The organism is uncultured Pontibacter sp. (genome assembly GCF_947502515.1).
Lineage (GTDB): Bacteria > Bacteroidota > Bacteroidia > Cytophagales > Hymenobacteraceae > Pontibacter.
In genome coordinates this window covers 403,700-519,042 of sequence record NZ_CANNAI010000002.1, presented here as the reverse complement: position 1 = coordinate 519,042, position 115,343 = coordinate 403,700, and the positions used below count along the sequence as shown (strand labels likewise).

Here is a 115,343-nt window from a genome sequence, read left to right as displayed (position 1 = left end):
AGACGCTGAGTGCCGTCAGGATCGCGATGACGGAAAGTATAAGTAAACTGCTGGTTTTGTGGCTCAAGGGACTAAAAAATGATGATGATCATTTTGGTGATTAGGTAGAACGTGTATATTTACTCACTCAACAATAAAGGGTTGATTTCTGTTTAAATAATCGATAAACCAACGGATATGAAAAGATTAGTTCTAGCGCTCGCACTCGCAGGTTTTGTAGGTGTCGGCGTAGCCACCCCAGCCCTCGCCTGCGAAGGCGGTAAGTGTAAGATGGAGCACACCGACAAAGATGGCAAAACTAAAAAAGGAAAGAAAGGCGAAAAAGCTGAGTCCTGCCATATGACAGCTACCGCCACTTCAGATAAAGACGGTAAAGCTACAGCTACTGCACCTAAATCCTGCTGCGCGAAAAAAGACGCTCCGAAGGCTGAAGCAGCAAAGGAAACAAAGGAACAGCGCTAAGCTCGTAGGATATTTAGAAAAAGGGACTTGCTGATGATTCAGTGGGTTCCTTTTTCTGTTTAGGTATATCACAGTTTTCGAGTGGAATAGTTTCCTACAGTATTGTGTCTTTTCGACCATCGGGAGAAATCTGAATTTTGGTTAAAACCAGATTATCCTTCCCCTCGCTCGCGTCCCGAGAGTGTGAGTTATCCAGTGGCGTCTCGCACTTGTGCAGAGACACAAATAAAAACGGCCAGAGTCCGCATGATAGATCACACTCGCGAGACGCGAGCGAGGGTGTCAGTGTTTTTTCTATAATTATCCAGATCTCTCAGAGCTACGCTCGCCCCCTTCGACTCACGTCTCGGGCATGTTCGAGATGATATGAATTTACTTTACCAACCCAACTCTAAACTTCCTACCCTTAATTTTACCAGTCGATAGCGCCTCCACAATCTCCTGTGCCCGATCGGCAGGTATAGCCACATAGCTGGCTCTGTCCTGCACCTCAATACGTCCGATCTGGTCGGCCTTTAGACCGGCAGCGGCAATCAGGGCGCCTACAATGTCGCGCGGACTTAGTTTGTCTTTGCGGCCGGCGTTGATGTGAAGCGTTGCAAAAGCTTCAGTAGATTCCGGTTCAGCTTTCTCAACTCGCGCTGCTAGCTCATTCGTATTCAGCCATTCGTCCATGCGCACCAAGCCCCAGTCGCGCAGTTTTTGCTCGTCTCGGGTGGTCGCGAAGGTATAGACCTCGCCGCCTCGACCGGCACGGCCAGTGCGTCCGCTACGGTGTAGGTAGGCGGCTTCGTCGTCGGGCAGTTCGTAGTGGATGATGTTCTTGAGTGCGGCAATATCGAGTCCACGGGCGGCGAGGTCGGTAGCAACCAGTACTTGCGTGGTCCCATTGCGGAAAAGCGTCATGGCCTTGTCGCGGTCCTGCTGCTCCATACCGCCATGCAGGGAACGGGCTCCGAAGCCGTGCTTGGCCAGCATAGCCGCCACATCATCGGAGGCGCCACGGGTATTGCAAAACACGACCGTACCTGCCGGGTTGATACTTTGCAAAAGGTGCAGTAAGGCCTGCTGCTTATCCGGCTGCGTTACTTTTATACCTGTGAGGCGCACCTGATCAGGTATAGCGTTGGGCGACACCTGCACAAACTGCGGGTTTTTAAGCGAATCCGATATGAGCTGCTTTACCTCGTCGGGCATGGTGGCCGAGAAAAGGACTGCCTGTCGTTTCTTAGGTATAACCTCGAGTATCTGATCAATTTCATCAGCAAAACCCATTTCCAGGAGTTTATCGGCTTCGTCGAGCACCAGCATGCGTACCTGACCAAAATCAACGGTTTGGCGGTAGAGATGATCAGTTAAACGGCCGGGCGTGCCCACGAGTACCTGCGGTGGAAAAGCCAGTGAGGCCCGCTCCTGAGAGAAAGAGTGTCCGCCGTAAAAAGCGCTGATCTTAAGGTTCTCGATCTTTTGGGCGAGTTGCTTTAGTTCATGACGTACCTGCACGGCCAGCTCGCGGGTGGGCACCAGTACCAGCGCTTGTATAACCTGCTTGTTCGTATCGATCTGCTGCAAAAGCGGCAAACCGAAAGCTGCTGTTTTTCCGCTGCCCGTCTCGGCCTGTCCCGCTACGTCCTGCCCTTTGAGAAGCGGAGGTATAGCGGCAAGTTGTATAGGAGTAGGAGTGTGAAATTCTAACTCAGCAAGGCGCTCTAACAGCGCAGGGGAGAGTCCCAGTTGATCAAAAGAAGCCATAGGCATGCGTACGTGAAGCGCAAAGGTACGGATTCCAATATATCCCATCTCCTATTTTTTCAGTAAGAAGAGTATGGCAAACGATTACAAGAGGATAAAGAAGCTGACGTATTGGTTACTATTTCTAGTGCTACTGGTCTATGTACTGGTGGAGGCACGGGAGTTTCTATACCCTTTGGTAATGGCCTTGCTGTTTGCCTACTTGCTATACCCAGTAGTGAAGCAACTGGAAAAATGGGGCATCCCCCGACTATTGGCCAACTTTGCGACTATTATTACTGCCATGGCCCTCTTTGCCGGGCTGATGGTGCTACTCTACAAGCAGCTCTCGGTATTCCTGACAGATTTTCCTGAGTTGAAAGAAAAGGCCCTGCTCAACATCGATCAGTTGCAAGCGCATATTGACCGAAAGTTTGGCGATGACAGCCAATCGAACGAGCGTTGGCTTCGGCTGCAGGTGAACAATGCGCTTGACCTGAGCGGTTCAGCCATCGCTGAGATATTGCTGGCTACTACTAGTACCATTACCAAATTTGCCCTGATGCCGGTGTATATTTTCCTGATGCTCTACTACCGAAATAAATTCGAGAACTTTTTGTTGAAAGCGTTGCCTTCGGATCGGCACGGAAAGGTCAAGGTGATGATCGATGAGATATCAGATGTAACGAAGCACTATATGGGAGGAGTCGTGATCGTTATCCTGATCCTTTGTGTTATCAATTCGACTGGTCTGCTCATTATCGGTGTAGAGTATGCCATTCTGTTGGGGATAGTGTCTGCCTTCATCAACTTCATCCCTTATTTTGGCACGCTGATCGGTGGCGCCATTCCGCTGCTCTATACCTTGGTGGTACAGGGGGATCCGCATAAAACCCTTGCCGTACTTCTCTTCTTTCTGGCTGTGCAGTTCACAGAAAACAATATCCTCACACCCAACATCACGGGTAGCCGGGTAAACATCAATCCACTCTTTACGATCCTGAGTATTATTATAGGAGGAATGCTATGGGGATTACCGGGTATGTTTGTGGCGGTGCCAATTGTAGGTATGTTCAAAATATACTTTGATCACACCCCCGAGCTGCAAGCCTTTTCCTTTTTGCTGGGAACAGATGGCACAGAAGAACATTCACTCACAATCGACAAAATTCTTCGTTTCCTGCACATACGGAAGTAAATAGTGAGAGCTTTAACATTCTGCTCTGCTTTTTAAAATAAGCAAAACAAAGCAGACTTTAGGAGGTTACTTTTACCAGAGCTCCCGTATTAATGTTTGAAGAGAATCAGGCATAATTTATGCTGCAGCACATGCAACTCTTTACAGGTTTAGGGCGTCTTCTTTGTAGTCCCGTTATCCAACATCTTTTTAATTTAGCCAAGGTTTGTCTACCTCTATCATCACCGCATTTTTCAAGCGCCGCATTGCACAGCCTGTGCTCAACCTGCTCCGTCAGGGTATGACCCCTCATAAGCTGGCTGTTACGGTTGCGCTTGGTTCTGTGGTAGGTATACTGCCAGCCCTGGGCGTAACAACGGTGATGGGAACTGCCCTTGCGGCCCGATTCAGGTTAAACATCGCTGCCACGGTACTTGTAAGTTACCTTGTACACCCGCTGCAGCTCTTACTGATCATCCCTTTTATCAAGATGGGCATTTTCATGTTTGGGCTGGATGACCTTAAACTGACGCTTGATGAGATGATAGCGATGTTCAAAATGGACTGGCTCGCTGCGCTGAATAAACTTTGGATAGCCAACTTAGCAGCTGTTTCGGCCTGGGCTATACTGGCTGTACCTGTGGGAGGGATGCTCTACATGATGTTACTTCCCTTGCTTAAGCGGGTTATGCCCACACCAGCTGCCACAGTCTTTGAGGTTCCTGAAGTTGTGGAAGTCGTAGAAGCTGTACCAGAGCATCAGGTCTAGCTATTTGCGAACAAGCGACGGCGGATAGCCAAAGTGCTTTCGGAATGCAGTCGTGAAATGGTTTGCATGACTGTATCCGAGTAACTCGGCCACTTGTGCCACATTTTTCTCACCTGAAGCCAGTAAATCCAGCCCATGCACTAGCCTGAGCTCTTGCGCATAAGTAAATACTCCTTTCCCAAACCGCTCCCGAAACACCTTCTTCAGCTTGTATTCATTTGTTCCGAACATTTTAGCAAGCTGCTGCAAGCTGGCTAACTCCAGGTAGTGCTGCTCCAGGTATAGGCGAATCTCTTCTGCCAGGGCTGTTTCCTTTGATAATAGCCTGGCTTCTTTCTCTTTAGTACACTGCAAGTTCTCGAACTGCAAGGCCAATAGCTCCAGCACCTTTCCTTCCAAATAGAGTTTTTGCACTGCACCCTCAAAAGGGCATTCCAAAATGCCTTTGATCGTCTGCAACATGTGGCTCGTAATATTGCCATTATGTGCAGATGCCAGAATAGAAGATTGCCGCTCAATGCTGTTAAGCAACAGATCAGAAAGCCGGAACTCTTCTGTGCAGATGCTTTGAAAATATTCAGTTGAGAGGCTTACATGTAGATTATGCAGTAAGGTGCCTGCTGGGAAAAGATGCGTGCCGCTTGAGTCGCAGGTAAAAAGTAAATTATGTTCCATCGGGTTCAGGCGGATAGGCTGTGGCAAGGCCTCAAACTCTGAGTAGATGCCGCCACTCAGCATGAAATTCATATTTATACCTGCTTCCAGTTGATCTGTCTGCAGTTCTAGTTCCTGGTCCAGTTGCCAGCAAAGCTGTGCTATATTGAAATGTTCAAAGTGAAGATACCGTTGCAGAAACTTGCCTAACTGCGGATCCTGGGCATGTTGAGGTGCAGCAACTTGAGACGTATGCTGGCTGTTTGCAAGCTGGTTTTGATACAGCAGCAGATTATTCAAATTGCTGTCAGTAATCTTTATCCGCATAGTCCGGAAAACTCTAACGACCCTTCAATCATAGCATAATAATCCTTTTCTCGTAGATGCCGCTCCCAATTGCGTAGCTGGCTTTTTGCGCGAGCACCATACTTTTGTAATACGAATATACTTATAAAATTTATTGCGTTACTATGAAAGAATTATCCAGAGAATTAAAAAGTACATTGGGAGGCTATGATGTAACCATTGTAAAGAGTGCCACCGATACGAATGGGGATTATTTAATAGTGCAAGTGGAGATGGAGCCCAAGGGGGGAAATGGGTTGCATTACCATACCACATTTGAGGAGGAGTTTGAAGTACTGGAGGGAACCCTAAGTATTCAGTTAGGAAAGCAGCGGATCCAACTTCAACCAGGTGATAAAGCCGTGGCACCAAAGCTTGTCCTGCATCGCTTCTATAATGAAGATGCCTGCCGGAAATGTGTGTTCCTTGTCACAGTGAAGCCTGCCCGCCAGTTTGAAGCGACCTTACGCATAGCCTATGGCTTGGCGCATGATGGACTTACAAAGGCAAATGGCATTCCGAAAAGTTTCTGGCATACAGCACTTTTATTTCACATGGGTGAATCCTATACAGCTGGTCTGCCACACCGTTTCCAAATATGGTTAGCGGGTTTGCTCGCCAAAGAAGCCCGGCGACGTGGGAAACACAAAGACTTTGAAAAGTATTATCTGCCACAAGTCACAGAGCAGCTAGCATAGCAGGAAAGCTGCTTGTTGTACGTTTATGAAACGCCTATAAGCACAAGAGCCAGTTCCGTAGCGGAACTGGCTCTTGTGTATAAGGTATAGCGATTGTTTAAGCCGACTCCAGGATCTGGAACAGTTCGTCCAGTTTAGGAGTGAGGATGATCTCGGTACGACGGTTTTTCTGACGAGCCTCTTTTGTTTTAGCATTGTCGAGTGGTACGTACAGACTTCGGCCAGATGGCGTCACACGATCAGACTGTACACCGGCCTGGGTCAGGATACGGGTGATCTCAGTGGCACGAAGTACACTCAGGTCCCAGTTGTCCTGCATACCTACGGTACCGCGAGCGATCGGCACATCATCCGTGTGTCCTTCTACGACTACGTTCACATCCTGCTGTTCTTTCAATACAGTAGCCAGTTTTTTGAGTGCCTCAACACCTTTTGGGTCCACTTTGGTAGAGCCGGAGTTGAAGAGCAATTGCTCTGCCAGCGACACGTATACCTTGCCATTGCGGATGTTAACAGTCAGGTCTTTGTCATTAAAGCCGAGCAGGGCGTTGCTCACTTTAGAACGAAGGGCATTCACCGCTTTGTCTTTCTCGTCCAAGATGCGCTGCAGTTCGGCAAGACGCTGCTCACGGGCTTTCAGGTCGGCGTTCAGCTTGTCAATTTGTGACTTGTTCATGTTCAGGGTTTCACCCAGCGCCTTACCCTCTTTCAGGGCTTGCTGCAGGCTCTGCTGATACTCTGCTTTCTGGCGCTCCAGTTCGGCACGCTCCTGCTCCAGTTGGGCTTTCTCGGTTTCTAGAGCAGACTTCTGTTGCTCCAGGGTGCTTTTCTGCTGCTCCAAATCTGATTTATCCAGCTCCAGGGCATTTTTGCGGGCCATCAGGTCCTCGTATTTCTTTTTAGAAACAACGCAGGATGAAAGCGAAAGACTCCCGACCAAAAGGAAGAGGGAAGCTCTGTAGAAATTCTTTTTCATGTCAATCTTTAAGGTTGGATGGTGCTTACGTGTTGTGTTTATTTAGCGGCTTCAGCTTCTGTTTCAATACGGAACATGCCTTTCGGGTCCGGCATTTTAGCCATCAGCTCTGAAAGGAAGTTGTAGTCAAGCGACATCATGTTCAGGTCACGGCCGCGGTGCAGGTAATCCCAGGCTTCGGCGTATTTTTTGTTATGGAAATATACCTGCGAAAGGTTTGCCAGGGCAAAGGCGTTATTCTGGTCAGCCTTTAAGGAACGGTCAAGAAAGGCCGCTGCCTGCTTTAGGTTTTTCTTCTTTTTGTCAGAAATAAATTGCTGCAGGTAGGCTGCTCCCACATCAGACAGCAACAGCGAATTGTTTGGCTGGTACTTCAGCGCACGGTCAAACATTCCAATCGCATCGCGTGTATTTCCCCGGCTGTTTTCTACCAGACCGAAGGCCCAGTAAGTATTATAATTATCTGGGTTCAGGAGCCAGGCGAGGTTAAAGCGATAAACGGCTGTATCTACCTGCCCTTCGTTCAGGAATTCCCAGCCACGGTCCATGAAAAAGTTACTGGCCTCCTTGCGGCTCTCGAAGTTCTTATCGCAACTGGTGAGGAATTTTTCATCGGCCTTCTGCTGGGCATCCGTCTTGGCAACCTGCCCAAACATAGGGAGCACTTTTGGGTGCAAAGCAGGTTGTTGCTCCTGCGCAAAGGCCATGGAGGCGCTTAGTAAAATAGTGGCCGCAGCCAGGAAAATTCTTTTCATGTGATGGTATCAACTAGGTGAGGTAAATTCTTCTTGGTTTAAAAATACGCCACCTGTCTTGAAATAACAAATGCTGTCCTTTCATTTACTCGTATTTGCCTGCAGGATCCTGTTGCTTTTCCAGCAGGGCCGCAATGAAGGTAGCATCCGCCATGGCTTTGTCTTTGCTGATACTCTTGTGCAGATAATCCCACGCCTTGCCATACTCCTGCAGGTAGTAATGGCTGATAGCGAGTTTGTAATAGGCGTCCGCTGCGTTAGGGGAGTAGCGCACGGCACTTTCCAGCAGCTTCTTGCTTTGCATCAGGTCCTGTGGATTACTTTCTGCATAAAAACGCCCCAGGTGGCTGGTAGCCAGGTCGGTCAGCAAGCGTGGATTATGCTGGTCTTTCTCCAGTGCGTGGTAGAGCACAAAGAGCGCCTTGTCATACACTTTCTGCTGGCCGTACACGAGCCCATAAGCCCAATACACCTCATTGTTGGTGCTATCCATTAGCCAGGCTTTGTTCAGCAGCAGACTTGCTGAATCTATTTTTTCTTCGTTGAAATTGCGCTTTGCCTGAAACACATAGTAAGCCGATGCTGCCTTGCGGTTCTTGAAGCGCTTTGCATCTGTATCAAGAGTTTTCTTCTGCTTTTGCTTTTCTTCAGGTGTCAGGGTTCTTTTTGCTGGAATGACGTCGTTGAGGGTCAGTTCAGGCTTGGGAGACTGCCTGTTTTCTGTAATGGCATTTTGGGAAGTGCAGGCGGCCATGGTGCCTGTTATAAATAGTCCGAAAGCGATCAGGTGGCTTCGCATGGGTAATAAAGCTTGGTTCTGGCTTCAAACGATGCGAATCCCGGATTAGTGCCTCTCTTTCCGCTCCCAAACTAACATTGGTACTATTGTCCATTTAGACAAAGGTATAGCCCTATTCTGTGACTGCACATAGCATGTTCATGTGATTGATCAGGAACGCCTTAAAATATGTTTCGCAACTTGTCGTGTATTTTGCGACAAGTTGCGTATATTTGAGAAAAGGAAATGACAATGGGCAAAGCACTTAAAATAAACAGCGGCATCAACTACAGCCTGATCGATGACCGGGATGTTTTCATGCTGATCACGACCGTGCGTGAAGGTATAAAGTACGCCACTTTCCAGAACATCGCGAACAAAATTCCCTTTAGTATAGGAGAGTGGTCTGAGTTCCTGCACTTGTCAGAGCGTACGTTTCAGCGCTACAAAAAGGAACAGCGCAAGTTCGATCCGCTGCACTCCGAGAAAATCCTGGAGATCACCTTAGTGTATAACAAAGGAATGGAGGTATTCGGGGAGAAAGAAGACTTTGATGCCTGGCTGGAGGCCAAAAATGTAGCCTTGGGAGGTATACGCCCGAAAGAACTGCTTGACAGCACATTTGGCATTGGGCTGCTTCGCGACGAACTGACCCGAATTGAGCATGGCGTGCTGGCATGATCGTATACCGCCTCAGCAGAAAACTGTATTGCAATGACCTGTCTGGCAAAGGTGCTGAACTGGCAGGTGGCCGCTGGAACAGCAAAGGCACAGCTGTGCTTTATACCAGCGAATCCATTGCCTTATGTACGGTAGAGATAGCCGTGCATATGCCATTGGGTATAGTGCCTAAGGACTACCACCTCGTTACAATCGAATTTCCTGAAGATGCTCCTTCAGGGGAAATACACGAAAAAGACCTGGCAGCTTCCTGGAAATCATTCCCGCACAGCAATGCCACCCAGAAGATAGGGGACCGTTACGTATCAGAAGGTACGAATCTTATACTAAAGGTTCCCTCCGCTACCGTGCAGGGTACATTTAATTACCTGGTTAACCCACGCCACCCTGATTTTCATAAAGTACGCATCATCAAAACAGAGCCTTTTGCATTTGACAAGCGCCTATTTATCAAATGATCAGATTCTAGTGTAATTCATAGGTCTTGCCCATCTCGGCAATCGTGCAGCTCCAGCCCAAGGTGTCAGTTATCTTTAGCCGAAGTGCTTCCAGCGCCTGGGCTTCCCCATGATTTAGGTATACCTGCAAGGGGGCGTCTTTCAAATGGCTAATCCACCAGAGCAATTCGGACTGGTCACCGTGCGCTGAAAGTGAGGAGATCTGCTGGATCTCGGCTCGCACCGGATAATAATTGCCTTGCATTTTAATTTCAGTAGCACCGCTCAGCAACAGGCTACCACGAGTGCCGGGCGCCTGGTAACCCACTAATAGCACGGTATTTTTAGCATCATCCAGCAGTCGCTGCAGGTAGTACAGTACCCGCCCACCGGTTACCATCCCACTGCCGGCAATGACGATCTTTGGCCCTGGCTTGTCGAGTACACGCAGCGTTTGCTCAAAGTCACGGATCACGTGTACATTGTGCATCATGGTGCGGCACTCCGCATCACTCAGACTGTGCCAATCGCGGTGGTGTAGGTATAGCTCCGTCACATCAATTCCCATCGGCGTGTCGAGGTAGATAGGTATAGGCGGTATGCTGCGGTCTTCTCGTAGTGTGTTCAGTATAAGAAGTAGTTCCTGTGCCCGCTCCACGGCAAAGCTTGGGATTACCAGCACGCCACCTTTCTCAATGGTATGGTTCACGTAGGCCTGCAGCTCCTCGTAAGCCGAAGCCTGCTCGTGCAGCCTGTCGCCATAGGTTGATTCCAGCACGAGGTAATCCGCCTCCCGGATAATGGTGGGTGGGTCCATCAGGAGCGGCTGACGTCTGCCAATATCACCCGAAAAAACGATTTTGCGTCCTTTACACTTGAGTTCTATAAAGGCAGAACCCAGTATATGCCCGCTTTTCCGGAAACAGAACTTGAAGTCTTCGTTGATAATAACCCACTCATTGTCATCGTGAGTTTCGAAGAGTGGCATCGTAACGTCTACATCCTCGGAGGTATACAGGGGCTTGGCGGGAAGATGTTTTGAATAACCTCTCCGGTTGGCTTCCGCAGCGTCCTCTTCCTGTATCTTGGCACTGTCGCGGAGTATTATTTCTGTTACGTCACGGGTGGGAGTGGTGGCATAAATGGGGCCACTGTAACCGTTTTTTGTCAGTACAGGCAGATAGCCGCAATGGTCCAGGTGACCGTGTGTCAGAATGATGGCATCCAACTCTTCCACATTCAACTGCAGTTCCTGCCAGTTGAGCAGGCGCAATTGTTTGAGCCCCTGAAACAGACCGCAGTCAATTAACACCTGGTGTCTATCTGTTTTAAGTAGCATTTTAGAACCGGTAACCGTACCTGCGCCGCCCAGGAAGGTCAGTGTGAAAGGAGGGATTTCGTGTAGCATCTGTTTTGATTTTACGGTGAGGCAAGGTATATAAACCTTTACTGCTGAATAATGACAAATGTCTCTTTTGATAATTTACGGTAGGTTTTTTTACAGGTATGGCTGTATGTCATAACATTAAAATAAAGCCCTTGGTCTGGTTGCTACACTGGTTTTAGCGTATCTTCGCACCATGAAAAAGATTTCCGTATGGCTGGTTTGCCTGCTCTGGCATGGACTGGCATTCGCACAAGTAGACACGGTGCAGCGTGTCATCCATGACAGGTATAACAGCCCGGCGCAACAGGAAAAACCTTACGTCATTCTGATTTCGGCCGACGGTTTTAGGTATGATTATGCAGATAAGTTTGACGCCAGGTTCCTGAAGGCGAAGCGTTCAGAAGGAGTGGAGGCGGCTTCCATGCTGCCGGCTTTTCCTTCCAAAACTTTCCCGAACCATTATTCTATTGTGACAGGGCTATACCCGGCCAGCCACGGACTGATCAACAATTACTTCTACGATCCGCAGCGCAAGGAGCACTACAGCATGCGTGACCGCAGCAAAGTGGAAGATGGCAGCTGGTATGGGGGGACACCACTTTGGGTACTGGCAGAACAGCAGCAAATGGTCGCGGCCAGTTTTTTTTGGGTAGGTTCTGAGGCGCCGGTGCAAGGTATACTGCCTACCTATCATTACCAGTACAGTGAGGTGATGCCCATCGAGCGACGCATCCAGACAGTAGTGGACTGGCTAAGTTTGCCTGCTGAAAAGCGTCCGCACCTGATCACGTTTTACCTGCCGGAGGTAGACCATGCCGGTCACCGCTATGGTCCTGATGCACCTCAGACAAAAGAGGCTGTACTGGAGCTGGACAAACACATGCAGAGGCTGACCGAGGCGGTAGCCAAAACGGGTCTGCCGGTGAATTACGTGTTTGTGTCAGACCATGGCATGCTCGAAGTGGATACCCAAAATACGCTACCTATGCCAGCAGTTATTGACACAGCGAAGTTTATGGTGTCAGGTGGTGGCATGGTGGTGGAGTTGCATGCCAAGGATAAGAAAGCAGTGAAGCCAACTTATCGGAAGCTGAAGAAAGAGGCAAAGGAGTATCAGGTATACAAAAGATCGAACATGCCAAAACACCTGCACTATGGAGCAAAGGATGACAAATATGGCCGTGTAGGCGATATCCTACTATTGACAGATGCTCCGAAGGTGTTCCACTTTTCATCCCGTCCGCCACACCCTGGCCAGCATGGTTATGATGCTACCAAAGTGAAAGAAATGCACGCTACATTTTATGCCTGGGGTCCCGCTTTCAAGCAAGGCGTTAAAGTAGATACTTTCGAGAATGTGGATGTATACCCGCTTATAGCTGAAATATTGGGATTGCCCTACCATCATAAAATTGACGGCAGCAGACATTTGGTTGAGAAAGTACTGCAATAAGAATAAGTCATGTCTGACTTAAAAATTAAAGCCCGCTCCAGTTCTCTGGAGCGGGCTTTAATTTAAATATAGCGACTTAATTACCTGCAGGCAGGTAAATCTGCAGGCCAAGACTAATGGAGAGACCAGTAGCAGATCCTCCAAAGTCTACGTTAGCATTGCTGCGGACAAGGTTAAGCATACCTTCTAGCGCTACGTTTCTTGCTACAAAGTACGCATAGCCACCGCTAATACCATATACGCGTGAAAAAACGGAATCTCCATCACTGTCCTCTTCAGAACTGCCTGCTATACCTACAATGGCTTCACCAAAAAATCTGCCGGTAGGAGAGGCTCCCTCAGGGAAATAGTAGCGAACAAATGGCGTCACACCATATCGGAACGATTCGCCACCACTATAGATAGACAAACCTAACTGCGCCTGAGCACCAATCACTGCATTGTCACTGATAAAATAGCCTGCTCTAGGAGTTACATCCAGGCTGAAGGTTTTGGACTTGAAGTTGTGACCAACATTGGCAACACTGGCGCCAACAAGCCAATTTCCCTGTTGTATAGCATCACTAGCTACCGGAGCTGATGTTTGAGGCCGGGGAAGGTCTTCAACATCCTGCGCAAAGACATTAGTTGAGAAAAAAATAATCAAAGCTGATAGTAAATAAATTCGTTTCATAGTAGTAGTCTTTAAAAGTTCGTGACTAATTGTACTTAATTCATTGTAATAATCCTTTAATTATAAACGAAGGGAGACCTCTTTTGTTTAGAATAGGTATTTCTTGGGATGTAGAAGCCTGTTTTCGATCAACGGATCGATTAAAGTAATTGCACAAAACTTACAGCTGAGATTGGTGAACAGAAGTAAGTTTTGAGTTAACATGCCATGCTTGCTGGCTAATGCAGCCAGGCACTGCTGTATGGTGTCATCTTGCGAAATCTTGCTTATGCCTTAGATTATCGTTGCCTACATAAATGCGTGCATACAGGTCACTTCTTTCTAAAAGAATTATGACATAATGATTTCTTGCAGCGCTCTACTCCGGTCGTAATAAAGGGCAGGAAATGTGAAGCGCCAACAGATGATTGGAATGCGGGATAGATGGAGAAAACGGGGTATACTTATCCGCAGTTTAGGCTGAGCACACCCGAACAATCAGCATTTGCTATTCGGGTGAATAGTCGCTTAGCAGGCCTTCATAGATCCAGTTGGCAAGGGCCTGGCGGTTATCCGGAATTACAAAACGTCGTTGATCCTTTACGTTACGGATGTTACCGAGCTCAATAAATACGGTTGGTGGATGACTGTATTTAATCACGTACAGGCTACTGCGCTGTGTCACATTGCCGGAGTAGTCGCGGTTGGGCTGGTAGCGTCTGTATTTGTTCGTGAAAGTCTGGTGAATGTTCTTAGCCAGCTGCTCCCCATCCTTGCTGTTTTCGTGATGGTAGAAGAATACATCAATGTTCTGGCTTTCGCTGCGGCTATCGACGTGAATGGCCAGCATGCGCTGGTAGGCACCCTTGTGTTTCAGGTATAAGCTGTTTACCGCATTGGTTCGCTGACGCAGTCGCGCACTGTGGTTGAGCGGGATTGGTTTGTTTGGGTAAACCACTTCATTCCGGTCCATTTTCAGGATTCCCTCATCACGTATGCCGTTGTCCGGGTCCTGCACGATCATATACACCGTGGCACCATGCTCCATCAGTACCCGCGCCAGGCGTATGGTTACGTCATAGGCATATTCATCTTCCGCGAGATCATGGCTGCCATACTTGCCCACCGCACCCGGATCAGGTCCACCATGGCCGGAGCTGAGGTAATACACCGCTCCCTGTAGCTTGCTCGACTTTACTTCCACACGGGAATACTTCTCCCCGAACAAAGGCATTTCAATCACCCGGGCAGCTACCTTAGCTGGGGCGGCACTTACGTCGCTTCGTGTTTTACTGGTTTCAGTGGCGACACGTGTATTGTCGCTGGCCACGGTGTTGTTTTCGGCTGAAGTAGCGCCCTCAGGCAAGGTGTACTCTTTGCCGGCAATCAGGCCGTTGTCTTTGCCAAATCGCTCCTTATTCATCTCCACAAACTTCTGAAGATGCTCGGAAGGATTGAGCCCGTGGCGACGCAATAAGGTATAGATTCCGTCGCCGGGCATCGCTACTACCTGCAGGTTAGAGCTTTGACCGAAAACGGCTAAAGAGGATAATAATAATAGAAGGGTGATAATAGAGGTACGCAATGCAATCAAATTTATCGGCATGTGTTAAGAATCCGATATTACTAAAAATGTATGAAGTATAAAAGTCCCGTTTCAAGATCAACGCATAATATCGGAGGCTCTATATACGGGACTTCGTATTTTTTACTTCATTATTTTTGATACATTTTAAATGCGAACCCGCACATCTCTACTTCACACGGTAACTCTTGAGTTCATAGCGGCGCATCAACTTGTCGGAGTCGGCATAGTACCAGTCCGTTCGGATCATTCCGATTTCAGGCGTTACGTATTCTTTGACCCAGGTCGTGCTCAGCGAAGAGGATGCTTTTTGGGAAGTCTGTCTTTCAAAACTGAACTCAAGAGCCTGGCCCGCATGCGGTGAATCCGGTACAGCTACAAGGCCTGATGATCTTCTGTGGTAGATCCACAAGGTATAATTCGGGTACTCGTATCCATAAGCGATGCCCGACATCTCGGGGCTAGGGTAAGTAATATACTGTTCTTTGGCGTCCTTTCTATAGTACACGTATCCATCCCTGTCATTCCGTACGATCGAGCCATTACTCAAAATATACCACGTGGTTTTGCTGATCAGGGTATCTTTCACTACCTGCCGTCTGAACGAACTGGTGGTGAGAACATCGCCATCAGTATTGTAATCTATCACATCATATACCCATTCATTGCCGACCTGCAATGGCATGATGATTTCCACCGGTTCAATTTCTTCTTCTTTATCACAGGAAGAGAAGCAAAGTGACAGGCACAAAAGGGTGATGGCTCTGAATAAAGGCTGCTGTTTCATAGGATTATGGGCTTTCTTATAGTTGTAAGATGCTAATAATCAATGAGACGTTGCATGCTTTGCTTAAATAATATTATAAAAGTCAGATATTATTTCTCTTCCATGCCTAATTGCCATAGTAAGGGCTTTGCTGGTCTTTCTAAAGTCCTTTTTTCCTGCTGACAGAATTTTCTTTATTTGAATGGTAGCGCAAGTTTTGGGGTAAAATAAAAGAGCGCGACAAACACTGAGATCTATCTTTCAGCCTCTGTCAGAATTCGTTTCAGGTCAGTGAGAATGCTGCCTACGTCCCGCTGCATCTCAGGGGATTTTATGTCTTTCAGGTACTCCAGGCAACGGTCCTGCTCCAGGCGGGCCTGCCGCATCAGTTTCTTTAGCTGCACGATGTTTTCTTCCGATGAATCAACCACGCTTTGTCCAAATGCGGTGATGCAGCTGGCGGTGACCTCCATGGCGAGCTGCAACTGCTCTTTTCCTGCAAATGCCGACCGGAAGGGTTTAACTTTCTGCAAATCGGCCAGACTTCTGCGGATACCTCTGATCTGGATGGTAATGCTTTCAAGGTTGTTTATATGCACAGCCAGGCGGTTCAGCGCCATACGCTTGTGCGTGAGCAGTAAGTTGTACTTCAGGCTTTGCTCGGCCAGGTCAAGCGCTTTCCGGCTGTCAGCTGACTCTCTGATAAGGGCGTCGACTTCAGCGCGCCCAAACTGCATGCGCTTGCTGGATGAGTCGATTAGTTTGCTAAGCCTCACCAGCGTATCAGCTGACAGCCTGCTATACCTGACCACGCTTCTCTCTACATCCGGAATAGCATTCTGCGGCACAATCAGGGCATTGATGATAACAGCTATACCTGAGCCTAGCACCGTCTCAGCAATCCGTTCGAAAGCATAACCTTCTTCGGTATGTCCGAAAGCCAAAACCAGTAGCGAACTGATGGCTACCTGTGAAATGATCTGCGGGTTCATGCGCAGAGCTTTTGAGATGCCCATACCCAGCATGATGACCAGGAAGATAGAGAAAGTGTTGATGCTCAGCCAATGCCCAAGCAACATGCTCAGCAAGACGCCACCAATAATGCCCACTATACGCTGCGTCGCTTTATTCACAGAGTCTAGTACTGTCACCTGTACCGTAATGATGGCGGCAATAGGCGCAAAGTAAGGGTATCCGGACTGCAGCAGGGTAGAGGCGATGAACCAGGAAAGCGAAGCAGCAAAGGCCGTTTTCACAATCTGCAGGGTCAGGCCTACTCGCTCAAATATATCGATGATGTGGTTCACAAAGGATTACTACTGTAACTGCTGCAATTGGTTAGCTATGATTAGACAAAAAGGACACTTTCATCAGTGACAACTGACATTCAAGGGATTAATTTTAAATTAAAGTTTAAATATATAGCACTTAAACATTGTTATGGTATAAATTTTGTGTCCTGCCTAAGTCAAATGGCCTTCGAAGCGCCCGTGATTTTATTTCTAACTGTAAAACAAACATGATGAAAAACTACTTCCTGATTGCGGTTCTGTTGTTCCTTTTTTCCTGTAAAGAGAAAGGAGATGTTGTCCTTCCTGCAATTGAATTTGAGCTGATCGACAAATTTGGTCATAATGCTGAAATATTCGCTGTAAAAGAAATGGTCAGGGTTGAGGCGGTTGGTGAAGCGGATAGTTACTTCTGGGAATTTGGAGATGGCGAAACGTCCAGAGAGATGAAACCCGCTCACACTTACAAAGAGATGGGGACTTACACCATCAGGTTGACAACTAAAAACGGAGATGCAGTGCGCACTGTCAGAAAAGTGATCAAGGTGGGTACCTATTATGCCGATGAAGTTCAGCTGATCAACTATGCCGACAGCTTCTGGGTAGACGGGACCAGCACAGATGCACAATCTGTAAAAGAAACAACCGATATGTACCTGTCTGTCAGTAAACGTTACTATTCCGATGAGGAAGATCCACTGCTGTTTACGAGTGAAATTTTTAAGGATGTAGATAAAGAGAAACTGCCGCTGAGAATCAAAATTCCTGATTTGCGGATGGATACAGAGCAGTTAAATCATCGATTTGATTTCTACGCGAAGAGTGACAATGAAGAGGAAGGTATAGTTGCCTCTAATTATTACGTAACGGCTTCCACATCCTACTTTACGCCCGAGAAAAACGAAGGATACGTTGTAGTAGGCCGCGGCAACACTCCAGGAGATGGATTTGAAATAAGGGTCATCTACAAGAGAAAATTACTTAATTAATCCCCTTTTGACTTAACCGTCCCAGGTCTTTAGAATAAGACCTGGGACGGTTTTTCATTTTAAGCCCCTGTTTAAGAGAAACCTCGACTTCTCAAAATTAGCGCGCACAGATGCCCCGGTATGGACAATACTGGCAGATCTCCAACTCTTTTGTTTTCCGGATAACTTCGTTCGGGTCAAGCAGTTCCTGTACGAAGCGGGTGAGCAGTTTTTCAGAAGAAGTGATAAAGTCCTCTCCGGTCGCCTGCTCAAATGGGAAGTCGGCTGTCAGTACGCCAGCATCGAGATTGCGGAACGACAGTATACCTGATTTTGGCACAATGCGTACCGGGTCTAAGTGACCTGCATTGCGGAGCAATAGTTCCGGTTTCTGCTCCAGGTTACGCTGCAGGATGTACTCGTAAAGCCACAGCTGTCGTGCCTTATCGTACTTGGGCGATGTGATAAAGTGCAGGTCTACATCATCCGGCTTCACGTTTACCTGGTTGCGTTCTACTTTGCCGGTTTTATAGTCGATCACGCGGAGTTCTGCTCCCTTCAGGTCGATGCGGTCGGCTTTGCCAGCCACTTTCACAGGTATAAGTTCATCACCCACCTGTACCTGCAGCGTTGTTTCCAGTTGCTCTTCGAGGCGCAGCACATAAAGCGGCAATTCATCATCAGACTTCAGCAAACTCTCCAGATACTTCTCCAGCACCTGCACAGCTACTTTGAAGAGCAGGAAGTTCATGCCGCGCTCAGGCGTAGCGCCTCGAGTCACTTTCTTAAATTCGGCTTCCACCTTAGCTGGCAGGTCTTTGAGCATCTGTTCTACATGCGGCTTCTCGATTGGCTGGCCATTCTGCTCAAAAGGCCGGAAGAAATCCTCCAACACTTGGTGCACGATAGTACCAAACTGGTCCGCGCCGAGCTGTTCTTCCACTTCGTCAATCTCCCTGATTTTGGCGATGCGGCTGAAATAGTATTGCAGCGAACAGTTGATATACATGTTCAGGTGTGAAGGGTATAGCCCGCGCTTCAGTTCTTGCCGCAGCTGCTCTAATGTCTGGGCATCTTTGTGGATGACAATATCCTCGTCGTACTTTTTCTGATCACGCAGCTCCACCGTCGCGGTCAGGTCGCGGAATTTTATCTTAGGGTTGCGCAACGCCAGGTCGTTCTGTAGCTGAAGTATGAAACGGCTCTTTTCACCGGAGCCATAGGTGTCGGATGGCAGCACGTAGAGTAGGTTCACAGTTTTGGCACGTTGCAGCAGACGGTAAAAGTTATAGGCCATAGCCCCCTCGGTTTCAGCATAAGTAGGCAAACCAAACTGCTTGAGCACATCAAATGGCATCAGCGACTCGTGACGTTTTGGAGCTGGCAGTGTGTTCTCATTCACTGACAGGATGATCAGGTTCTCAAAATCGAGCGCACGAGTCTCCAGCATACCCATAATCTGCAGATCAGAGATAGGCTCACCGCTGAAAGGAAGCCGTTGCCGGGCGATCAATTCGTTGAGGAACTTACGGAAACTGCGCACCGATATCTTCTGCTCGCGGCAGTCAAAGATCGTATCGAGCCGCTTGACAATGGTATAGAAGATGTAGAGGTACTCGGTTTCGATGGTGCTGGGCTGGTGACTGTACATTTTATGCAGCAGGTCGATCAGCCTGTAAAGCGAGGCAATGATGTCGTCGCAGTCACGCCAGGATGTAAACAACACTTCGAAGAGCGGCTCATGCTTGCCCATCTTCAGCAGGTCATTTGCCGTAATCAGTACGCGGTTATCCTGCACAATCTGGTCTAGCACATGCTGCACAAATCCGTGGAGTTCCGGCTTTTCGGGCTGCTCATTTATATATAGCTCATACCTGCGGATGAAAGGGTGGGAGAGCAGCTTGGTCACCGTGAGGTGGTGGTACTGGTATACCTTGTAACCAGACTCCTGTAGCTGTGTCACGCCAGTCAGGTGCACGTCGAACAGCAGGTCGATTAGGTTATAAAGTGGCGTGCCTTTAAAACTGAGACCCATGGTCACGTTATAATTCGGCACCTCGTTGGGTATAGAGTGCAGCACGGGAAGCAGGAGTGTTTCATCGGGCATTACCACCGCCACCTGCGCATGCTTGTCACGTGAGCGGATTTCCTGGATCAGCTGCCCGGCCAGTTTGCCCTGCATACTGGCATTGGCCACTCCTATTACATTGATCTCCTTCTCGTCCGTGAGCAAAAGGTTTTGCTGCCAGCGCCATTCCGGCAAATTCCAGGTACTCTTATACCTGCGCAGGAAGCTGCCCGCACGGTTAGGCGTACCCTCCTCCATGTAGAAGTCGTCGGAGTCAAACAATACCTCCGCCTTGTTGTGCTTGAGCAGCGTGCGGATGATCTTCTCCTCAGAATTAGTCAGGGCATTCAAGCCAATGAAAAGGTATTGGGCGCATTCAGGCGACTTAGCCAGTTGCTCGATATTATCAGAAACAATCTTAAAAGCCATACCTGTATAAGCCTGCTTGCGCTCCTCCAGGTGGTTTTTCAGGTTGTGGTAGGTCTTCTCAATGTTGTCCCAGAGGCTGAAATATTTCTTAACTGCAGGAGTCAGGTCTTTGCCGAGGCGCTCCGGGTCCCAACGCTCCAGTGCCTTGGCCTCGCTCACATAATCGAAGAGTTTGCCAGTGTCCACCAGGTTTTGGTCAATGCGGCTAAAGTCGTCGAGCAGTGTGCCTCCCCAGGTGATGAACTGATCGAAATCGAGGTTAGGGTCCTGCTCGCGCATCAGGTCGTAAAGCTCCAGCTGCAGGTTAATCGGCTCCAGCACATCCACTTTGGCCAGCTTGGTAATGAAATCCTCCATACCAGACACCTCCGGAGACCAGATGGGCTCGGGTGCAGCCTGTGCCAGGGCATTCTTAAAAAAGAAACTCGCACGTCGTGACGGCAGCACGATGCACAGCTCGCTGATGTTCTCTTTATACTTTTCGTAAACGTACTTTGCCGCTAACTCTAGGAAGGTCTGCACTTTTTTGTTGAGTGATTGAGTGGATGAGTGAATTAATGAATTGGGAATTTGTAGGATGGTTAAGCTGCTGAATTGTTAAATTATTAATTGCACGATTCGGACAATTAGAGACCTTTCACTACAACTTTCTGGCTTCTTAACTTTCTAAATTTTAACTCAGAACGTTTCCTTTTTCATCCATCTTCATGAAGGGATTGTAGGCGATCTCCCAGAGATTATCATCGGGGTCGGCGACGTAGCTGCTGTAGCCACCCCAGAATACTTTCTCCGGTTGCTTGAGTACGCGAACGCCTTTGCCTGCAAGTTCTGCGACCAGGTCATCCACCTCTTTTTCGGAGCTCACATTGTAGGCCAGCGAAAAGCTTTTAAAGCCCTTGCCATCAGCCTCCAGACCGGCATCATCTGCCAGCGACTCTTGTGGGAATAGAGCCAGCTGCAGGCCATTCAGCTGAAAGAAAATGATGCTCTCTGTGCTGCTCTCGAGCGGCTGCCAGCCAAATATGTTCTGGTAAAATTCTCTGGAGCGCTGCAGATTCCTGACGCCTAATGTAATGAGTGTAATTCTCTGTTCCATAATTTCCCTCTTTTCTCTTAATATCTCTCTCAAAGCTAAACCGCTATATTATCTTTTACCTGGCTCCTTCATAAGCCTCCCTCAGCCAACCGATTAGCTCTGCGTCAACATCCTCTGTCTGCTCCAGTCGCACGCGATGCGAGCACATGGCATTGAAGCTACCAGAGTTTTCCAGTCTGCCTTCCGCTTCTCTGCCTTTCAGGTTAATACCAACGTCCAGCCTGGTTTTGGTAGAGGGCTGGATCAGGGCAAACTGCTTTTTACTACGCACACTCACATAAGCATTTTTAGGAGCCAGTTCTACATCATTTCCAAACTGCTTCAACTGGGCAACAAGTGCTTCATAAATGGGCAGGAGCTGCTCTTTTCCTTTGTATTGCTTTTCGATCAGGTCTTCCGGCTTCTCAGCTGATCCGGCATCCGTTCCTTTAGCTTTGAGTGTTACCATGTTGGCAAAACCATGGGTAAAGCCGTGATCATTTTTTAGAAACTTCACAATCTCACCGTGCTTTTGCAAACCGCTACTCTGTACAATCTGAGTCCACTCTTCAAGCGACTTACCTGTGTTCTTTTCCAGGTTGTCGATCATGGTTTGTGCTGCTTTGTCCATGTTATTAATGTATAATCAATGATTAGTAATTATTCTATAAATGATGAAGAGCAATCCGTCATTAGACTTTACTCATTATTCATTCTCAAAGTGCCAGCCCTATCTGCAGGCTCTTGCCGCCGTAGGACCATTCGTACAGCTCCTCGGTATCGAAGTAATAGAGCAGGCATTTTACTTTTTCGTAACCAAGTTGCTTAAAGCGCACAGCGTAATGGTCGAGTTTGTTGCGGTGCTCTTCCAGTGGTGGCGGTAGCTTGAACTCCAGCAGCACTACCTGATCACCGTCAAACACTACCCTGTCGGGTTTGTAAAGATATGCGCGGGCATCCAGCAGTTCTTTCTCGTGTTCGACAATTACCTTTTCCGAAAAGTAATGGCTGATCTTCGGGTGGTTCACCACCTCCAGTAAGCGTTCTTTTAAAACACCTTTTTCCCGGTCGCTGATGATGCCCTGGTATACCATCTGGCGCAGCACATCGTCGAGCTGTGCGGCAGTCAGGATGCGGGAGAGGGCGTAGTGCAGTTTCTTGTTCTGGATGCGCTGCTCGGTCTGCGTCTCAAAGTCAAACACGTTGTTGGCATGCTGCTTAAGCTGGAGGCGCTTTGCCCAGTCGTTTGTCTGCAGGTAATCCAAGGTATAGGCGGAGCCGATCTCACGTTTGTCGCTGCTCTGCGCCCTGGACTCTCCGGCGTATACCTGATAGCACAGTTTGCCTGGTTCCCAAAGCCCCTCGGCTACCAGGTAGCGGTAAAGCAGGTGACTCACATTTTTGGCTGTTCCTTCCAGTGCTTTCTGCGCTTTTTTGTCTTCTAGCAGATCCTTGCCGTTGCCAATCAGGTATAGCCTGTCCTTCGGACGGGTCAAGGCCACATAGAGCATGTTCAGGTTTTCGATGAAGGTCTTCTCAATCTCAGTATTATATTGGTCAGCCAGTTCGGTATGCTCCAGGCGCGAACTGATGTTCACCGCCACGCTGCGCAGTTTGCCCATCACCTTATTGTCGTCAGCCAGACGGCTCCACATCAGGGCTCTCGTCTGCGGCTCAGTGCTCCAGTCAGCAAAAGGAATGATAACAATTGGGTAGGCGAGCCCTTTTGCTTTGTGAATACTGGTTATGGTGATCGCGTTTCGATCCTTTGGCGTATTGATGCTCAGCTTCTCCTTCTGCACGTCCCAGTATGCCAGGAAGTTGTTCAGGTTATTGCTGTTCTTGAGGCTGTACTCTAGCACAAGGTCCATGAAGCGGAACAGGTACTCGCATTCGTTGTTATGGCCCAGCAGGTTGAAAATGCGGATCAGCTGCTCGGTGAGTTCGTAGATCGACAAGTTGCCCGTCTCACGCTCCTTCACATCAAACTTTAATTCTCGCAGATAATCAAAAAACAGCTGCGGATCCGGCTGGTTTGAGATCTGTGCTATCTTCTGGGCCAGTTCTGTGGTAGGTACCTTGCCGCTGGTCACGGTGTGGATCAGGTATAGCGCCTCTGATTTAGCCAGCGTGTCGTTCGGACGGTTAAATACCCGGAACATGGCAATGATCACATTGATCACCTCCGCAAACTGTAACGAAAGGGAATCCTGCGAGATGATATCATACTGCTTCTCCTTCAGGAAATTGGCAATCAGCTTGCTCTTGGCATTGGTGCGGCACAGGATAGCCATGTCCTTCAAGGTATAGCCATCCGCTAAACCCTGCCGCACGAGTTCGATCACCATGTTGAGGATGCTGGCATCATAGCTCAATTCCTGCGCATGGGTGTATTCATCGTAGAGCTCTTCCGTTCGGACACAGCTGCTCAGGTCGTATTTGTAGTTCAGGTCATCGGGGTAAGTGAACATGATCTGTACCTTGCCGCCAGCCTTTCCTGATTCAGGCGCCTCCTGTATAAACTTATCGTCGTAGATGGAGGTGAAGGTGCTGTATACCTTGTGTTGTTCACCAAAGAAGGTAAAGAGTTTGTTATTGAACTGGATGATCTCACGACGACTACGGAAGTTTTGCTGCAGCTCATCAGGAGCCAGGTTTTCACGCACTGATTCATAGCGCTCCCGGATCATGTGCCCATGCCGTCGGTTTTGGTAAAGCAAGTGTGTGTTGTTTTTGTAGAGGTGCAGAATCTGCTCCATCTCACCGCCACGCCAGCGGTAGATCGCCTGTTTGGCATCGCCCACCACCATGCTAAAGTGCCCGGAAGCCAAGGCGTTATCGACGAGTGGTAGCAGGTTGTTCCATTGCAGCACGGAAGTATCCTGAAACTCATCGATCAGGATGTGGTTATATTTCTCACCGAGTCGTTCATAAATAAATGGCACTGGCTCCTGCAGCACAATGTCGATAATGCGTTTATTGAATTCTGAAATATGAACTGTGTTACGGTCAAGTTTGATCTCCTGCAGACATTTTTCCAACTCGTTCAGTACCGATACTTTGTAAAGGTGGGGCACTACCGCTGAGATGAGGGTAAATGTACCGGCATATTTTTCTTTAATCGACTCGATACTATAATAGAGGTCTGTGAGCAGCTGCCGTATCCCGTCAATCTGGTTTTTTGTAGCAGTGGAGGCCTTGCCGGCATACCACTTGTCTTCTTCCACTGTCTGGCGGGCGTAGTTGTTACCGTATGTCAGATCAGCTTCGCGGTTAAACTTACTGAAATAACCGTACAAACCGCGATTGCCCTGGTAGAAATCAGCAGGAGAGAGGCCAGCCTGCTCAATCGCTTGCAGCGCTTTGCCCGCATCTTCCTGCAAAGCCGCCAGTATACCTTCCTGCAGTTCTTTGAGCTGTTTTCTAATCTCTCTGAAATCCTCCAGCGTGAGTCCCTGCAGGTCTGTCACGGCTTCGTATACCTGTTCGTTGAGCAGGTTTTTTGCAAAATCAGCCAAGTCATCGGGCAAAGTGTTCCAGCTGCGGCCTTCGCGGGCTTTTTCCAGGGCGTACTGCTCGAGCGTTTCCGAGAGCAGGTCATCTTTCCGGTTACTCACCTTATCCAGCAGCAGTTGCACGGCTGTGCTCACCAGCGTCTGTGAGTCCAGATCTACTTCAAAGTTATAGGGTATGTTAAGCTCCTTTGTAAAAGCCTGTACGATCTTATTGACGAAGCTGTCGATTGTGCTTACAGAGAAATCGCTGTAATTGTATAGGATCTGGGTAAACAAGAGTCCAGCGCGCTGCCGTAGTTGCTCTTTATCAAAGTGCTCGTCCGGGAAGCGCTTCTGGAGTTCATCCGTTATCTTCTCAAGCAGACCCTCGCTCTTTTGCAATTCGCCTCCACTCAGATTCGGGTTGTTGAAATTGCGCAGGGCTCCCAAAATACGCTCCTTCATTTCAGCCGCCGCATCGTTGGTAAAGGTGATCGCCAGGATAGACCGGTAGTAGTCCGGATCAGCGGTATGCAGCGCCAGCTTCAGGTATTCTTTGGTCAGGGTATAGGTTTTGCCGGAACCAGCTGAAGAAGAGAGTATCTTAAAATTTGGCGACATAGCGGAAGGCTTTTTAAAGGATTCTAAAGATACACCTACGACATGGTTTATGCCAGAGCCCGCCCTTAAAATTATGGTCTGCTGGTAGCAAATATTTGGAGATCAGGGCATAAAATACAAAAAGCTCCCCCGCCTGCGCGAAGGAGCCTATTGCCTTTCTATGTTAGAGTAAAAGGCTATGCGTATACGACCTGGCCTTTCTTTTCTTCTTTAGCAGGGGCAGGAGCATGCACACCCACACATACATTGCGCATGATGCGTGCCATGGAGATAGAGTAATCAGTGATAATACAGTGCTGCTGCTCTGTGCTCATCAGCGCCTTGCCGCCGCCCAGCGTCAGTTTGTTCAGTTCGATCACTTCATCAAAATTCTGACGCAGCATCTTAAGCGCCTTGAAAGATGGCTCGTTATAGTACATTGGAATCACCTGACACACGGCGTAACTTCCCTTTGCGCGTTCCTTTGCTATCATACTACACAGATTGGAAGCATTCATTTTATCAAGATCAGAGATGATCACAAAGAACACCTTTGCCTCACTTTTGTCTGATTTGATAACCGCATTGCTTTGCAGCAGGTTGCGTGATACTTTGGCACCCTTCATGAAATCTTCGTCCTTCAGGATCTTGTTGTGAATCTTGAAAGCCAGTGCGCCTGATGCGATTAGATGAAAGTCCTTGCTTTTAGCTGTGATTTTGGAGAAGTGTAACATAATTAGAAAGGATTAAAGGGTTAAAGATCTAAAGTATTTTTATGCTGCAGATTATATACTGCACATTTATTTCTAAAAATATTGCTTTCAACTGATTGGATAGGGCGGCGGCAGCTAAACCTTTAGCGAATTGATCACTAAGACAATCAATTCTTAATAGGATTAAGTTCTTGTGTTAAAATTTAACTGGTTTCGATCCTGTAATACACTAAACTACGTGCAATATATTGGATATACCAATGAAAAATTTTAATAATAGTTAACGGCTTGATTTTAAGGGTGAATGTAGTCTGTTTACGGGTAAATGAAATCAGTGTTTCTTATTTCAATAATAATTTGGAATATTTTGACGCAAAATAAAAAAGATTTTGAAATAAATATAATCGTTCGCCATTTTCTCATAACAATTTTATAACCGAATAATACACACCTACTTATGTTGGCTTATTTGATAATATATTAGCACGCATGACGATAATTTCATTTATTATGCGTACCTTTGCAGCCGATTTGGAATCAGTCTGATTTAAGTAAAACTGGCTACACCGCTTTTAAAGCAAAACCTGGTTGATTTTTATTCTTGTCGGACTTCTTTCTCGTAAAGAAGGGTTTATGGACAGGCTGTCTCCAGACGTAGTGTAAAAAGTTATTATAATCAGAATGAACAAAATCAGATTTGACGAGCTTCCGCTTTCGCCGGAAGTACAGCGTGCTATCGCTGACATGGGCTTCGAAGAAGCATCTCCCATCCAAACAGAAGCAATCCCGGTAGTTTTAGAAGGACGCGACATCATTGGCCAGGCCCAGACGGGTACGGGCAAGACGGCCGCTTTCGGTATACCTACCATTGAGAGCATCGACGAGAACGATCGCAGTGTGCAGGCGCTTATCCTGTGCCCAACACGTGAATTGGCTATTCAGGTAGCCGGAGAAATCCAGAAACTTATTAAGTATAAGCCAGGCATCAGCATCGTGCCTATTTACGGTGGTCAGGCTTACGACCGTCAGCTGCGTGCCCTGAAGCAGGGTGTGCAGATCGTAATCGGTACGCCAGGCCGTGTGATGGACCACATCGAGCGCGGTACCCTGAAACTGGACAAGATCAAAAAGATCATCCTCGACGAGGCGGACGAAATGCTGGACATGGGCTTCCGTGAAGACATCGAGTTTGTGCTGAGCAAAATGCCGGAAGAGCGCCAGACGATCTTCTTCTCAGCTACGATGTCTAAGCCTATTATGGAGCTGACCAAGCGCTATCAGAACGATCCGGTGATCGTGAAAGTGGTGCACAAGGAGCTGACCGTAACCAACATTGACCAGGTATACTTTGAGGTGCGTAACTCTATGAAGCAGGAAGTACTTTCCCGCATCCTGGACATGCACAACATGAAGTCGGTGATCATCTTCTGCAATACCAAGCGTATGGTGGATGAACTGGTAACCAACCTGCAGGCCCGTGGCTACTTTGCCGATGGTTTGCACGGTGACCTGAACCAGAACCAGCGCTCTAACGTGATGGGCAAGTTCCGTAACGGTATGCTGGAGATCCTGGTAGCGACTGACGTGGCCGCCCGTGGCCTTGACGTAGACAACGTGGAGGCTGTGTTTAACTATGACCTGCCGCAGGACGAAGAGTCTTATGTACACCGTATCGGCCGTACAGGTCGTGCAGGTAAGTCAGGCAAGGCCTTCTCTTTCGTAGCTGGCCGCTCTGACATGTACAAGCTGAAAGACATCATGCGCTATACCAAAGCGAATGTGCAGCTGCAGCAGGTACCTACTTACGAAGACGTAAACGAGATCCGTACCAACCTATTCCTCGACAAAGTGCGTGAAGTGCTGGAGAAGGGTAACCTGACCAAGCATGTCAACACCATCGAGAAACTGGTGAACGAAGATTATACCTCACTTGAAGTGGCGGCTGCCCTGCTCAAAATGAGCCTGAAGGAAGCCAAAACGAAAGAGGCTGGTAAAGAAGCCGAGAAAGGCCTTGGTGGACCAAAAGCCGGTTTCGACCGTCTGTTTATCACGATCGGTAAGAAAGACCGTGTGCATCCAAAGGATCTGATCGACCTGCTGAGCCAGAATGCCGATATTCCTGCTTCTAAAGTAGGCGATATTGACCTGTATGACAAGTTCAGCTTTGTAGAGGTACCTACCGAATACACAGCTGACATCCTGCAGAAAGTTGGTCGCATCGAGGTGGAAGGCCGCATGGTGATCGTAGAGAAATCGCAGAAGAAAGAAGGCGGTGCCGGTGGTGGCAGAGAAGACTTCGGCTTCAGCGATCGCGGTGCAGACCGTGGCGGTGATCGTGGTGGCAAGCGCTATGGCGGTGGTGACCGTGGTGGCTTCGGTGGCGATCGTGATCGTGGAGGCGACAGAGGTGGCCGTCGTGAAGGCGGATACGGAGGCGGTGGAAGCCGTTTCGGTGGCCGTGGCGACCGCGACTCTTTCAGAGGCGGTGACCGTCGCAGCAGCGGTGGCGATCGTGGCGGATTCCGCAAAAAAAGATTCTAATTGACCGAACCTGCCTGCGGGTAGTTCGTATAAAAGGATATACAAAGCTTGAAGTGTAAAAAGCTTCAAATTGTTAGAAAAGGCTGACTTGAAACGTCAGCCTTTTTGTTTTTGAAATATTTTTTCTGAACCTGTAACCTTGGCCTTAACCTTCCGTTAAATAAGGTATCATAAAAAGGTTGGAAGATTATTCTACTGTTTTACGCAGTTAGAACTGATAAGCCTGACATCAGACGGATGTCAGGCTTATTACTTTTATACCTGTCTGTCGTGCAGCAGAAGCACAAAAAAAAGGAGCCCTAAAAGCTCCTTTCTGTTTTATTTGTCATTTAAAATGATCAAGCACTGTCACGCAGTGAACGAATGTGGTCATGTGCATTTTTCACATCCTGGTACTGCTGCTCAATGATTGGCTTGAGGTCACCCGGCAAATTCTTCTCCTTGGCTTCTTCGTAGGCTTTTACTGCATAGTCTTCGCCACGCTCACACTCTTCCAGTATACGCTTTCTGTCTTTTGAAGAGAGGGCTGCTTTGATATCGATCCAGGCACGGTGCAGGGTACCTTCAATAGAGCTGGACTCGTCGTCTGTCTTGCCCATTTTGTGCAGTTGATCCTGTAGTTCTGTGATCATGCTGTCGCGCTGCACAGCATACTTGCGGAACAGTTCTTTCAGATCCTGATCCTCCACGTCTTCGGCAGCAGTTTTATAGCCCTTTACACCGTCTTTGCATCTTTCGATGAGATGGTGTACGGTTGAGTAAACTTCTTTATTAATTTCCATAGTGATATTTTTATTAGGTTTTGTATGCTGATGTACTGCATTCCCTAATTTTTTGTTTCCAAAATGGATATATCGCTATGCTAGGATATGGATGCGGCCATGGCCCTGCCCGCTAAGTAGCCTGTGGTCCAGGCAGCCTGAAAGTTAAAACCACCCGTAATGCCATCAATGTCAAGCACTTCTCCGGCAAAGTGTAGGCCCGGATGCAGGCGGCTTTCCATCGTTTTCATGTTGACCTGGCTCAAGTCTATACCGCCACAGGTCACGAACTCTTCCTTAAAAGTCGTTTTGCCGTCCACCTCAACAGGCATTCTCAGCAGTGCCTCTACCAGTTTGTTTGTATGCTTGGCTGGCAGTTCGGCCCACCTTACTTCGTCATTGATACCTGCTATACCTGTGAGCGCTTTCCACAGTCTTTGCGGCAAACCGAATAACGGGTTAGTAGTCACTACTTTTTTTGGATGTGCCTGTCTGAACTGTTGCAGCTGCTCTCGTAGGCTTTCTTCTGTTTGATCATGCACCCAACTCACCAGGGCGGTGAAGCGGTAGTTTATGCCATGAAACAGACGGGCTCCCCAGGCAGATAGCTTCAGCACTGCTGGTCCGCTATAACCCCAGTGCGTAATCAGCAAGGGACCTTCGTATTCGAGCTTTTGACCTGCTATGCGCACCCTGGCCTGCGGCACGGACACACCCTGCAGCTCCTTGAGGGGCGAGCCCGGCACATTGAAAGTGAACAGCGAGGGAACAGGCTCCTGAATGGAATGGCCCAGCGCCCGCAACCAATCGTAGCCCTGGCTTTTGGGACTACCGCCCGAACTAACTAAAACACGGTCGGCATGCAGTTCGCGATTATTGCTCAAGTATAAGGTATAGTCTCCTTTGTCAGGTTGAGGCACAATGCGCTCCACGGCCATACCCGTTTTGACCTCTACACCAGCCTTGGCAGCTTCGCGTTGCAGACAGTCGATAATGGTCTCGGAGTTATCGGTGATCGGGAACATGCGGCCATCAGCCTCAGCTTTTAACTTCACGCCACGGCTCTCAAACCATGCGACTGTTTCCATTGCCCCAAAGGTCTTGAAAGCTTCCTTCAACTGTTTGGCGCCACGGGGATAATGCTGCGCAAAGACAGAAGGTGTAAAACAATGATGTGTCACATTGCAGCGTCCGCCACCCGAAACCCTCACTTTAGACAACAGCTTGTTACTCTTCTCCAGGATGGTAACCTGTGCTTTTGGATTAGCCTTTGCACAGGCGATCGCCCCAAAGTATCCGGCCGCACCGCCACCTATGACTATTATCTTCATGAAGATGTTTAATTGTTAATGGGTCGTTATTGATCGTTTACTCTAAGTGGATAAAACAATTAGCAATCAGCAATTCTTCTGCAAAGATATTAAAAGAAAGCCATGGGATCGGGATGGGAGAACACATAGGACAGGTCATCTTTCAGTTTCTGGCTGTTGATCAGTTTAAAACTGGTTTCTTCCATGTCCTGAAAGGTAGGAGCTTGCAGGCCGATGGCTTTGGTAGCCGCTACATAAAAGTCACGCCGGCTCGGGTGCTCGTCGGCGCAGGCATTGTATACCTGGCCCCATTTCTTCTGAGCAATGATGCGCTCTAAGATGTTGAGGCAGTCCTCCAGATGAATCATGTTAACGGGGGCATCGCCGTTTGGCAGATCATGCTTGCCGGCCATGAAGCGTCCCGGCTGCCTGCTATTTCCAACAAGTCCTCCAAAGCGTACCACGGTGCAAACCCAGTACTCACTGTCCTGGAACATTCTCTCAACATGCAAGAGTGTGTTGTCAGGGTCCAGTTCATCGGTAAAGCTGGTGTCTTCTTCGGTCACGATGCGGTTAAGGTCAGGGTATACCGAGGTGGAAGACACGAAAAGAACCCGGCTGACAGGCGACTGCAGGAGGGCTTTCTTCAGTACATGCATCTGATGCAGGTAGCTCTCGCCACCATCAGCGCGAAGTTTAGGTGGAATGTTCAGCACCAGCACATTTGTCTGCAAGAAATCATCCAGTACCTCTTCGTTCAGATCAGGGTCGGAAAGGTTGATCAGATAAGGATTTATTTCAGCATGGCGGAGGATATCCAGCTTCTCTTCGGAGGTAGTAGAGCCATTTACGCGCAGTCCGGACCGTACCAATCTTTCAGCCAATGGAAGGCCGAGCCAGCCGCAGCCCATGACGCTTATGTCAACTTTCTTTTGCATCGCTTTGGTGTTTTGGAGGTAACATTCCGTAAGCTCACTTGTTATCGATTGCGACAAAGGTAAGCCTAAAAATATACATTCATGCAGTACGACGTTATCCTGATCGGATCTGGTTTTGGTTCACTCACAGCGGCAGCCCTGCTCGCCCAAAGGGGACTAAAAGTGGCTGTGGTGGAACAAGCCAAATACCCGGGTGGCTGCGCTTCTTCTTATAAACGAAAAGGCTACTGGTTTGAGACGGGCGCCACGACACTAGTAGGCCTGGACGAGCACATGCCCCTGCGCTATCTCCTGGATGTGACAGGTATAGAATTGCCGCTCGTGAAGCTTGACATGCCCATGCAGGTGCATCTGCCAGACGGACAACTCCTGACTCGTTATGCGGAACTTGATGACTGGATAAAAGAAGCCGAACGTGTATTTGGGCCTGCAGGACAGCGGCCATTCTGGGAGCACTGTTATCACATCAGCCAGAAGGTATGGCGCACTTCGCTGGAGCAAAGATCCTTTCCATTCTCCAATGCCAATGATCTGTGGCAGGCAATGGGGAATGTTCGTCCGCATCAGCTGTCCTTGCTACCCGGTGCCTTCAGAACGATGGAAGATTTGCTCACCAGGTATGGACTGCTAGACAATAAACTGTTCAGAGATTTTGTAAACGAGCAATTGCTGATCACGGCGCAGAACCACTTGGGGGAAGTGAATGAGTTGTTCGGCGCGACCGCCCTGTGCTATACCTTGTTTGGCAACTATTATGTAAAGGGGGGCATGATCGGACTGGCCCGGGCGATTGAACGCTATCTGCACAGCAAGGGGAGTACGATCCTGTACCGGCGCAACGTCCATACCATTACCCGATTGCCGAAGGGTTATGAAGTAAATTGTCTGGCTGGTACCTACCAGTCGCGCTTTGTGATCAGTGGCATACCGCTAAACGATACCTATCAGCTTTTCCAGGATGATCAGGTGAAGCAAAAGTTGCAGCCCTACCTGCTGCCTTCCGGGAAGCTGAACGGCGCTTTTACCATGGCGCTGGTCCTTCGTCAGGCACCCGCTATACCTGTGCTGCACCACCAGGTACATGTGCCTGGAGACTTACCACTAATCGGTAGCTGCAGCTTCTTTGTGAGTTACAGTCATCCAGCAGATAATGAGAGAACGATGCAGGGAGAAAGGGTCGTAGCGATCAGTACGCATGTTCCTGACCCGGCAGCGCTTCGCATCGAAAACAAAAGACTATTGGAAGAGGCGATCATCGCGAGAATGGAAGGGTTAGGCCTGCTAAAGCGAGCAGATATTCTTTATCAGGATTCGGCAACGCCCGGTGCCTGGATCTACTGGACGCAAAGGGCCTATGGTATGGTGGGCGGTTACCCTCAGTACCGCGACATAAAACCCTGGCAGATGAAAGACGCCCGACTCGACCACAAAGGCGCCTATACCTGCGGTGATTCTGTTTATCCGGGGCAGGGGATAGTGGGGGTTTGCTTGAGCGGTATCATTGCGGCAAACAAGCTGGTTTCAGATCACTTTTAACTTGACATTGTTACTACTTCACAAGGCATAAACTTAAAGTTAAGGTAAAAAAATCCCCGACTAATACGGCCGGGGATTTTTCTTTATCAGTTTTCGACCACCATTGTTTTAAGACCTGCAATATCGCCGCCTGGTGTTCGGCCTAGTATGAGCACCAGTTTCTGCGTCTCACCGACACGGTATACCTTGACATCCTGCAGGAGCTCGTGCAGCTTCTTTTCCAAGTGTTTGAAGCGTTTGGCCTGCTGCATGCCCTCGTCACCGGCATCGGGTCTGGCATGCGTCATATTCCTGAAAAAGTAACCCAGTTCCATTTCCTCAAAGGGATAGTCAGCCGGCATGGCCGCCAGTTTGAGCACTGTTTCTTCGTCGAGTGTCTCTCCTTTAAAATTTTCGGCCTGGTAAAATTCAAAGGGGGCATCCGTTTCGCTTATCATGAGCAATCCGTCGGTAGCCTCTTTCAGTTCGGTTTCAATTTGTTTTAGATCCATAGTTTTAAATGCTTCAGCAAAAGAATGCTTCTTTTACTCTGATTGTCGTTGGAGGTTCTTATCTTTAGATAGTCAGCACTGACAATTATACGTTAGCTCTTTTTAAAACAAACAAAATAAAATGATGAAGGCAGAACCTATGCTGAAAGAAGGCGCCCTTAAAGGGAAGACCATTGTGATAACCGGAGGCGGCACAGGCCTTGGCCGCTCGATGACAAAATATTTTCTGGAGCTCGGCGCCAACGCCGTGATCTGCAGCCGCAAACAGGATGTGCTTGATAAAGCCGCCGAAGAGCTGATGCATGAAACCGGCGGACAAGTACTGCCAATCGCCTGCGACGTGCGCAATTACAACGATATCGAAGCCATGCTACAGGCCACCCTCGACAAATTCGGCAGGGTAGATGTGCTCGTCAACAACGCAGCGGGCAATTTTGTGAGTCCAACGGAGCGCCTCAGCCACAAAGCCTTTGATGTGATCACTGACATTGTGCTCAAGGGTAGTTACAACTGCACGCTGGCACTCGGCAAGCACTGGATCGAGCAGAAGCAGGAGGGAACCATCCTCAACATTGTGACCACCTATGCCTGGACCGGTTCCGGTTATGTAGTGCCATCTGCCTGCGCCAAAGCCGGTGTACTGGCTATGACACGCTCTCTGGCGTCTGAGTGGGCCAAGTACGGCATCCGTTCCAATGCCATTGCACCGGGACCATTCCCAACAGAAGGTGCCTGGACCAGACTATTCCCGAAACAACTGGCTGATAAACTTGACCCGGTGAAGCGTATACCTGTCGGCCGCTTCGGGGAGCACCAAGAGCTGGCCAACCTGGCCGCCTACCTGGTGTCTGACTACGCTGCCTTTGTGAACGGCGAAGTTGTGACGATAGACGGAGGTGAGTGGCTCTACGGTGCCGGTGAATTCAATTCCTTCGACCAGATTCCACAGGAAATGTGGGACGCAATGGAGAAGCAGATGAGAGGAAAGGGGTGATTGGTTTATTGATTGATTCATACTGTCATCTCGACGTTACGAGAGATCTGGATCATTCATATGCCTGAACGGTACTTCAGATTTCTCCCTAAGGTCGAAATGATAGACATGTGCTTTTCAACATCTTCAGAGGGTACACCTATTTTTAAAGTGAATAATCTGATAATAAATCTCCCCAAACATAAAAACCCCTGGACCGCTCTATTCGGAGTCGTCCAGGGGTTTTCATTTTCATAGTTATACCTTAGATCTTTTGCAGCAAGCCTTTGATGGCGTTGACGGTTTCATCTGGTTCAACGCCGAGGCCCTCGGCCTGGTGGATGATCTCACCGTTTTTACTTAGCACGGTGATGATGTTAGAGTGGGAGATCTCGCCATCCAGCTCGGTTTTGTACTTCATGTTCAACAGGGCGGCCAGTTCACGAATGTTGTCCTGCTCACTGGTGAGCAATGTCCAGCGCTTGGGGTCCAGGTTATTGGACTTCGCAAATTGCAACAGACGCTCTGGCGTGTCGCGGGCAGGATCCATAGTCGCGAGTACGATGCCGATGTCTTCCCGCTTGTACTGTTCCAGTCCCATCTCGATGCGCTTCAGGTCCGCGATGATGCGCGGACAGGCATAGCTGCAATGGGTATAGATCATGGCTACCAGCTGCACTTTACCTTGTAATTCCTGCAGTTGTAGTTCCTGGCCATCCTGGTTTTGCCAGTCGGATTCCAGTTGATAAAGCGACATATCCGTCAGCCCCGCAGTAGGTATACCGAGAGTGCCGGTGCCATCCGGAAGTTCGTTAGCAGCGACTGGCTTGGCGCAGCAGCTGTCTTCTTTTTCTGCTACTTCCTGCTGGCAGGCCGTTAGGCTAAAGGCAATACTGGCGAACAGATATAAGGTATAGCGTTTCATAACAATCCGATTATTTTTGAGCGGTGGTTTTGGCGGGTACATCCTGCACGCATCGGAAGCCAAGGTTCGCCACGGTGTAGTTGGCCTTGAGGCTGGAGCGGAAGGCGTAGCGCATAAAGGCCACATAATTTTTAACATCACTGGCTCCGGTCGAACCGGCTCCGCAGAATAGCTGCCTGTCCAAACTAGCGTTTTGTCTGGACTCTCCCACGATCAGGGCTGAGTTGAAATCAGAGGTCCATTCCCACACCAGACCGATCATGCCGTACAGCCCATAATAGTTTTTGAAGGCGTTCTGAACAGGTGGCAGGTACTTCGGGTTAGGCTGGCTGTACCAATCGAGGCTGCGCTGATAAAAGCTAGGCTCGCTAGAGGCATCCTTCTTCGTTTCACTGGCCAGTGCGGCAAATTCCCATTCATTCACCGTAGGCAGTCGCTTGCCCTGGCATTCGCAATAGGCCTTAGCTGCGAACCAGGACACATTGATTACCGGGCTGTCTTTGAGTTTGTTAGCGTTTGTACCCACTCCCAGATCAGAGCTCCAGTGCTTCAGGTAACCAGCGTCTGCAAAAAGTGCTTTCACTTCCGACTTCTTCCACTTTGGGTATTCAGCCACAAATGCTTCATATTGTGCATTCGTAACCGGGTATTTATCCATGATAAAGTCCTGTACTGATACCGACTGGTTGTTGCTGCCGTAAAGCGGCACAAAAGTGCCTCCCTTCACATGAACCATGTTGGCAGGAGTGCCCTTTTGTGCTTGTGCTATACTACAGGCTCCGAGCATCAGCAGAATTGTCAGAAGTCGTCGCATGATTGAAAAGCGTTAATGTATTAGTGCTTGTAATTGGCTTTCGCCTTCTTCACTTGTTCTGGCGTGATCTCACCACCTTTGTTGCCCCAGTTGTTCATCACAAAGGTCATCACATTGGCGATCTCTTCGTCAGTCAGTTTCAGCTTCGGCATGGTGCTGTTGTATACCTCACCGTTCACTTTGATCTGACCTTCCAGACCGTGGGCTACCACCCCAATAGAGCGATCTACGTCCGCATTTAGGTAGTCAGACTTGGCAAGCGGAGGGAAGGCGCCTTTGATGCCCTGGCCTTCTGCCTGGTGGCAGGCCTGGCAGTTTTGAGCGTATAGGGTTTTGCCAAGTTCCATGCGCATCTCTTTGTTTGAGGCAAAAGCTGCTTTCGGTGTATTTGTCTTCGGCATTTCCTGCACGGTAGAGCCTTCAGGCAGGTATATCTTCTGCTCGGTTTGTCCTGAGAAGATGGCCAGGTTATCCGGACCTTCTACTTTTAGCATGCCCAGCGCACCTTTGTTAAAGGTTCTGAAGATAGAGTGGTCAACGAGTACATAGTTGCCCGGTACGTCTACTTTAAACTCTGTAATAGCTGATCCACCAGCTGGTACCAAAGTGGTCTGCACGTTCTTGTTCAGATTGGTGCCACCTTCAGGGTATACCGTGTCGAAGATCTCACCGATCACGTGGAAGGAAGACACCAGGTTAGGACCGCCGTTGCCTACAAAAAGGCGAACTTTATCACCTACTTTGGCTGTGATGGCATTGTCGCCCGTCATAGAACCTACAGAACCGTTAAATACCACGTAAGACGGTTTCTCGTCCAGAGCTTTCTCCATATCGAATGGCTGCAGACCAGGCGCTCCAAAGGCTCCTTTGGTGTAGAAATCGCCCTGCATCACATAGTATTCCTTATCAACTGGCTCCATACCTTCTTCAGGCTCCACCATGATCAGGCCATACATACCGTTGGCGATGTGCATACCTACCGGTGCTGTCGCGCAGTGGTACACATACAGACCAGGGTTCAGGGCTTTGAAGTTAAATACAGTTTCCTGTCCGGGAGCTGTGAAGGTGGCGGCTGCACCACCACCCGGGCCTGTTACGGCGTGCAGGTCAATGTTGTGTGGGTTTTTGCTGTCGGGGTGGTTCATCAGGTGAAACTCTACTTCGTCATTCTGACGCACACGGATAAATTTGCCCGGCACCGAACCACCGAATGTCCAGAAGGTATAGTCCACGCCATCGGCCAGTTTCTTCACGACTTCTGTTACCTCCAGGCGCACCACCACTTTGGCAGGGTGCTTACGGGTAATAGGAGCCGGTACAAGCGGGGCATCCGTGAGTTCTGCTTCGATCACGGGCATCTCGCCAGGAGTTGCCGTTTCGTTCTGGGAGTTGAGTATTTCGGCGTTTGTGGTCTTGGTGCCACAAGATGAAGCGATGCCGAGGCAGAAAATGCCCACCATGGCCAGCCGTATTGCTTTTGGTAAATGTGACCGTTTCATAAGAATTGCTGTTAGAGTGTCTTTATGGATACAAAAGAACACCTCGAACTCCTTTATTCTTATGACAGTGGTCAGTCGCAGAAGTGACTTATATCACTTCGATATCTATTTTTTGAAATATGTCTAAACATCGTTCATACTCACCGAATTCATTTCCATTGGGTATGAAAATACTCTCCGGCAGGCCTGTCCTTGCGCTGGTAGGTATGTGCCCCGAAATAATCGCGCTGCGCCTGGATCAGGTTGGCGGAAGAGTCTGCTGTGCTATACCCTAACAAGTAATTCAAACCCGAAGAGAGCACCGGCAGCGGGACTCCGTACTGCAGCCCTAATGCGACTACGGCGGCAAAGCTTTGCTGTGCATTGCGAATTTTATCGACCAGCGTAGGGGTTATCAGCAAGCGCGGTTCCTGTTGGTAGATGGTGACCTGTTCTTCCATCAGCTCTGAGCGAATGATGCAGCCGTTGGTCCAGATGCGGGCAATCTCGCTGAAGTTGAGCTCCCAGTTTAATTGCGCCGACACTTCCCGCATTAAGTTGAAGCCGATCTCGTGATTGATGATGCGGGTCACCTGATACGCTTGCTTCAAACTGGCCACAAAGCTGCTGCTGTCAATGGTGACTTTGGGAATTTGTTTCTGATAACGTGCAGCTGCTTTTACTCTTTCAGCTTTCATGGCGGAGAGGGCCCGGGCCATCACAGCGGCTGAGAGGGTGTCGTAGGGTACGCCATACTCCAACGCTACGCCGGCAGACCAGCCACCAGTGCCTTTCTGTTCTGCCTGGTCGAGTATCTTGTCAAGCAGCAACTCGTCGCCCTCTTTCTTTTGCAGAATGTCAATCGTGATTTCCAGCAGATAACTTCCCAATCCGTTCTGCTGCCATTCCTGAAAGATAGCGGCAATTTCATCAGGGGCTATACCTAGCATATCGCGCAGTAATGAATAAGCCTCCGCCAGGGCCTGCATCTCCGCGTACTCGATGCCATTGTGCACCATCTTCACAAAGTGCCCTGCTCCGTCAGGACCGATATACGTGGTACAGGGCTGGCCTTGTCTGTCCTTCGCTGCGATCATTTCCAGGTAGCGGGCCACTTGCTCATAACCTGCACGCGGACCACCCGGCATAATGGATGGTCCCTTGCGGGCACCTTCCTCTCCGCCTGAAATGCCGGTGCCTACAAAGTTAAGTCCTTTATCAGCCAGCAGTGCGGTTCGTCTTGCTGTGTCTTTATAGAAAGAGTTGCCGCCGTCTATCACCACATCACCAGGCTCAAGTAGGGGCATAAGCGCTTCCAGTTGTGCGTCCAGCGCACCGGCATAGATCATCAACAGAATTTTACGCGGCTTCTCCAGGGACTGTATAAACTCCTCCAATTGATCATAGCCTTTTATATTGGTGAAAGAAGGATTCTCGGCAATTACCTGCTCGGCTATACCTTCTTCTTTACCCGGTACATGCCGATTGTACATCGCGACACGCACGCCGCGGCTGGCCAGGTTCAGGGCAAGGCTTTTGCCCATCACGCCCAGTCCGATCACACCAAATTCTGAATGTGGATTCATATGCTCTAGTTTTGTCATGACTTCCTGAACGATCTGCTCAGGGCTTAAAGAAACATCGACGTGTATACCATAGGCAGGCTTCTCCAGCGCTTCCAGTTGTGACTCCAGCATGGTGGGAGGCATGAAATGCGCATGGCGGGCCTGCAGCCGCTTCAGGATGGTATCGCGAGAGCCATCGAGGTAAATCCAGCTGATGTCCGGGACAGTTTGCAGCACCTTGCGGTACTCTTCCTTCAGGGCGGAGCAGGCTAGCACGGCTCCACCCTCAGCCTCCCAGGTGGGTATCAGATCCGCCAGTTGCGCCAGCCACGGTGCACGGTCGCTGTCGTTCAGCGGAATACCCTGCTGCATCTTTTCGACGCTTTGCCGGGGGTGATAATCATCTGCATCATAAAAAGGGAGCCGGAGCCTGTCAGCCAGTTTAATCCCGACAGTGGTTTTGCCACTTCCCGATACTCCCATCACGATGTAAATCATAGTTGCTGGCTTTATAAATGCGCTTCCCGGCAAGCCGGAGGTTCTACACGTTGTTGTTTTTGTACGGAATTGTAGCCAGTAGTTTGCAAATAACTGCTGGCTTATAACATTAAAGTGTCCGGATGTGTAAACACCCTCTATGGAAGTTTTCGTCACGGGTGCGACCGGCTACATTGGTCATAGCTTGGTAAAAGAATTAATCAAGCGAAACGATAAGGTATCAGCGCTGGTCCGATCAAAAGAAAAAGCAGCTGACCTGGCGGCTATGGGTGTGCAGCTATATGTCGGTGACTTACAGGATGTACAGCTACTGCAGGAGGCCATGGAAGGTGCAAATGTTGTGTTTCACCTGGCGGCCTATGCCAAACCCTGGGCAAAAGACGAGCGTACCTACCGACAAGTAAATGTGACAGGAACAGACCATGTATTGACTGCAGCATTGAAAAAAAACGTACAAAAGGTAATACTCACCTCCACCGCCAGTGTTTACGGACCTGCTGCATCACCTCAGCATCCTGTAAACGAAAACACCCGGCGCACCATACCTTTTACGAACAGCTACGAAAGCTCCAAGGCAGAAGCTGAGGCGCTCGCACGGGCTTATATAAAACAGGGGCTGGCAGTCGTGATCCTGAACCCAACCCGGGTATATGGCCCGGGCAAAGAGACCGAGAGCAATGGCGTTGCCAAACTGCTGCGGCTATACCTGGCGGGCAAGTGGCGCTTTATGCCCGGTGATGGCAACAGTGTAGGCAACTACTGCTATGTGGACGATGTGGTGCGCGGGCACCTGCTAGCCATGGAGCAAGGCAAGAGCGGGGAGTGTTACCTGCTGGGTGGTGAGGACGCCACATATCAGCAACTCTTTGCGCTCATAGGTAGGTTGACAGGGAAACAGCGTAAGCTTATACCTATACCTGGCGGCCTGTTGCGCGGGGCAAGTTGGGTCATGGTCAAGCTGGCAAAACTGACGGGCACCAAACCCCTGCTCACTCCGGACTGGACCCGAAAGCTGTTGCTTAATTGGAGTGTGTCGAGTCACAAAGCTGAAAGAGAATTGGGCTATACTATTACACCACTAAAAGAAGGACTATCGAGAACGCTACAATCACTCCAACAGAAATGAAACCTGAAAAGACTTATACCTTAATAACGGGTGCCAGCGCTGGCATTGGCCAGGCCATGGCCACCGAATGTGCCGCACGTGGTCAGCACCTGATCCTGGTTGCGCTCCAGGACTCGGGACTCGTGCAAACTGCCGCCAGTTTGCGGGAACAGTTTGGGGTAGACGTCAAAACGATCGAGCTGAACCTGATCGCACCCAATGCTATCCAGTACCTGTATGACTGGTGCCACGAGCAGGGGCTTAGCATTGATGTGCTGATCAACAATGCAGGTATAGGCAACTACAGTTATTTCCAGGAGTCATCGCTGGAAGATTACCTACAAATGATACAGTTGAACGTCAATGCCGTGGTAGCGCTGACGCACCTGTTTATACCTAAACTCAGAGAGCACGAATCGGCTTACATCCTGAACGTGGGCAGTTTTGCTTCGCTTATGCCGCTTCCCTACAAGAGCGTTTATGCGGCAACTAAAAGCTTTGTACTTACCTTTTCCCGTTCGCTGCAGATGGAGCTGGAGCCATATAACATTCACGTGAGCTGTCTGTGTCCGGGGCCCACCAGCACCAAGACCATGCGAAAGCGCAACCAAAATATAAAGAAGGGCAAAGGCATTCTGACTAAAACTCCAGAGGAAGTGGCACGACAGGCAATAGATGGTTTGTACAAAGACAAAGGACTTATTATACCTGGCTGGAAAAACAGATTCATGATCAGACTAGGACGTATCCTGCCGTTTTCAGTCAAGAGCTACATTCTCAAAAAGATCTTTAAACAGGGCGTAGAGGAGGACATCGTGGATGCCACGCCGCCAGCCGCTACGCCCCGCAAAAAGGGGAGGGTCACATTGTAGCAATTTACTGCCCTACAGGAACGTGCTGGGTTGCTTTATTTTGAGATGCCCCTGCACTTTCATTCTTAATGAGATGGCGCATGTGCTCGATAGCATATTCTAGAGCATCCATCTTCTCATTCACAAAAACATCCGGCGCGATGCCATAAGGGTCTATCGGATTTTCTTTGATGTCTTTTGCCCGGTAAGAAGAAGGAAATACAACTTCAAAACAGCCGACATCTTTGGGTATGCCGTTGAAACCATCTACTACACCCGCTGTATTCTGTCCGTACACAACTACTTTAATGCTTTGGTTGGCGCGATATATGAAAGTCTCTCCAGAGCTTGCAGTTGCTTTGTCGGCTAGTATGATTACTTTTTTCGGACCATTATAGAGGGTGTCAGTTTTAAATGTCCAGGAATCACCATCATCTTCAAAATAAGCGGTTCCTTTATTGGCCATAAAACCGTCATATTCTTCCTTTTCCTTCTCTGCATATTCTTCTACTGATAAGCCTTTCATGGCTGCTAAAGCTTCTATAATCATTTGCGTATTATATTCGCTAAGCCAGAAACCATTGATAGGTAACTCAATTGGGCCGCTTAAAACGTATGGCAATACTGGAAAATAAGTCCCATCATTACCACCGCTGTTTCCCCTCACATCGATTATCATAAAATCTGATTTCATGATCTTCTCGTGATTCGATTTCATCAGGCTGTCTACATAAGACCGCTCAACTGAGTAGAAGTCCGGAAGTCTAAGATAGGGTATGCCGTCAATATAGGCCAGATGAAACTGGTTATACTTGGCTTGTATCTCGTTCTTGGGCTGTTGATTATTTTCTTCCGGCCATACCTTGTTCCAGTCACCCAAACCATCTATTTCCAGCAGTGATCTTCCAATTTGCTGAGCGGTCGTATTATTGACTGAATGATCTCCCATCATGAAATTTACCTGATAGGAACCACTAGCTTTTGAAGTTAATTCAAATTTAACGTCGGATTGCTTCCAGTTGGGGTTGCTACTTTTCAGGACAACGCCTACGTAGTCTCTTTCCCGTTTGCTTTCTCCTGTGTTAGGAACAATAGCAACGGTATAGCTGCCATTTTCCCAAATGCCGAAGATTGGATGGAGACTGTAGTTCTTTTTCTTGTAGGCTTTCTTAAACTCTTTCTCAGAAAGCTTTATTTTTTCATTGTGATAAACTTTCTTACCCGAATGCAGGATGTATGTATGTCCATCTCTAAAGAAATGCAGGTACTGATCCAATACAGCTTTACAGTCATTTAAATCAGTCACCTGTTCGGCCTTGCGCCTAATGACCTGCTTGTGTGCATTGTAGAGGTCTCTGTTTTCGTCTGTGACTTTATAAATAAACAGGGAATAGTTCTTCTCATAAGCATCCGCAGTAGCGTCAAACGAATCAGTACAATTACAATCCTGTGCTTGTAAAGAGCTGCTTGAAGCCATAGATAAGAAGACTGTGAGTAAGGCTGGTAAGAATGTTTTCATAAAGAGTAGCGTGTGATTAATTAAGGGTTATCTTTTTATAATATTAAAGATAATGAATTTAATTAATTCGACGCCATCGTCATAACCTGCCAACAAATGTTTTACCCTTTTACTCAGCTTTTAAAACGTTAACAGGTTCAACATGGGCCGCTCGAATGGTTTGGGTTAGGACAGTCAGAAGCCCGAATATGGCAACCAAACCAAAGCCTATGACCACATTTGTAAAACTTAAATCAACCAGACTGCTGCCTATATCTTGTCTAATTAAATCACCGCAAAACATGCCTGCCGGAACACCAATAAGTCCGGCAATCAGGATAAGAATGCTGAAATTTTTGGTAACTGCCCACACCAATTCTTTATTGCTTGCGCCCAATACTTTTCGTATACCCAGTTCTTTCACGCGTGTTTCTACGGAGTAACTGGCTATGCCTAAAATACCCAAACCAGCTATTATCATGACGATAAGGGCTAAGCCTCCGAGAAACTCCATTTCTCCACTGATCTTCGCTGGATAATGGTACTCTTTTAAGTTATAAAGATTTGCTGTTTTTTCAGGAAAATGGTTTTCCCATAAAGATTGAACAGCTTCAGTTACTTCCAGTTCTGTATTTGGTTTTATTTTTATGGTCAAAGTGGCTATTTCATTTGGCAAATACCGATATAGTAAAGGCCTTGTCTCGCCGATAATTTCATTGGGCATGATGCCAATGACTTGCACATAGGCTGAATCCAGTAATAGCGTTTGCCCCACTAAAGTCTCCGATTCGGATTCCAGTAATTTTGCAGCAGCTTCATTCATTAACACATATTGCTCCATATTTTGGGGCATATTTTCAGGGAAGTTCTGCCCAGATTTTAAGCTGATGCCTTCTGTTTCTATTGTTTTTGGGTCAATACTTACATTATACATTTCCAGCGTTTTATCTTTTAATGTTACAGAAGACTTGCCCAATTTCATCGGTTCATAAAACCAGTTAGTTGCCAAAGTCGTTTCTACCTGGCTTAACTGGCTTATTTCGTTTTGTAAGATTTTATAATTTTCACCCTTTAAATCAAGTGTCAGCACATGGGGTGACACGGTTGAGTTAATGATGGCGTTGTGTTTTCTATCGTAATCGGCTACTATGACAACCAAAATCATCAGCATGATGGTCACTGAAAACTGTACGACAATCAATGCTTTGTAAACAGCAATACTCTGGAACAGCTTAATATTCTTCATTTTACGCAAAACCTGTATAGGCTGAAACGCTGACAACAGCCATGACGGAAGTGCCCCAGCGACTAAGCCTGTGATAACTGCGTAGGTCAATAAGCCTAAAATTAAAATTGTGTCATAGGAAAACGCCGTATCCATTTCGGGTATATAGTGCGTTAAAATTTCAACACATGGCATTGTAAACATCAAAGCAAATAAGGAAATAAGGGTCGATTCAGTTAAAAATTGACCAATAATTTGACCTCTTGTGGCGCCTATCGTCTTGCGAATACCTACTTCTTTTGCTCGGGAGAAGGCACGCGCCAATGTTAAACTGATATAGTTGAAAGCAGATAAAAGAGTTAAGGCCAGAATTAAAAACAGCTGTATTTTTATACCCTCCCAAGTGCCGACCGCAATAGAGTCATTTTTAATGTCATTGTTTCGGGGTGTAATAGCCTCTAAGGGTTGTGCTAAAAATTGAAGACTGCTCTTATCTAATTTTCGTGTATAGTTTTGGAGCGTTGTATTGAACTGCTCTAAATTATCTTCTGATTTTAACCGGGCATAAATTGCTGAACTCTTGAAGTCTCCCCAATTATGAGAACTAGTAGGTATTGTTCCTTTTTGTTCAAGCATTTCGGCAGCATTAATAGAAAGCATTGCCTCAATGGGCAAATGTGTTTCTAAAGGTGGGTCCTGGATAATTCCCTCAACGGTATAGGTACCTAAGCTTTCAAATCGAACCGTTTGCCCTAAAGCATTGGCGCTGCCAAATATCTTTTCTGCTGTTTTTTCAGTCAAAAAAAGGGAAGTGGGATTATCGGTAAGGCTTTGTGCATTGCCTGATAGCAATTTAAAGCCAAAAACATCAAAAAAGGAAGGCTCTGAAAATTTTATGTCAATAGGCACATCACCTCCGTCGGTTTGCAAATTATATTTTCCTGCCAGACGTACTTTTACCGTTTCTTCAACAAAGGAGATACTTTTCAGTTGAGGCGCCAAGGGCAATGGCGCTGTTGCCCATTTGGTTTGTTCCTCCACATTAGTTTCATGCGTGAGTATCCGTACTATTTGATTTAATTTTGGATGAAATTGGTCTGTATCATACGTGGCTTTTAGGCCAGTAAACAGAATAACACCAACCGCCATACTCAGTGACAAGCTCAGCACATTGACCAATGAAAAAAGTTTGTTTTTCCAGAGTATCCGAATAGCGATTTTTAGATTGTTTCTGACCACAACGTAAAGTGTTGATTTTTAATAAAAATAGACCAAATACTATAGGGGAATCCCTCTGAATCCTATTGCCAAAGTTGGTGCCAAACCATAACCATCTGATTATAAGCGTATTAAATAAAAGCTTATTTAAATTTGGGACAGTTGTTTATTAAACCGTGTTCGATTTCGCACACTTAATGTATCGATTTGATACAGTGAAGTACAATATTTTTCACCTCAAAAGAGATTGCAACACTTAATTTATCTCATTCAGTGTTTGATGTACAGAAGCATTGTTAGATGAGCCTGTAGAGTGGTATAGCATAAAAAAATCCCCGTCTGATCACTCAGACGGGGATTTATGAAATAGGGGTGTGCGCTGTAGTTTAGTTTACAACTTCCGCAGCTTCTTTTTCTTTCTTCTTAGCTGCTTTTTGAGCGGCTTTCTCGGCTTTGCGCTGTTCTCTTTTAGAAAGCTGCGAAGCTTCAGCAGGTACTTCCGTTTTGCGGCGTGCATCTACCTGCGGCAGTCCGGACGTGTTATCAGTAACCAGCGTCATCTCTTTTACCAGGTGACCAGCTCCGGCAAACTTGTCTACAATGAAAAGCATGTAGCGCACATCCACCGAAATGTTACGTACCTGGTTCGGGTTATAAGTCAGGTCACTCATGGTGCCTTCCCAGTTGCGGTCAAAGTTGGTACCGATCAGCTGTCCATTGGCATTGATCACCGGAGAACCTGAGTTACCACCAGTAGTATGATTCGATGCAATAAAGGCAACCGGAAGCTGGCCATTCACGCCGTAAGGACCATAGTCTTTCTTTTCATACAGTTCCTGCAGGCGGGCAGGTATAGCGTAGTCTTCGGCTGCACCAGAAGCAGCTTTCTCGATGATGCCTTCCAGTGTCGTAAAGTACTTGTATTTCACGCCGTCCACTGGCTCGTAAGGCTCCACTTTGCCGTAAGCTACACGCAGGGTGGAGTTGGCATCCGGGTAGAACTTACGATCTTGCTGCATGGCACGCAAACCGGTCATATACGTTCTGTACAGCAGGTTCAGGTTGTCGTTCACCTTAGTGTAAGTCGGCAACACGTTTGTGCGGTAGTAGTCGTTGATGCTGCTGGCCAGCTGGAAGGCCGGGTCATTTTTCAATGGATTGGCTTTGCCCGCTTTGATATCAGCGATCGCCTGACGCACACCTGCTTCGGAAGTGAAAAGCGACTTGTTGTATACCTCGTCAGCATACTTGCTGAAATCGCCTTTGTATTTCGAGCGCACCATCGCGAAGGCTGACGGATGCAGTTTCTGGTCCAGGTTCTCGTAATACATGCTCATTAGAGCGGCGAATACCTTTTTATCGGTCGGAGCATTGTAGTTCTTAAAGTAACCAGCTACCCCTTTTTCAAGGCGGTCGAGCTGGGCCTTAATCTCCTGCTGCGGTGCTTTTGCTTCGATCAGCTCGTTTAATTTGATAAAGTCATTGGCATAGCGCACCAGTTCCACACCCCAGGCAGCTTCCATGATATAGTCACGAGCGATCGTAATACCATCCAGCTGCTTGTAGTTATTCTCAAACTCGGCGATCAGGTTGCCATAGGTTTGTTTGCGGCTGGCATCGGCATTAGCCCAGGCTGTGAACTGCTTCTCAAGCTCCTGCTTGCGGGCAATGGTGTTGGCCTTACGCAGGCCACGGTTCTCACCGATCCACTTTTTCCAGGCATTCGCTACACTCGCATACTTAGCGGCATACTGTATGCGCACGGCATCCGAGGCTTTCATGTCCTTATCCAACACCGCCAGTTTCGTATCACGGATCTTGATCTTGTGCGGGTTAGAGGTTTCGTAGATCTCCTCAATAGCATGCGAAGTCAGGTACTCGTTCGTACGGCCCGGGAAACCGAACACCATCGTGAAGTCATTCTCCTGCACACCGCTCAGTGAGATTGGGAGGTGGTGCTTCGGCTTATAAGGCTTGTTATTAGGAGAGTACTCTGCCGGGTTGTTGTTCTCGTCGGCATAGATGCGGAAGATGGCAAAGTCACCAGTATGTCGCGGCCACATCCAGTTGTCGGTGTCGCCACCAAACTTCCCGATAGAAGAGGGGGGAGCTCCCACCAGACGGATGTCGCGGAAAGTCTCGGTTACATACATGTAGTATTCGTTGCCGTAGAAGAACGGACGGATAACAGCATCGTAGTGGGTACCGGCAACAGCCTGCTGGCGTACCTTGGCGATGTTTTGTTGCACCATTTTCTCGCGTTCAGCCTCTGTTACGTTTGCCGGTATACCTGCCAGAATCTGCTGCGTCACGTCTTCCATGCGCACGATAAAGGTGGCAAACAAACCCGGGTTTGGGAGCTCCTGTTGACGGTTCATGGCCCAAAAGCCTTCAGTCAGGTAGTCTTTCTCCACAGAACTGTGGCTCTGGATCTGGCCGTAGCCGCAATGGTGGTTGGTAAGCAGAAGACCCTCCGAAGAGATCATTTCGCCGGTGCAGAAACCGCCAAACGAAACGATGGCATCCTTGAGGCTCGACTGATTGATGCTGTAAATGTCTTCGGCAGAGAGCTTCATGCCCTTTTTCTGCATTTCTGCTTCGTTGAGCTGCTTGAGGAGCATAGGCAGCCACATGCCTTCATCAGGCTTGGCCGTGCTTATACCCAGACTCAGACAGGCTGCAGCAAAAAATGCTATAATGCGCTTACTGATCATGGTTTTTATAAGAGTTGGTTTTGTGAGACGAAGTTAGTTAATAATGAGGAATGACTAATAAATAATGATGGAGGAATAATGACTAATTACCAATGATCTGAATTGAACGAACTAAATGTGATTGATAATAAATAGTTGTAGGACTCCAGAAGATAATGCGTGAGTATAAGTAATTATGAAAATGCCCTTGTCCACATAAAGTTGATCAAGGGCATTAGAAAATTATTCTTAATCACTCAAATTACAATGAAATCGGCATTTGCCATTAATCACTATTCATTAGTCATTACTCATTAATCAAAGCGTTCCCATCGTCGGTTCAAAATTCTTGTTTCCTTCCCAGGTTTTGAAATTAGAGATCTCTTTCTGGAAAGAATCGATGAACCAGGCCATCAGGCTAATGTCGTCCAGGAAGCCGATCACAGGTATAAAGTCGGGAATTACGTCGAGAGGGGTAACCAGGTATAGAAGTACCGCCACACCAGCCAGCAGCGACTTATTTGACACTTCCCGGTACGAGCCGTTAATGTAGGCCTTCACCAGGCGGATGAACGTTTGCATGACTTCCTTTACCTGGTCGAAGCCACTTTTGTCGCTCTCCACATCCACCAATTTGCCATAAGCTGTAGTCAGCAGCATACCTAGTTTCACAGGCTTTGAAACAAGGGCGCCGGCTTTGCCCAGAAAGCCTTTGAAAATAGTGTGTTGTGATAGTTTGAATCCTTTATTTATGAGTTCCTGAATCATGTTTATGTCTTTTGTTTGGCCCTTATACGGCAACATTACGCTAATTGGTATAAACCGTGGTTTCAGGCAAAGGGAGGCTATATTATGCAGAAAAAATATTCTTACAAACTTGCTTGACTGTGTTGTTTTTTCTCCTTTAAATTGGTGTACCTTTAGCATCAAATTATCCCATACACCTCTAGGCATGTCGCATTGTATATGAAAGCGCCACTCTTCGTGCTGGTGTCGTTGCTGGTAGCTTCGGCCGCAGTATACCTCGGTTCATTTCTGCTTCCTGACTCCTACGAGGTCAGGCGCTCCATCGTGGTCAATGCCAGACCAGAGCAGGTATTCACCTACCTGAACAATCCAACTGAATGGGAAAAATGGAACGTCTGGAACAAAGCCTACGACCCAACCATGATCCGACTTTACGGTGGTCCGCTCACCGGCAAGGGTGCCTACCAGGAGTGGAACGGCGATAAGGTGGGGATGGTAAAAGTACACTTTACGGATAGCACACCGCCAACCGAACTTTACTACAAGCAACTTACGAAAGGTGAGGACTTTGAGACCATCGGCATCTTCAGCCTCGAACCGTTGGAAGAAGGAACACAGGTGGTGTGGCAACAGCGCTCAAAGGTGGCAGGTGACCCTTATAACAAATACAGAGGCTTCTTTAAGAAACTTAAAACCGAGCAGGAAACAGAACAAAGCCTGCTTTCGCTCAAAGCTTTGTTTGACCCTGTGGCAAAAGAAGAAAGTAAAGCACAATTAGCCAACAGAAAAGGCCGCAGCTAGGTATAGCAGCGGCCTTTTACATTGATGCAGGTATAACTAGAGCAGTTCGTTTGCCAGGTTGGCTAGTTCAGATCGCTCGCCTTTCAGTAGGGTGATGTGCGCATACAAAGGGTGGTTACGAGCCCGGTCAATCAGGTAGGAGAGGCCATTGCTCTGCGAGTCCAGGTAAGGCGTGTCGATCTGGTAGATGTCACCCGTAAACACAATCTTGGTATTTTCTCCCGCTCTGGAAATGATGGTTTTGACCTCATGCGGTGTTAGGTTCTGCGCTTCGTCAACAATAAAGTAAATGTTCGAGAGGCTGCGCCCCCTGATATAAGCCAGAGGTGTGATCACCAGTTTCTCAAGCTCCACCAGCTCTCTCAGCTTTTGATACTCTTTGCTGTTCTCGGCATACTGATTCTGGATATACTTTAGGTTGTCCCACAGCGGCTCCATATAAGGATTGAGCTTCGATTTGATGTCGCCGGGCAGGTAGCCGATGTCTTTGTTGCTGAGGGGCACGATTGGGCGGGCCAGGTAGATCTGTTTGTAATCACGGCGTTGCTCCAAGGCACTCGCCAGAGCCAGCAGCGTCTTGCCTGTACCGGCTACGCCCTGTATACTCACCAGCTTAATGCGCGGATTTAACAAGGCATGCATGGCGAAAGTCTGCTCGGCGTTACGTGGCTTCACGCCATAGGCTGTTTGCTTGTCAACCCGCTCAAACTGGTCATCAGCTGGGTTGTAGTAGGAGAGGATCGAGTTCTTAAAGCTTTTGAGTACATAGTAGTGATTGTCAGGCGGCGTTTCCTTGATCACTTTGCCGCTAACAGCGTTGCCTTTTTCATAGAGCTCGTTGATCACACCAGAATCAATCTCCTCTAAGGTGTCACTGCCAGTATACAAACCAGCTACATCCTGAATCTTGCCAGTTTCATAGTCTTCTGCGATCAGGTTGAGCGCACGGGCTTTGAGACGCAGGTTAATGTCCTTGGTCACCAGCACCACTTTGCTTTTCGGAAAATCCTGCTGCATGTGCAGGGCGGAGTTCAAAATGTGGTGATCGTTCTTATCGCCGAAGATCTTCGTAGCGTCAAGTTTAGCGCTTCCGTTCATCATCACCTTAAACTTGCCTTTGGTCTTACCATTGAGCGGGATCCACTCTTGCAGCATGTGCTCAGAAGAAAGCTTATCGATGAAGCGGATAAACTCACGGGCCTCAAAGTTCTTGATGTCGTTGCCTTTCTTGAAGTTGTCGAGCTCTTCCAGCACCGTGATTGGGATAGCCACGTCGTGCTCCTGGAAGTTCTGTACCGCACTATGGTCGTAGAGAATGACAGAGGTGTCGAGTACGAATATTTTCTTCTCTTTTGTGTCAGAGGGTTTCTTGTTAGCCGGGGCTTTTACCTTGCTGGCCGTGCTTGAAATTTTTTCGGTGTTGTCCTGGGTTGTCTTCGTCTGTTTGGGCATAAGGGAAGGGCTAAAGGGCTGAACATACTCTTTTTACGCAATTACATAGTGCTTAGTCTATCTTTGAAACAGGCTATTTCTTTTTACGCACATGCTCTGTTACAGCAGATAATTTTCTTTAAAATTTAGATACCTGATTCATAACCATTTACATGTTTCTCTAGTAAAACTAAATATTTAGTTAAAAGAAAAATTATTTTTATATTTGCTCAAGCACACATCATCTGTTGAGGCCAGTGCCATGCGAACTTTACCAATTAAGCCTGTCGTATGAAAACCTGCTATACCTTCTTTTTTATCCTGCTGCTCGCCATGCCGATTACGCTGCAGGCGCAGTCCAAGCCCAAGAAGGGTATCTGGCCCTTCAAGATCAACCGTTTCGACAAAGAGGGCCGTCACCACGGACGCTGGAAGCTATACCTGTCAGATAACACCACCCTGTTGCGCAATGGCCGTTTCAAGCACGGGCAGGAGCGGGGCAAGTGGCGTTACTATTACCCGGATGGCAGCATCCGTAAGATCGAGTACCACAAACCTAACTCCAGGGAGTTTCTGGTCAAGCTATTCCACGACAACGGCGAACTGGAAAAGCAGGGCATGACACGAGTAGTAGAAACAGAGCGCGTGATCCACTACTACTGGTTCGGCACCTGGCAAGTCTACAACCGCGCCGGCCAACTTACTCACACCGAGTACTATGAAAAAGGAAATGAAATCAAGCTGGAATTGAGCCGGAAATGATGGGAGTGGGGTTAATTGGGTTGTAATTTGTCTGAATCAGGATTTAAAGATTTTCAAGATTTTCGTGCACGATTGTCATCTCTCTGGCCCTTCGAAGAGTGGCTTTTGGGTAGCTACAAGTTTTAAGGTATAAGCGCTGTAGTGCCTGCAACAATTACTGGGTCCAACCACCCTTGCCCCTCCTTATTTAAGGAGGGGGGCTTCTGCTACTGCCACTTGATAGGTATAGTCGTTGCTGCTAAATGATTAATACACCCCTGCCCCCTGAGGGGAATTTAAGCCATTGCAAGATTTAAAGTACGAGAGCTATAGCTTCTTATATTCCCTCATACCGCTGACACGTATTGAAAAACTAACTCGCATGCTCACAATGAAACAATTAGTAGTGCCAGGTGCGCTTTTCGGCGCTCCACTGTTTGAGCGTTCAGCGAGTTTGGAGCGTCTTGATTTTTTTGCTTACTGGGGGTAGGGGCCCTCTATTTTTTTCATCAAGGAAAAAAGTAAGGCCCACCCGGCCAGGGCATACCGTGCCCGCCGCACAGGCGAAGCTATGGAACAAATCAGGTTGATATACATAAAACAGTAGCTATACCTATACCTATACCTATAGCTGGGCCAGAGGCCCCACCATAGTAGACACGAGCGTGGACGCTCGCGCCATGCACGTAGCTATAACTTAACTTAAAGTATAATACTCTTCCTTTTCCTTATCATGCAGCCGCAAATACCCATGAATCACCAGCTTCACTAACATCCTATAAGCCCTCCGTTCAGAAAGATTCGCAATCTTCATATACTGCCGAAGGGTAACCCGCCGGTTAAGCGCCAGATAATCAAGCACGGCACGCTCATGACGGTCGAGCGGGATGCGCTCAAAAGCAGGCTCCTCGGTTTGCATAGACTTTTCCACCATTTTACTGGTCTGCACACTCGTATCATTCACACGCACATAGCCGCGCCAGTCATCCTCTTTCACTTTAGCAAAATGCGGCTTCTGAGCACTTTCCGGGACCGTTACTTTCAAAATCGTTTGCCCCTCCATCTCTACTTCTTCATAAGTCAAATGCAGCGGAGGGTCGCAGTAGAATGCAGCGGCCAGTTCCAGGGTGTGTTTTTCTTCATCCGGGTCGATGCCCACGATATAGCCGTTGTCTTTCACACCGATCAGAATGGTGCCACCGCGTGTATTGGCAAAGGAAACCAGGGTGCGGGCTATTTTGTCGGGCTGGGTTACCCGTTGCTTGAAGTCTACCTGATCATTTTCGCCCTGCCAGATCAGGCGCTGTAAATCGTCCATAGTCAGATTGCTGTAGGTATAGCGGCTATAACTGATGATAAAATGAAAAGCGCTGTTAGCTGCCTTGTATTAAATATGCAAGCTGCATGCAGTATCAAGAAAGCATAAAAAAAGCGAGCCTGTCGGGGCTCGCTCTTTTTATACGCAATATTTATTAGAATGGCAGATCGTTGTCTGCATCGCTACTGTAGAAAGAAGGAGCAGCTGACTCCTGGGCCGGAGCACCAGTTGGGGCACCAAAACCACCGTTTGCGGCAGCACCCTCTACACGCCACGCCTGCAGGTTGGTGAAGTACATGGTCTGGCCGTTTTTAGTGAATGGCTTGCCTGTCAGGTTAAAGGTAACTTTCACTTCGTCGCCCTGCTTGTAGTTGTCGATCAGGTTACACTTGTCTTGTGTCAGCTGGAACTTGCAGTACTGCGTGAATGAACCATCCGGAATCTCCAACACGAACTCACGCTTTCTGAATTTTTCACTTACCTGCTGTTCTTCAAACACTTCGTACAGCTTTCCTTGAATATCAAACGACATAAAATAAACTTTAGAATGAATAGATTGATCTAATGACAAATATACAAAATCTTTGGTTTCGGCGGGACTAAAAAAAGGCAGCTTTCTTAAAATATCGACTTAATAGTGCTCGCACAAAACAGCGAAGCGCTTGCCGGCGTAGGAACCACTGTAACGCACCAAATACCTATGCAGAACCTAGCAATTGCCATTCACGGAGGTGCCGGCACCATTACGCCAGCCTCCATGACACCCGATTTAGAGAAAGCCTACAAAAGCGCCCTGTCCCATGCCCTGAGCAAAGGTTATCTGGTACTTGAAAAAGGGGGAAGTGCCCTGGACGCAGTAGAACTGGCTGTTGCGCTGCTCGAAGACTCTCCACTGTTTAATGCCGGTAAAGGCTCTGTATTTACCAAAGAAGGCAAACATGAAATGGATGCGGCCATCATGTGCGGCAAGACCATGGAGGCAGGCGCTGTGGCAGGCGTACGCAGCATCCGAAACCCGGTGCGGCTTACGAGGGCCATACTGGAGCACTCGGACCATGTGTTTCTGTGTGGCTATGGGGCAGAAGAGTTCGCCCGAAAGTATGACATTGCTTTTGAGCCGGAAGAGTACTTTTATGACAAGCATCGCTATAAGCAGTGGCGCGATGTGCGGGATACCGACATCTTTATGCTCGACCACACCGAGGACCGCAAATTCGGGACTGTGGGTGCTGTAGCCCGTGATGCCAACGGCGACCTGGCTGCGGCTACCTCCACAGGCGGTATGACTAACAAGAACTACAACCGCATTGGAGACAGCCCAGTGATCGGCTCCGGAACCTATGCGAATAACGACACCTGTGCGATCTCCTGCACAGGGCATGGAGAGTATTTCATTCGGGCAGTGGTCGCCTACGACGTTTCCTGCCTGATGGAATATAAAGGTTATACCTTACAGGAAGCCTGCGATGAAGTAGTGATGGACAAACTTGTCCGGTTTGGGGGCGAGGGTGGCCTGATTGCAGTAGACGGTAAAGGCAATATTGCTCTGCCTTTTAATTCTGAAGGGATGTACAGGGGCTACAGAACCAGCGGAGATCAGGAGGGCAGGGTTTCTATTTATAAAAACTAGTTGCTGCTAGACTCGGATGCCAACTCATTTTTCTCAACATCTTCCATGTCCTTGTAAAAGGCACGTGAGTTTATATTGAACACATTGCCCTTAGCTAGTACGTGCATCATCATGCCGGCAATGGCTACTGGGCGACCGTTCTCTATATCATTGATGTTGGTATATTCTACGCCGTGCCCATCTACCACCACCACCAGGTTGGAGCCAATGGTTTCGATCATGTGGCCGTCTGTGATCAGGACGCCTGTATCTTCCCCAAGGCCTATACCTACTGTTTTGGGGTGCGTCACGACGGCTTCCATCAGGCGACCGAAGCGTCCACGTATTACAAAGTGTGAGTCGATGATCACGCCGTTGATCAGCCCAAAACCATGTCCCATCTTAACGGACCCTCGTAGCAATGCTTCGGTTGAGCTGCCGCCCTTGATCATGATCTCTGACATGGCCATGGCGCCCGCACTGGTGCCGGCAACAACGAAGTCCTCGTGCCAATACCTGTCCTTGATGATCTGCAGAAATTCTGTTTCGCCGAAAATGCGGGTAAGCCGGGACTGATCACCACCGCTGAACATCACACCGTCCGCTTTTCGGATCCGCTCCAGGTATTCAGGTTTCAGGGCGTCTTCCTCTTCCCGGATGTGCATCATGTTCACATTCTCACAGCCTAAAATGGCAAATGCACTCTCATAGCGTTCACCTACTTCTTCAGGTATGAGCGATGCCGTTGTAATCACTTCAATGGCAGGTTTGCGGGCAGGTATCTCACTAAGGAAACGCTTTAATATTCCCAGCTCAAAGAAATCGAGGTAATATTTCTTTTTGTGTTTTGGATTGGGGTATGAGCCTTTGTCTTCGTTTCCGCCAATGGCTATCAGCTTTCCTTTTGGTCTATCCACGGGTGCTTCTTTTTATGCTAATTGTATTGTTACAGTGAAGGTATGATTGCAGCAGCCATCATAACCCTCCCCTAAGATTACCTATATTTTTGAAAATCGTTACGGACATAAAGCCTTTATTCTGATTTAAGGGCATATTTCTTCATTTAGTTGAATTGCACTCAAAAAAATAAGCATAGGCAAAACAATACGAATATCATATTTGTTATATATCTTCTTGATATGCGATCTTGCTATATATATTTTATCTAATAAAAGTTATATTTTCTAAACCTCTGTAATAACCTGCCGTATAGTAATCACACAAGCCCAGGCTTATATTTATTTACGACGCTAAACCTTTCCAAGCTATGAAACTAAACAACCTGAACGACTTATTTGTCCACGAGCTCAAGGACATCTACAACGCTGAAAAGCAGATCACAAAAGCACTTCCGAAAATGATGAAAGAGGCATCGTCCTCTCAGCTCAAGAAGGCTTTTGAAATGCACTTAAGCGAAACAGAGAAACAAATAGAGCGACTGGAACAAGTCTTCGATATTTTGGGCATGAAGGCCTCTGGCGAAAAATGCAAGGCGATGGAAGGAATCATCAAGGAAGCGCAGGACATGATGTCCGAAAACGCTGACTCTGATGTGATGGACGCCGCCCTGATCGCTTCGGCCCAGCGTGTGGAGCACTACGAAATTGCCGGTTACGGCACCCTTTGTACCTATGCCAAGCAGCTAGGTCACAAAGAGATACTGAACCTGCTGCACACAACGTTGGAAGAAGAAAAAGCCACAGACCTCAAGCTGACTGATCTGGCTGAAAGCAAGATCAATGTAAAAGCCGAACACAAAGGAGCAAAGTAAGGCTCTAACGAAATAAGGAAAAAAATCTGTCCTTTCCCCATGCTAACCAAGCTGGCCAGAAGGAGACAGATTTTTTTCATTTATACCTGTGCCAACAAAAAAGCCCCGCATTGCTGCAGGGCTTTTTTGTTTAAGGTTGTTATACCTATTTCAGCATGGCATCCAGTGTGTTGGTAGATACGGCATGGTAATTCGGCTTGGCACGCACATAGATTTCCTGTGCTTTCTTCTTACCGGCAGGTGTAGCCGCCAGGGCTTTGTAGATCGGCACCAGGAATTTGCGACGGCCTACATTGGTCAAGAAGTTATCGAGGGCCTGATCAGCTGCAGTATAATTATTGCGGATGATATGTATAAACCAAGCGGCCAGTACTTCAGAGTTGCCGGAGTTCGTAAATCCAAAGGCCTTGTCGAGCTCCGCTAACTGCTGCTGGTTCATCTGCTCAGGCAGCATGCGAATAAAGTGCAGCCATTCGTGGCTGGACCAGTCTTTGGTTTGCAGCTGATTTGCTGGCTTGCCGCTTTGCCAGGCTTTGAATGACTCTTCTACCTGGGCGAAACGCTTCGAGGTTGGTTTGGCATGATCTTCCGGTAGCCCTGGCGTATAAACCCAGCCTTCGATGTTGATCTGCTCAGCAATTTTCTCGTCACCCTGAATCAGCTCCTTGCGCAGGAAATCCAGGAAAAGGTCTGTGTTGGTGCTCTGGAACGCAAAAGTCTGGAAGTACTTGTTCAGGAACTGGTCAAAGCGTTCACGGCCAACCACCCGCTCAATGTTCTGCAGAAAGAAATTACCTTTTTCGTAAGCAATATCTGTCAGTCCTTCGTCTGGGTCACGTCCCTCCAGGTCCAGCTTCAGGCGGGTATCATCGCTGTTCGGCCCCAGGTCTTCCAAGGTATGCTGCAAATCCTGATAGCCGAGCACGTTGAGCATGTCAGCGTAGTCTTTCCCATAGATCTCCTCCATGATGCGGCGCTCAAAGTAAACCGTAAAGCCTTCATTCAGCCAGAAATCATCCCAGGTGCCGTTGGTCACTAGGTTACCGCTCCAGCTGTGCGCCAGTTCGTGCGCGATCAGACTGGTCAGGGAGCGGTCTTTGGCGAGTACGGTAGGCGTCACAAAGGTCAGGCGCGGGTTTTCCATTCCGCCGAAAGGGAAGGAAGGAGGCAGCACCAGCAGATCATAGCGATCCCAGCGATACTTGCCATACAGCTTTTCAGCCGCTACCAGCATCTTGTCCATTTCCGCAAACTCGTACACGGCCGCATCAATAGTTGCAGGCTCGGCATAAATACCAGTCTGCTGCCCGATCGGCTTGAACACCATGTCGCCCACGGATAGAGCCATTAGGTACGAGGGGATAGCCTGGAGCATTTCAAAGGTATAGCTACCGGTATTGTTTTTCTGCTGCGGGTTTTCGGCACTCATTACGGCCATCAGCTCTTTTGGTACCTGTACTTTAGCGCTGTAGGTGATGCGTATACCTGGGCTATCCTGTATCGGAATCCAGGTGCGGGCCAGGATCGCCTGTGACTGCGTGAACAGGAACGGGTGTTTCTTGCCGGCTGTCTGCTGCGGATTAAGCCACTGCAGCGCATCGGCATTGGCAGTGGTGCGATACTGGATGGTGACATAGTCTGTCTCAGGCTGTATCGCAATGATCAACGGACGACCCAGGAATTCCTTTTCATCGCCCAGCTTAAAGGTGGTAGGAGTCAGTTCCTTGCCCAGGTATACCTGCTCAATTTCAAGACCACGGGTATCGAAAACAATCTCGTTGCCTTTTGCCTTATTCTCTATCTGGTATGAGGCTTTACCGGAGATCACTTTCTGATCAAAATTCACGGCGATGTCGAGGTCCAGGTGGCGAGCCACGGCCTCTGCCGGTTTGGCAAAGCTGTGCACATCGCTTGGCGCCTGGGCCATTCCTTGCTGTTCTGCTGTCATAGTTTCATCAGTCGTAGTGGTCTGGGTGGAGCAGGCGCCTAGTTGCAGACTTCCGGCCAAGCCCAGGCCAAGTAAGAATTTACGGTATGGAGTCATTGTATACATTAGTTATGGTGTGGTAAGATACATTATTTGTCAGGAACTGTAAAGTATCAGCGTCTAAACGTATCGACAGGCGCTTGCAGTACGTAATATGTTATAGAGGCTCGGTATTGACAGTTAAGTTGATCTGCTTTGTGCAGCTGAAACAGGCTGACTGCTTTCAACACGCTATGCAGCCTTGTACAGAACATTTTATGCCAGTTTGAAGTACATAAGGCAAAATCAAGATAAAAAGGCAACCACTACTGTAAAATAGCACAATTTAAAGGGCGATATAGTTCTACCGGATTATAAACCTGACACAGTAGGCCATTAAACCAACACACATGAACCCTTTCATCCTAAGAAAAATAAAACCAATAGGTCTTGTCCTCCTTTGCCTGTTCAGCTTAGCTTCCTGTAACCAGAGCGGCGAAAGCAAAGAAGAGGGAACAGGGGGCGTAAAAGAAATGCTGGGCCTCAATACCCTGGCAGCTACTGAAACTGACAGCCTATACATTCAGGACTATATTTCACAGCAAAAGCAATTCAAAGAGCACGAAGACCTGATCTACCAGTTCTACGGTGACCGTGCATACCGGCTGGCCTGGTTCAAGGGATCTGATCTTGTACCTGAGTCAGAAAAGCTGTTGACCACGATAAACAATGCCTCTAAGGAAGGTCTTGATCCCAAAGAGTACAAGGTGGTCGCCATAGACGAAATGATCAGCCGCTACAACGACATGGGCCGTAAGGACTCCGCCCGGCTGGAACTGCAACAACAGATCGACATTGCCCTGACAGGTACTTACTTCAACTATGCCTCTGACTTTTACCGTGGGCGTATCAACCCGAGCAACATAAAACAGGTGCAGTGGGGCGTGCGCAACAACAAAATTAAACTGCATAAGGCACTTCAGACTATCCTGAAGGAGCGAGAAAGTACCTACCCCTATTACGAGTTTGAAGCCTTGCACAAGGGCTATACCGACCTCCGGGACGCCCTGCAGCGCTACCGCGAACTGGAAGAAAAAGGCGGCTGGGCAAAAGTGGAATTGGGCAATCGCAAAATACTGGAGAAGGGAGACACAGCCGCTGCTGTTATTTCGCTCCGCAAGCGACTTGACCCCAGTGCACAGATCAATGCCAACGATCCGGCTATGCGCAAATTCGATGATAAACTGGAGGCGCAGGTGAAATCGTTTCAGGAACTGCATGGTATCGTCCCTGATGGTAAAGTAGGTGGCAACACGCTGCGCATGATGAATGTGCCGGTGGAGGATCGCATTCAGCAGATCATGATGAACATGGAGCGCTGGCGCTGGATACCAAAGCGACTGGTGCCTAAGAGTCTGGATCAGAAATACATTTGGGTCAATATCCCAGAATACAAGATGTATGTTTATGAAGATCCGAGTAATAGTCCGGAGGCTGAACGCTCTTACAAAAAAACAATGGAAATGAACGTGATCGTAGGCAAGGAGCTGAATTCCACGCCTATATTCAGCGATAAAATGGAATATGTGGTGCTTGCACCTTACTGGAACATTCCCAACAGTATTGTTGAAAAAGAGATCGCACCGGCTATGGCCCGCAACCCAGGATACCTGGAAGGCCAGAACATGGAAGTTGTAACCAAAGAGCGTAATCCGAAACAGATCTCCCCATCGTCTATCGACTGGTCATCTGTAACCGAGAAGACCTTCCCTTATATGGTGCGACAGCGTCCGGGGCCGAAGAATGCCCTGGGTACCATGAAGTTCCTATTTCCGAACGAGCATGCCATCTACCTGCACGATACACCTTCCGGCTCATTATTCAGCCAGACTCAGCGAGGATTTAGCCACGGCTGCGTACGTTTGCAGCGCCCCATGGACCTGGCCAAATATGTGTTGAAAGACATGCCGGAGTGGACAGAAAGCCGCATTGAGGAGACGATCAATGGGGGAGAAGAGACCTGGATCACTTTACCTAAAAAGGTACAGGTATACCTGGTATACTTCACCAGTTGGGTCGATGAAGATGGAAATGTTCACTTCCGTGACGATATATACGGACACGACAAGAGACTGGAGCAGGAGCTGTTCAGCTAAACTCCAGGTATAAGCACTCAATCTTAACAATCGAGTTATGAAACAGATATGGATAATTGGCTTGTTCTCTGTTTTACTGTTTGCTTCCGCATGCGGCAACCAGCAGGAGCCAGGTGACAGGCCTGAAAAAATAACGGATGAGCCGCTGATGCAACAGGAAGAGGAGCAGGACACCACACTGCAGGATGTTGAGGAAGTAAGTATCCGGGCTATAGGGGGCGAGGAACTGGAAAGTATGACCTTCGACCAGGACACAATTGAGGTGAAAGCCGGCTCGCATGTCAGGCTGGCATTTACAAACGAGGGAAAAGACCCTAAGATGATCTACAACATCGTCTTTACGAAAGAGGGCTATTCAACACAGGTTGCCCGAAAAGGGAGCGAGGCGGGTGCTTCCGGCAATTACCTGCCCGACAGTACCCTGATGCTGGCCGCTTCACCACTGGCATTACCCGGCCAGACCGTAACAATGGAGTTTACGGCCCCTGACAAAACCGGGGTGTATGAGTTCGTAAACACATATCCCAGCGAAACGCCTCTGATGAAAGGAAAGCTGATTATCAAGTAGTAATAAATTCAAGTAATTTAAAATTTCAGAAAGCCGCTGCTCTCAAGCAGGGGCTTTCTTTTTGAGCTTTAAACACTTACAGGTACAGCCTTAGAACGAAATGCAAAAAAACCATGTTAGAAGGCATACGATATAACAGGCGAATGCATACTTTTGCAGCATCCTGATTGCTTATGAAATTCACCAACCCTGACTGTCTGAACTGTTCGAGCCGAGCAAACTCCCTACTGAGCTGCTGCAGAGCATCCGAACTGTCGAACCTTTCTGAAACGAAATCATGTTTCGCTTACAAGAAAGGGCAGCTGATCTTTCATGAGGGAGGTAAACCATCGGGACTTTATTGTATTAACTCCGGTAAGATCAAAATCGCCAAGTTGGGGAGTGACGGCAAAGAGCAGATAGTGCGACTCGCTAAACCGGGTGACCTGATCGGCTACCGTGCCCTGATGGCCGATACGAACTATTCTGCCTCGGCAGTTGCGCTCGAAGATGCCGTGATCTGCTTTATACCCCGCTCGCAATTCCTGGAGCTGATCAGCCAGAATGTAGAATTTGCGGGTGGATTGATGAAACTGATCTCCAATGCCCTGGGTGAGGCAGAAGAACGCATGGTGCAGATGGCCTACAAGCCGGTGCGCGAGCGTCTGGCAGAAGCCCTGCTGCTGTTACAGAAAACCTACCAGGAACGCGAAGAAGGTGATCAGTTTACCATCTCCATCTCCCGTGAAGACCTGGCCTCTATTGTAGGCACTGCCAAGGAAACGACCATCCGCTTGCTTTCTGAGTTCAAAGACGAAGGACTCATCTCCGCTAAAGGCAGCTCCATCACCATTCTGGATCACGACAAGCTCTACAAGATCAGCCACATGTACGACTAGGCCGGCTGGCGCAAAGCATCAGGTATAGGCAATAAAAAACGGCAGACGTATCACGCCTGCCGTTATTGTAGCTCAGTCTCTCCTCTAAGCTAAAATCACCTTATACTAAACACTAAACTTTAATCACAAAACATTATCTTGAAAGGTTTCGAGCACTTTGCTGCCTGCCTTGATTACCATGATTGATGTTACAAATGTCGGGCATCCTGCCAGAGTATGCACTGAGCATTATCAGTTCAGAAAGTGACATGCATCATCTTTTAGGCTTTGCCTCCCAATTACCTTTGTACCAGACATTAATAAAGGATAATTGTGATGGAAGCCGCACTCCAAACCAATATTCAGAACTGCTATCACTGCGGGGATTCCTGTGGTGACGAGCCCATAGTAGCACACGAGAAAGCCTTCTGCTGCGATGGGTGTAAAGCCGTTTATGAACTTCTAGAAGAAAACAATCTCTGCACCTACTATAACCTGGAGGAAAGCCCGGGCCTTACTGGCAAAAAGCTGGTTTCGGATGCCCGTTTTGCCTATCTGGATGATCCGGGTGTGGAGGCGCAACTGATCAACTTCCGCAGCGACAAGATCTGTAAGCTGACCTTCTATATTCCGCAGATGCACTGCAGCTCCTGTATCTGGCTGCTGGAGAACCTGTTTAAGCTGAACCCAGGTATAGCCGAGACGACGGTGAACTTCATGCGCAAGGAAGTCGCCCTGACTTACTTCCACGAGAAGACCTCTTTGCGTGAAGTAGTGGAGTTGCTGACCCGCATTGGCTACGAACCAGCCATTACACTGGCCGATACAGACGGCAAGAAAACGACCACAAAAAGCCGCACCATTATCTACAAGCTAGGTATAGCCGGCTTTGCTTTCGGTAACGTGATGTTGCTGGCTTTCCCGGATTACCTGGACTTTACGCAGGGGCTGCAGCACAGCTTCGGCTCTTTCTTTGGCTACCTGAGCATCCTGCTTTCTATACCTGTTTTCTTCTACAGTGCACGTGGTTTCTTCACGTCAGCCTGGGAGGGTATAAAGCAGCGTATGGTCAACATCGACCTGCCGATCTCAACTGGTCTGTTGGCGCTCTTCTTTGTCTCCCTGTTTGACATCCTCACCGGCCGTGGACCAGGTTACCTGGATTCTTTCACAGGCCTGGTATTCTTCATGCTGATCGGTAAGTACTTCCAGCAGCGTACCTACGACACGCTGTCCTTCGACCGCGACTATACCTCTTATTTCCCGGTATCCATCACGGTGCTCAAAGAGAACGGAGAGGAATCATCCACTGCTGTACGAAACCTTCAGGTGGGCGACCGTATCCGCATTCGTAACCAGGAACTTATACCTGCCGATGCCATTCTGCTGCATGGCCGTGCCATGATCGACTATAGCTTTGTGTCCGGTGAGTCTGAGCCGGTTGAAAAGGTAGTAGGCGAGGTGATCTACGCGGGTGGACGCCAGGTAGGTGAGAGCATCGAACTGGAAGTGGTGAAAGAGGTATCACAAGGTTACCTGACGCAACTCTGGAACGATACCGTCTTCTCTAAGAACGAGGAGCAGTACCTGCATACCTACTCCAACATAGCGGGCAAGTACTTTATCATCGTGACATTGATGGTGGCTGCCGGTGCACTCGTTTACTGGGTGCCGCGTGACATGGATATTGCGATGAAGGCCTTCACTTCTGTGCTGATCATCGCCTGTCCTTGTGCTTTGTCGCTAGCCACGCCATTCGTGCACGGCCATACTATGCGGGTGTTCGGCCGCAACAAGTTCTACCTCAAGAACACGGGCGTAGTAGAGCGACTAGCCAAAATCGACACCGTAGTGTTCGACAAAACAGGTACGCTGACAGAGCCAAGTGAGGCAGAAGTAACTTACACTGGTAAAACACTTTCCGAGCCGCAGCAGCAAGCGATACTTTCAGTGCTGCGTCACTCAACACACCCGCTTAGTCAACGCATCAGTCAGTCTATACAAGGCAGCACAGCTCCGGTAACAGGTTTCCAGGAATACACCGGTAAAGGACTGGTGGGCGAAGTGAACGGCATGCTGGTGCGTGTAGGTTCTGCTGCATACCTCGGCGTACCTGTAGACAAGCAAAAAGACACGCTCAAAACAACAGTTTATGTGTCTGTGGATGGTGTGGTGCTGGGTTACTATACTTTCTTCAACGTGTACCGCAATGGCTTGAGCAGCGTGCTGGGCGATCTGAAAGACAAAAAGATCGCTGTGCTCTCCGGTGACAACGACCACGAAGAAGCGCGACTACGGGAACTGCTCGGCAACGAAGCAGAACTGAACTTCAATCAGTCGCCGGTTCAGAAACTGGAGTACATCCAGAAGCTGAAAGAGCAGGATCATCGTCAGGTGCTGATGGTAGGGGACGGTCTGAACGATGCCGGTGCCCTGAAGCAGAGTGATGCAGGTATAGCCCTGAGCAACAGCGTCACCAACTTCTCACCCTCCTGCGATGCTATCCTGGATGCGGAGTCATTTGACAAACTGAGCCTGTTCCTGAAGTTCTCCAAGAAGACCATGACGCTGATCCTGTTGACCTTCGCTGTATCGCTGGTTTATAACGTGGTCGGACTGACCATGGCTGTAATGGGTCTCTTTACACCGATCGTATCCGCTATCTTGATGCCGATCAGTACACTCAGCGTGATGACTTTCGCCACCCTCTCCGTAAAGTACGCCGCCAAAAAAGCGGGACTTTGATATAATGAATAATTAATGATGACTAATGATGAGCGAATTTCGGGCGGGTATGTAGCGTCAGCCCCCTTCACGACTCGTCATTTTTCCAACCATTAATCACTACTCATTAGTCATTCACTCATACACTCAATCACTCATTCACTAACTCACTAAATCAATAACAATGTATATCATATTTGTTCTTATCGCTGTCAGTGTGCTTGTAGCAGCCGGTTTCCTGGCCGCATTCCTGTGGGCAGTTCGCTCCGGACAGTACGACGACGACTATACACCAGCCGTTCGCATGCTATTCGAAAACGAATTCAACGGCGTGCCTAAAACCGAAAAACCAGGCCAGAAGCAGTCATAAGTCAACCTGATTACTGATGACAATCACCTGGAAGAATGACTTTGGTCATCTTTTCGGAGGGGCTGAATTCTCAATTTTGCACATGATTAACAAGAGACAAAACAGTATTTCACAACACATCTTAACCAATGGAGGACACCGCACATGTCAACTAATGTAGCAACTGTCTTAGAGCCGAACCCGAAACGGGTAGGTCAAGATTCAGGGGGGATCGAATCCTTTTTCTACGACAACAAGATCGTTCGCGACTTTGGTATCGCTACCGTATTCTGGGGCGTAGCCGGTATGATTATCGGTACGCTGATCGCGTTCCAGCTCGCCAACCCCGATGTGAACATGGGTAACCAGTACACAACATTCGGCCGTATCAGGCCACTGCACACCAATGCGGTGATCTTTGCCTTCGTTGGTAATGCCATCTTTATGGGAGTGTATTACTCGCTGCAGCGCCTTTGTAAATCGCGCATGTACAGCGACAAACTCAGTAAACTCAACTTCTGGGGCTGGCAGCTGATTATTGTAGCTGCTCTGATCACGCTTCCGCTGGGCATTACGACTTCCAAAGAGTATGCTGAGCTGGAGTGGCCAATCGACATCGCTATTACATTGGTTTGGGTGGTGTTCGGCTGGAACATGTTCGGCACCATTGCCAAGCGTCGTGAAAAGCACATGTACGTAGCCATCTGGTTCTACATTGCCACTTTCCTGACCGTAGCGGTATTACACATTGTAAACTCTTACGAATTGCCGGTAACATTCTGGAAAAGCTACTCTGGCTACGCCGGGGTGCAGGATGCGCTGGTGCAGTGGTGGTATGGCCACAACGCGGTTGCGTTCTTCCTGACAACGCCGTTCCTGGGCCTGATGTACTACTTCCTGCCAAAGGCTGCTAACCGTCCGGTATACTCATACAGACTTTCTATTATACACTTCTGGTCACTGATCTTCATCTACATTTGGGCTGGTCCGCACCACTTGCTGTATACCTCACTGCCTGACTGGGCACAATCACTGGGTGTAGTCTTCTCTGTGATGCTGATCGCTCCAAGCTGGGGCGGTATGATCAACGGTCTATTAACACTGCGTGGCGCCTGGGATAAGGTTCGTGAAGAGCCGGTACTCAAGTTCATGGTAGTTGCGATCACCGCTTATGGTATGGCTACTTTTGAAGGCCCGATGTTGTCGCTGAAGAACGTAAATGCCATCGCGCACTTTACGGACTGGATCGTAGCACACGTGCACGTGGGTGCCCTGGGCTGGAACGGCTTCCTGACATTTGCGATGCTTTACTGGTTGTTCCCACGCCTTTACAAAACACAACTACACTCTAAGAAGCTGGCCAATGCGCACTTCTGGTTAGGTACGTTGGGTATCCTGTTCTATGCTATACCTATGTACTGGGCTGGTTTCACCCAAGGCCTGATGTGGAAAGAATTCACAGCTGAAGGAACGCTCCAGTATTCTAACTTCCTGGAGACTGTATTGCAGATCGTTCCGATGTACTACCTGCGTGGTATCGGTGGTGTGCTATACCTGAGTGGTGTATTCCTGATGATATACAACCTGTACAAGACAGCGAAGTCTGGTGCATTAGAAGCTAACGAAGCGGCTATCGCTCCTCCGGTAGTGAAAGAAGTAAGCCACAACGCTGGTCACTGGCATAGCTGGATTGAGAAGCGTCCGATGCAAATGGCTGTTTGGGCAACGGTGGCAATCCTGATCGGTGGTCTGGTAGAGTTTATACCTGCCTTCGTGATCAAGTCAAACGTGCCGACCATCGCCAGCGTGAAGCCTTATACCTCACTGGAGTTGCAGGGACGTGACTTGTACATCAAAGAGGGTTGTGTGAACTGCCATACACAAATGGTTCGTCCGTTCAGATCTGAAACAGAGCGCTACGGTGAGTACTCCAAGGCTGGTGAGTTTGTGTACGATCACAACTTCCTGTGGGGCTCTAAACGTACCGGTCCTGATCTTCACAGAGTAGGCGGTAAGTATCCGCACAGCTGGCACTACCACCACATGCTCGACCCAACGTCCATGTCTCCGGGCTCTATTATGCCGGCTTACCCATGGCTGTTCGAGCAGGATGTGGACCTGACCACTACCCAGAAGAAACTGGAAGTGCTGAAGCAACTGGGTGTGCCTTACGAGGACGAGTACATTGCCAACGCAAACCAGGAACTGATGAAGCAAGCACGTGAGATCACAGCCGATCTGGCCAAAGAAGGCCTGGAAGTGCGCCCTGAAAGCGAGATCGTCGCCATGATCGCCTACCTGCAACGTCTGGGTACCGACATCAAGGTGAAAGCTGAAGAAGTAGAAGAATAGTAAACCTGACAAAAGACTTTGTGACAAAGGACGGACGTTCAATCCGGAAGTCCTTTGTCACAAAGTCTAAGAGTCTAAAATTCAAAGACAATGTACAAGAACGTGTTACAAGCCATAGATGGCATTGAAATATACCCGCTCATTTCATTTACTATCTTCTTTTTGTTCTTCCTGGGTCTACTGATTTATGTGGCCCTGATGGACAAGAAGTATGTGAGCAGCATGAGCAGCTTTGCCTTCGCTGACGAAGATCAAGACCAAACGATAGGAGGGAACAGACAATGAAATCTCCCATGAATAAACTGAGACAACTGGCCTTGGCGGCCGGTTTTGTCCTGATGACGGGTGCTACAGCATTTGCGCAGGATGCAGTGCAGGGCAAGAAAATATTTGAAGGCAACTGCGCCGCCTGCCACAGCATGGATGCCGACATCGTGGGACCAGCCCTGAAGGATGTGCATGAGCGTCGTGGAGATGAATGGCTGCATAAGTTCATCAGCAACTCGCAGGAGTTAATCCAGTCAGGTGATGCGGATGCAGTGGCTGTTTACGAGAAATTCAAGAAAATGCCGATGCCGGCATTCGAAGGTTCTCTCTCTGACGATGACATCAACCATGTGATCGCCTACATAAAAGAAGCCAGTGCCGCTGCACCTGCCCAGGCTGAAGAGACGGTAGCTACAACAACAGCTGAAGTAGCTGCTCCGGCTGCCGTACAGGATGTAGCTTTCATGGATCTGCCTCCGATCGTACACTTTATCTACGGTTTGGTTGGTCTGATCATCCTGCTGATTGTGGTAGTACTGTTCATGCTCTTCCGACTGATCGTACCGATGATGGGAGATTCGCTGAAAGACGAGGAGTTCCAGGCTTCTTTCTCAGGTCGGGTATACGCCCTAATGAGTGGTGATGCAACGGTGATGACGGGTAAGGCTAAAGACGAGATCCACTCGAACCACGACTTCGATGGCATTCAGGAGTATGATAACGACCTGCCGCCATGGTGGAAGTACATGTTCTATGTAACCATCGTGTTTGCCGTAGGCTACATGCTGCACTACCATGTGTTCCGCACAGGTGCACTGCAGGCGGAGGAATATGAAATGGAGATGCAGCAGGCAGCTCTGATTGCCGCTCAGAACGTGGAAGACCCAAATGCGGTTACAAACTTCGAAGTGCTGACAGATGCCGGTGCGCTAGAGTCTGGCAAGGCAATCTACCTGCAGAACTGCGCGGCCTGCCACGGCCAGGCGGGTGAAGGTACGGTAGGCCCTAACCTGACAGACGAATACTGGATCCACGGCGGTGATGTGAACGATATCTTCAAGACGGTGAAATTTGGTGTACCAAGCAAAGGCATGGTGCCTTGGCAGGGTAAACTGACCAAAGACCAGATGCTGGAAGTGAGTAGCTACATTCTGTCACTGCAGGGCAGCAATCCGCCAAACGCCAAAGAGGCTCAGGGCGAGAAAGAGTAAACCAATACCCTCCCTACATAAAAGGCGGGCATTCGAAAGAATGCCCGCCTTTCTGTGTTTTAGGGGATTACTGATGACAATCACCTGTAAGAATGACTTTGGTCATCTTTTAGCAGGACTCAAATTCGGACTTTTGTATCAGCAGAGTGCAGCACATAGCGGCTTCTGGCTATCATTACTTTTTACAACAGGCAGGATTAATATCCGCACAAATTAAACTGCCATGGCAACTAAATTACAAACAGCTCCGGACGAGTTCCGCGACCATATCTCGACAGTAGACGAGCATGGTAAAAGGGTATGGGTATACCCTAAAAAACCCAAAGGTAAACTCTACGACTACAGAAAGTGGGTGAGCTATGGCTTGCTGGCTTTTCTGTTCGCCGGGCCGTTCATCAAGATCAACGGACTACCGCTGCTGATGCTCAACATTGTGGAGCGCAAATTCGTGATTTTTGGCATCCTCTTCTGGCCCCAGGACTTCTTCATTCTGGTGGTGGCCTTTCTGGCCATGGTCGTGTTCATCATCCTCTTCACGGTAGTGTATGGCAGGCTGTTCTGTGGCTGGGTATGCCCACAGACAATCTTCCTCGAAATGGTCTTCCGCCGCATCGAGTACCTGATAGAGGGCGACTACACCAAGCAACGGGCTCTGAATAAAATGCCCTGGAACAGCGAGAAGATCCTGAAGAAGGGCTCCAAGACCGCTGTCTTCCTACTGATCTCCTTTATCATCGCAAATACCTTCCTGGCTTATATCATAGGTATAGATGCCCTGAAGGAAATCATCACTGACAGTCCGGCAAATCACCTGGCGGGCTTCGGCTCCATGCTGGTTTTCACCGGTGTGTTTTACTGGGTGTTTGCCTATTTCCGGGAGCAGGTATGTACCATTGTTTGTCCATATGGCCGCCTGCAAGGCGTGATGCTTGACAAGAAAAGTCTGACAGTAGCTTATGACTACGGCCGTGGGGAGCCTCGGGGCAAGCTGCGCAAAGGACAGGAGCGTACCGAAGGAGACTGCATCGACTGCCACCAGTGCGTGCAGGTATGCCCGACAGGTATAGACATTCGTAACGGCGCGCAACAGCTGGAATGTATTAACTGTACGGCCTGCATTGACGCCTGCAACGACATCATGCGCATGATCGACAAACCGGAAGGCCTGATCCGCTATGACTCTGAAGAGGCTATTTCGGAAGGTCGCCAGTGGAAGCTTTTCACACCACGGGTTATGGGCTACAGCGCTGTGCTGATTCTCCTATTGGTCGCGCTTACATCGCTACTGCTCACCCGTGACGCCGCTGAGGCAACTGTACTGCGCACACCGGGCCAGCTATACCAGAAAACAGAGCAGGGTACGGTGAAGAATCTTTACAACATCTCAGTGATCAACAAAACCAATTTCGAGATGCCGCTGACTCTGAAGCTGCACAATACCGACGGTACGATCCAGATGGTGGGCAGCGAACTGGTGCTACCGGCACAGGGCAAGGCAGATGGGGTGTTCTTCGCAGAGATACCGCAGAGCCAGTTGACAGGTATAAACGCCAAGATTGAGATCGGGGTGTACCATGAAGGTGAGCTCATCACCACGCAGGATACTAAGTTTCTGGCTCCTGCCAAATAAAAGCAGCTTCATTATAAAGCAATTATTCAAGCGCAATCATCATGACTAAAGATAAAAAATTCACTTTCTGGCCTTATGCTATCGTTATCGGGCTGGTATCCTTTATGGGCTACATCGTCTACTTTGTGATACAGGCCATGAACCAGGATGTGGACCTGGTAAGCAAAGACTACTACGCACAGGAGATCGCTTACCAGGATCAGATTGACCGCGTTCGCCGCACACAGGCCTTGGGCGATGTGATGCTGCAGTACAACGAAGAGGCAGGCAATATCCTGCTGCAAATACCAGCTACTTACAAAGACAAGCAGCTGAGCGGCACAATCACCTTGTTCCGCCCCTCTGATGACAAGCTGGACAAGCAGCTGCCGATGCAGCTGGGTCGTGATCAGAGCCAACTCATAGAGGTGGGCGATCTTGAAAAAGGTTTGTGGAAAGTTCGCGTGAATTTCAGCGACGGAGCAGAAGCATACTATTCAGAAAAAACAATCCAAATTAAATAAAGCCATGATCTGGGCAGGATTTCTATTTGGTTTATTAGGCAGTTTCCATTGTGTCGGGATGTGCGGCCCTATAGCAATGGCGCTACCATTTGTCGGGAGTTCCGGCTGGCGTTACTACGCTGGTCGGCTCCTGTACAATGGTGGTCGCATCGTTACATACGCATCGTTGGGAGCACTCGCAGGTGCCTTTGGTCAGTCACTTGAGATGGCAGGCCTGCAACAAACAGTTTCCATTGTATCGGGTGTTTTGATCCTGTTGCTGCTGGTGCTGCCGGCCGCTCTCAAAGGCAAGGCATCCAGTGTACTGGGCACAGACAAAGTGATGGGCTGGGTACGCAAAAAGCTTGGCTACTACTTTCAGAAAAACTCACTAGGCTCACTTTTCATAGTAGGCATGCTCAACGGGCTGCTTCCCTGTGGTTTCGTTTACATTGCCCTGGCAGGCGCGATCAGCGCTCCAGGTATAGGTGGTGCGATGCTGTACATGGCTCTTTTCGGGCTGGGTACTTTCCCACTTATGTATATCGTCTCGCTATCCGGTAAACTTATCAGCCTAAAGGTGCGAGGCATGTTTAACAGGGCCGTTCCTTATGTGGGCATGGCACTGGCTGTGCTGTTCATTGTACGTGGCCTTGGATTGGGTATACCTTACCTCAGTCCCAAAGTAGTGCAGACGGCTCAGCATACCACCGAAATGAGCTGCTGTTCCAAGCCAAAATAGCTGTAAGGCCAATACTGTTCAAAGTCACTTTTTCAGGTGATGCAGCTCACTGCAGCCTAAGCGATCTACCTATACCTTTACTATACTAAACATGACCACTATGACAACGCTATCGCAGACAAAACGCATCCTTGTACCGCTGGAACTAAACGAGACAGGGGAGGACCTGCTATACTACGCCGGCCAGCTGGCCCATGCACTGGGGGCGGAGCTATACCTGTTCCATGCCTGCAAAACGGCTGACCTGACCTATACGCAGCAAAGCAGCTGTATTCAAAAGCTTCGATCATTTGCCGAGCGTTTGTTCAGCCGTGAATTCAAAGCCGCTAAAGTCGCAGCGCCATTCGATTGCGTAGTACGGCCCGGACAAATAAGTGATAGCATAAAGGCTGTCGTGCAGGAATATAAGATCGACCTTGTACTGATGGATAACGGAACACGTTCAAACAATGGTCTTAACAGGGAAGCGACCGAACTGGCCGCAGTCGTCATGGATCTTGTATCATGTCCGGTTATGGTGCTCCCGGCCTCCATACGCTATCGAAAATTGAAAAACCTGGTGTTTGCAACGGACTTCACAGACCACGACCAAGGCGTACTCATACGGATAGCAGACCTGGCGCAGCAGCTGAAGGCTAAACTGACGCTTGTGCAGGTATACGGTGAAGAGGAGCGTTCCCAGCTATGCTCATACAAAGCGGCTATGCTGGAAATTGAAAAGCAGCTGAAAGGACGAAAAGTAGCTTTCAGGTTACTGGAAGAAGAAGACGTGCTGGAGGGCATTAGTGAGTTTTCAGAAGAGGCTTCGGCAGATTTGCTAATACTGGCCACGCAGGACAATTACTTGATGGAACGCCTCTTTAGCACAAACTACATGAAAACCATGGCATTCCATACCCGTATCCCGCTGCTGACTTACCGCCAGAACAAAAAGAAACCTTGCTCGGGTTGCTGTGTTAACTGTACAAGCAAGCAAAAGCAGGAGCAACTGCAGTCTGTACATCAGTAAGCATCAAAACAGCATGGCAGTAAGGGATTTCATCAGCAGGGGAATGATCGAAGGTGAGCCGGAGCACCTGGAGCGTGGACGCTGTATTTTCAGGCAAGGGGAGGAGGTTTCCGCTTTCTACCTGGTCACCCAGGGAAGCGTGGCTTTTGCTGACCAGGCGACAGGTATAGATGAGCAGGTGATTGCCCCTCCTGATTTTCTGCTTGGCATCACCGACTTACTGAACGACACCTACAGCTTTTCGGCCTATACGCTCGAACATACCGAACTGATCAGGATAAAAAAGGAAGCCGTGCAAAAAGCACTGCACGAGAATCCGATGATTCGACTGTACCTGCTCAAAATGATGAGCTGGGAAGCCAGCCTGACAAAGACAGCATTTGAATAAACCAACCCGCTTATGATCCGGAGCCGATAGCGTCAAGCTGTCGGCTCTTTTGTTTTTATAACTTATACCCAAAGCATACAGTAAAATATAGCAATGTAACCCCGCCACCGCACTATGAAGAGAATCATAAGCCGGCTGAAGCTTGTCATTCAGTTCATCTTTACCAGTATAGGATTTTACCCGACTATCATCTCGCTGCTTTTTTTCGGGATTGCAGTGCTGATGATCTATTTTGAAACCAGGGGAATTAGCAACTCCCTGAAAGATGAATTGCCTTTTTTCATCATCACGCACGGCGAAACAGCCACGATGATTCTGAGTTCGATCGCCACCGGGATCTTCTCTCTGATCGTTTTCAGTTTTACCATGGTGATGTTGGTCCTGAATCAGGCCAGTGCCAACTTTTCACCCCGTGTCATACCAGGGCTGATCTCTTCCAAGTCAAACCAAAAAGTGCTGGGTCTATACCTGGGAACGCTGATCTATACCTTGGTTGTCATGGTAAATATCCGCTCTGAAAGTTATGATGCTGACCTGCCCGGCCTGGCGGTATTCATGGCGATGTGCTTTACCATCCTTTGCCTGGCCTTCTTTGTATACTTCATCCATTCCATCTCAGCCGCCATTCAGATCGGCAATATTCTGGAGAGCATCTACGAACTGACCCTGGATAAATTGCGCGAAGAAATATCAAAAGATGAAGGAAAGGCACTTCCGGCAATATTTGAAACGGGAGACTGGCGAGAACTCAACAGCGACTTCAGCGGATACCTGCAAAAAGTCGATAAGAAAGCGATTATCAAGCTTTGTAGAAAGCATGATGTGGTGCTCGAATTCATGCAGCCCCTTGGCCACTTTGTGATCAAAGGTCTGCCATTCGCAAAAGTGGCTGGTACTCTGAAAGATAAAGAAGCTTTTTGCGAAGATCTTTACGGCAATATTAGTTATTACCAGGAAGAACTCGCCGATATGAACTATCTCTATGGTTTCAAACAGATTACCGAAAGTGCTGTCAAGGCTTTAAGCCCCAGTGTGAACGACCCAGGCACTGCTATAAAAGCGATTGATTACCTGACCGACCTCTTTATCATTCGGATGCAACTAACTGACGAGAAAATATTTCATGATAAAGATAATGTACTTCGACTGCGTTTGGATGAAGTGAATTACAGGGATTTATTGAGCCATTGTCTGGGCCCAATCCGGGTATATGGCAGAGAAGACCCTGTCATTGTGCTAAGACTGTTAAACTTGCTTAAAAACTTAAGTTACGCAGCAAAAAGTAATCCCAAGCGACTGGCTCCCATCACAACAGAAGCGCAACAACTCTTGTCAGATGCAGAAGAAACGACGAAGAATCCAGGTGATCGAATAAAAATAAATCAGCTGGTAAAAGCCCTCAATGACACCTCTGTACTACCTCAAACGCTCCCGATGCTAAGTGTTAAATTGGGGACTTAAGCGAAAAAAAGCTATTTTTACAGGAATTGCTAATTCCTGTTTATGATTTTCGATTCGATTAAGAGAGCCCTGGACAGTGTGCTTAACATCATCCACGAGACTGATGAGCCAGGCACTATTCGCGAAATTTACGATAAGATTCCTGTTCGCGGCAACAATACCTGGATGCTGATCTGCTCCGCCATGCTGGCTTCTATTGGCCTTGATACTGGCTCCGGAGCTGTTATTATCGGGGCCATGCTTATCTCCCCACTCATGTCCCCAATTCTGGGAGTGGGGCTATCAGTAGGCATCAATGACCGCGAAATGTTATGGGCCTCTGTTAAGAACCTTTCACTCGCAGCAGCAGCCGGCCTGATTGTGAGTACGTTTTACTTCATGATCACGCCACTTGGAGAGCCTACGAACGAACTGCTGGCCCGTACCAAACCCACTTTGCTTGATGTGATGGTCGCCTTTTTTGGTGGTGTGGCAGGTATTGTCTCTATCTCCAGATCAGATAAATCGAATGCTATACCTGGCGTGGCCATTGCAACTGCCCTGATGCCGCCGCTGTGTACGGCTGGCTATGGTCTTGCGCTCGGTCGCTTCGATTTCTTTTTCGGGGGCTTCTACCTGTTTTTCATCAACGCCGTCTTTATCAGCCTGGCGACTTTCCTGATCGTAAAATACCTGAAGTTTGATATCAAACACTACGTAGACAAGGCCACAGAGCGTCGTGTAGCCCGCATCATGGCCTTGATGCTGTTCATTGTAGTATCACCGAGCGCCTATTTCCTCTACAACATCTATCAAAACGTTCAGACCAAGAAGAAGATCGAGAACCTGATCGTGCGCGACTTTGCCAACCGAAATAATGAAATCATTAAGTGGGAAGTAACGGATACCGACACGCTGAGCACAATTAAAATTTATAGTGTTGGCAACCCTGTGCCTGATTCCCTGCTCCAGCATTATGATCAGGTGCTGGCTCAGAATTCGCTTTCAAAACACCGTGTAAAGCTGGTGCAGTTGGATGTATCAGCCGAGGATGTTCGCCGCATGGCATCCGACATCACCAACAACCTGACTAAGGATTTCCTGAAGACCATCGAAATTCAGAAGATGCAGAGTCAGCGGGCAGACAGCCTCATGCGACTTGCCAACTCTTACACGCCGGTAAGTGCCAGCAGAGAGCTTAAACTGATTTTCCCGGAGATCGATAAGGTGGAGGTAGGAGAGATCGTGTCTGTGGCAGAAAACAAAGCAAAGCTCGATACAGTTATGTTAGTCATGATCGGGTGGAAAAAGCCGCAGCCTGCCAACCAGACTAAGAACACCAATGTATTTGTAGACCCTGCCAAGATAACTGAGTATGAGCAGCGTATACAGCAATATATGGCTAGTCGGTTCCGGAAAGACTCCGTACGCGTTTCTTCCTCTTTGTAAATCAGGTCCATGGCAACATACAACAGTGACACGCTAAAGCATAAACTGTACAGCATCATTTTCGAAGCTGAAACGCCAGCCGGCAAAGCTTTTGATATCATGCTGCTCCTGTTGATTATAGCAAGTGTTGTGGTGGTGTCGCTGGAAAGTGTGGTGTCGCTAAGACGGGATTACTTGCCTCTTTTTCAGACGCTTGAATGGATTTTTACCATCCTGTTTACGATTGAATACATACTCCGCATCTATAGCTCGGAGCGACCTTTAAAGTATGTATTCTCTTTTTTCGGGATTATTGATTTCCTGGCTATTGTCCCTACTTATCTCAGCCTCTTTGTACTTGGTTCCCAATACCTGCTGGTCATACGCGTGTTCCGATTGCTCCGAATCGCGAGGGTGTTCCGCCTGACCAGCTTTGTCAATGAAGGCCAGGTCTTGTCTAAAGCTTTGCGGGCCAGTATGACCAAAATCACCGTATTTTTGGGAGTTGTACTCATGATGGTAATAGTCGTTGGTGCGCTGATGTATGTGATTGAAGGCAGAGAGAGCGGATACACCAGCATTCCGAAAAGCATCTATTGGGCCATTGTGACCCTCACTACCGTAGGCTTCGGAGATATTACCCCGGTGACACCGCTCGGGCAACTCCTGGCTAGCTGCCTGATGATCATGGGCTATGGCATCATTGCTGTTCCCACAGGGATCGTATCGGTAGAGCTCGCCAATGCAGAACGTATGAACACAACGACGCGTGTTTGCCCGAACTGCTTCAAAGAGGGGCATTCCCTGACGGCTAATTTTTGTGACAACTGCGGCTACGAACTTCACCGCGAAGAGGCAGTTGGAAGTAATATCTAGTCAATGATAATCCGGGGTATGTTCAGCGGGAGTCGGGTCAACAACTCATAGTTGAGCTGGGTGCTCAATTCAGCAAACGAAGCCACCGTAATGTGCTCACTGCCCTGCTTGCCAAGCAGCACCACCTCGTCTTTAAGAGCCACGTCCGGTATGCCGGTCACATCCACCATCAGTACGTTCATATTCACGATGCCCACTACCGGTGCCCTGTGCGACCTGATCAGCACCTGTCCCTGGTTGCTGAGACTACGGCTAAAGCCCCAGGAATACCCTACAGGTATAGCGGCAATCAGCATTTCAGTACTTGCCTGAAAGCTCGTACCATACCCGATGAACTCACCAGACGGAACTACTTTCAGGCTCATGACCCGGCTTTTCCAGTTAATCAGCCGCCTCAAAGGGTCGCTGCGGTCCGTGCTGATACCCATGTAACGCTGGTATATCTCTGGGCTGGGCCAGAAGCCATATTGCATAATGCCTACCCGCACCATGTCCAGGTGGGTTTCTGGATAGGCCATCACGGCAGCTGAACAGGCTGTGTGCAGCGTTTTAATAGTGAGTCCTTTCTGTTGCAACATGCGCACCGCCATGTGATAGCGTTGCAGCTGGGCTGTCACCCGATCATGGTTTTCGCTGCTTTCGGCGCCTGCATAATGTGTGGATACGCCAACTACCTCAAATGCATCAGGCTGCTTCAGAATAATGTCAGCAGCACGCTCCAGCTCATCCGTATTCAATCCGATGCGGTTCATACCTGTCTCCAGATCGAGATGGATCCTGGCTGGTTTCTGTAAAGCCTTGGCTGCCTTGCCAGCCTGTTCCAGCCTGTCCAGGGAAAACACATATAATTCAATATTGTGTGTGATAGCCCAGTTTAACTCCTCGTCATCGATATAGCCCATGATCAGGATGGTAGCCGTGTGGGGCAGCACCTGCTGGAGGCGATAGGCTTCATCGGCGCTAAAAACTGAAAAGTGGTCAACGCCACAGGTATAGGCCAGCTGCCCGAACTCCTCAATGCCATGCCCGTAGGCGTTGCCTTTAATGACAGAAGAGTAACGGACGCCAAGCCTGAGCTGAGCTTTAAGAAATGCTATGTTATGCGCCAGCGCTGAGCGACTTATCTCGATATAAGAACTATAGAACATGTAATGGCTAATCGTTTAGGAGGGATGCTGCGATGCGGTAAAAGAGGGAAGCACTAGCAGGTATAAGTTCATCAGGGAAATCATAATCAGCGTGGTGTAGCTGCGGTTGATCCGGACCGGATCCTAATCCAAAAAGAGCACCGGGATACCTGTTTGTAAAGTGTCCGAAGTCTTCGGACCAGCGTACAGGTTGTGCTGCCTGCGTGATCTCCATATTCAGGTAACGGGCAGCCTGCTCTATCAGTTCAACTGCCTCCGTGCTATTGCGGGTAGCCGGAAACTCCTCCACCCACTCCAGGTCATACCTTAATCCATACTTGATAGACACCAGCTTAACTGACTCTATCGCAAGGGATTTGAGTCTGTTCAGGTCTTCCTGTTCAAAGGCCCGAAGCGTGGCCATTACCGTGGCGAATCCCGGGTTAGTGCCGAATGCAACTTCACCCAACCGGGCATGCACCACAGTGAGCAAAGTCAGGTCCTGAAAGGAATGCGGATCACGCACCAGGGCATTAAAAGCCTGTATTAGTTCACTCATACCTTCTCCCGGGTTCAGACCGTTCTCAGGTTCCGCAGCATGCGACTCTTTTCCATGTAACTGTACCTTCAGTCCCACAGAAGCCGCAGCGAATATCTCTGGCCGCAGGATTACCTGTCCAATAGGCTTGCCTGGCATGTTGTGCAGCGCAAACACATAGTCAGGTGCTATTTCTTGAAAAGCAGGGGTATGCAGTACAGCCCAGGCACCTGCTCCGTTTTCCTCTGCCGGCTGAAACAGCAAGACCACCCTACCTTTGTCGAGTGGGTGCTGGTGCAATAGATTGGCAAGCCCTGCTAAAATAGCCATGTGTCCGTCGTGCCCGCATTTGTGACTAACGCCTTTCTGAATAGAGGTATAAGGCAGTTCGTTCTGCTCTACAATCGGCAGGGCGTCCAACTCAGCCCTGAAGAGTACAGTAGGACCAGCATCCGAATCCTTTCCATTAAAGATCACTGCAAAGCCATTGCCTCCTAAATCTGTAATTACTTCATTGGGTTGGTAGCGTTGCAGGAAATCTCGCAAGGTATGGCTTGTTTCAAATTCTAGTCCGGAAAGTTCAGGGTGCTGGTGCAGATGGTGCCGCAGCGCTTTGATCTCTTTCAGATCAGGTATGGAGTGCGTAGATAGGGTAGAGGGCATAAATTAAATATAGGTATAGCTGTCAGTAGGGCTTACGGAGGTTACAGCTAAAACTTTACAAAAAAGCCTGCCCTGGCAGCACAAAAGGCTGGCAAGGCAGGCTGTCAATAATACAATGCGTTTGGTTAAGAGCTTATTTCGGCACTGATAGCATCCACAACCTTCAGCATCACCTCCCGGATTCTGGAAACACCTTCCCGAACTTCAACCAGATTGGTCTCTTGTTTGGCATTTACCTCCACAAAGCGCACAACTTCTTTCAAAGACTCGATTTTCATGGTATCGATCGTGGACTTTACTTTGTGGGCTAGTGCACTCACCATCTTCCAGTCTTCCTGCTCCATTGCTTTGTGCATATCGTGTACCGTGACAGGTATGGTATCTGCAAAGAGCTGGCGGGCGCGGTTCATGAACGCCTCATTATTGTGAGACATTTTCTGGATGACCTCCATACTGTAGAGCGGTTCAGCCGGCGCTATCTCTTCCTGCTGTGGTGCTATAGCAGTAGCTTCTACCTGATCACTTTTTCTCTTTTCAGGAAGCAGGCTGGCAATCTTTGTATAAAGCACCTCTGCTTCGAATGGTTTCGACAGGTAATCATTCATACCTGCGCTCAGGTACTTTTCGGCGTCACCTTTCAAGGCATTGGCAGTTAGAGCGATGATAGGTATACCTGCCTTTTGCTCGTCGGCCATGGCTCTGATCTGTAGGGTGGCATCTATTCCGCTTAGCTCCGGCATCTGAATATCCATCAGGATGATGTCATAAGCTGATTGCTGTACCATTTCCACTGCTTCGAGGCCGTTGACAGCTACATCCAGTTGGAAACCCCATTCTTCCATGATCGCCTGTGCCAGGAAGACGTTTACTTCATTGTCCTCTGCCAGCAGCACTTTCACAGCTCCAAGGCTGCCAAAGTCAATATCAACTGTTTCGTCCTCCGGCAGCTGGTCCACTTCGCTTTTCGGATAGGTGATCATAAAGTGGAAGATACTGCCACCTTCCGGATTGTCTTCTACCCAGATATCACCACCCTGTCGCTCTACCAGGTTTTTGCAGATGCTAAGTCCCAGTCCGGTGCCGCCGTACTTGCGCGTGATGCTGGAATAGGCTTGCGTGAAGCCTTCGAAAATCAGGTCCTTTTTGTCAGCCGGCACGCCAATACCTGTATCTTCGACTGCAAACTCAATCGTGAGGGTAGAAGCCGTTTCTTCCAGTGTTTTGGCATGCAGGGTTACGCTTCCTTCCTCTGTAAACTTGATCGCATTGTTCAGGAGGTTGAGCAGGATCTGGTTCAGGCGGTATGGGTCGCCCTGCAACAGGGTATGAGGTAAATCCAATGTGCCAAGTTGAAGTGCAATGTCTTTTTCCTCGGCCTTGTACTTCAATGTCTGGTAAGCAGCCTGCACGGTCTCTTCGATCCTGAACGGAATGGACTCCAGCTCCAGTTTGCCGGCCTCTATTTTAGCCACATCCAGTATGTCGTTGATGACTACCAACAGGTTGTCAGCCGACTGATTAATGATTTTGAGGTAATTAAGCTGCGTTTCGTCCAGCTGCGTCTTGTGCAACAGTCCGCTCATGCCTAGTATGCCATTAAGCGGAGTTCGGATCTCATGGCTCATGTTGGCCAGGAAGTTCTCTTTCACACGCGCTGATTCCTCAGCTGCCTCCTTAGCATTCTTGAGTTCGCGCTCTGTCTGAATGCGGTCAGTCACGTCCTGGGCGATACCGATCACATAGGGCTCCTGCCCATCTTCACTCACCTTGTAGTTCTGGTAATTGAGGAAGCGCTCTTCTTTGTCTTTGCGCAGTATGCACAGGATGCCTTTCACAACTGTATTATCCTCAAATTGCTTCAGATACTGCGGGAAGTACTGGCGGTGCAGCAGCGGGAAGAATTGTTTCAGTTCTTTGCCGACTACCTCCTCCTCTTCATAGCCAAGCATTTCCACCAAGTAAGGATTGACAGACAGGATAACCCCCTGCATATCATGCGTACACATGTAGGCCTGGCTGTACTTGATCAGGTCACGGTATTTCTTCTCACTTTTCTTGAGCGCCTCTTCAGCCAGGCGACGCTCTGTAATATCACGCGACGAGGACTGTATCTTGATCACGTTCCCATCAGTATCCGTAATGGGTTTGATGCTCGTTTCTACCCAGATATAATAGCCATCACGGTGCATTTTACGATGCTGTACCGTGGTGTCGTGTTTCTCCTCCAGGGCGACCCGATGTCCCATAGTCTGCACCTTTTCTGCGTCGTCGGGGTGTATGATCTGGTAGGCTGATAAACCGACTAACTTAGCAGATTTGTAGCCTAACATTTCCTCTACGGCATTGGATACATACAGATAAGTGCCTGCCGCATCATGCAGGCAAACCAGATCTCGGGAATTTTCAGAGAGCAGTCTGTGAAGTTCCTCGCTTTCCTCCAGCTTTTTGTTGGCGTTATACTGCTCTGTTATGTTAGTGGAGATGCCGAGCACATGCACTTCTCCATTATTAGTTGTAAGCGGCTTCTTGATGGTATTAAACCACTCCACTCGACCATCAGGCAAGGTATAGCTGTCCTGCACACGCAACTCCTGACCTGTCTGTATCACAACTTGATCTACATGGTCATAGTGATGCAGCTCTTGCGGAACGTGGTGCAGGTCATGCGTATTTTGATTCAGTAGGTCTTCCGGATTCAGTCCAAACAGAGCCGCACACACCTGGTTTACGAGTTTGAAATTGCCTTCGCCGTCCTTTACATATATCAGGGTAGGACTGGTGTCGAGTACCAATCTGATAAAGTCGTTTTTCTCCTTTACTTCGATCGCAGCTTTGCGCTCCTCAGTCACATCCCGCACAATGGTAAGTACCTGCTCATCATTGTACTTCACAATGCGACCCTCATAGTAGCGCGACTTCAACTCGTAATTTATAGAGTGCATCTGCCCGGTTGCCAGCACATTCTGCAGCAGGTCAAAGCTCTTCTGACTCAGAGGAGCTGGCAGCATATCGAATAGTGTTTTGCCGATCACATCAGATGCCTGCATAACCTCGTACTGGGAGTGTTCGTTATGCATCTCCAGATATACCCCCTGTTTGTCTATGATAAACATCAGGTCAGGTATGGCATCCAGAATAGCCCTGATCTTTGCCTCGCTGGATTTGATTTCCTGCTGCGCATGATGCAGGTCAGTAATATTGAGGCCGTGGCCAATTATGATTTTTATATCGCCTTGCTCATCGAGCACAGGGTTAAGCTTACGAATATGGTAGCTGGCATTGCCTTGCTTATCGACAAGCTTTTCCTCGAAGGCCACCTGACGGCGCTCCTCCATCGTCTTGAGCAAGTGCTTTCCCCGGGTTTCTATGCGATGAAGCGGCACATTGCGGTAAGCGCAGTACTCTTCATTTGTTTTGTTAATGATCCATTCCCGCAGATGAGGGTCTGACACAGCGGCAGGGTTCACGAAAATGTAACGCAGCTGGTTATCATACACCGCTACATCCGAAGGAAGGTTATTCAGGATAGCTTCATAGAACTCTTTTTGATAGGCTAGTTCCTGGTTTTTCTGGCGCAGTTTGGTGATATCTTCGGCTGATCCAATGATCTGGCTAACTTTGCCATCGGCATTGCGCTTAAATACTGACTCCCGACAGAAGAGCGTTCTGCTCGTCCCGTCGCTGGCACGAACACTATACGTAATCTCACGCACTTCGCCATCCTGGGCGCTCAGCATGCCGGAAGTATGCCGAAGTAGGAGGGGCCTGTCAGCTTCCTGCACGACGGACATAAAGAAATGCCCATCCATCGCATCCAGCTCCTGTTGAGTATACCCCAGAATCGTTTTAATGCAGTTATTAAGGTAGATGCTTTTATTCTGATCCAGATCGTAGATATAGACAATGCTCGGCACCATGTGCATGACGTTTTGCACAAGCTCTGTTGTAGTATCAGACGGATGAGAACGGAGTGACTCTAACTCGCAGGCTAAGGTTTCAGCTCTTGCTTCAGCTTCCTGCCGGGCTTTTCTTTCTTTTTCGAGCTCCTGTTGCAATTCCTGCAGCTCATATGAAGTTTCCATCATGCAATCAATAAAACCCGTGTAAAAGGAGAGGCGGATTTATTCGCAAATTATCGCTTTTCAGTGGAGTAACAATTAATGTGAGGATATAATTTAACACAATATGGATTATTTTATAGCCTGTCTCATAAACACTCGACTGCCATGCTGTTTGCTATAGCTGTTCAGCTTAAATAATGCTTCCTCAAGCTTTGCAATAGGTCGATATTAAGCCCCGCCCCGGCACAGCCTATGTTACTAACGAAACAACATCGAATTAAGCATATTTTCTAACTTCTGCTCGAGCTGCTAAAAAGTTAGCTGCAGGATGCAGTGCCGTATTAACAACATGACGTTTAACCTGGAAGTGAAGGGCTACATCACTTACTCGATTGACCTAAATGCAGGAAGTATCCGCTACTGTTGGAGGTTAGGGTTAAGAAACCGATGACAGATAAAAAACTTGAGGAGATAAGTATACAAAACACGTCGTTTCATGATAGCAGCCGTACATTAAATAACGAGCCCATATGACTACATCAGGTATCCCTTTACCAATGGATATAAATAAAGAATTTGAACTGTTTCAGTTCGAAAAACTTAACCAAACACTTTTTCTCAATCACCCGGATGCCATCTTCCTGTTGGATCTGGAGGGGAAATTTATGATGGTGAATGAGGAGGTATGTCGCATCACGGGGTATGACCGGGAGGAGCTGATCGGACAAAGTTTTGAGCCACTAATTGAAGAAAGCAGGAAGGCCTTTACGCAAGAGCGTTTCCAGGATTCGAAGGAAGACAAGCCGCAGCGCTACGAAACTTCCATTGTAACGGAGAAAGGCATCAAATACCTGGACGTTACAAATTTTCCGCTCAAAAACGATACGCGAATTCTTGCCATTTTTGGCATCGCTAAAGACATTACAGAAAAGAAACAAAAGGAGATAGAGCTGGAGAAATACACAGCTCTCCTGAAAGTACACAACGACGAGCTGGAGATATTTCGGAAAATATTGGCCCATGATATGCGAAAGCCGGTCGCCAATGCTCTGGGTTTTGCACGGCTCCTGCAAGGCAACCTGCCAGAGAATAAGGAAAAGCAGATAAAGCGCTATTTACTGCACACTGTAGAGTCAGTTGACGTGATGTTGCGTGACCTTAATGAACTGATCGCACTACAGTCGACGGGTAAGGAGAGCAAGGAAGAAGTGGATGTCAACAAAACCATCAAGCGTATCGTTAATTTCTTTCAGGAAGAAATTCGCCAGGCCAATGCAAGTGTAGAACTGGAAATAGCGGAGAACCTTCAGATTCATACCATCAAGGCATATTTCAACAGCATCATTCGCAATCTGATCTCCAATGCCCTGAAGTATCGCAGCCTGGATCGCCCCACTATAGTAAGCGTGAAAGCTTTATTGCAAGACGAGCTGATTACCATAGAGGTAAAAGACAATGGCATAGGAATGGACCTCACTAGCATAGGCAAGGAACTGTTTCTGATGCACCGCCGCTTTGCTCCAAAAGTAGCAGAAGGAAACGGACTGGGACTCTACATCGTGAATCAACAGGTCAGGCTAATGGGCGGTCAGATCAGCGTAGAAAGTGAAGTAGACAAAGGAACTATCTTCACGATAACGTTACCTACGCACTAACCCAGATGTGCATTTTGGAAAGCAACACACTCAATAGATTGCCTTTGGACCGCTTTTTAACCTTACTTCACGATAAGTTCATTGCTCTGTATCATCCGATAGATCGTTGACTTCCCAATGTCCAGCTTGTCAGCTACCAGTAGCACATTGTAGTCATACCTGTCCAGGAAACGCTGAATGATGGCGGTTGTATATTCTTTGAGGCTACGTTCTTCAGCCAGAAAGTCCTTCTCGGTATGGCTGGCAGAGAAGTTAATGTCCTGCTCCTGTATGGCGTCTTCATCAGCTAATACGACAGCCAGTTCCACCAGCGCTTTTAGTTCGCGTACGTTACCCGGGAAAGCATAGGAGAGGAGCTTCTGCTGCGCTTCTGGCGACAAATGCTTACGTCCGAGACCATTCTCTTTGGCAAAGGCATCAATGAAGAATTTTGCCAGAACCAGTATATCGCTACCCCGCTCACGCAATGGCGGCAACTGAATTGGAAGACCTAGCAAACGGTAATACAAATCTTCTCTGAAACGTCCTTTCTTTACTTCTTCAGCCAGGTTTTTATGCGTTGCTACAATGATGCGGACATCAACCGGCACGACAGCATTACCTCCTACACGTGTGATTTCCTTTTCCTGGAGTACGCGCAACAGTTTGGCCTGCAAACTAATGTCGAGCTCCCCGATCTCGTCCAGAAAGATAGTGCCTTTGTTTGCTTCTTCAAACTTACCCAGGCGGCGTGACACGGCGCCGGTAAAGGCTCCCTTTTCGTGGCCAAACAGTTCACTTTCGATCAGTTCACGAGGTATAGCCGCTACGTTTACTGCCACATAGGGAGCTTTTTTACGGGTGCTGTTATAATGTATCGCTTTGGCAACAAGCTCCTTACCTGTACCCGTCTCACCATGCACCGACACGGTTATATTGGTTTTAGAGGCTTTATCCATCAGGTTAAACACTTTCTTGATGGCGTCACTGTTTCCAATGATCACTTTACCGAAGTCGTATTTCTGCCCGATCTCTTCTTTCAGGTAGTCAATCTCTTCGCGCAACGATACATTTTCACGGATTTTATTGATCGTGTTCCAGAGGCGTTCGGGCGTGTCTTCGTCTTTTACGATGTAGTCATAGGCGCCAAGCTTAAGCAGGTCCACAGCTGTGGCCACATCTTCCTGACCCGAAATTACCACAACCTGCACATCCGGGTTTTGTTCTTTTATGCGTCTTAGTACTTCCGATCCGTTTTTATCAGGCAGCGAGTAGTCCAACGTCACCACATTTGGGCGCAGGTGCATACTGGCAAGGCATTCATTTGCTGAGTGAAATTTATGGATTTCGTAGTCTGGATTGAGCGAAAGGTGGTATTCCAGCAGTTCGCTGTACCACACATCGTCATCCAGAATGAATATCTTAAAAGAACCGTTTGTCATCAGGTAGTAGGATAATTGCAAAATCTGAGTCAAATATAACTGAAAAGTTATATCCTGTTAACAGAATCCAACTCAATTTTGGTTTAACTGTACCGCTCAATTAACATTTCAAAATAATATTATAATCAGCCATGGTTCAGTACTTACACGAGAAGGCCTGGACCGCCCTGCCTGTTGCAGCTTAACTTGGAGTATTGTTCAATTAAAACAGGCAACCCGATAAAGGAAAGTACATTTAAGGAAGACGCCAGACAGCTGACACATGCATCCGTAATTCACTGGCTGACCAGTACAACAGGTATATGATGACACTGACGGAGTTGATGATCTCATTCGTTCTTCTGCACCTCTTTATATTTGTGGCCGGAAAGCTCAGCGTGCTGGTGCAGAACAGGCTTGCCAGAAGGGTAGATGTTCCGCTTCTTGTCAACTTTGTATCAAACATCGTGCGTCGGCTTCATTCTGGGTAGCCTGACTATCATGCAGCAACTGGTTGGGCTGGCAGGTATAGCAGGATGCCTTTAAGACGGAGCTGACTTATCAGTTTTTGTAGTGGGCTTTGCACTGTATGGCATTGTCGAAAATTTCCTGGCAGATACCATACTTGCTTTTAAACTACAATTTTGGAAATACGACACAGTTAAGGTACGTGACTTCCATGACAAGATCATGGTGCAAAACCAAGGCCATGGACTGTATGAAAAAGGCGTTACAGGAGCACGGCATTCTGCAGATTTCTAAGTAAATCCGGCTATCCCTTTGTGCTGATCACCTCACACTTGGCCCGCACAAACATAAACACGCCGTAACAGATCAGCCCCAGTGCCAATACACCCAGCAGGTAAGAGCCATACGAAGCTTCCTCCAGAAACTGAAAAGCTTGCGAACTACTGCCAGCCTCATGGAAATTAGCCTTGATTGCGGCCCGCAGTAACAAATACCCAATGATCAACCAGACAATTCCGCGGGCAATGTAGCCCACCAGACCGGCACGGACGAGAGAGGTGCGAACCTCCGGTTTCAGCTGTTCAGATTGCACTTTATTCATATACTTGCCGGAATAGGCCCTGTAAAACTGGTAAAGCCCCATGATCATCGTGCCGATAGCCACGGCTCCCAGTAACCACTGCCCAAAGGGTTGTGACAGCAACTCGCGGGCAAGCGTCTGCCGTGAATCTGTTCCATTGCTCCCGCCGCCGTTGCCCAACAACAACTGAGCTGCTGTAAAGGCAAGTGCCCCGTAAACTAATCCACTGAATGCGTAGCCGATGCGTTTGCCTATACCTTTTGCATCATTGCCCTTGTCTTCCGTGTCGCGGAAGGCCTGTATGAGTCGCCACAAGGTATAGCAGAGCATGCCCGCCGCTACAATAGCCAGCAGCACCTGCCCATAAGGCTGCTCCATGATAAACTGGAAGACACCGGTCTTTCCGGCGCCCTGTTCTGTCTGTCCGCCCAGTTCAAAGGCCGCCATAAAAGCCAGTGCTCCAACCAGGCAGTACACAACTCCTTTAGCAATCAGGCCAATGCGGGCAAACCGTACGACCCACTCCGGACGAGGGGAAGGTATATGGGAAGGTGAGATTGAGATGTCCATAAGGTATGTATAGTAACCTTCCCATACACGCAAACTTAAAGCTAAAGTTTAGCACCCTGCCTATAAGTTTTTGAACCGCTTGAACGCCTCTTCCTCAAGGCGGGCACGGTGATCAGGGTGTGCGATTTCGATCAAGGCCTTGGCGCGCTGACGAAGGTTTTTGCCGTACAGGTAAGCAACTCCATATTCTGTTACTACATAATGCACGTGGGCACGAGTCGTCACTACGCCGGCGCCCTGGTTGATATAAGGCGTGATCCGCGAAATACCTTTGTTGGTGACAGATGGCAGCGCAATAATAGGTTTACCACCTTTGGATAGGGCAGCTCCCCGGATAAAGTCCATCTGACCGCCTATACCTGAAAACTGGTAGGTACCAATGGAGTCGGAAACTACCTGGCCTGTCAGATCAATCTCTATCGCACTGTTGATGGCCGTAACTTTGGGGTTGGAGCGAATGACGGTCACATCGTTCACATAGTCAGAGCTCAGCATGGTGATCAGCGGATTGTCGTCAACAAAATCATACAATTTGCGGTTGCCGACAATAAAGCCAGTCGCAATTCTTCCCGGATGCTTCTTCTTGAATTCGTTGGTAATTATTCCCTGCTCTACCAGCGGCAGGATACCATTGGAAAACATCTCTGTATGAATGCCCAGGCCTTTGTGATTCGTCAGGCTATTGAGCGTTGCGTCAGGTATAGCGCCTATTCCCATTTGCAGGGTGGCACCGTCTTCTACCAGTTCGGCAATGTAACGGCCGATGGTCTCCTCAGTCTGGGTGATGCGCTGGCTATAGTCAACTTCCGGCAGGGGCTCGTTCACCTCCACCAGCGCATCGAAGCGGCGGATGTTTATCAGGGCGTCGCCATGGGTACGGGGCATTTGCGGGTTTACCTGTGCGATGACATGCTGCGCACTGATAACAGCCTGGCGGGCGATGTCAACGGAAACACCCAGGGAGCAGAAACCATGGCGGTCGGGTGGCGACACATGCACAATGGCTACATCCAGCGGCATAATGCCTGAGCGGAATAGGTTAGGAATCTCACTTAGGAAGATGGGCACATAGTCGCCGCGGCCACTGTTTACAGCCTCCCGCACATTGGCTGACACGAACAAAGAGTTTATGTAGAAGGCATCGCTGCATCGCTCTTCGGCGCAGGGCATGTCACCAAAAGTGGATATACTCACTAGCTCCACGTTACACAGTTCATCCGCACGCTCGGCCAGTCTGTGCAGCAGGTACTGTGGTGTGGCTGCACTGCCATGCACAAATACGCGATCGCCTGACTTGATAACAGAAAGAGCTTCTTCAGCTGAGGTGTACTTCAATTGGGGTTGATTCATGGGTTCCTTGTTTTTGATCTTAAGCCTTGAGCGTATCGCTTAACTTACGGCTGGTCTGAGGCTCGGTTTGAAATGGCTCTTATTTCGTACCGGCATATTTATTTATTCGCAAAAGAATATATAAATTTGAAAGCAAGCGATGATAATTGTCACCCTAAAAAATGAGCTTGCGTAAGGATGGGAGGAGAAGAGCCTGCTGCCTTAGCTCTTCAAACACCAGCATCTACTATGAAAAGCATGAAAAATAAACTGTCCTCAGCGCTATACCTCTTTCTGTGCGCTCTCTTTTTCAGTTCCTGCGTGGCCACTTCCGGCATCGACAACACCAGCACGATCAGTTCATCAGAAGGCGTATTAAGCAAAAAAAGCACCTATGCCTGGTATCAACCCACACCGTCTGCTCAGCCGGCTTATGGACAGGGCTTTAACGCGGATCTGCACAAGCACCTGCTGCAGTCGATAGAGGAAGAACTGCAGCGTAAGGGCTATACAAAAACTACCGTGAATCCGGATATGTTAGTGGCTTATGATGTGAGCGTATCGGTACCGGATGCGATGGACAAGCCGGAACTGTATGGCCCTGGATTTGGATACAGCTATGCCTATATGTCTGGCTACAGGTATAGCTATGGCAATGCGGAGCTGCCCGGCTACCGCGCAGTAGATCTTTTTAAGCAGGGCACGCTCATTGTGGATGTGATTGAGCCGAAATCAAAACAGCTGCTCTGGCGCGGCTGGACGGAAGGCGCCGTGAAGAATTTTGATGCGAACTACGGCAAAGTGAGAAGTCTGGTGCAGGAAATTGTCAAGCGACTGCCTACTGCTGTGCAACCTTAATATGAAACCCCGCCAAAGCAGCGGGGTTTATTTTTTCAGACTTAATCAGCCCTTACAAAATTATTGAATCGCATCACATCAGACGGCTTGCCCACCACATAAACCACGTCACCGCGTTTCAGTTTTGTCTGGGCATTGATCTCCAGTAGCGTATCGCCATCCCGCTTTATACCTACCACCGTGATTCCAAAGCGATTACGCACATCGGCTTCAATAAGGGTTTTACCCACCAGCGAGTCATCCTTGGTATAGATCCGCAGACTGGCTACTTCAATATCTGGCAGGTCAGTTGATATATTTCCAGCATTGGTTTTGCTGCCTGTCAGGCTGCGCAGCATATCATAATTATCGGCCCGGATGCTGTAAGTAAAGTTGGCGATCTCATCTCGTGGCATCAGGTATTTGGAAAGCACGCGGGTAAAAATCTCGATCGACGTCTCAAACTCCTCAGGTATCACCTCATCGGCTCCCAACCGGAAGTTCTCTTCCATCTCCTGCACAAAGCGGGTTCTGACAATGATATGCACTTTATCGCTCACTTCTCTGATGCTGGAAATAATTCGCTTAGTCGCTTCAGGGTCGGATATGGCGATCACGACCACCCGAGCCTTATGTATATTGATATGCGATAAGATGACACCGTGTACGGCATCACCATAGAGTATGGGCTCACCACGCAGACGTTCTTCTTTTACGGTTACAGCATTGAGCTCCACAATCACGTAAGGTATGCTGGCATGGCGTGCCGCTTTGGCCACATTGCGTCCGTTTATCCCATAACCGATAATCACAATGTGGTCTTCCAGATGGTGCATATCATCTGAAGCATCGGCGTTGGCAGGGGCATTGGGTATCTGGTTATTGACAGGTACCCAGCGGGCACTCAATTTATTGGCAATAGTGTGAAAAGAGCCGATCACAAAAGGGGTAATCGCCATGGTCAGCAGCGAAACAGAAAGGAAATACTGGTACACCTCCTGTGAGAGCAGACCACTGTTTATACCTGTTTTGGAAAGAATAAACGCAAACTCACCTACCTGAAAAAGCGAAAGACCAACCAATATGGAGGTGCGCAACGGGTACTGTAATATTCGGGCGGCCATGGCAGCGATTACTCCTTTCAGTATAAAGGTGCAGACAGTCAGCAGCAGGATAAGCGGCAAGTGTTGCAGCATGAACCCAAAGTCGAGCAACATACCGATCGACACGAAAAAGAAACTGGTGAAAATCTCCCGGAAAGGAAGGATGTTACTAGTAGCCTGGTGGCTATACTCTGACTCTGATATGATCAAACCGGCCATGAACGCTCCCAGCGCCAGCGACAGGCCAAGACTCTGCGTTAGCCAGGCCACCGCAAAACAAATGACCACTATACTGAGGATGAAAAGCTCTTTGCTCTTGGTTTGAGCCACAATAAACAGCAGCTTAGGTACCAGGTATCGGGCACTGATCAAAACGAACACTATCACAAAGGCACCCTTAAGCACCATAAGCAGTAATTCCACCACAATATTCTCAGAGCCGCCCGCCATCAGAGGCGCCACCAGCATCATGGGCACGACCACAATGTCCTGAAAGATGAGAATGCCCAGCACCACCTTTCCATGCGGGCTGTTTATCTCGCCTTTGTCCTGCAATAGCTTGAGCACGATGGCCGTACTGCTGAGGGCAAACAGGAAGCCAACAAAGAAACCTTCGGCTGCTGAGAAGTTGAACATCATCAGAACAAGACCAACCAGCAAAATCGTGACGAGGACCTGGGTAGCGCCTCCCAGTAAGACAGTCCGCTTGATCAGGGCCAGGTTGCGCAGCGAAAACTCCATCCCGATGATAAAGAGAAGTAGAATTACACCGATCTCGGCCAGAATCTCAATATCGTGTACATCTGCAATCAGGTTGAGGCCGTGCGGACCGGCAATCACACCCGTCATCAGGAAACCCAGAATGGTCGGCAGCCTGAAGCGCTGAAAGAGTAGAATCACCACCACGGCCAATCCCAGAATAATAACGACGTCAGATAATAAAGGAATTTCCATTCGATTTTAATTTGCCCAGCGGTCTTTCTTATTCGAGTATCAACCTTCTTGGGTTGAAAGATGGAGCAATATAGTGAAGTATTAAAAGGATTTTGATATAAAAAAGGAAGGTGACTGGCATTGGACAAATGTTTTTATAAAACAGGCGACAGGTTTTCTGGCAGATTATTTTTGCGCTATATTTAGGGTTCGGAACCACAAAACAGCGCTATACCTTATGAAACAGTACCTGGACCTGATGCAGCATATCCTCGACAAGGGGGTGAAGAAAGAAGACCGTACCGGCACCGGTACGCTGAGTGTGTTCGGTTACCAGATGCGTTTTGATCTGGCAGAGGGCTTTCCGCTGGTAACAACCAAAAAGGTGCACCTCAAGTCGATCATCCACGAGTTGCTATGGTTCCTGAAAGGAGATACCAATATTTCCTACCTAAAGGAGAACGGGGTCACAATCTGGGATGAATGGGCGGATGCAAACGGAGACCTGGGCCCGGTATACGGATCGCAGTGGCGCAGCTGGCCTACACCGGACGGCCGCCATATTGATCAGATCACGCAGGTGGTTAATCAGTTAAAAAACAATCCGGATTCCCGTCGCATCATAGTAAGCGCCTGGAACGTGGCGGAGATTGAGAACATGAAACTGCCGCCTTGCCACGCTTTTTACCAGTTTTATGTAGCAGAAGGCAAACTGAGCTGCCAACTGTACCAGCGCTCTGCCGATGTTTTCCTGGGCGTGCCATTCAACATTGCCTCTTACGCCTTGCTGGTGCTGATGATGGCGCAGGTGACAGGGTTGGAGCCGGGCGAGTTCATCTGGACAGGCGGCGACACACACCTATACCTGAACCACCTGGAGCAGGCTCAGTTGCAACTCACCCGTGAGCCACACGCACTGCCGACCATGTACCTGAACCCGGATGTGAAGAATATCTTTGACTTCCAGTTCGAAGACTTCAAACTGGAGAACTATGTGTCGCACCCAGGTATAAAGGCACCTGTGGCGGTATAACAGCGTAACATGTAGCGAGATAAAGCAAAAGGCCCGAAGCTTTACTTCGGGCCTTCATCATTATGGATTGGTTGACCAGATGCCGGCCTCTTTGATGAAAACGCGGCGGTTAAGTTTCAGCTGCGCCACGATCAGTTCGGCAAAATCCTCCGGCTGCATCACGCGCTCCGGGTTACCGTCAGTCAGCTTCAGTTCGATAGCCAACTCTGTTGCCACTGTACTTGGCGTGAGGGTGCTCACCCGAATATTGTGCTTGCGCACTTCCTGCATCAGCGACTCCGACAGACCGATTACAGCAAACTTTGAGGCACTATAAGCACTCGTTACCGGGGCTCCACGCTGGCCAGCTGTTGAAGAAATGTTGATGATATCGCCTGTCTGGCGCTCGATCATTTCTGGTAGCACGGCACGGGTCACATAGTAAACCCCCATCAGGTTCACCCGAATAATGTTCTCCCAGTCAGCAGGGTCCAACTCCAGGAACTTGCCAAACTTAGCCGTACCGGCATTATTGATCAGGATATCGATTGGGCCAAGTTCAGTACCAATCGCCTTTACCGCTTCGTTTACTGAGTTTATGTCGGTCACGTCGGCAGTAGCAACGGAAGCTTTTACACCTAGCTTCTTCACTTCTGCTGCCACTTCTTCTAATTGAGAAGTAGTGCGTGCCAGCAAACCCACGTTTACACCTTCCTGAGCCAGCGCAATCGCTATAGCCCGCCCCATGCCTTTACCAGCACCCGTGATCAGGGCGCTTTTTCCTTTTAATGATTCCATGTTGTAAGCCTTAATGTTTGTAGCTACAAATATACTACAGAAAGCGGTAAAGGTTCATATGCTATACTTGATTGATTAAGATAAGCTATTGCTTGAAGGGGAGTACACGCTTTTCAGAGCTGCTTTGCATGGCCAGTTCAATCACCCGGATGGTATTCAACGCCTGCTCAGGCTTCACCTCCAGTTCTGCTATACCCAGGATAGCATCCCGTACATTTTCGTAGTAGCCGCGGTAGTCACCCTGTTCACTCTGGATTTTCCCGACCAGATGCTGTCCTTTGAGTTCAGTGTCCAGTCTTCCCCAGATCTCTTCGGGCTCAGTTCCCCAGTCAGTACCTGTAGGAGAGAGTCCCGCCTTTAAAGCTGCTTCCTGCACATCGAGGCCATACTTCACAAAAGAACCTTTGTCACCCGAAAGGATAAAACGAGGCCCTGGCTGCTTTACCAACATGCCTGCTTTAAGTATAGCTTTCAAGCCATTGGCATAATAGAGCGTCAGATCAAAGCTGTCAATTATTTGCCCGCCACTGCGTTGAGTCCGCAGGTCGGCGTAAAGTGCCTCCGGCGAACCAAACAGCACCAGTGCCTGATCAATCAGGTGTGATCCAAGGTCATACAAAATACCTGTACCCGGTTTCTCTTCTTCTTTCCAGGTCTCGGAAGCAGGTATAGGCCGGAAGCGATCAAAGTGTGCTTCGTACTCCACCAGCCTTCCCAGCAACTGACCATCAATTAGTTTTTTTACTGTTTTGAAATCACTGTCCCAGCGGCGATTCTGATAAACGGTCAGCAATTTTCCCTTTTGTTGTGCCAGTTCAATCAGCTCGTTCGCCTCCTCCGATGTAACCGTAAAGGGTTTTTCGACAATCACATGTTTTCCGGCTTGTAAGGCGGCTTTGGCAAGAGGATAGTGTGTATCGTTGGTGGTAGCGACGATCACCAGATCAATAGCTTCATCCTCCAGGACACTACCTGTTTCGGGTACAACTTCGGCACCAGGGTATAGCTTATTGGCCAGAGCAACACTTTCGGGGCGGTTTGCCTTTATTTTCCTGAGCTTTATGCCTTCTACAACCGATATAATGGGCGCATGAAAAACCCGCCCGGCCATTCCAAAGCCCAAGAGGCCGATATGTATTGGTTTATTTGTCATAAGAGAGTGTTACGCACTGATTTAATGAACTGCTGGATGAAGTATACGATCTACATCACCCATCTTATAGCACCAGACCATTTTTAAAGCTTTGCAGCCATTCACTGTTTACTTCCAATCTGTGTTCATTCAGGCATTCTATACCTCGTATACCTGTCACATTTGCTGCAAACACAGCTTCTGCTTGCAGCAGTTCTTCTGGTTTGGCCAGGACTTCCCTTACCGCTATACCTTGCTGCTGACACCAGCGCAGAATAGCACGCCGCAGGATCCCATTCACACAGCCTGTCTCCAGGGCAGGCGTGAAAAGTTCACCTTGCTTTAGCCAGAAAATATTAGAAGATATCAACTCTGATACATTCCCCTTCGCATCCAGTAGTAGCATATCTTCTAAACCCATGTTTTGTTTTTCTATACCTGCCAGCACATAAAGCGGTGCATGCGGGCCTTTGAAATGGGAGAGAGAAGAGTAGCAGGTACGTACGCCCTGGCAAATACCGATTATTAAACCTGCTTCAGGTATGGCTTGCATTGGCTCTGCAGTCGCCAGCCATTCGATCTCATTTGTCTGCGGGGTATACAAGCCACCTCCTGATCGCCAAACTTTTAACTTCAAACGCCCCATCTTAGAAGAGTTATGCTGTCTTGCGAGATGCAGTAGATTATCTTCAAGTTCGCCATTCCAAAAATAAGCAGGTATAGCTAGTCCTAAAGCCTCAGCGGCTTCCCGCATACGAGCCTGATGGTCCCGCCAAAAACGCAAATTCCCGTCCACGACCATAACCGTTTCAAAAAAACCGTCATTGTACTGGAAAGCCCGGTTATGGATGGGGAGTTTCAAGTCTTGCACTGGAAGGAATTGATTGTTGTAGAGAAGCAAGGGAGTTTGGATGTTAGTGAGTTTAGGAGTTTTTGGGTGATTATGCGAATGATGTTCTTATAAATTAACGAATAAAGCTATCCTTTTGTCGTCTTGAAAAGATCTTGCTGGCAAGTTGCATAGACCTTCGGAAGTGGCAATCAAAATTCCTGCTGAATGACATCAGTTTGAAAAATGGCTTGATTCTCTCACTCAACGAATAAGCGCAAACCGTTTTCCTGGCATCGCTTTTACCATTCCTTTAAATTCAAGCGATAAAAGGACCGAGGCCAGCTGATTGACAGGCACTTGCGACTTCCAACCTAAATTATCCATTTGTTCTTCGCCGGATTGAATCAGCACCTGCAGCACCTGCATTTCCGCGGGTGTGAAATCGGCTGGGTCGAGGGCAGGTATAGCGGCGGCTCGCTTGGAGGCCAGTTTGTCCTCCACATCCCAGTTGAGTAACTCGATCAGGTCTTGCGTGGAGGTGAGCACGGCTGCTTTGTGTGACTTGATCAGCCAGTTCGTACCCTCTGACATCGGGGAATTAATGTTACCCGGCACGGCCATTACCTCCTTGTCATAACTGTGGGCGATGTCGGCGGTAATCAATGTGCCGCTTTTGAACGCCGCTTCGATTACAATGGTACAGTCGGACATACCTGCAATGATGCGGTTACGGGCCGGGAAACGGGGTGCGTCAGGCTTAGTGCCAAATGTGTTCTCGGTGATCACGCCGCCTTGTTCCAGCATCTTCTCTGCATACTTTTTATGTACCCCTGGGTAGATGGTATCAGGTCCGGAGGCCATGACGCCAATCGTTGGTAAGCCAGCCTGCAACGCGGCCCTGTGCGCGGCAATGTCGATGCCATAGGCCAGACCACTGACGATCATCACATTGTAAGGCTTCAGCTCTTCAACTATCCGCTCCGTTACCGACTGCCCATAATTAGTTGGCTTACGGGTGCCTACAATGCTGATAATGCGGCGATGGTTTAAGTCGGTATTACCTCTGAAGTAGAGGAGAGGCGGTGCGTCGGGCAGCTGCTTGAGTCGGTTGGGGTACTGCGGCGATGTGTAGAAGAGGAGCTGAACACTTCTGTCAGCTGCTTTTTTCAGCACTTCATCCGCCTCCAGCAAGGCATGGCGGCCATTGTCACGAATGCTTTTCGCTACACGTTCACCCACACCCGGCACTTTCATCAGCTTCGGCATGGGCGCATTAAACACGGCTTTTGCGGAGCCGCAATAGCTCACGAGTACCTTCGTCAGCTGGTCGCCGACGTAAGGCAAAAACGAAAGGGCTACTTCAAATTGAGCTTCCTGTGACATGCACCAAGGTACGCAGGCTTAGCTTTTGGTGTTCAGCTGTTCCTTGATTCCCACTAAGAAAGAACGCACTTTCTCAAGCGAATTAATGATCTCGATCTTGTCCTTTGTCTGCACCGATTTATTCTTCAGCACTTCCTTAGCGCCTTGTATTGTAAAGCCACGCTCTTTCACCAAATGGTAAACTGAACGTAATTCTTCAATGTCTTTGGCAGTGTACTGGCGGTTGCCTTTCTTGTTTTTCTTTGGTTTGAGTTGGTCAAACTCGGTTTCCCAAAAGCGGATCAGCGAAGGGGCAACGTCAAAAATGGAAGCGACCTCACCGATGGTGTAGTACTGCTTTTCGATTTCTTTTTCTTTATAAGGCATAGTGTCGGTTTCAAGGTATAGGGCTACAGCACTAATTTTCGGGTATAGCACGCTGAATTACGTCTAAAATTGCTACTTTTGCCCTAATGCAGGCCCGTGTAAGCATTGCCCGAAAGGGCTGTTTCTATAAGGCAAAAATTCTATATTTTTTGTTATTAAACAAGAAGTATAGCACATTGTATCTAAAGGCTTAATAATCATAGATGAACTCAGCTGAGATTAGACAAAAGTTTCTTGACTTCTTCGCGCAACGACAGCACCAGATTGTGTCGTCAGCCCCCCTTGTGGTAAAAGATGACCCCACCCTGATGTTTATCAACTCAGGTATGGCGCCCTTCAAGGATTACTTCCTGGGCAACAAACCAGCCCCGTCCAAGCGCATCGCCGACACCCAGAAGTGTCTGCGCGTGTCGGGCAAGCACAACGACTTAGAGGAAGTAGGCTACGACACCTATCACCACACCATGTTCGAGATGCTGGGCAATTGGTCGTTTGGCGACTATTTCAAGAAAGAAGCTTTGGCCTGGTCATGGGAGCTGCTTACAGAGGTATACCAACTGCCGAAAGACAGGCTGTATGTATCGGTGTTCCAGGGTGACCAATCGGAGAATCTACCTATGGACCAGGAAGCTTTTGATATCTGGAAGTCTATGATTGCGGAAGACCGCATCCTGATGGGCAACAAGAAGGACAACTTCTGGGAAATGGGTGATACGGGTCCCTGTGGTCCGTGCTCGGAGATACACGTGGACTTGCGTACCGACGAAGAGCGTGCGCAGGTAGACGGCAAAACACTCGTAAATGCTGACCATCCACAGGTAGTAGAGATCTGGAACAACGTATTCATGGAGTTTAACCGCCTGGCTGACGGCTCGTTGGTAAAACTGCCTGCGCAGCACGTGGATACAGGTATGGGCTTCGAGCGTTTGTGCATGGCCATCCAAGGCAAGCGTTCTAACTACGATACTGACGTGTTCCAGCCGCTGATTCAATACATTGCTAAGGAAGCGGGTGTAGTATATGGCGAAAACGAGAAAGTAGACATAGCCATTCGTGTGATGTCCGACCACATCCGTGCCATTGCCTTTACAATTGCTGATGGTCAATTGCCGTCGAACAACAAGGCAGGTTACGTGATTCGTCGCATTCTGCGTCGTGCCGTTCGGTATGGCTTCACTTTCCTGGATTTCAAAAAGCCTTTCCTTTACAAACTGGCAGCCGTACTGGCCGACCAGATGGAGAACGTATTCCCGGAACTGAAAGCACAGCTATCATTCGTGCAGCGCGTGATCGAGGAAGAAGAGAATGCTTTCCTGCGTACGCTGGAAAACGGCTTGAAGCGCCTTGACGCTTTAGAAGCTAAATTTAAGGAGAACGACAACACCATCGACGGCAAAACTGCTTTCGAACTTTATGATACTTTCGGTTTCCCGCTAGACCTGACTGCCCTGATTGCCCGTGAAAAAGGCCTGAAAGTGGACGAGGCTGGTTTCGGTGTGGAGATGGAGCAACAGAAAAACCGTTCCCGCAACGCCTCTGCTTCCGAGCAAAGCGACTGGGTGATCATCCAGCCTGATGTAGAGACGGAGTTCCTGGGCTACGAGCATGACGTGGCTGATTCGCATATTGTGCGCTACCGTCAGGTAAAGACTAAAAATAAGAGTGAGTACCACCTTGTGCTCGACCGCACACCTTTCTATGCAGAGAGCGGCGGACAGGTAGGCGATACAGGTTACCTGATTTCTGATTCAGAACAAATCGAGGTACTGGACACTAAAAAGGAGAACGACCTAATCCTGCACATCACAGCTAAATTGCCGCAGCAAGTGGAAGCCACTTTCAGAAGCGAGGTAGATTTTGAGCGTCGCAACCTAATCCGTAAGAACCACTCTGCTACACACTTACTGCATGCTGCTTTACGTAAAGTTTTAGGGGACCACGTGCAGCAAAAGGGCTCCTTGGTAAACGAAAAAGTACTGCGTTTTGACTTCTCGCATTTCTCTAAAGTAACGGACGAAGAACTGCGTGAAGTAGAAACCATCGTGAACCAGCGCGTGCGCCAGGCTATACCTTTGGAAGAGCAGCGCAACATCCCGATTGCTGAGGCTAAGGAAATGGGTGCCATGGCGCTGTTCGGAGAAAAGTACGGTGAGTTTGTGCGTGTGATTGCTTTCGACCGCGACCACTCGGTGGAGCTTTGCGGTGGTACGCACGTGTACAACACTGGTGAAATTGGCTATTTCAAGATTCTCTCTGAAAGCTCCGTAGCCGCAGGAGTACGTCGTATCGAAGCAACCACAGCTGGCTCTGCAGAAGAATATATGCAGCAACAGCTGAACGAGCTGAATGCCGTGCGCGAAGTACTCGGTACGCACAGCAACATATCTGGAGCCGTGCAGAAACTGCAGGAAGACAACAAAGCACTACAAAAGCAACTCGAGCAATTTGAACTGAAGCAGCTGACCAGCCTGAAAGAAAGTCTGGTTCAGAAGGCTCAGTCCATCAACGGTGTGAACTTCGTAGCAGAGAAAGTAGACGTGAGCACAGCTGACTACCTGAAAAAACTGGCATTCGACATGCGCCAGGCAGTAGACAATCTGGTACTGGTGTTAGCCGCTGAAATCGACGGCAAGCCACAGATTGCGGTGATGCTGTCAGATAACCTGGTATCGGACCGCAAGCTGAACGCCAGCCAGATGGTGCGCGAACTTGCAAAAGAGATCAAAGGCGGTGGCGGCGGACAGCCTTTCTATGCGACGGCTGGCGGTAAGGAAGTAGCTGGTCTGCAGGCTGTGCCTGCGAAAGCGCAGGAATTAGTGAAAGGACTACTGCAATAGGTAAATGGCAGGTATAGAAACGCCCTATTTAGAGAAGGCTAAATCATTTTATACCTTTATACTTTGGGCAGTGGGCTCAGCAGTTCCGCTAAATTTACTGACCAGGTATATGCAACTGAAAAGCCCATTAAAAGAACTAGTTGGTTTTGGACCTGCTGCTATCGGATTGTTGATAGCTCCCGTTGGGATGTACTACATTTTGAAGAGCTTCAAGCAGCAAGAGCAAAACAAGAAACAGCAATGGCTATACCTACTGGGCTTACTATTGATAAACAGTCTGGCTTTGTACATCATCTTAATGATGGTTACCGGAAACAAGCCATTTACTAATTAGTAGATATCCCGATTTAGACAAATAAAAGAATAGCTTTCCAACAAAGAATCATGGATAAAGCAATAAGAGACAAATACCAGGCGATTATCGGTCTGGAAGTACACGCCCAACTATTGACAGAGAGTAAGGCCTACTCGTCTGACTCTACGGAATATGGCGTGCTGCCAAACACGAACCTGAGCGTGATCACACTGGGGCACCCTGGTACACTACCGCGCATAAATAAATCCGTGGTAGAGATGGCCGTGAAGATGGGACTGGCAACGAACTGCGAGATCAGACGCTACAACATCTACGCCCGCAAAAACTACTTCTACCCAGACCTTCCAAAAGGCTACCAAATCACACAGGATAAAACGCCTATTTGCACGGCGGGCTACCTGGATGTGAAAGACGCAGCAGGCAATGACAAGCGCATTGGTATCACGCGCATCCACATGGAAGAAGATGCAGGTAAATCCATGCACTTGCCTGGCGAAACCGAAACGCTGATTGACCTGAACCGTGCTGGTGTGCCTTTGATTGAAATTGTATCGGAGCCCGATATCCGCGATTCGGAGGAAGCCTATAACTACCTGACCGAGATTCGTCGTTTGGTGCGCTACCTCGAGATCTGTGACGGCAACATGGAAGAAGGGTCGCTACGTTGCGACGCCAACATTTCAGTGATGCTGAAAGATTCGCCGCTTTGGGGTACCAAGGTAGAGGTGAAGAACATGAACTCATTCCGCAACGTGCAGCGTGCCATTGAGCACGAAATCGAGCGCCAGATCATGGTAATCGAGAACGGCGGAAAGATCGATTCAGAAACCCGCAACTTCGACGCGAATACAGGTACGACTACAGCCATGCGCTTAAAGGAGACGCTGAACGACTACCGATACTTCCCGGAGCCGGACCTACCACCTTTGGTGATCGAGCAGGAGTGGTTAGAGCGTATCAAGGAGACTATGCCAAGTCTGCCACAGGAGCTCTATAAGCGCTTTACAGAGGAATTTGGCCTGTCGGAGTATGACGCTGGTGTTTTAACAGATGCGAAGGAAATCGCCTTATACTACGATGAGCTTTGCAAGCACACCAAAAACTACAAAGGCGCTGCCAACTGGGTAACCGGTCCTGTAAAGTCATACTTGAACGAGCTACAACTCCACATCAAGGATTTCCCATTGCAACCGCATGCCATTGCCGAGATCATCGCCTTAGTAGACGAGAACAAGGTGAGCCACTCGGTAGCCGCCAAGAAGATTTTCCCATACATGCTGGAGAACCCAGGTATACCTGCGCACCAGGTGGCCGAAGAGCAGAACCTGCTGCAGGAATCTGATACTGATTCACTTAAGGCGATCGTTTCAGAGGTGCTTGCCGCTAATCCTCAGAAAGTGGAGGAGTATAAGGCTGGTAAAAAATCACTGGTAGGTATGTTCATGGGAGAGATCATGAAGAAAACCAAAGGCAAAGCTGACCCTAAAGTGGCTAACCAATTGCTGCAAGAGGGATTAAATGCATAATATTACGTATTGCGATACACTAGGTATTAATTCATCTTGCCTGGTGTTCCGCTGTACGATCATCTAAACCCATAGAAATATGAACCTAAAGAACTATATAGTACTGGCTTCAGCGACTGCCTTGATTGCTAGTTGCCAGGGCAACAAGACGGCGACCAACGGCAGCGCCTATACTATAGAAGGGAAACTGCAAAATGCCACACCTGGTCAGATCTTTTTGTTTGAACTGGGAGAGCAGCAATTCATTGCCCGCGATACGGCTGATATCAGTCAGGATGGTACATTTTCATTTCAGGGTCAGGTAGAAGAGCCTACACTTTACCGCCTCGGACTTGATCAGCAAAATGCCCTGATGATGGTTCTCGAAAATAAAAACATCAAAGTACAAGCTGATGCCCGCGACCTGAACAATACAGCCAGTTTTGAGAACTCAGAGGACTCTGAGCTTTTCCAGCGCCTGAACAAAATGGTGAATGAGAACCGTCAGAAGGAAATGGCTCTGAGCGAGCAGTTCAACCGTGCCATCTCCGAAGGCAATACGGAAGAAGCTGAAGGTTATCGTCAGCAGTATCTAACCTTGCAGAAAGAGATCAAGAACTTCATTGCAAAACATCCGGAGTCTGTTGTATCTGCATTCGGCACGCTGAGTCTGGTGAATCCACAACTGGATTTTGCTTTCGCTGATAGTATGCTCACGCTCTATACCCAGCATATCCCTGAGTCGAAATACACGAAGACGCTGAATGATCGCCTGAGTGCGATGCGCACAACTGCTGTGGGTTCGGTAGCTCCTGATTTTACACTGCCAACACCTGAAGGTGGCAGCATGGCTTTGTCTCAGCTGCGAGGTAAGTATGTGTTGATCGACTTCTGGGCAAGCTGGTGCGCTCCATGCCGCAAGGAAAACCCGAATGTGGTGAAGATGTACAACAAGTACAAAGACAAAGGATTCGAGATTTTCGGCGTTTCGCTGGATCAGTCGCGTGAAAAGTGGCTGAAGGCTATTGCCGATGACAAACTGACCTGGCCACAGGTATCCGACCTGAAAGGTTGGGAAAGCTCAGCTGCTCAACTCTACCAGGTAGATGCCATTCCACAGACTATTCTGCTCGACAAAGAAGGAAAGATCATTGCCAAAGGCTTGAGAGGAGAAGAATTGGAAGCTAAAATTGCTTCGTTGGTACAGTAAACCAGGATCCATACCTGATACAAAAGCAAAAGCCCTTCTGTCATGGAAGGGCTTTTGCTTTTTATGGTCAGTAATTGTTACTACTTTTTAAACACTCGCTGCAGCGCTGCCCACAGTAACTTTTTCTGCTCCTGATCACCATCCAACACAGCCAGCGACTGTGAGAACACGACTGGCACACCGTCTACCGGAACAGGATTGTAAAGCGTGAACTTCTCGTGTGGGAGGTCAGTGTCAAGGCGGCTGGCGAAACTGATGATATATTTTGTCTGGGTGGTTTCGCGCAGAGCTTCAAACTTCGTAATCGCTCCGGACACATTATTTACAAAGGCAACATCCGAAGGACCAAAACCAATAGCTGCGAGTATTTTGGTCAGAAACTGCGACTGTGGCAATACCCTAAACGCTGCATCCGGAAGTGTGACCAACACGATCAGACCTTTGCGGTTTTCACCGATAAGGTCAAAAGACTTTGGCTGAGGTGCTGTCTCTATTTTCGGCAGTTTAGGGGTAGCGGTTGCAACAGTCGCCGGACTTGCTGGAACGGGAGCGTCAGTTTCACGAACCGGCTTAATAACTGGTGCTTCAGTAGTGGCAGGTATAGCCGCAGGTTCGGTAATAAGTTCAGACGCACTGACAACAGACACCTGGTCCTGCTCGATCAGGTAGAGCGTTTCGGGCATGAAATGCTTCAGAAATTCCGCGTTCAGTTGTTCTGGTGTCAGGGCTGCCATTCGGTAAGGTATTAATTATTCGGCGTCTTCCTTAAGATCAAAGATAGAGCGTAATTCATTGGCTTCGCTCGGTTTCATACGACCAGCCAATACCAGGCGTAACTGACGACGGCGTAAAGCACCGTCATACAGCCTGATCTCTTCCTCGGTTTCGGGTATAGCTTCAGGCACATCGATCGCTTTGCCAGACTGGTCCACTGCTACAAAGGTGAAAAACGCTTGGTTTGACATCACTTTTTTGCCTGAAGGAATGTCTTCCGCATAAACCACAATGTGCACTTCCATAGATGAAGAGAAGGCACGGGTAACCTTAGCTTCGAGCGTAACCACATTGCCCAATTTTATGCTTTCAGCGAAAGACACGTTGTCCACCGAAGCCGTCACCACGATGCGGTTAGAGTGCTTCTGTGCAGCGATAGCCGACACGATGTCCATCCAATGCATCATTTTACCACCCATCAGGTTATGCAGGGTATTGGTGTCGTTTGGCAACACCAACTCAGTCATGATTACGTACGATTCGCTTACTTTTTTCTGTTTACGCATGTCTGTTCTATAAATTCTGACGCAAAGATAGGTCACGAAGGTCCAAACAAAAAGACCAATAAGGCAATTGCTTCAAAATGTTTGGGCAGGAGCGAGGCTAGTCTATAATTCACAGCGCTATCGCTGAAGATACTAATCCTCTTTTATAAATAGATAAATTATGCCCTCGTTGGCATTAAGGCCAAGGGGCTATAAATTATCAGCTTCCCAACCAGATTTACCCAGAAGCGGTACGAATTTGAAATCAGCGAATTCCTCCCGCGTAAAATCATTTTCGCCGGTGCGGGTAATACGCAGCATTTTCTGACTCGACTCACCACCTACCGGGATTACCAGAATACCACCAATAGTGAGCTGACTCACCAATGTTTTAGGTATACCGGGCGCACCGGCCGTCACGATGATTTTGTCGTATGGTGCGTGGGCAGGCAAACCCTGTGAGCCGTCGCCGTGGAAAGTGTGCGGGAACAAGCCATACGTTTTGAAGAACTTCACCGCCTTCTCGTAGAGCGGTTTGTTATACTCGATGGTGTAAACTTTAGGCGTAAGCTGCAGGAGCACACAGCACTGGTAGCCCGAGCCGGTCCCGATTTCGAGCACTTTGTCGGTTGGTTTCAGTTTCAGCAGCTCCGTCTGGAAAGCCACTGTGTAAGGCTGCGAAATAGTTTGTCCTTCTCCAATCGGAAATGCTTTGTCCTGGTAGGCTTGTTCCAGAAAGGCTTTCTCGAAGAAAAAATGCCGGGGTACTGTTTCAATTGCAGCCAACACCCGTTCATCGCGTATACCTTTGTCTCTCAACTGTTTTACCAAGGCGCGGCGCATGCCTTTGTGTTTGTACAAATCTACCTGCATTTCCCTTTTCCTATAATACTAGTTACGAATGATTGGCACTTGCCATGCCAGCTGATTCAGCTAGCGACATTTTTTTCTGAAACAGATAGAAATGCCGTATGCGAAAATAAGCATAGGAGGGCAGAGTTACCTAACACTAAAGCAATTTAATCTCGCCCCGATGCGGATTTAGGTATAGCAAGTATGCTTTTCAGCAAAATCATGGTTAATTTTGAATCCAGATAACAAGCCCGAAAAACTATGTTTACAGGTATAATAGAAGCCATGGGCCAGGTGCAGGCCATACAGGAAGAAGGCACCAACAAGCACTTCACGCTGTTAGCGCCTTTCACACAGGAGCTACAGATCGACCAGAGTGTGGCTCACAACGGCATTTGCCTGACGGTGGTGAACATAGAGGGTGATAAGTACACTGTCACTGCTATCGATGAGACGCTGCAAAAAACAAACCTGAACAGCCTGCAGGTGGGTGACAAGGTGAATCTGGAGCGATGCATGAGTGCCAATGGCCGCTTCGACGGACACATTGTGCAGGGGCACGTGGACCAGGTAGCAGTATGTGAGTCCGTAGAAGACCAAAACGGCAGCTGGGTTTTCACCTTCCGCTACGATTCTACTTTGGGAAATGTGACGGTAGAAAAGGGATCAGTTACAGTGAATGGCATCAGCCTGACGGTCGTTAACTCACAGGAAGAACGTTTTTCTGTTGCGATCATCCCCTATACCTACGAACATACCAATCTGCACCAGGTGAAGCCGGGTTCCACCGTTAATCTGGAGTTTGATATAATCGGCAAGTATGTAGCGAGGCTGTTGGGTAAAAGTTAATCTTGATTGAGTGAATGGGAATATAATCCTGCAAATGTTTGGGCAGGGTCACTAAAACAAAGCTTCGGTCATCACTTTACCACAATCTGGTGGTACGTTACCCCATAACCGCCCCAAACACCCAATCCGCCGTTGATATTAGATCGGGTGGTATTGGGGGAGCCGATGGGACTGCCATTGTTGTTACGCTCATTCTCTAAGGTATACCAAAAGCGGTAGTGAGCCAGATCGATCGCAGCCCAACGCACTAGGATCGTATCGCCTTTCCCGAAATAACTGTAAGTATCCAGATCAACCTCCCTGCCACGGGGCTCCCCCCGGTCAAGCGGGAAGCTCAGGTTCTGTACCCCATTAATCAGCTCGTCATTGAAAACGGAGGTAAAGTAGCCGGGGTAGAAGGGTTCACTGTTGCGCTTAGTAAAGTAGCGCACGCTATTACCCAGGGTATCCGGGTCGCGGTAACGGTAAAAGAGAGTGAACAAGCTGTCCTGACTTGGGTCGGGGTGAGGCTGCAGAAAGAGCTCCTGCAGTGGGTTGAGATGAGGTATGGTCGTAGTGGAGGTCAGTACCCGTCCTTCGTGACTGATCCGCAACTGATAGCTCTTGCCGGTTTCGCCCCGCAACTCATCAGAGGTATAGACATAGAAGATAAAGCTACTGCCACTCGTGAGCTGATTCTCAGGTATAGCATACTGCTCTGATACCACCCGCCGCAGCTCAGGCCAAAAGGCTGCGGCTGGCACTTCTTTTAAGGTATAGCTGCGCCCGCCTGAACTTACCTCCACCTGCGCCCCATGCACGAAACTAGCTTCGATATCAGCGGGAGAAGAACCAGCAAACACCGGCATACTGCGCGTGAGCACCACCACAGGCGGCGCATCCTGTTCAATATGCCCTTCTACTACCAGTTGCTCCTGCCCGGCAGGTATGTCGATTGTCAGACTTTCTTCGCAGGAAAGAAGAAACGGGAATAGGACGAGTAAGAGGATATTTCTGAATCTCATAGCATTACCATTTAAAATTCCAGGTGGCTGATGGCAGCGGTATTGGAATCAGTGAGACTTTTTTTGCCTGCACCCGGGTCTCTGTACTGTAAGGCGCCCCTTCGCTATCAATGAAGTACAGGAAGGGATTGCGGCGGCCATACACATTGTAGATCGCAAAGGTCCAGCTCGACTGCAACCGGCGCTTCGCCTTCCCTTCCAGCGTAGCCGAAAGGTCCAATCGGTGGAAAGGCTCCATCCGGAAGCCGTTGCGGTCCCCGTACTGGTAATTAACCGTTCCCTCAATCAGATAGCGCCGCTCGGGCATGGTAGTGGCCTGACCAGTGCCATAGACAAAGCTGCCACCAAATGTCCAGCGGGGATTGTACTTATAGGTGGCCACTAGAGAGAGGTCATGCCGCCGGTCGAAACGGGCGGGGAAGGTACGGCCCTGGTTAATAGCAGGGAAGGTACGATCAGTCCAGGACAGGGTATAGCCCAGCCAGCCTTGCAAATCACCGTAATTCCGTCGCAGGAAAAACTCTGCTCCATAAGATTCGCCGCTTCCACGCACAAACTCATACTCCAGATCACGGTTACTGGGTCCTGCCACGAAACCCTCACGGTACTCCAATTGGTTTTCCATGGTCTTATAATAGAGTTCCACAGACCCTTCATACATATTTTGCCGGAAACTCTGGAAATAGCCCACTGCATACTGTGTTGCCCGCTGCGGTTCCATTATCGCCGAACTCGGCACCCATACGTCCAGTGGCAGGGTAGTATAGGCATTGGAAACGAGGTGCAGGTACTGTGCTGAACGGGCATAACTAGCTTTAACAGAAGCATCAGCCCCTAAGCTGTAGCGCAACGACACCCGAGGCTCCAGGGCCTGAAACGTTTTCACCCGTTCTCCCGCTGCGTATGCGACCGAATCAACAGACCGTTCGTTCTGATCAAAGGTATAGAAAGTAAAAGGCCCCATCTGCGCAAAGTAACTACCCCGTATACCTAAACTCAGCAAGAGTCGGTCCGTTACGTTCCAGTCATCGGACAGGTAGACCGCCGCTTCGTGAGCCGTTTTGGAAAGGATCCGGTCAGTAGAGAATACATCTCCTTCGGCCGTTTCGGCGCTGCCGGTGCGGGGACGCAGGGTATGGTGGGTATAGTGCAGGCCGTACTGCAACTCATGGCGCACGGAAGGGGCGTAGACAAAGTCAGTTTTGAGGGTATAATCCCGTACCCCGGTCTCAACGGATGTTGTAATATCACCGAAGTCCCAATTGAAATCAAAAGCATAGTCGCTCAGTGTGCCTGTCACATCCACAAAGTGCTTATCTGAAAACTGATGGTTCCAGCGGGCAGTGGCGGCAGCGTTTCCCCACTGAAAATCGGCCACGAAGCGACCTGAAGAAAGCGTAAGCGATCCCACGTCCTTGCCATAATAGCCGCTCAGGTATAGCTTGTCCTTCGGTGACAAGGTATAGGAGAGCTTGCCGTTGAAGTCATAAAAATAATAGGGCACCCCACCTTGTTCGGTGTTTCGCAGAAATGGCCCAAACAACACATCCACATAGGTGCGACGGGCAGAGAAAATGAACGAGGCCTTGTCTTTGACTAGGGGGCCTTGCACCGTCAGCCGGGAAGCGATCAGACCAATGCCACCTTCGGCTTGCAAACTGTCTGTGCTACCTTCCCGCAGCTTCACATCCAGCACCGACGACAATCGTCCTCCATACCTGGCTGGCATGTTGCCTTTGATCAGGGTTGCATTGCTGATGGCGTCACTGTTGAAAACGGAAAAGAAATTGAGCAGGTGTCCCGGGTTGTAAACCACTGCCTGATCGAGTTGCACAAGATTCTGGTCCGCTCCTCCGCCACGCACATAAAAGCCCGTGTTGCCTTCACCACCCGACTGCACCCCCGGCATCAGTTGCACGGTTTTCATGATGTCAGTCTCTCCGAACAGCACCGGCAGCGTTTTCACCGAAGTCATCGGGATATCCAGTTCACCCATCGTAGCGGTCTGGGTAATCGGCTTGAGGCGGGTTCCGATCACCTCAACCTCACGGGTGCTGTAGCTGGCCTGCTCTAAGCGGATGTCAAGGGTTTCGTTACGGAACAGCTGCAGTGCTACTTCCTGGTTATTGTAACCGATGTAACGGATAACCAGGGTATAGCTACCAGGCGGGGCACTCAGGCTATACCTGCCATCCGGTTCCGAAACTGTACCGATAGAAGGGCGCTCTTTCAGACTGATGGAAGCACCGGCCAGGGGCTCATCTGTACGGGCGTCGAGCACGCGGCCACTTAGCACAAAACTGACCTGTGCCCATGCAGGCAGCGAAGGCAGGAGTAAAAGCGGCAGAAGCAGGTATAAAAAGTGTCGTAGTTGCAAGTCCGGAAATCAGCTCTTCTAACAATACGTCAGAAACAGCGGATCATGCCAAAGGTTTGTGCTGAAAGCGGGTATATTTTCGCAGCCAAAAACGATAGCCCACAACGGCTAACATCGCCGTACCCGTGCCCACCAGAGCGCCTCCCAGCGTATCGCCCGGATAATGCACACCCAGATAGATCCGGCTATAAGACACCACTACCGCCCACATCACCAGCAATATCTTGAAGAACAGATAGCGGTCGGAGAGAATCAGGTTAAAGAACACCGCCAGCGCAAAACCCGTGGAAGCGTGTGAGGAGAGAAAGCCGAACTGACCGCCACAGCCACGCACCAGGTTTACCATGGCCGATATTTCAGGATCGTGGCAGGGACGCAGACGCGCAAAATAAGGTTTAAAAATGCCGGAAGCCACATAATCGGCCAGTCCTATACCTGCCACAGCCATCAGCAGCATCGGGATACTCTGCAGCCTGTAGCGCCACACGATGTAGCCGATCAGTAAAAGGTAAAAGGGTATCCAGAAGTATTTATCTGAAACAGTGACCATAACATTGTCCCAGAAGGGGCTTTGCTGCTCATTCAGGTATAGAAACAGCTCTTGGTCCAGCTTCTCCAGTTTCTCCAGCATGCTTAGGCTATGTTGATCCAGTCGATGTCCTTCTTAAGATAACTCAGCGTCTTTTCTTCAGGTCCGCCCGGTTCCGGCTTGTGGTTATATACCCAGGAGGCATGAAGGGGGAGACTCATCAGGATGGACTCAATGCGACCGTTGGTAGCCAGTCCGAACTTGGTGCCACGGTCGTACACGAGATTGAACTCCACGTAGCGGCCTCTGCGGATCAGTTGCCATTGTTTCTCACGCTCAGTATAAGGTAGATTGCGGTTCTCGTTTATAATCTTCGTATAAAATGGTGCAAATGCATAGGCCACGTCACGAACAAAAGCAAAGCGTTGCTCCAGGCTGATCTCATCAGTAGCCATCAGACGGTCAAAGAAAATACCGCCTACGCCGCGAGTCTCCTGACGGTGTTCGTTGTAGAAGTAGTCGTCGGCCCATTTCTTGAACTCCGGATAATAGGAGGGGTGGTGTTTGTCACATACGGCTTTCATGGCCTCATGGAACTCCCTTGCCTGCTTCACATCCACATAAATAGGTGTGAGGTCGATGCCGCCGCCAAACCAGGCTGTTCCGTTACCCGCCTCAAAATAGCGCACGTTCATGTGGGTGATCGGCACCATCGGGCTGTGTGGGTGCATCACCACCGAAACGCCCGTCGCGAAAAATTTCGGATCAGGCATCTGCAGCATTTTCAGGAATTGAGGAGAGAGTTCGCCCTGTACAGCAGAAAAGTTGACGCCGCCTTTTTCGAGCACATTCCCGTTTTCAATGATACGGGAAATGCCGCCACCGCCCTGTTCGTGCTGCCACTCATCTTTCTGGAAAGTAGCACCGCCATCACAGTTTTCAAGGTCGCGCACCAGGTCCAGCTGGAACTGGCGCATAAAAGCTTCAACTTCTTCTCTGAACATATTATCTTTATTACTTCGTTAATGTGCCATCTGACAAAAAACACAAAATTCCGGAACAGAAGGCTAAAGTCTTATGTACTTTGACACCAGGTCTTTTAGTCCGTAAACCGTAAAATTACCAAATAAACCCCGCTCTACCGAACATTCGTAAGGATTTCAGAAAAAGCACATTTTTCCTTAACTTCGGGCAACAACTACGCGCAACCTATGTCAAAAGAACTGATGGAGGCATTTAAGATTGACACGGGCATTCTTAAAAAAGCCTACCGACTGATGATAACTGCCAAGACGATGGCAGACACCTACGAAGAAAACAAGGCCATTTGCAGTAAGTATGTGCACAGCACATCCCGCGGTCACGAAGCCATACAATTGGCCACGGCCTTTCAACTAAAGCCCTACGACTACGCTTCGCTCTATTATCGCGATGATTCAGTGCTGTTAGGTATAGGCATGCAGCCTTACGAGCTCATGTTGCAGCTGATGGCCAAAGCCGGTGACCCGTTCTCAGGTGGCCGCACCTACTACGGACACCCTTCGCTACGTCGCGAAGGCTTCCCGACCATTCCACACCAAAGCTCTGCCACTGGCATGCAGGCTATACCTGCCACCGGTATGGCACACGCCATTGCCTATTTCGAATCCCAGGGACTGACGAATAGTGAGGAGAAGCCAGTAGTGCTATGCTCGCTGGGAGACGGCTCTGTGACGGAGGGCGAAGTGGCCGAGGCTTTCCAGATGGCGGTACTCAAGAATCTGCCAATCGTATACCTGGTGCAGGACAACGACTGGGGTATTTCGGCCACAGGCAAGGAAATGCGCGCTATGGATGCCTACGAGTATGCAGCCGGTTTCAAAGGGATGGAACGCCTGCGCGTGAATGGTTCTGACTTTGCGGAGTCCTATGAAGGCATGCGAGTGGCATTTGAGTATGCCCGCGAAGTGCGTAAACCGATACTGGTTCACGCTAAAGTGCCTCTGCTGGGTCACCATACCTCCGGTGTGCGCCGCGAGTGGTACCGTGGCAATAACCTGCAGGAACATAGCATCAACGACCCGATTCCGAAGCTGCGTCAGGCGCTGCTGGATGCCGATGTTACGTCTGAAGAAGTTCAGTGGCTTGAACAGGAAGCTCAAAAGGCTGTGGCTGCTGATTACCAGCGTGCACTGGACGCTCCCGTGCCTGATCCTAATACCTTCGACCAGCACGAATTTGCCCCAACTCCGGTAACAGAAGAAAAAGGTGAGCGCAACCCATCAGGTGCTGATAAAACCATCATGGTGGACGCAGCCCTTCATGCCGTGGACGATATCCTGCGCAATTACCCGGAAGCTTTATTTTACGGGCAGGATGTTGGAGGAGAGCTCGGTGGTGTGTTCCGCGAAGCTGCTTTGCTGGCTAAGAAATACGGCGATAACCGTGTGTTTAATACTCCGATTCAGGAAGCTTATATTGTGGGATCTACCGCAGGTATGTCAGCAGTGGGCGCCAAAGCCATTGTTGAGATACAGTTTGCCGACTATATCTGGCCGGGCATGAACCAACTGGTAGAGGAGCTTTCTAAGAGCTGTTACCTCTCCATGGGCAAGTTTCCGGTACAGTCCTTGATTCGTGTGCCAATTGGTGCATACGGAGGAGGCGGTCCGTACCACTCAGGCAGCATCGAGTCTACGCTACTGACTATTCGTGGCATTAAGGTGGTATACCCAAGCAATGCTGCCGACATGAAAGGCCTTATGAAAGCTGCCTTCCTGGACCCGAACCCGGTTGTGATGCTGGAGCACAAAGGACTGTATTGGTCTAAAGTAGCCGGTACTGAAGACGCTAAGACCGTAGAGCCGGATGAAAACTACATCCTGCCGCTTGGCAAGGCCAATGTGGTGCAGCACGCCTCAGACGAAGAGATCCGCATGGGCAACTCTATGTCGGTGATCACTTACGGTATGGGCGTATACTGGGCTAAAACAGCTTCGAAGAAATTCCCGGGCAGCGTTGAGATCCTGGACCTGCGCACGCTTAATCCGCTGGACTTTGAGGCCGTAGTCGCTTCTGTGCGTCGGCACGGCAAGGCACTGGTGCTCACCGAGGAGCCGCTGATGAATTCTTTTGCAGAATCGCTAGCCGGTCGCATCTCCAAAGAATGCTTCCAGCAGCTAGACGCTCCTGTCTATACCCTGGGTGCTGCCAACCTGCCGGCTATACCTTTGAATGTGGAGCTGGAGAAGATGATGTTACCTAACCCGGAAAAGGTAGCGGCGGCTCTGGAGGAGTTGCTGAACTACTAGACTCAAGCATAACTGTAAACAAAAAGCCCCGTCAGATCATGACGGGGCTTTTTGTTTAACAGGCTATTAGCATGAAAAGTAGAGGTCTTATGTGTAGGTTCTAGAAAGGATAACCAATGCCTATATTAAGGTTAGTTCTACGATTGGCAGGATCAACCTGGCGGAAAAAGTCGGAGAGGCGGAAATCACGGATGACGAATTTGTTGCCATTGAGGTCTCCGGCCGGATCGTATACCTGTGTGGCAAAGTCAAATCGAAGAATTACAACAGAGAAGTTTAGTCGCAGGCCAAAGCCAGTACCTACCGCCAGCTCTTTATAAAAGCGATTAAATTGAAATTCTGACCCCGGACGGTTATCGGGCTTGAGCATCCACACATTACCAGCATCAACAAATAAAGCACCGTTTAAGAAACCGACCATATTGAAACGGTACTCAGCACTGGCTTCGAGTAATACTTCACCGGGCTGTTCGGCAATGAATCTTCTATCAGTCTCCTCTCCATTCTCAGTTTCTGTAAGAACTCGCCGATATGAGCCAGGGCCTAGACGACGGGCCTGCCAGGCACGCACACTTGAAGCACCTCCGGCAAAAAAGTATTTATCATAGGGGAGGGCATTAGTACCAAATAGGGGACCGCCTACACCAGCATTTACACGATAAACAAAAAAGCGCTGTCCTCCCAGCGGCAAATAGCGTCGGTAATCGGTGTTTAATTTGGCATATTGGAACTGCCTCAGATTACCAGTTTCTGGCAAAACACCCAGTTTGGCTGTAAGCCCGCCCACCTCAGTAAGCACACGCATGTAGCGGGCATTGCGCGACTGCAAAAAGTCATTTGTGTTGTAAATCAAATTAAAGCCAACAAAAGAAATAAACCCGCTTTTGAAACTTTCCACAAAAGAACGGCTGAGTTGACTCAGCTCTTTCAGATCTTCATCAAAAGTAGGGTCAATACGATTAACCTGAATAATATTGATATTGACTGGCGAGAAAACATATTGAACAGTAGGTGTCTGAAGCGGTCGCGGATATTTGTACCAGATGTAGTCAAGAGAGGCTTCGTAAATGCTTCTCTGGAACTCAGCACGATTCACATTAGTATAGCCCGTATACAATCGAGTCCTGGGATTAAAGTCCTGCAATATATTCTTACCTCCGAAAGGGAGTATAAACAATGGGAAGGTAAGCGCAGCATCACCACCAAACTCCCGAATCATAACTGTTTCATCAGTCGCAATACTAAACTGTCCCTCTAAACCTCCACGGATACCGAATTCCAGATTCTCGGCACCTCCGAAAAC

At 48.7% G+C, this 115,343-nt stretch carries 95 protein-coding genes and 1 pseudogene (2 of these 96 running past the window's edge); 43 read left to right on the top strand and 53 right to left on the bottom strand.

Annotation, left to right across the window (positions count from 1 at the left end; translation table 11 throughout):
* Positions 1–67 carry the 5' end (the start) of an MMPL family transporter gene (locus tag Q1A54_RS06970; protein WP_299986190.1) on the bottom strand. It extends 2,189 nt beyond the left edge of the window, so only the first 67 of its 2,256 coding nucleotides appear in the window; the start codon lies at positions 65–67; the stop codon falls past the left edge of the window.
* Between the two features lie 110 nt (positions 68–177).
* Here Q1A54_RS06970 and Q1A54_RS06965 point away from each other — a divergent pair, with 110 nt between their 5' ends.
* Positions 178–462: a hypothetical protein gene (locus tag Q1A54_RS06965; RefSeq protein ID WP_299986188.1), complete on the top strand. Its 285-nt coding sequence runs from the start codon at positions 178–180 to the stop codon at positions 460–462.
* A gap of 372 nt (positions 463–834) precedes the next feature.
* Here Q1A54_RS06965 and Q1A54_RS06960 read toward each other — a convergent pair whose 3' ends face one another.
* Entirely contained in the window at positions 835–2,262 is a 1,428-nt protein-coding gene (locus Q1A54_RS06960; RefSeq protein WP_299986186.1) for a DEAD/DEAH box helicase, read from the bottom strand.
* A gap of 25 nt (positions 2,263–2,287) precedes the next feature.
* Here Q1A54_RS06960 and Q1A54_RS06955 point away from each other — a divergent pair, with 25 nt between their 5' ends.
* Both Q1A54_RS06955 and Q1A54_RS06950 read left to right on the top strand, forming a co-directional pair.
* The gene (locus Q1A54_RS06955; RefSeq protein WP_299986184.1) at positions 2,288–3,391 is read left to right on the top strand and encodes an AI-2E family transporter; all 1,104 of its coding nucleotides are present in this window, start codon (positions 2,288–2,290) and stop codon (positions 3,389–3,391) included.
* A gap of 205 nt (positions 3,392–3,596) precedes the next feature.
* The gene (locus Q1A54_RS06950; protein WP_299986182.1) at positions 3,597–4,139 is read left to right on the top strand and encodes a DUF2062 domain-containing protein; all 543 of its coding nucleotides are present in this window, start codon (positions 3,597–3,599) and stop codon (positions 4,137–4,139) included.
* Here Q1A54_RS06950 and Q1A54_RS06945 read toward each other — a convergent pair whose 3' ends face one another.
* Positions 4,140–5,120, bottom strand: coding sequence for an AraC family transcriptional regulator (locus Q1A54_RS06945; RefSeq protein WP_299986180.1), 981 nt, complete (start codon positions 5,118–5,120; stop codon positions 4,140–4,142). It lies immediately after the preceding gene.
* A 143-nt stretch (positions 5,121–5,263) separates the two neighbouring features.
* On the opposite strand from Q1A54_RS06945, the gene Q1A54_RS06940 reads away from it, so the two are divergent.
* A complete protein-coding gene (locus Q1A54_RS06940) occupies positions 5,264–5,836 on the top strand; it encodes a cupin domain-containing protein (RefSeq protein ID WP_299986178.1) in 573 nt (190 codons plus the stop codon).
* A gap of 97 nt (positions 5,837–5,933) precedes the next feature.
* Here the strand turns inward: Q1A54_RS06940 and Q1A54_RS06935 are convergent, their stop codons facing one another.
* From Q1A54_RS06935 to Q1A54_RS06925, 3 genes are all read right to left on the bottom strand, one after another.
* Complete coding sequence (locus Q1A54_RS06935; RefSeq protein ID WP_299986176.1) at positions 5,934–6,812, bottom strand: OmpA family protein; 879 nt, start codon at positions 6,810–6,812, stop codon at positions 5,934–5,936.
* 38 nt (positions 6,813–6,850) lie between these two features.
* Positions 6,851–7,567, bottom strand: coding sequence for a tetratricopeptide repeat protein (locus Q1A54_RS06930; protein ID WP_196114947.1), 717 nt, complete (start codon positions 7,565–7,567; stop codon positions 6,851–6,853).
* A gap of 85 nt (positions 7,568–7,652) precedes the next feature.
* Positions 7,653–8,366, bottom strand: a complete 714-nt coding sequence (locus tag Q1A54_RS06925) for a hypothetical protein (RefSeq protein WP_299986174.1) — start codon at positions 8,364–8,366, stop codon at positions 7,653–7,655.
* Between the two features lie 231 nt (positions 8,367–8,597).
* On the opposite strand from Q1A54_RS06925, the gene Q1A54_RS06920 reads away from it, so the two are divergent.
* Both Q1A54_RS06920 and Q1A54_RS06915 read left to right on the top strand, forming a co-directional pair.
* Positions 8,598–9,026 carry an antitoxin Xre-like helix-turn-helix domain-containing protein gene (locus tag Q1A54_RS06920; RefSeq protein ID WP_007659447.1) on the top strand — a complete coding sequence of 143 codons (429 nt, stop codon included), beginning with the start codon at positions 8,598–8,600 and terminating at the stop codon, positions 9,024–9,026.
* Positions 9,023–9,484, top strand: coding sequence for an RES family NAD+ phosphorylase (locus tag Q1A54_RS06915; protein ID WP_299986172.1), 462 nt, complete (start codon positions 9,023–9,025; stop codon positions 9,482–9,484). Before Q1A54_RS06920 ends, Q1A54_RS06915 begins: the two co-directional genes overlap by 4 nt.
* Positions 9,485–9,491: 7 nt before the next feature.
* Here the strand turns inward: Q1A54_RS06915 and Q1A54_RS06910 are convergent, their stop codons facing one another.
* The gene (locus Q1A54_RS06910) at positions 9,492–10,871 is read right to left on the bottom strand and encodes an MBL fold metallo-hydrolase (RefSeq protein WP_299986170.1); all 1,380 of its coding nucleotides are present in this window, start codon (positions 10,869–10,871) and stop codon (positions 9,492–9,494) included.
* A 172-nt stretch (positions 10,872–11,043) separates the two neighbouring features.
* On the opposite strand from Q1A54_RS06910, the gene Q1A54_RS06905 reads away from it, so the two are divergent.
* Entirely contained in the window at positions 11,044–12,303 is a 1,260-nt protein-coding gene (locus Q1A54_RS06905; RefSeq protein WP_299986168.1) for an ectonucleotide pyrophosphatase/phosphodiesterase, read from the top strand.
* A 76-nt stretch (positions 12,304–12,379) separates the two neighbouring features.
* Here the strand turns inward: Q1A54_RS06905 and Q1A54_RS06900 are convergent, their stop codons facing one another.
* The 4 genes from Q1A54_RS06900 to Q1A54_RS06885 form a co-directional block, all read right to left on the bottom strand.
* Entirely contained in the window at positions 12,380–12,976 is a 597-nt protein-coding gene (locus Q1A54_RS06900; RefSeq protein WP_196114941.1) for a hypothetical protein, read from the bottom strand.
* Positions 12,977–13,463: 487 nt separating this feature from the next.
* Positions 13,464–14,561: an N-acetylmuramoyl-L-alanine amidase gene (locus Q1A54_RS06895; RefSeq protein ID WP_299986165.1), complete on the bottom strand. Its 1,098-nt coding sequence runs from the start codon at positions 14,559–14,561 to the stop codon at positions 13,464–13,466.
* Positions 14,562–14,709: 148 nt separating this feature from the next.
* The gene (locus Q1A54_RS06890; protein WP_299986163.1) at positions 14,710–15,327 is read right to left on the bottom strand and encodes a hypothetical protein; all 618 of its coding nucleotides are present in this window, start codon (positions 15,325–15,327) and stop codon (positions 14,710–14,712) included.
* Positions 15,328–15,560: 233 nt separating this feature from the next.
* Positions 15,561–16,613, bottom strand: coding sequence for an aromatic acid exporter family protein (locus Q1A54_RS06885; RefSeq protein ID WP_299986161.1), 1,053 nt, complete (start codon positions 16,611–16,613; stop codon positions 15,561–15,563).
* Positions 16,614–16,825: 212 nt separating this feature from the next.
* Between Q1A54_RS06885 and Q1A54_RS06880 the strand changes: the two genes are divergently transcribed.
* Complete coding sequence (locus Q1A54_RS06880) at positions 16,826–17,584, top strand: PKD domain-containing protein (protein ID WP_299986159.1); 759 nt, start codon at positions 16,826–16,828, stop codon at positions 17,582–17,584.
* Between the two features lie 97 nt (positions 17,585–17,681).
* Here the strand turns inward: Q1A54_RS06880 and Q1A54_RS06875 are convergent, their stop codons facing one another.
* The 5 genes from Q1A54_RS06875 to Q1A54_RS06855 form a co-directional block, all read right to left on the bottom strand.
* The gene (locus tag Q1A54_RS06875) at positions 17,682–20,582 is read right to left on the bottom strand and encodes a PD-(D/E)XK nuclease family protein (protein ID WP_299986157.1); all 2,901 of its coding nucleotides are present in this window, start codon (positions 20,580–20,582) and stop codon (positions 17,682–17,684) included.
* Positions 20,583–20,733: 151 nt separating this feature from the next.
* Positions 20,734–21,156 carry a VOC family protein gene (locus tag Q1A54_RS06870; protein ID WP_299986155.1) on the bottom strand — a complete coding sequence of 141 codons (423 nt, stop codon included), beginning with the start codon at positions 21,154–21,156 and terminating at the stop codon, positions 20,734–20,736.
* A gap of 55 nt (positions 21,157–21,211) precedes the next feature.
* Complete coding sequence (locus tag Q1A54_RS06865; protein WP_299986153.1) at positions 21,212–21,766, bottom strand: DUF4287 domain-containing protein; 555 nt, start codon at positions 21,764–21,766, stop codon at positions 21,212–21,214.
* Positions 21,767–21,851: 85 nt separating this feature from the next.
* Positions 21,852–25,250: an exodeoxyribonuclease V subunit beta gene (locus Q1A54_RS06860; protein WP_299986151.1), complete on the bottom strand. Its 3,399-nt coding sequence runs from the start codon at positions 25,248–25,250 to the stop codon at positions 21,852–21,854.
* A gap of 176 nt (positions 25,251–25,426) precedes the next feature.
* Positions 25,427–25,963 (bottom strand): hypothetical protein, encoded by a 537-nt coding sequence (locus Q1A54_RS06855; protein WP_196114931.1) that lies wholly within the window; start codon positions 25,961–25,963, stop codon positions 25,427–25,429.
* A gap of 660 nt (positions 25,964–26,623) precedes the next feature.
* Between Q1A54_RS06855 and Q1A54_RS06850 the strand changes: the two genes are divergently transcribed.
* Positions 26,624–28,483: a DEAD/DEAH box helicase gene (locus tag Q1A54_RS06850; RefSeq protein ID WP_299986149.1), complete on the top strand. Its 1,860-nt coding sequence runs from the start codon at positions 26,624–26,626 to the stop codon at positions 28,481–28,483.
* 338 nt (positions 28,484–28,821) lie between these two features.
* Here Q1A54_RS06850 and Q1A54_RS06845 read toward each other — a convergent pair whose 3' ends face one another.
* The 3 genes from Q1A54_RS06845 to Q1A54_RS06835 all read right to left on the bottom strand — a co-directional run bounded on the left by Q1A54_RS06845 (position 28,822) and on the right by Q1A54_RS06835 (position 31,492).
* Positions 28,822–29,265 carry a PA2169 family four-helix-bundle protein gene (locus tag Q1A54_RS06845; protein ID WP_196114929.1) on the bottom strand — a complete coding sequence of 148 codons (444 nt, stop codon included), beginning with the start codon at positions 29,263–29,265 and terminating at the stop codon, positions 28,822–28,824.
* An 80-nt stretch (positions 29,266–29,345) separates the two neighbouring features.
* A complete protein-coding gene (locus Q1A54_RS06840) occupies positions 29,346–30,575 on the bottom strand; it encodes an NAD(P)/FAD-dependent oxidoreductase (protein WP_299986146.1) in 1,230 nt (409 codons plus the stop codon).
* An 89-nt stretch (positions 30,576–30,664) separates the two neighbouring features.
* Positions 30,665–31,492 carry an SDR family oxidoreductase gene (locus tag Q1A54_RS06835; RefSeq protein ID WP_299986144.1) on the bottom strand — a complete coding sequence of 276 codons (828 nt, stop codon included), beginning with the start codon at positions 31,490–31,492 and terminating at the stop codon, positions 30,665–30,667.
* Positions 31,493–31,573: 81 nt separating this feature from the next.
* Between Q1A54_RS06835 and Q1A54_RS06830 the strand changes: the two genes are divergently transcribed.
* On the top strand, positions 31,574–33,028 hold the full coding sequence (locus Q1A54_RS06830) for an NAD(P)/FAD-dependent oxidoreductase (protein ID WP_299986142.1): 1,455 nt from the start codon (positions 31,574–31,576) through the stop codon (positions 33,026–33,028).
* Positions 33,029–33,114: 86 nt separating this feature from the next.
* On the opposite strand, the gene Q1A54_RS06825 is transcribed toward Q1A54_RS06830, so the two are convergent.
* Positions 33,115–33,519, bottom strand: a complete 405-nt coding sequence (locus Q1A54_RS06825; protein WP_299986140.1) for a nuclease A inhibitor family protein — start codon at positions 33,517–33,519, stop codon at positions 33,115–33,117.
* 121 nt (positions 33,520–33,640) lie between these two features.
* On the opposite strand from Q1A54_RS06825, the gene Q1A54_RS06820 reads away from it, so the two are divergent.
* Positions 33,641–34,513 carry an SDR family oxidoreductase gene (locus Q1A54_RS06820; RefSeq protein ID WP_299986137.1) on the top strand — a complete coding sequence of 291 codons (873 nt, stop codon included), beginning with the start codon at positions 33,641–33,643 and terminating at the stop codon, positions 34,511–34,513.
* Between the two features lie 244 nt (positions 34,514–34,757).
* Here the strand turns inward: Q1A54_RS06820 and Q1A54_RS06815 are convergent, their stop codons facing one another.
* The 4 genes from Q1A54_RS06815 to gndA form a co-directional block, all read right to left on the bottom strand.
* A complete protein-coding gene (locus tag Q1A54_RS06815; RefSeq protein ID WP_299986135.1) occupies positions 34,758–35,417 on the bottom strand; it encodes an SCO family protein in 660 nt (219 codons plus the stop codon).
* A gap of 10 nt (positions 35,418–35,427) precedes the next feature.
* Positions 35,428–36,231, bottom strand: a complete 804-nt coding sequence (locus Q1A54_RS06810) for a formylglycine-generating enzyme family protein (RefSeq protein ID WP_299986133.1) — start codon at positions 36,229–36,231, stop codon at positions 35,428–35,430.
* Between the two features lie 20 nt (positions 36,232–36,251).
* Positions 36,252–37,730 carry a copper-containing nitrite reductase gene (nirK, locus tag Q1A54_RS06805; protein ID WP_299986131.1) on the bottom strand — a complete coding sequence of 493 codons (1,479 nt, stop codon included), beginning with the start codon at positions 37,728–37,730 and terminating at the stop codon, positions 36,252–36,254.
* A gap of 149 nt (positions 37,731–37,879) precedes the next feature.
* On the bottom strand, positions 37,880–39,772 hold the full coding sequence (gene gndA, locus Q1A54_RS06800; RefSeq protein ID WP_299986129.1) for an NADP-dependent phosphogluconate dehydrogenase: 1,893 nt from the start codon (positions 39,770–39,772) through the stop codon (positions 37,880–37,882).
* 139 nt (positions 39,773–39,911) lie between these two features.
* On the opposite strand from gndA, the gene Q1A54_RS06795 reads away from it, so the two are divergent.
* On the top strand, positions 39,912–40,898 hold the full coding sequence (locus Q1A54_RS06795) for an SDR family oxidoreductase (protein WP_299986127.1): 987 nt from the start codon (positions 39,912–39,914) through the stop codon (positions 40,896–40,898).
* Positions 40,895–41,749: an SDR family oxidoreductase gene (locus Q1A54_RS06790; RefSeq protein ID WP_196114920.1), complete on the top strand. Its 855-nt coding sequence runs from the start codon at positions 40,895–40,897 to the stop codon at positions 41,747–41,749. Before Q1A54_RS06795 ends, Q1A54_RS06790 begins: the two co-directional genes overlap by 4 nt.
* A 4-nt stretch (positions 41,750–41,753) precedes the next feature.
* Here Q1A54_RS06790 and Q1A54_RS06785 read toward each other — a convergent pair whose 3' ends face one another.
* From Q1A54_RS06785 to Q1A54_RS06770, 4 genes and pseudogenes are all read right to left on the bottom strand, one after another.
* Positions 41,754–43,247, bottom strand: coding sequence for a S41 family peptidase (locus tag Q1A54_RS06785; RefSeq protein ID WP_299986124.1), 1,494 nt, complete (start codon positions 43,245–43,247; stop codon positions 41,754–41,756).
* A 109-nt stretch (positions 43,248–43,356) separates the two neighbouring features.
* Positions 43,357–45,690 (bottom strand): FtsX-like permease family protein, encoded by a 2,334-nt coding sequence (locus tag Q1A54_RS06780; protein ID WP_299986122.1) that lies wholly within the window; start codon positions 45,688–45,690, stop codon positions 43,357–43,359.
* A 365-nt stretch (positions 45,691–46,055) separates the two neighbouring features.
* Positions 46,056–48,383 carry a S46 family peptidase gene (locus Q1A54_RS06775; RefSeq protein WP_299986120.1) on the bottom strand — a complete coding sequence of 776 codons (2,328 nt, stop codon included), beginning with the start codon at positions 48,381–48,383 and terminating at the stop codon, positions 46,056–46,058.
* A 390-nt stretch (positions 48,384–48,773) separates the two neighbouring features.
* A pseudogene (locus Q1A54_RS06770) lies at positions 48,774–48,875 on the bottom strand (DUF1232 domain-containing protein); the annotation flags it as partial.
* A 453-nt stretch (positions 48,876–49,328) separates the two neighbouring features.
* On the opposite strand from Q1A54_RS06770, the gene Q1A54_RS06765 reads away from it, so the two are divergent.
* Complete coding sequence (locus Q1A54_RS06765; RefSeq protein WP_299986118.1) at positions 49,329–49,910, top strand: SRPBCC family protein; 582 nt, start codon at positions 49,329–49,331, stop codon at positions 49,908–49,910.
* Positions 49,911–49,946: 36 nt separating this feature from the next.
* On the opposite strand, the gene Q1A54_RS06760 is transcribed toward Q1A54_RS06765, so the two are convergent.
* Complete coding sequence (locus Q1A54_RS06760) at positions 49,947–51,362, bottom strand: PhoH family protein (protein WP_299986116.1); 1,416 nt, start codon at positions 51,360–51,362, stop codon at positions 49,947–49,949.
* 270 nt (positions 51,363–51,632) lie between these two features.
* On the opposite strand from Q1A54_RS06760, the gene Q1A54_RS06755 reads away from it, so the two are divergent.
* Positions 51,633–52,103, top strand: coding sequence for a hypothetical protein (locus tag Q1A54_RS06755; RefSeq protein ID WP_299986114.1), 471 nt, complete (start codon positions 51,633–51,635; stop codon positions 52,101–52,103).
* 676 nt (positions 52,104–52,779) lie between these two features.
* Here the strand turns inward: Q1A54_RS06755 and Q1A54_RS06750 are convergent.
* Both Q1A54_RS06750 and Q1A54_RS06745 read right to left on the bottom strand, forming a co-directional pair.
* The gene (locus Q1A54_RS06750; protein WP_299986112.1) at positions 52,780–53,400 is read right to left on the bottom strand and encodes an RNA-binding domain-containing protein; all 621 of its coding nucleotides are present in this window, start codon (positions 53,398–53,400) and stop codon (positions 52,780–52,782) included.
* A 154-nt stretch (positions 53,401–53,554) separates the two neighbouring features.
* Positions 53,555–53,932, bottom strand: coding sequence for a DUF3127 domain-containing protein (locus Q1A54_RS06745; protein WP_299986110.1), 378 nt, complete (start codon positions 53,930–53,932; stop codon positions 53,555–53,557).
* A 168-nt stretch (positions 53,933–54,100) separates the two neighbouring features.
* On the opposite strand from Q1A54_RS06745, the gene Q1A54_RS06740 reads away from it, so the two are divergent.
* The gene (locus Q1A54_RS06740) at positions 54,101–55,030 is read left to right on the top strand and encodes an isoaspartyl peptidase/L-asparaginase family protein (RefSeq protein ID WP_299986108.1); all 930 of its coding nucleotides are present in this window, start codon (positions 54,101–54,103) and stop codon (positions 55,028–55,030) included.
* Here the strand turns inward: Q1A54_RS06740 and Q1A54_RS06735 are convergent.
* Positions 55,027–55,926 (bottom strand): cyanophycinase, encoded by a 900-nt coding sequence (locus Q1A54_RS06735; protein ID WP_299986106.1) that lies wholly within the window; start codon positions 55,924–55,926, stop codon positions 55,027–55,029. The genes Q1A54_RS06740 and Q1A54_RS06735 overlap by 4 nt on opposite strands.
* 350 nt (positions 55,927–56,276) lie before the next feature.
* Between Q1A54_RS06735 and Q1A54_RS06730 the strand changes: the two genes are divergently transcribed.
* On the top strand, positions 56,277–56,780 hold the full coding sequence (locus Q1A54_RS06730) for a ferritin-like domain-containing protein (protein WP_007660101.1): 504 nt from the start codon (positions 56,277–56,279) through the stop codon (positions 56,778–56,780).
* A gap of 145 nt (positions 56,781–56,925) precedes the next feature.
* Here the strand turns inward: Q1A54_RS06730 and Q1A54_RS06725 are convergent, their stop codons facing one another.
* Complete coding sequence (locus Q1A54_RS06725; RefSeq protein WP_299986103.1) at positions 56,926–58,824, bottom strand: M1 family metallopeptidase; 1,899 nt, start codon at positions 58,822–58,824, stop codon at positions 56,926–56,928.
* Between the two features lie 332 nt (positions 58,825–59,156).
* Here Q1A54_RS06725 and Q1A54_RS06720 point away from each other — a divergent pair, with 332 nt between their 5' ends.
* From Q1A54_RS06720 to Q1A54_RS06645, 16 genes are all read left to right on the top strand, one after another.
* Complete coding sequence (locus tag Q1A54_RS06720) at positions 59,157–60,902, top strand: L,D-transpeptidase family protein (RefSeq protein WP_299986101.1); 1,746 nt, start codon at positions 59,157–59,159, stop codon at positions 60,900–60,902.
* Positions 60,903–60,939: 37 nt separating this feature from the next.
* Positions 60,940–61,470, top strand: coding sequence for a plastocyanin/azurin family copper-binding protein (locus tag Q1A54_RS06715; protein WP_299986099.1), 531 nt, complete (start codon positions 60,940–60,942; stop codon positions 61,468–61,470).
* Between the two features lie 173 nt (positions 61,471–61,643).
* Positions 61,644–62,348 carry a Crp/Fnr family transcriptional regulator gene (locus Q1A54_RS06710; protein WP_299986097.1) on the top strand — a complete coding sequence of 235 codons (705 nt, stop codon included), beginning with the start codon at positions 61,644–61,646 and terminating at the stop codon, positions 62,346–62,348.
* 315 nt (positions 62,349–62,663) lie between these two features.
* Positions 62,664–65,072: a heavy metal translocating P-type ATPase metal-binding domain-containing protein gene (locus Q1A54_RS06705; protein WP_299986095.1), complete on the top strand. Its 2,409-nt coding sequence runs from the start codon at positions 62,664–62,666 to the stop codon at positions 65,070–65,072.
* Positions 65,073–65,235: 163 nt separating this feature from the next.
* The gene (gene ccoS / locus Q1A54_RS06700) at positions 65,236–65,421 is read left to right on the top strand and encodes a cbb3-type cytochrome oxidase assembly protein CcoS (protein ID WP_196114906.1); all 186 of its coding nucleotides are present in this window, start codon (positions 65,236–65,238) and stop codon (positions 65,419–65,421) included.
* Between the two features lie 144 nt (positions 65,422–65,565).
* Positions 65,566–67,752, top strand: coding sequence for a cytochrome-c oxidase, cbb3-type subunit I (gene ccoN / locus Q1A54_RS06695; protein ID WP_299986092.1), 2,187 nt, complete (start codon positions 65,566–65,568; stop codon positions 67,750–67,752).
* Positions 67,753–67,854: 102 nt separating this feature from the next.
* Positions 67,855–68,037 carry a hypothetical protein gene (locus Q1A54_RS06690; RefSeq protein WP_299986090.1) on the top strand — a complete coding sequence of 61 codons (183 nt, stop codon included), beginning with the start codon at positions 67,855–67,857 and terminating at the stop codon, positions 68,035–68,037.
* Positions 68,038–68,045: 8 nt separating this feature from the next.
* Entirely contained in the window at positions 68,046–69,230 is a 1,185-nt protein-coding gene (locus Q1A54_RS06685) for a c-type cytochrome (RefSeq protein ID WP_299986088.1), read from the top strand.
* 223 nt (positions 69,231–69,453) lie between these two features.
* A complete protein-coding gene (gene ccoG / locus Q1A54_RS06680) occupies positions 69,454–70,860 on the top strand; it encodes a cytochrome c oxidase accessory protein CcoG (RefSeq protein WP_299986086.1) in 1,407 nt (468 codons plus the stop codon).
* A gap of 41 nt (positions 70,861–70,901) precedes the next feature.
* Positions 70,902–71,363 carry a FixH family protein gene (locus tag Q1A54_RS06675; protein WP_299986084.1) on the top strand — a complete coding sequence of 154 codons (462 nt, stop codon included), beginning with the start codon at positions 70,902–70,904 and terminating at the stop codon, positions 71,361–71,363.
* 4 nt (positions 71,364–71,367) lie between these two features.
* Entirely contained in the window at positions 71,368–72,084 is a 717-nt protein-coding gene (locus tag Q1A54_RS06670; protein ID WP_299986082.1) for a sulfite exporter TauE/SafE family protein, read from the top strand.
* A 100-nt stretch (positions 72,085–72,184) separates the two neighbouring features.
* The gene (locus Q1A54_RS06665; protein WP_299986080.1) at positions 72,185–73,093 is read left to right on the top strand and encodes a universal stress protein; all 909 of its coding nucleotides are present in this window, start codon (positions 72,185–72,187) and stop codon (positions 73,091–73,093) included.
* Positions 73,094–73,106: 13 nt separating this feature from the next.
* Positions 73,107–73,481, top strand: coding sequence for a cyclic nucleotide-binding domain-containing protein (locus Q1A54_RS06660; RefSeq protein WP_299986078.1), 375 nt, complete (start codon positions 73,107–73,109; stop codon positions 73,479–73,481).
* 114 nt (positions 73,482–73,595) lie between these two features.
* On the top strand, positions 73,596–74,942 hold the full coding sequence (locus Q1A54_RS06655) for a DUF2254 domain-containing protein (protein WP_299986076.1): 1,347 nt from the start codon (positions 73,596–73,598) through the stop codon (positions 74,940–74,942).
* 42 nt (positions 74,943–74,984) lie between these two features.
* The gene (locus Q1A54_RS06650; RefSeq protein ID WP_299986074.1) at positions 74,985–76,370 is read left to right on the top strand and encodes a TIGR00341 family protein; all 1,386 of its coding nucleotides are present in this window, start codon (positions 74,985–74,987) and stop codon (positions 76,368–76,370) included.
* A 9-nt stretch (positions 76,371–76,379) separates the two neighbouring features.
* The gene (locus Q1A54_RS06645; protein ID WP_299986072.1) at positions 76,380–77,225 is read left to right on the top strand and encodes an ion transporter; all 846 of its coding nucleotides are present in this window, start codon (positions 76,380–76,382) and stop codon (positions 77,223–77,225) included.
* Here the strand turns inward: Q1A54_RS06645 and alr are convergent.
* From alr to Q1A54_RS06630, 3 genes are all read right to left on the bottom strand, one after another.
* Positions 77,222–78,373 (bottom strand): alanine racemase, encoded by a 1,152-nt coding sequence (gene alr, locus Q1A54_RS06640; RefSeq protein ID WP_299986069.1) that lies wholly within the window; start codon positions 78,371–78,373, stop codon positions 77,222–77,224. The genes Q1A54_RS06645 and alr overlap by 4 nt on opposite strands.
* A 7-nt stretch (positions 78,374–78,380) precedes the next feature.
* A complete protein-coding gene (locus Q1A54_RS06635; protein ID WP_299986067.1) occupies positions 78,381–79,553 on the bottom strand; it encodes an amidohydrolase in 1,173 nt (390 codons plus the stop codon).
* A gap of 125 nt (positions 79,554–79,678) precedes the next feature.
* On the bottom strand, positions 79,679–83,638 hold the full coding sequence (locus tag Q1A54_RS06630) for a PAS domain-containing hybrid sensor histidine kinase/response regulator (protein ID WP_299986065.1): 3,960 nt from the start codon (positions 83,636–83,638) through the stop codon (positions 79,679–79,681).
* Positions 83,639–84,171: 533 nt separating this feature from the next.
* Here Q1A54_RS06630 and Q1A54_RS06625 point away from each other — a divergent pair.
* A complete protein-coding gene (locus Q1A54_RS06625) occupies positions 84,172–85,269 on the top strand; it encodes a PAS domain-containing sensor histidine kinase (protein ID WP_299986063.1) in 1,098 nt (365 codons plus the stop codon).
* A gap of 62 nt (positions 85,270–85,331) precedes the next feature.
* On the opposite strand, the gene Q1A54_RS06620 is transcribed toward Q1A54_RS06625, so the two are convergent.
* The gene (locus tag Q1A54_RS06620) at positions 85,332–86,690 is read right to left on the bottom strand and encodes a sigma-54 dependent transcriptional regulator (RefSeq protein ID WP_299986913.1); all 1,359 of its coding nucleotides are present in this window, start codon (positions 86,688–86,690) and stop codon (positions 85,332–85,334) included.
* Between the two features lie 302 nt (positions 86,691–86,992).
* On the opposite strand from Q1A54_RS06620, the gene Q1A54_RS06615 reads away from it, so the two are divergent.
* Positions 86,993–87,160 carry a hypothetical protein gene (locus tag Q1A54_RS06615; RefSeq protein ID WP_299986061.1) on the top strand — a complete coding sequence of 56 codons (168 nt, stop codon included), beginning with the start codon at positions 86,993–86,995 and terminating at the stop codon, positions 87,158–87,160.
* Between the two features lie 281 nt (positions 87,161–87,441).
* Here the strand turns inward: Q1A54_RS06615 and Q1A54_RS06610 are convergent, their stop codons facing one another.
* Both Q1A54_RS06610 and Q1A54_RS06605 read right to left on the bottom strand, forming a co-directional pair.
* Positions 87,442–88,287 (bottom strand): DUF1206 domain-containing protein, encoded by an 846-nt coding sequence (locus Q1A54_RS06610; RefSeq protein WP_299986059.1) that lies wholly within the window; start codon positions 88,285–88,287, stop codon positions 87,442–87,444.
* A 60-nt stretch (positions 88,288–88,347) separates the two neighbouring features.
* Positions 88,348–89,637, bottom strand: a complete 1,290-nt coding sequence (locus Q1A54_RS06605) for an acetyl-CoA hydrolase/transferase C-terminal domain-containing protein (protein WP_299986057.1) — start codon at positions 89,635–89,637, stop codon at positions 88,348–88,350.
* A gap of 237 nt (positions 89,638–89,874) precedes the next feature.
* On the opposite strand from Q1A54_RS06605, the gene Q1A54_RS06600 reads away from it, so the two are divergent.
* Positions 89,875–90,474, top strand: coding sequence for a DUF4136 domain-containing protein (locus tag Q1A54_RS06600; protein WP_299986055.1), 600 nt, complete (start codon positions 89,875–89,877; stop codon positions 90,472–90,474).
* 41 nt (positions 90,475–90,515) lie between these two features.
* Here the strand turns inward: Q1A54_RS06600 and Q1A54_RS06595 are convergent, their stop codons facing one another.
* The gene (locus tag Q1A54_RS06595) at positions 90,516–92,510 is read right to left on the bottom strand and encodes a monovalent cation:proton antiporter family protein (RefSeq protein WP_299986053.1); all 1,995 of its coding nucleotides are present in this window, start codon (positions 92,508–92,510) and stop codon (positions 90,516–90,518) included.
* 217 nt (positions 92,511–92,727) lie between these two features.
* Here Q1A54_RS06595 and Q1A54_RS06590 point away from each other — a divergent pair, with 217 nt between their 5' ends.
* Positions 92,728–93,522: a thymidylate synthase gene (locus Q1A54_RS06590; RefSeq protein ID WP_299986051.1), complete on the top strand. Its 795-nt coding sequence runs from the start codon at positions 92,728–92,730 to the stop codon at positions 93,520–93,522.
* A gap of 60 nt (positions 93,523–93,582) precedes the next feature.
* On the opposite strand, the gene Q1A54_RS06585 is transcribed toward Q1A54_RS06590, so the two are convergent.
* The 5 genes from Q1A54_RS06585 to Q1A54_RS06565 form a co-directional block, all read right to left on the bottom strand.
* On the bottom strand, positions 93,583–94,299 hold the full coding sequence (locus Q1A54_RS06585) for a 3-ketoacyl-ACP reductase (protein WP_299986049.1): 717 nt from the start codon (positions 94,297–94,299) through the stop codon (positions 93,583–93,585).
* Positions 94,300–94,384: 85 nt separating this feature from the next.
* Positions 94,385–95,452, bottom strand: coding sequence for an oxidoreductase (locus Q1A54_RS06580; RefSeq protein ID WP_299986047.1), 1,068 nt, complete (start codon positions 95,450–95,452; stop codon positions 94,385–94,387).
* 64 nt (positions 95,453–95,516) lie between these two features.
* Positions 95,517–96,293 carry an aminotransferase class IV gene (locus Q1A54_RS06575; protein WP_299986045.1) on the bottom strand — a complete coding sequence of 259 codons (777 nt, stop codon included), beginning with the start codon at positions 96,291–96,293 and terminating at the stop codon, positions 95,517–95,519.
* Positions 96,294–96,524: 231 nt separating this feature from the next.
* Positions 96,525–97,646 (bottom strand): DNA-processing protein DprA, encoded by a 1,122-nt coding sequence (dprA, locus tag Q1A54_RS06570; protein WP_299986043.1) that lies wholly within the window; start codon positions 97,644–97,646, stop codon positions 96,525–96,527.
* Between the two features lie 18 nt (positions 97,647–97,664).
* Positions 97,665–98,012 (bottom strand): MerR family transcriptional regulator, encoded by a 348-nt coding sequence (locus Q1A54_RS06565; RefSeq protein WP_299986042.1) that lies wholly within the window; start codon positions 98,010–98,012, stop codon positions 97,665–97,667.
* A gap of 203 nt (positions 98,013–98,215) precedes the next feature.
* On the opposite strand from Q1A54_RS06565, the gene alaS reads away from it, so the two are divergent.
* The 4 genes from alaS to Q1A54_RS06545 all read left to right on the top strand — a co-directional run bounded on the left by alaS (position 98,216) and on the right by Q1A54_RS06545 (position 103,880).
* Complete coding sequence (gene alaS, locus Q1A54_RS06560; RefSeq protein ID WP_299986040.1) at positions 98,216–100,849, top strand: alanine--tRNA ligase; 2,634 nt, start codon at positions 98,216–98,218, stop codon at positions 100,847–100,849.
* Between the two features lie 4 nt (positions 100,850–100,853).
* The gene (locus Q1A54_RS06555) at positions 100,854–101,183 is read left to right on the top strand and encodes a hypothetical protein (RefSeq protein ID WP_299986038.1); all 330 of its coding nucleotides are present in this window, start codon (positions 100,854–100,856) and stop codon (positions 101,181–101,183) included.
* Between the two features lie 50 nt (positions 101,184–101,233).
* Positions 101,234–102,691, top strand: coding sequence for an Asp-tRNA(Asn)/Glu-tRNA(Gln) amidotransferase subunit GatB (gene gatB, locus Q1A54_RS06550; RefSeq protein WP_299986037.1), 1,458 nt, complete (start codon positions 101,234–101,236; stop codon positions 102,689–102,691).
* Positions 102,692–102,770: 79 nt separating this feature from the next.
* Positions 102,771–103,880: a TlpA disulfide reductase family protein gene (locus Q1A54_RS06545; RefSeq protein ID WP_299986035.1), complete on the top strand. Its 1,110-nt coding sequence runs from the start codon at positions 102,771–102,773 to the stop codon at positions 103,878–103,880.
* Between the two features lie 80 nt (positions 103,881–103,960).
* Here the strand turns inward: Q1A54_RS06545 and Q1A54_RS06540 are convergent, their stop codons facing one another.
* The 3 genes from Q1A54_RS06540 to Q1A54_RS06530 form a co-directional block, all read right to left on the bottom strand.
* A complete protein-coding gene (locus tag Q1A54_RS06540) occupies positions 103,961–104,614 on the bottom strand; it encodes a hypothetical protein (protein ID WP_299986033.1) in 654 nt (217 codons plus the stop codon).
* Between the two features lie 15 nt (positions 104,615–104,629).
* Positions 104,630–105,160: an acyl-CoA thioesterase gene (locus Q1A54_RS06535; RefSeq protein WP_007652522.1), complete on the bottom strand. Its 531-nt coding sequence runs from the start codon at positions 105,158–105,160 to the stop codon at positions 104,630–104,632.
* Positions 105,161–105,349: 189 nt separating this feature from the next.
* A complete protein-coding gene (locus tag Q1A54_RS06530) occupies positions 105,350–106,012 on the bottom strand; it encodes a protein-L-isoaspartate(D-aspartate) O-methyltransferase (RefSeq protein WP_007652520.1) in 663 nt (220 codons plus the stop codon).
* A 240-nt stretch (positions 106,013–106,252) separates the two neighbouring features.
* Between Q1A54_RS06530 and Q1A54_RS06525 the strand changes: the two genes are divergently transcribed.
* The gene (locus tag Q1A54_RS06525) at positions 106,253–106,840 is read left to right on the top strand and encodes a riboflavin synthase (RefSeq protein WP_299986027.1); all 588 of its coding nucleotides are present in this window, start codon (positions 106,253–106,255) and stop codon (positions 106,838–106,840) included.
* 71 nt (positions 106,841–106,911) lie between these two features.
* Here Q1A54_RS06525 and Q1A54_RS06520 read toward each other — a convergent pair whose 3' ends face one another.
* From Q1A54_RS06520 to hemF, 4 genes are read right to left on the bottom strand one after another with little or no spacing between them, the layout of a single operon-like run.
* On the bottom strand, positions 106,912–107,844 hold the full coding sequence (locus tag Q1A54_RS06520; RefSeq protein ID WP_299986025.1) for a DUF4249 family protein: 933 nt from the start codon (positions 107,842–107,844) through the stop codon (positions 106,912–106,914).
* A gap of 4 nt (positions 107,845–107,848) precedes the next feature.
* On the bottom strand, positions 107,849–110,221 hold the full coding sequence (locus tag Q1A54_RS06515) for a TonB-dependent receptor (RefSeq protein ID WP_299986024.1): 2,373 nt from the start codon (positions 110,219–110,221) through the stop codon (positions 107,849–107,851).
* A 43-nt stretch (positions 110,222–110,264) separates the two neighbouring features.
* Complete coding sequence (locus Q1A54_RS06510; protein ID WP_299986022.1) at positions 110,265–110,852, bottom strand: phosphatase PAP2 family protein; 588 nt, start codon at positions 110,850–110,852, stop codon at positions 110,265–110,267.
* Positions 110,853–110,854: 2 nt separating this feature from the next.
* Positions 110,855–111,754 (bottom strand): oxygen-dependent coproporphyrinogen oxidase, encoded by a 900-nt coding sequence (gene hemF / locus Q1A54_RS06505; protein ID WP_299986021.1) that lies wholly within the window; start codon positions 111,752–111,754, stop codon positions 110,855–110,857.
* Between the two features lie 207 nt (positions 111,755–111,961).
* On the opposite strand from hemF, the gene Q1A54_RS06500 reads away from it, so the two are divergent.
* Positions 111,962–114,040, top strand: a complete 2,079-nt coding sequence (locus tag Q1A54_RS06500) for a thiamine pyrophosphate-dependent enzyme (RefSeq protein ID WP_299986019.1) — start codon at positions 111,962–111,964, stop codon at positions 114,038–114,040.
* Positions 114,041–114,140: 100 nt separating this feature from the next.
* Here Q1A54_RS06500 and Q1A54_RS06495 read toward each other — a convergent pair whose 3' ends face one another.
* Positions 114,141–115,343, bottom strand: the 3' portion of a protein-coding gene (locus Q1A54_RS06495) for a BamA/TamA family outer membrane protein (protein ID WP_299986017.1). Its footprint extends 1,182 nt past the window's final position; only the last 1,203 of its 2,385 coding nucleotides appear in the window; its start codon lies beyond the right edge, outside the window; it ends in the stop codon at positions 114,141–114,143.

Coding starts and splice junctions, on each gene's coding strand:
- Q1A54_RS06540 (WP_299986033.1), bottom strand. CDS start 104,614: ATGGCAGCCCTGACACCAGAACAACTGAACGCGGAATTTCTGAAGCAT.
- Q1A54_RS06835 (WP_299986144.1), bottom strand. CDS start 31,492: ATGCAAAAGAAAGTTGACATAAGCGTCATGGGCTGCGGCTGGCTCGGC.
- Q1A54_RS06920 (WP_007659447.1), top strand. CDS start 8,598: ATGGGCAAAGCACTTAAAATAAACAGCGGCATCAACTACAGCCTGATC.
- Q1A54_RS06760 (WP_299986116.1), bottom strand. CDS start 51,362: ATGCCCAAACAGACGAAGACAACCCAGGACAACACCGAAAAAATTTCA.
- Q1A54_RS06520 (WP_299986025.1), bottom strand. CDS start 107,844: ATGAGATTCAGAAATATCCTCTTACTCGTCCTATTCCCGTTTCTTCTT.
- Q1A54_RS06925 (WP_299986174.1), bottom strand. CDS start 8,366: ATGCGAAGCCACCTGATCGCTTTCGGACTATTTATAACAGGCACCATG.
- Q1A54_RS06545 (WP_299986035.1), top strand. CDS start 102,771: ATGAACCTAAAGAACTATATAGTACTGGCTTCAGCGACTGCCTTGATT.
- Q1A54_RS06600 (WP_299986055.1), top strand. CDS start 89,875: ATGAAAAATAAACTGTCCTCAGCGCTATACCTCTTTCTGTGCGCTCTC.
- Q1A54_RS06820 (WP_299986137.1), top strand. CDS start 33,641: ATGATGAAGGCAGAACCTATGCTGAAAGAAGGCGCCCTTAAAGGGAAG.
- Q1A54_RS06665 (WP_299986080.1), top strand. CDS start 72,185: ATGACAACGCTATCGCAGACAAAACGCATCCTTGTACCGCTGGAACTA.
- Q1A54_RS06625 (WP_299986063.1), top strand. CDS start 84,172: ATGGATATAAATAAAGAATTTGAACTGTTTCAGTTCGAAAAACTTAAC.
- Q1A54_RS06850 (WP_299986149.1), top strand. CDS start 26,624: ATGAACAAAATCAGATTTGACGAGCTTCCGCTTTCGCCGGAAGTACAG.
- Q1A54_RS06750 (WP_299986112.1), bottom strand. CDS start 53,400: ATGGACGATTTACAGCGCCTGATCTGGCAGGGCGAAAATGATCAGGTA.
- Q1A54_RS06660 (WP_299986078.1), top strand. CDS start 73,107: ATGGCAGTAAGGGATTTCATCAGCAGGGGAATGATCGAAGGTGAGCCG.
- Q1A54_RS06895 (WP_299986165.1), bottom strand. CDS start 14,561: ATGCCGATAAATTTGATTGCATTGCGTACCTCTATTATCACCCTTCTA.
- Q1A54_RS06555 (WP_299986038.1), top strand. CDS start 100,854: ATGGCAGGTATAGAAACGCCCTATTTAGAGAAGGCTAAATCATTTTAT.
- Q1A54_RS06635 (WP_299986067.1), bottom strand. CDS start 79,553: ATGCCCTCTACCCTATCTACGCACTCCATACCTGATCTGAAAGAGATC.
- Q1A54_RS06815 (WP_299986135.1), bottom strand. CDS start 35,417: ATGAAACGCTATACCTTATATCTGTTCGCCAGTATTGCCTTTAGCCTA.
- Q1A54_RS06745 (WP_299986110.1), bottom strand. CDS start 53,932: ATGTCGTTTGATATTCAAGGAAAGCTGTACGAAGTGTTTGAAGAACAG.
- Q1A54_RS06890 (WP_299986163.1), bottom strand. CDS start 15,327: ATGAAACAGCAGCCTTTATTCAGAGCCATCACCCTTTTGTGCCTGTCA.
- Q1A54_RS06620 (WP_299986913.1), bottom strand. CDS start 86,690: ATGACAAACGGTTCTTTTAAGATATTCATTCTGGATGACGATGTGTGG.
- Q1A54_RS06930 (WP_196114947.1), bottom strand. CDS start 7,567: ATGAAAAGAATTTTCCTGGCTGCGGCCACTATTTTACTAAGCGCCTCC.
- Q1A54_RS06535 (WP_007652522.1), bottom strand. CDS start 105,160: ATGCGTAAACAGAAAAAAGTAAGCGAATCGTACGTAATCATGACTGAG.
- Q1A54_RS06725 (WP_299986103.1), bottom strand. CDS start 58,824: ATGACTCCATACCGTAAATTCTTACTTGGCCTGGGCTTGGCCGGAAGT.
- Q1A54_RS06645 (WP_299986072.1), top strand. CDS start 76,380: ATGGCAACATACAACAGTGACACGCTAAAGCATAAACTGTACAGCATC.
- Q1A54_RS06935 (WP_299986176.1), bottom strand. CDS start 6,812: ATGAAAAAGAATTTCTACAGAGCTTCCCTCTTCCTTTTGGTCGGGAGT.
- Q1A54_RS06910 (WP_299986170.1), bottom strand. CDS start 10,871: ATGCTACACGAAATCCCTCCTTTCACACTGACCTTCCTGGGCGGCGCA.
- Q1A54_RS06630 (WP_299986065.1), bottom strand. CDS start 83,638: ATGATGGAAACTTCATATGAGCTGCAGGAATTGCAACAGGAGCTCGAA.
- Q1A54_RS06785 (WP_299986124.1), bottom strand. CDS start 43,247: ATGAAAACATTCTTACCAGCCTTACTCACAGTCTTCTTATCTATGGCT.
- nirK (WP_299986131.1), bottom strand. CDS start 37,730: ATGAAACGGTCACATTTACCAAAAGCAATACGGCTGGCCATGGTGGGC.
- Q1A54_RS06940 (WP_299986178.1), top strand. CDS start 5,264: ATGAAAGAATTATCCAGAGAATTAAAAAGTACATTGGGAGGCTATGAT.
- gatB (WP_299986037.1), top strand. CDS start 101,234: ATGGATAAAGCAATAAGAGACAAATACCAGGCGATTATCGGTCTGGAA.
- alaS (WP_299986040.1), top strand. CDS start 98,216: ATGAACTCAGCTGAGATTAGACAAAAGTTTCTTGACTTCTTCGCGCAA.
- Q1A54_RS06710 (WP_299986097.1), top strand. CDS start 61,644: ATGAAATTCACCAACCCTGACTGTCTGAACTGTTCGAGCCGAGCAAAC.
- Q1A54_RS06870 (WP_299986155.1), bottom strand. CDS start 21,156: ATGGAACAGAGAATTACACTCATTACATTAGGCGTCAGGAATCTGCAG.
- Q1A54_RS06580 (WP_299986047.1), bottom strand. CDS start 95,452: ATGACAAATAAACCAATACATATCGGCCTCTTGGGCTTTGGAATGGCC.
- Q1A54_RS06965 (WP_299986188.1), top strand. CDS start 178: ATGAAAAGATTAGTTCTAGCGCTCGCACTCGCAGGTTTTGTAGGTGTC.
- Q1A54_RS06900 (WP_196114941.1), bottom strand. CDS start 12,976: ATGAAACGAATTTATTTACTATCAGCTTTGATTATTTTTTTCTCAACT.
- Q1A54_RS06755 (WP_299986114.1), top strand. CDS start 51,633: ATGAAAACCTGCTATACCTTCTTTTTTATCCTGCTGCTCGCCATGCCG.
- Q1A54_RS06720 (WP_299986101.1), top strand. CDS start 59,157: ATGAACCCTTTCATCCTAAGAAAAATAAAACCAATAGGTCTTGTCCTC.
- Q1A54_RS06605 (WP_299986057.1), bottom strand. CDS start 89,637: ATGAATCAACCCCAATTGAAGTACACCTCAGCTGAAGAAGCTCTTTCT.
- Q1A54_RS06765 (WP_299986118.1), top strand. CDS start 49,329: ATGAAAGCGCCACTCTTCGTGCTGGTGTCGTTGCTGGTAGCTTCGGCC.
- Q1A54_RS06915 (WP_299986172.1), top strand. CDS start 9,023: ATGATCGTATACCGCCTCAGCAGAAAACTGTATTGCAATGACCTGTCT.
- Q1A54_RS06905 (WP_299986168.1), top strand. CDS start 11,044: ATGAAAAAGATTTCCGTATGGCTGGTTTGCCTGCTCTGGCATGGACTG.
- ccoN (WP_299986092.1), top strand. CDS start 65,566: ATGTCAACTAATGTAGCAACTGTCTTAGAGCCGAACCCGAAACGGGTA.
- Q1A54_RS06730 (WP_007660101.1), top strand. CDS start 56,277: ATGAAACTAAACAACCTGAACGACTTATTTGTCCACGAGCTCAAGGAC.
- hemF (WP_299986021.1), bottom strand. CDS start 111,754: ATGTTCAGAGAAGAAGTTGAAGCTTTTATGCGCCAGTTCCAGCTGGAC.
- dprA (WP_299986043.1), bottom strand. CDS start 97,646: ATGTCACAGGAAGCTCAATTTGAAGTAGCCCTTTCGTTTTTGCCTTAC.
- Q1A54_RS06595 (WP_299986053.1), bottom strand. CDS start 92,510: ATGGAAATTCCTTTATTATCTGACGTCGTTATTATTCTGGGATTGGCC.
- Q1A54_RS06685 (WP_299986088.1), top strand. CDS start 68,046: ATGAATAAACTGAGACAACTGGCCTTGGCGGCCGGTTTTGTCCTGATG.
- Q1A54_RS06790 (WP_196114920.1), top strand. CDS start 40,895: ATGAAACCTGAAAAGACTTATACCTTAATAACGGGTGCCAGCGCTGGC.
- gndA (WP_299986129.1), bottom strand. CDS start 39,772: ATGATTTACATCGTGATGGGAGTATCGGGAAGTGGCAAAACCACTGTC.
- Q1A54_RS06810 (WP_299986133.1), bottom strand. CDS start 36,231: ATGCGACGACTTCTGACAATTCTGCTGATGCTCGGAGCCTGTAGTATA.
- Q1A54_RS06705 (WP_299986095.1), top strand. CDS start 62,664: ATGGAAGCCGCACTCCAAACCAATATTCAGAACTGCTATCACTGCGGG.
- Q1A54_RS06825 (WP_299986140.1), bottom strand. CDS start 33,519: ATGGATCTAAAACAAATTGAAACCGAACTGAAAGAGGCTACCGACGGA.
- Q1A54_RS06675 (WP_299986084.1), top strand. CDS start 70,902: ATGACTAAAGATAAAAAATTCACTTTCTGGCCTTATGCTATCGTTATC.
- Q1A54_RS06830 (WP_299986142.1), top strand. CDS start 31,574: ATGCAGTACGACGTTATCCTGATCGGATCTGGTTTTGGTTCACTCACA.
- Q1A54_RS06510 (WP_299986022.1), bottom strand. CDS start 110,852: ATGCTGGAGAAACTGGAGAAGCTGGACCAAGAGCTGTTTCTATACCTG.
- ccoG (WP_299986086.1), top strand. CDS start 69,454: ATGGCAACTAAATTACAAACAGCTCCGGACGAGTTCCGCGACCATATC.
- Q1A54_RS06840 (WP_299986146.1), bottom strand. CDS start 30,575: ATGAAGATAATAGTCATAGGTGGCGGTGCGGCCGGATACTTTGGGGCG.
- Q1A54_RS06775 (WP_299986120.1), bottom strand. CDS start 48,383: ATGATCAGTAAGCGCATTATAGCATTTTTTGCTGCAGCCTGTCTGAGT.
- Q1A54_RS06955 (WP_299986184.1), top strand. CDS start 2,288: ATGGCAAACGATTACAAGAGGATAAAGAAGCTGACGTATTGGTTACTA.
- Q1A54_RS06670 (WP_299986082.1), top strand. CDS start 71,368: ATGATCTGGGCAGGATTTCTATTTGGTTTATTAGGCAGTTTCCATTGT.
- Q1A54_RS06740 (WP_299986108.1), top strand. CDS start 54,101: ATGCAGAACCTAGCAATTGCCATTCACGGAGGTGCCGGCACCATTACG.
- Q1A54_RS06860 (WP_299986151.1), bottom strand. CDS start 25,250: ATGTCGCCAAATTTTAAGATACTCTCTTCTTCAGCTGGTTCCGGCAAA.
- Q1A54_RS06530 (WP_007652520.1), bottom strand. CDS start 106,012: ATGCAGGTAGATTTGTACAAACACAAAGGCATGCGCCGCGCCTTGGTA.
- Q1A54_RS06865 (WP_299986153.1), bottom strand. CDS start 21,766: ATGGACAAAGCAGCACAAACCATGATCGACAACCTGGAAAAGAACACA.
- Q1A54_RS06960 (WP_299986186.1), bottom strand. CDS start 2,262: ATGGGATATATTGGAATCCGTACCTTTGCGCTTCACGTACGCATGCCT.
- Q1A54_RS06845 (WP_196114929.1), bottom strand. CDS start 29,265: ATGGAAATTAATAAAGAAGTTTACTCAACCGTACACCATCTCATCGAA.
- Q1A54_RS06795 (WP_299986127.1), top strand. CDS start 39,912: ATGGAAGTTTTCGTCACGGGTGCGACCGGCTACATTGGTCATAGCTTG.
- Q1A54_RS06715 (WP_299986099.1), top strand. CDS start 60,940: ATGAAACAGATATGGATAATTGGCTTGTTCTCTGTTTTACTGTTTGCT.
- alr (WP_299986069.1), bottom strand. CDS start 78,373: ATGTTCTATAGTTCTTATATCGAGATAAGTCGCTCAGCGCTGGCGCAT.
- Q1A54_RS06855 (WP_196114931.1), bottom strand. CDS start 25,963: ATGTTACACTTCTCCAAAATCACAGCTAAAAGCAAGGACTTTCATCTA.
- Q1A54_RS06585 (WP_299986049.1), bottom strand. CDS start 94,299: ATGGAATCATTAAAAGGAAAAAGCGCCCTGATCACGGGTGCTGGTAAA.
- Q1A54_RS06590 (WP_299986051.1), top strand. CDS start 92,728: ATGAAACAGTACCTGGACCTGATGCAGCATATCCTCGACAAGGGGGTG.
- Q1A54_RS06880 (WP_299986159.1), top strand. CDS start 16,826: ATGATGAAAAACTACTTCCTGATTGCGGTTCTGTTGTTCCTTTTTTCC.
- Q1A54_RS06500 (WP_299986019.1), top strand. CDS start 111,962: ATGTCAAAAGAACTGATGGAGGCATTTAAGATTGACACGGGCATTCTT.
- ccoS (WP_196114906.1), top strand. CDS start 65,236: ATGTATATCATATTTGTTCTTATCGCTGTCAGTGTGCTTGTAGCAGCC.
- Q1A54_RS06525 (WP_299986027.1), top strand. CDS start 106,253: ATGTTTACAGGTATAATAGAAGCCATGGGCCAGGTGCAGGCCATACAG.
- Q1A54_RS06655 (WP_299986076.1), top strand. CDS start 73,596: ATGAAGAGAATCATAAGCCGGCTGAAGCTTGTCATTCAGTTCATCTTT.
- Q1A54_RS06650 (WP_299986074.1), top strand. CDS start 74,985: ATGATTTTCGATTCGATTAAGAGAGCCCTGGACAGTGTGCTTAACATC.
- Q1A54_RS06565 (WP_299986042.1), bottom strand. CDS start 98,012: ATGCCTTATAAAGAAAAAGAAATCGAAAAGCAGTACTACACCATCGGT.
- Q1A54_RS06945 (WP_299986180.1), bottom strand. CDS start 5,120: ATGCGGATAAAGATTACTGACAGCAATTTGAATAATCTGCTGCTGTAT.
- Q1A54_RS06615 (WP_299986061.1), top strand. CDS start 86,993: ATGATGACACTGACGGAGTTGATGATCTCATTCGTTCTTCTGCACCTC.
- Q1A54_RS06610 (WP_299986059.1), bottom strand. CDS start 88,287: ATGGACATCTCAATCTCACCTTCCCATATACCTTCCCCTCGTCCGGAG.